The sequence below is a fragment of the Algoriphagus sp. 4150 genome (assembly GCF_031457395.1).
In the GTDB taxonomy this organism is placed as follows: Bacteria; Bacteroidota; Bacteroidia; order Cytophagales; family Cyclobacteriaceae; genus Algoriphagus.
Genome location: NZ_JAVDWS010000008.1, coordinates 1 through 115,343, shown reverse-complemented (window position 1 = coordinate 115,343; position 115,343 = coordinate 1). Strand labels below are relative to the sequence as shown.

Below are 115,343 nucleotides of genomic sequence, written 5' to 3'. Positions count from 1 at the left end.
ATAGAGAATCTTCTTTCAGGAAGAGAAAATTTGAGAAAGAAGTTTATAAGGGAATATTTGCTTCATCCAAAAGAGGAGCAGCCTTCTATGGAATGTCCCGAAAAAGAATTTCTAAAAAAGGGGATTTCTATTGTTGAGGCTAATTTGGGTGAGGAAAAATTGAGTGTAAGTCTTCTGGTAACCGAGCTTGGAGTTAGTAGGCCGGTCTTGTACCGGAAAATTAAGCAATTGACAGGTTTGAATGTGATCGAATTGATCAATCATATAAGGCTACGAAAAGCTGCCCAGTTTCTTGTTTCCGGACAATGGACCATCAGTGAAGTAGCCTATAAGACTGGGTTCAATGATCCTAAGTATTTTGGAAAAACCTTCAAAGCCCAGTTTGGCAAGTCGCCTTCAGAGTATATAGCTGAAAACGGAAATCAAGACCTATTAGGCCCTTCAAAGGAAAAACTGACCATCGATGATATAGGCTAAAACAGCCCATCGGTCGTTTTAGAGCAAAATCATCCCATAGAATGAACGATTTTTTTCTAAGTCTGTGGAGGATTCCTGCCATCTTTGGGTCAAATACTTGGGGGAAATGAAAAAAGAAAAACTAAAATCGGTGTTAAGTCTGGGAGGATTGAAGGAATGGATCATCATCCTTCTGTTGGTAGCTTTGACTCTATTTGTTATTTATATCATTTAGTACAGTTTAAAGTGATCACTATTTCACATGCAGATCAATTTTGGGTTGTTGATATCCCGGGTAAAACAACTTCTGAAAGCATACAATAGTGCTGGGGAAAAAAGAAATACACTCCTCAGAAACTACGAATTTATTCATAGAATATAAAAAAGACTTCCGTTTCCGAAAGCCTTTAGTAGTCCCGAAGGATTTCGGGAGGAGTTGAACCCGTGTCCGCCGCGCCTGTGCGCCGTGGCGTAGCGGATATGAATCCTGCGCTTAATAATATATGGAGTGGAATTACGTGGTTCCGTAGCCATTCACGCCCTCTTCCTGATTCAAGTTCTTTTTCACGCAACAAAGCTTCTCTTTTAGCTTGGAAGAACTCTACATGAATCACAATCCACGGCCTGTATCTTATTGTATATCCTTTGGTTGATTTGGAATTGTGAAAGTGAAATCTTGTGATTAAATCCGAAGTCATTCCCGTGTAGGTCCTGCCTGATGATTTGGAAAGAAGAACATACACAACGAATTCATCCATAAGTAAAAATAAAAAAAGGCCTCCGTTTCCGAAAGCCTTTAGTAGCGAGGACGGGAGTTGAACCCGTGACCTCAGGGTTATGAATCCTGCGCTCTAACCAACTGAGCTACCTCGCCAAATATCTTATTATACCAATCAGAAGAAACTTTATTTCTCCAAGGGAGTTGAACCCGTGTCCGCCGCGCCTGTGCGCCGTGGCGTAGCGGATATGAATCCTGCTCCCGATAGCCATCGGGATACCTCGCCAAATATAGTTTAAGGTCGGTTCAATGACTTCAAACAATTCTCTTATCTATACGAAACATTTTTTGGGTATTGATTTTTGAAATTAATGCCTATATTAAAGCATATTCATCCATCAATTGATTAGTTGAGAAACATTTATCATCAACTCTGAAACCCTCCCTTTCAAATGGGAATGCAAATATGAGGTCTTGTATTGTGAAAAGCAAGTTGACGTTCTTTAAAAAAATGATTTTTTACATCCTGTAAAAGCGATTATCATGGTTAAAAACAAGTTTGTGGCTGATTATCAAATCAATGCCTCCAAAAAAATAGTATTCCATTATTTGAGTACCGCAAGTGGGTTAGAAGAGTGGTTTGCCGATGAAGTGAAAATAACTGAGGACAAGAATTACATTTTCAATTTTGACAGCGAAGATCACTATGCCCGGCTAGCTTCTCAACGAAGTAATTCCCATGTCAAGTTTGAATTTTATGATCCTAAAAATCCGGATGAACCCGACCATGCCTTTATAGAATTTAAGCTGGAAGAAAACGACCTTACCCAAACGCTGTTTTTAAAAGTGATTGATTACTCTGATAGCTACGATGATGAAGAGCTAATTGCGATATGGGAAGGGATGATCGGAAGATTGAAAGATATTATTGGTGGATAATCTCGATGGATTTCACCAAATTTGAACTTCGGCTTCAAGGCTTCGTATTTGCCTAGTGAGCGGTTTGAATAATGAAAAAACTAGATAAACTTATACTTGGGTCCTTTTTAGGCCCATTTTTATTGACTTTTATTGTCGTGGATTTCATCCTGTTGACCGTCAACATGCTGAAATATTTCGATGAGATTTTTGGGAAAGGTCTGAGTTTTTGGATTTACATGGAACTGATAGGGTATTTTGTTATCAGTATTTCTCCCATGGCTCTTCCATTGGCAGTGTTGTTGTCCAGTTTGATGACTTTTGGAAATCTTGGGGAGCATTTCGAGCTCACGGCTATCAAAAGCAGTGGAATCTCCTTGCTGCGGGCATTGAGACCGATAGGGGTTTTTGTGATTGTGTTGTCTTTTGCCGCATACCTATCCAATAATTACCTGGTACCGAAAGTAAATCTTAAGACTTTCAGCTTACTCTACGACATCCGGATGAAATCTCCTGCACTGGATATCAAAGCGGGTGTATTCTATGACGGTATTCCCGGATACAGCATCAAAGTCAATGAAAAAGTAGGGGAGTATGGACTCAGGGATATATTGATCTATAGCCATAATGCCGGGCAGGCGGGCAACTTGGAAGTCACGCTTGCAGACTCGGGTAGGATGGAGCCGTTTTTCAGTGAGAATTACATGAAGCTTACCTTGTTTCATGGGATAAACTACAATGAACCCAAACAAGCTAGGGGAATCAACGAAAAACCGGGAGAGTTCAACAGAGCGTCATTTGATAAAAATGAGATCGTTTTTGATTTGAACAATACCTTCAAGCTCAACCGGACAACTGAAGATGCTTGGTCTACAAACAGGTCTATTAAGAACATATCCCAGATTAAACTTGGACTTGATTCAATTGGGACATTGGTCAATGAACAGCGGTACCAAAATTACCAGACAGCTGAAAATGTCTATCCTTTCTTTACAAGGGATAGAAAATTCAAGCCTGCGGCAGATATTCTGGAGCGCAAAGCTTTGGATGACTCAATAAGAATACATAGAATGAGAAGGGAAAAGGCTTTGGCGGATTCACTCGATCAGGTAAAGAAACTAGCCCAAAAAGACACCACTTCCAATTTGACAGACAACCCGGAATCAAGAATTCTCACTTCAGAAATTGATGTGGACAGTTCCGTTAAAAGGCCTGTGGTTGCTTCCAGTAAAGTACCGGCAAGTGATTCACTCTTTTTTTCATCTGATAGTGGGGAAAAGATAAGTGCCGATGTCGCCGAGCCGGACAGCAATCCGGAGGTGGTTCCCGGTGTAGCTATGAAAACAGTCCGGACAGCAGCTCTGACAGACGAGGAGCGGGAGAGGATCGATTCGGTTGTCACTAATCGGGGATATAAAAAAAGTGCAACTACTATGGCATTGAACAATGCCAGAAATCTAAAAAACACCTTTGGCGTCAAGAAATCCCAAATCGACAATTATCAGCGGGATTATAGAAGGTTTGAGATAGCGTGGTATCAAAAATATACCCAAGCCATTGCTTGTTTTGTGATGTTTTTGATAGGCGCACCGCTTGGAGCAATCATCAAAAAAGGAGGGTTGGGAATGCCTGTCTTGATTTCTATTATTTTCTTCATCGTTTACTATATGATTACGATGACAGGTGAGAAGTGGGCAAAAGAGGGGGTGGTTGATCCCTTATTCGGCACTTTCTTCTCCATTATCTGTTTACTGCCCTTTGGTTTGTTTTTCATCAAGCAGGCTAGAAAGGATGCTAGATTGTTTGAGCCTGATTTTTATATAAGTGCGTGGCAAGGCATTCAGAAGTACATTAAAGTTCTTCGCCCAAAAGCGAATTAAGCTTTCATTTTCTCAAAATAAATCCTACCTTTGTGGTTGTTTTACAAAATTTAGCTAAACATGTATTTATCCTCAGAGATTAAAGAAGAGTTATTTAAGAATCATGGACGGTTAAAATCTGCTACTGACACAGGATCTCCTGAGTCACAGATTGCCCTCTTTACACACAGAATCAAGCATTTGACTGAGCATTTGAAGTCAAATAAGAAGGATCACTCCTCAAGACTTGGTTTGCTGAAGCTGGTAGGTAAGAGAAGAAGCCTATTGGATTACCTTCACAAGAAAGAAATCGAGCGATACAGATCAATCATCGCCGAGCTAGGAATCAGAAAATAACCAAACTAGTAAGGTTCTCATTCGAGAGAACCTTACTTTTTTATTTTTAAGGTTATACGAGCACTTTTATCACTAACGACGCAAACAAACAATCATTTATGTTACCGAACTTAATCACCAAGACCATCACCCTGGAAGATGGCAGAGAAATTATAATAGAAACCGGTGCATTGGCAAAGCAGGCCGATGGATCAGTAGTAGTGAAGATGGGAAAAGCTATGCTTTTGGCTACAGCAATGTCCAAGAAAGAAGCTGGAGAAGGAGTGGATTTTTTACCTATGTCTGTTGACTACCAAGAGAAATTTGCTTCATCAGGGAAGATTCCCGGAGGATTTTTGAAGAGAGAAGGAAGACTTTCCGATTACGAGATTTTGATTAGCCGTATCGTAGATAGAGCTATTCGCCCTATTTTCCCGGATGATTATCATGCAGATACCCAGATCGCTATTACATTAATCAGTGGAGACGAGGATGTGCTTCCTGACGCATTGGCCGGTCTTGCTGCTTCCGCTGCTTTGGCTGTTTCCGATATCCCTTTCAATGGCCCTATATCTGAAGTTCGTGTAGCGAAAATCGATGGCAAATTGAAGATTAATCCCACTCCAACAGAGTTGGAAAAAGCTTCTTTGGAATTTATCGTGGCAGGTTCGCTGGAATTTATCTTAATGGTAGAGGGCGAAGCCAATGAGATTCAGGAAGAAGAGATGCTGGAAGCAATGCAATATGCCCATGAGGAAATCAAGAGACATTGCCAAGCCCAAATCGAGCTGACCAAGCTTGTAGGCAAGGAAGTAAAAAGAGAATACAATCACGAGAAGTCTGATCCGGCACTTTTCGATAGGATGAAAGCTGAAGTTTACGACAAGCTTTATGCATCAGTGAGCAAGCAAATTGCCAATAAATCTGAGCGTTCGGCTTTGGTCAAAGAGATCAAAGAAGAATTTGTTTCTAATTTGGGTGAAGAGCATGAGTTCGAAGCAAGTCTTATCGGACCATATTTCAGCAAAATCCATAAGGAAGCCGCTAGAAATTTGACTTTGAATGAGAAGAAAAGATTGGATGGCAGAAGACTTGACGAAGTAAGACCAATCTGGTCTGTGGTAGATTACTTGCCGTCTGCGCATGGCTCTGCAGTATTCACCAGAGGTGAAACCCAATCACTTACCACCTGTACTTTGGGTACAAAGATGGACGAAATGATGGTAGACGGTGCGACCATTTCCGGCTACAACAAATTCTACCTTCACTATAATTTCCCGGGATTCTCTACGGGCGAGGTAAAAATAAACAGAGGACCGGGGAGAAGAGAAGTAGGTCATGGCAACCTTGCCATGAGAGCTTTGAAAAAAGTGCTTCCTCCGGCTGACGAAAATCCATATACTATCCGTATCGTTTCTGATATTTTGGAATCTAACGGTTCATCTTCTATGGCTACTGTTTGTGCGGGTTCTTTGGCATTGATGGATGCCGGTATCCCTATCAAATCTGCCGTGACAGGTATAGCTATGGGTATGATCTCTGACGCCACCACAGGTAAATATTCTATCCTGTCTGATATTTTGGGAGACGAAGATCACTTGGGTGATATGGATTTCAAAGTGACCGGTACGGCTAAAGGAATCACTGCTTGCCAGATGGATTTGAAAGTAGAAGGACTGGATTACTCTGTATTAAAAGAAGCTTTGCTTCAGGCTAAAGACGGAAGGCTTCATATTTTGGAGGAAATCACCAAGACGCTTGCTGCTCCTAAGAGTGAATTGAAACCTCATACTCCAAGATCATTTGTCATGTTCATTCCTAAGGAATTGATCGGTGCGGTGATAGGACCCGGCGGTAAAGTGATTCAGGAGATCCAGAAGGATACCGGAGCTACCATCGTGATCGAAGAAATAGACAATCAGGGTAAAATCAATATCTTTTCTGCTAATCAAGATAAACTTAATGCTGCGCTTTCCCGTATCAAATCGATTGTGGCTCAGCCTGAAATAGGAGAGGTTTATACAGGTAAAGTGAAAAACATTCAACCTTTTGGTGCCTTTGTGGAATTTATGCCGGGCAAGGATGGTTTACTTCATATCTCCGAGATCAAGCATGAGCGTGTAGAAACCATGGATGGTGTACTTGAGCCCGGAGAAGAAATACAGGTTAAATTGATCGATGTCGACAAGAAAACCGGCAAATTCAAGCTTTCAAGAAAGGCTTTATTGCCAAAACCTGAAAAACAAGCACCCAGTGCATAAGGTTAATCGATACAATTGATTAATTTGATTCTCTTAAACTATTAAATTTCACAAATCATATTCCTGAATGAGGCAGCTAAAGATTAGCAAACAGATTACCAACAGAGAAAGTCAATCCCTGGATAAATATCTTCAAGAGATTGGAAAAGTTGACCTGTTGACAGCAGACGAAGAGGTAGTTCTGGCCAAGCGAATTAGAGAAGGTGACCAATTGGCACTCGAAAAATTGACTAAAGCCAACCTTCGATTTGTAGTATCAGTTGCCAAGCAGTACCAGAACCAAGGACTTTCTTTGGGAGATTTGATCAATGAGGGTAACCTTGGCTTGATCAAAGCTGCACAGCGATTTGATGAAACCCGTGGATTTAAATTCATCTCCTATGCCGTATGGTGGATTAGACAATCTATCCTACAGGCGCTTGCGGAGCAGTCAAGAATTGTACGTCTTCCTTTGAACAGAGTAGGTTCATTGAATAAGATCAGCAAGACTTTCAGTGAGTTGGAGCAGAAGTTTGAGCGTGAGCCATCCCCTGAGGAGCTGGCGGAAGTGCTTGAGGTAACTGCCAATGAGGTAGTGGATACTATGAAGATCTCCGGCCGTCACGTATCTATGGATGCACCATTCGTCCAGGGTGAAGAAAACAGCCTGTTGGATGTCTTGGAGAATGACGGAGACGAGAAGCCTGATGATGGCTTGATGAATGATTCCCTTCGTAAAGAAGTTCAGCGCGCACTTTCCACATTGACCCAGAGAGAAGCTGATGTAATCACGCTTTACTTCGGACTGAATGGTGAGCATGCGATGACTTTGGAAGAGATCGGAGAAAAATTCAATCTTACCAGAGAGCGGGTACGACAAATCAAAGAGAAAGCAATCCGCCGACTGAGACATACTTCCCGTAGTAAGACGCTAAAACCTTACCTCGGATAAGTAAGCATATAATATAAAAGGGGGTTTTTTAACCCCCTTTTTTTATTTCATCACAATTTGCTCTTGTATCTGCGGATAGATAAGATTATTCCCAAAAGCCAAAAGCTTAGGGAATTTTAACAACATGCAACTTTGTTACCAGAGTAGAATTCTTAAAATTTGCCCGATTTAATATATTCCTATTAATGAAACCAGAAATTGAAAAAGTAAAGGTTTTGATCATTGGATCAGGACCGGCAGGTTATACTGCTGCTATATACGCTTCCAGAGCAGGACTTTCTCCTGTTTTATACACAGGCGGACAGCCGGGTGGTCAGCTGACCATTACAAATGATGTGGAAAATTACCCCGGATACCCGAATGGTGTGGCGGGTCCTGAGATGATGGAGGACTTTAGAAAACAAGCAGAACGCTTTGGTTCTCAGGTGAGATATGGACTGGCTACAAGTGTGGATTTCTCTACTAAGCCACATACGGTGATTATCGATGAGCAAGTCACTATCCATGCAGATACAGTTTTGATTTCCACAGGAGCCTCTGCCAAATGGCTGGGACTCGAAAGTGAAAACAGGCTGAACGGAAAAGGTGTTTCTGCCTGCGCGGTATGTGATGGGTTCTTTTTCAGAGGACAGGAAGTTGCAGTAGTTGGGGCAGGGGATACAGCTTGCGAGGAAGCTTCCTATTTGTCCAACATATGCAGCAAAGTCTACATGATCGTTCGTAAAGATGAGATGCGTGCTTCTCAGATTATGCAAAAACGTGTCATGAACAATCCAAAGATCGAAATCCTCTGGAATACAGAGACAGATGAGATCTTGGGTGGTGATGAAGTAAATGGTGTAAGAATCTTTAATAATAAAACAGGAGAAAAATCAGAAATCGCTATTTCTGGCTTCTTTGTTGCTATTGGTCATCAACCAAACACCGGCATATTCAAGGATTTTATTCACATGGATGAGGCCGGTTATATCAAAACTATCCCAGGAAGTACTAAAACCAACGTTGAAGGTGTGTTCGCTTGTGGAGATGCGCAGGATAACATCTACCGACAAGCAGTCACTGCTGCCGGTACAGGATGTATGGCTGCCCTGGATGCTGAGCGGTATTTGGCTGAGTTCGAGAATGATTAAACCCAATAAATGAGGTATTCAATCCTATTTGTAGTCTTTTGTATATGTCTGAGCATTGGCGCTTTAAATGCCAATGCTCAAATTTTTCCTAAGATTATTAAGAAAAACACCGCCCCCCCAACCTCCGGGGTAAGTCAGGAGAGGAAAAGTATAGAGCTGAGAACATTCGACCAGGAATCTTATCTTAGGACACTATCTTCAGTCACTGACTCTATTATCTTCGAAAATAATGTGAATTTAAGCCGGGTTCGATCTATTATAAGTGAGGATCAGAATATTATCATTTGGGCTCCCACGAATCAGCTGGTCAAAGTATCTGAGCAGATTCAAATTGATAGTATTTGGGTTACGGCATTTGAATATTACTCCTCTTGGGATTCCAATAAAATTGATATTTACAATTTTGATCCAAAGACCTTTACCGATACGGTAAACATCCGTCTATATGACGAATTTTTTGGATACAACTGGAAAATGCCTTTAGATAAAACCCCTATCACATCTTCTTATGGGTATAGATGGAGACGGTGGCACTATGGAACAGATCTGGACCTGGATACAGGTGATCCGGTGTATAGCGGTTTTGATGGGATAGTCCGCATAAAATCCTATGACAGGTACGGATATGGGTATTACATAGTAGTACGGCACAAGAACGGCTTAGAGACAGTCTATGGACATTTGTCCCGACAGCTGGTGGATGTAGGACAGGAAGTAAGGGCAGGGGATTTGATAGCCAAGGGCGGTAATACGGGAAGAAGTACCGGCTCGCACCTACACTATGAGCTTCGGTATCGGGGCTTGGCATTTGATGCAGAGAAGGTGTATGATTTTCCGGGATATAAAATCCGGGGACAGAACTATTTAATCACCCCGGGGCTTTTTAGTAATACTGTTCAGGCAAAAGCAAGTGTTCCTGCAAGGACTAACGCTTATCATAAAGTGAAAAAAGGTGAAAATTTGGGATCTATTGCGCGTAAATATGGTGTGTCGGTAAGTTCTCTCACCAAGCTGAATGGAATCTCCACACGTACCATATTAAGTATAGGTCAAAACTTACGTATACGCTAAGAAAAAAACAATTATAATCACATGAAATCGGGCATGTCGAAGACGACACACAACTTGTCCCGAACCTGCCTACCGCAGGCAGGCTTGTTTCGGGAGAGGGATGATTATTCGCCGTGCGAGATTCTCCCGAATCAAGTTCGGGACAGGCTATCTGTCCTTTAAAAATCAAAAAATAATCAGATGAAATGCCCATGAGAAAGTCTTCTCACACAGGGGGATGATTATCTAGGGCATTCCATCTGACCAAAAAAATCAAATTATAAACAGATGAAACTGGATATATTGGTATTTGCAGCGCATCCCGATGATGCAGAACTGGGTTGCTCGGGAACGATCGCTGCTCATGTAGCACTAGGACACAAAGTAGGGATAGTGGATTTTACACATGGAGAAATGGGAACGCGTGGTACTCCTGAATTACGTCTTCAGGAAGCGGAAACATCCGGTAAAATATTGAAGCTTTCCGCAAGAGAGAATATGGGGTTCAAGGATGTGTATTTTCAAAATGATGAAGCCCATCAGGTGAAACTGATAGAAATGATCAGAAAATACAGGCCTGAGATTGTTTTGGCCAATGCAGTATCAGATAGGCATCCTGATCATGGCAAGGGATCCAGCCTAGCCACTACGGCTTGTTTTATGAGCGGACTCCGCAAGATTGAAACTCAGATTGACGGTGTCCGGCAGGAAGCATGGCGACCAAAATATGTATATCACTATATACAAAACAATTACATTGAGCCTGATTTTGTCATGGATATCACTCCTTACTGGCAAACAAAAATCGATAGTATTTTGGCATTTCAGTCTCAGTTCTACGATCCATCAAGCGAAGAACCTGCAAGTTTTATTTCAGATCCTGATTTTCTTCCATTTATCGAGGCAAGAGCCAGAGAGTTTGGACACAAAATCCTAGCAAAATATGGAGAAGGATTTACTGTGGAGCGAATGATAGGAACCGATAATCTCTTTGGGCTAAAGTAATCAGGGAGCTAATCTGGTAATACTCCATTTGCCATCCTGAAATTCGTATTTGATTCTGTCATGTAGTCTGCTTGGTCTACCTTGCCAGAACTCAATAGTGGATGGCATCAATCGGTAGCCGCCCCAATGAGGGGGACGATCCATAGCTTTATTTTCAAATTGTTTTTCGATGTCTAGTTGACTGGCGTTTAAATCTTCCCTTGAACTGATAGGTTGACTTTGTGGGGAGACCCAGGCTCCGATCTGGGAGCCAAGGGGTCTGGAGAAAAAATAGGTATCAGATTCTTCTGCAGTAACTTTTTCTACTTTGCCCCGGACCCTCACTTGGCGCTCGAGCTCAGGCCAGAAAAACGTCAAGGAAGCCGAATTGTGCATTTCCAATTCTTTACCTTTTTGGCTCTGATAATTGGTAAAAAACACAAACCCCGTATCCACACCTTTCAACAACAGGATTCTCGCATTGGGGGTGCCATCCAGTCCCAAAGTAGAGACAGTCATTGCGTTAACTTCCAGAACTTCAGCCTTTAAAGCCTCCTCAAACCATACCTCAAATTGGGCCATTGGATTTGAGTTTACATCACTGATATCCAGAGATTTGATAGAATAGTCTTTACGTATTGCTGAAATGTCCATGGGAGTTTGTTAGTCAATAAAATCTTTCATATAAAATTACCATTGGCATTGCATTTAAAAAATTATGATCTATATTTTTCGAGAATTTAGATTTTAGAGTAGAATGAGTAGAGATGAACAACGTATTCCTAAAGCCGGTGATCTTCTAATTTCCGAGCCATTCTTGCAGGACGAAAATTTCGTTCGTTCTGTGGTTCTGCTTTGTGAGCATTCCGAAGAAGGGAGCTTTGGCCTGATTATAAACAAACCCTCAATCCTTAAATTGGGTGAGCTCGTTGAAGCTTTGGACTTTTTGGACAAAGATGTGTTTGTCGGAGGTCCTGTAGAGCAAAATACCCTGCATTTTATTTATGTAGGTGAAGTGGCCTTGGAAGGAAGTGTTTCGTTGGGACAGAATGTTTGGTGGGGCGGGAATTACGATTCCTTGGTGGAAAAATTAAAGTTAGGATTGATTGACTCGGATTCAGTAAGGTTTTTCTTGGGCTATAGTGGCTGGGGTGCTGAGCAATTGGATGATGAACTTTCCGATAAAACTTGGATTATTTGCCGCGAAAATCTCGATGAGCAAACGTTCAATTTTACACCCGAAGAACTCTGGAAAAACTTACTTAAAAATATGGGCGGGGAGTTTAAAGTAATAGCTAATTATCCGTTAGATCCAAGATTAAATTAGGCAAAATCCCTACTTTTGCCCATATTGCCCCCTAATAGTACTGTTTTTATGACTGAGAAAAGTAATGATTTGTCCGATAAGGATAAGGTGACTCAATCTTCCAATTCTGAGGAGGTAAAGGGTATCGAAAAGGAAATTAATCCTGATGCTAACGAAGAAAGTGTAGCAGGTGAGTCCCATGAACCTAAAGCTGAAGTAGAGCCTTCCAAGGAAGAATCTGCCGAAATTACCTCTGAAGAGGTAAAGGACACCGATAAACTTAAAGAGACTGTTGAAGAACCGGTAGTAGAAGTCACTGAGGAAGAAAGTTCAGCTTCAGAGATAGAGCCCTCCGAACCCGTCAAATCCGAGAAAGAAGAGGAGATAGCTACCGATGATAGTGTAACTGAAGAAGCCCCATCCGAGGGAAAAACAGAAGAAGAGCCCGATTTGACAAAATCGACCGTTGTTGATGTAGCCTCTGAGGAGGAAGAGTCTGATGAAGAGAATGAGGAAGAGCATCATGAAGAAGAGGTTGATGTGACTTCATTGTCTAAGATTGAATTAGTCGCATTGCTGAAGAGTAAGGTCAAACAGGGCAATATTTATAGAATCGATAAGCTTGTTCACATGATTAAAGCCGCTTTCGATGAATTTACGCATAAGGAGAAGGATGAAGCGCTAGAGCGGTTCAAAGCCGATGGTGGAGTAGAAGATGATTTTGACTTCCGTCCAAGTGACGAAGAGAAAGAATTCAACACGTATTATTACGAGTATCGCCATCAGCTTGGAGCGCTACGAAAAGAAGCTGAAAAGCAAAAGGAGACTAACTTGACAGCAAAAACAGAGCTGCTGAACAAACTCCGTGATCTGGTGGACGGGGAGGAGACAACCCTAAGCATGGCGACTATCAAAACTTTGCAGGAAGAATGGAAAAGGATAGGTCACGTTCCACCATCTCAAAACAGAAGTCTCTGGGCTAGTTACAATGCTTTAATGGACCGCTTCTATGACAATAGAAGTATCTATTTTGAACTCAAAGAACTTGATCGCAAGAAAAATCTAGAAAGCAAATTAGAGCTTGTAGGTAAGGCAGAAGCATTGAAAGACGTGAAAGACCTAAAAGATGCTATCAAGTCATTGAATGATCTTCACGAGGAATTTAAGCATATTGGGCCTGTTCCCAGAGATGAGCAGGAAGCTTTGTGGCAGAAGTTCAAAGCTGCTTCTGATGCGGTGTACGATAGGAGAAAGGATTTTTACGAAGGTCAAAAAGAAGTATTCAAAGTAAATCAGGACCAGAAAGAAGCTTTAATTGAAACATTAAAGCCATTTGCTGAATTCAAAGCTGATCGAATTCGTGATTGGAATATCAAGACCAAGGAAATTCTGGATCTTCAGAAGAAATGGGAGAAAATTGGACCTGTACCTAGAGAATCCGGTAAGGATATCAATAAATCTTTCTGGGCTGATTTCAAGCAATTTTTCCATAATAAAAACTTGTTCTTCAAAGAACTCGATGAGATCCGCGCTTCAAATCAGGCCAAAGCAGAGGAGTTGATTACCAAAGCAGAGGAGTTGAAAGATAATACGGACTGGCAGAATACAGCCAATGCGCTGGTGAAGCTGCAACAAGACTGGAAGAAACTTGGGCCTACACCGGAGAAAAGTAGAGATAGTCTTTACAAACGCTTTAAATTAGCCTGTGACACATTCTTTGATAACAGAAGAAACTCCAATAAACAGTCTGAATCTGAGTTTGAAGCAAACCTCGTTAGCAAACAGGCAATCTGTAAGCAACTTACTGATGAAGCTGAAAAAGGGGATGTTTCGGAAGAGACCTTGACTAAACTGGTAGGCGAGTTCAATGATCTCGGTTTTGTGCCGAGAAAAGCCATGAAGGAGATTCAAGCTCAATTCAAAACTGCCGTGGATCTATACTTGGAGAAATTGAGTCCGGACGGAGCAGGGAGAGAAGATTTTCTATTCAGGTTAAACTTGAATAGACTACAGTCTGATCCTAATGCGGTGAAAACGCTTAATAAGAAAGAGCATGGAATCCGTAAGCAAATTTCAGAATTGGAAAACAACATCACCCTGTGGAAAAATAACCTGGAGTTCTTTGCAGCCTCTAAAACTGCGGATAAATTGAAAGATCAGTTCGATCTGAAAATCCAGAAAGCAGAAGAGGAAATTGAAAAATTGAAAAGCAAGCTGTCAATATTAAGAGAGTTTTAAATTTTTCTCACTCAGAATAAGGAAGATAGGTTTTTTCTTTTCTGAGGGTTTGGAGCAAATAAAGTGAACGTCTATATTTGCATCACAATAAGGGAATAAGCCTCCTTAGCTCAGCTGGTAGAGCAACTGACTTGTAATCAGTAGGTCATTGGTTCGATCCCGATAGGAGGCTCAAAAAGGGAAACAGAAATGTTTCCCTTTTTGCATATTAGGGCTGATAAGCCTTTTCCAAAGTCAGCTACACACGGATCAGTCGGAAAACTTGGGGGAATTGAGGATCGGTCCTAAAAGTGGACTTTCCCATTCGGTCATGCCCTCATTTGAGGTAATCGAAGACATTTACCGGATTATATTTCGGGCTTCGTTTTATGAATTCATTGAAAAAGGCAGTGTGGCTGGCACCCATCAGGATAAAGACCCTGTCTTCCTGGGTAAGTTCAATTTGGTTTAAATTGGAATACATCACCAGATTTCGATGATAATATTTGGCAGCTTCATCCGCTCCTTCAGCATTGCCGTTTGTGGAAGAATAGGTCAACATATCCGCATTGACATTGATCAAAAAATCAAGGTAGAGTGGGTTGTTAACCATGGCCAGCCTTTCCCTTAATGACAGGGATCCTCCCTTTGAAGCCAGGTATTTTGTTTCATCTTCCTCCATCATTTCTATGTATTTCAAAAAGGTAGTTGAATCTATGGGGTTTTCAAGTTTGCGGTAGATCATGTAATTATATTCTTCCTTGTAGTCTATTCCATATATTCTTTTCGTATCACTCAAACGGCCGACTTCATAGGCAAGCAATTCGATTTCATTTGGGGCCTCAAATTTCATTTCTGGATTTTCAAGGTATTCCCGGTATAATCTCTCAAGCTTTTCCTGGTAGGCAGGCGTAGTTTCCACCACGATAACAGTTGGTTTAAATTCTGCCAACATCCTGGCAATTTCATGTGCCTGTCGGACATTTTCTTCATTGTGTTCATCAAATTCTGTTGTGCTGGCATCGGGAGTGTAGCCCATATGGAAGGTGCCGAAATTCAAAACAGGCACTGCATCCTCAAATTTGGTTTTGAACCGAATGTCTTGGGCGGAAGTGAAATGCCCGATTAATAAAAATACTGTTGCGATAATGAGCTTTTGCATGGCTGGATAATTTTGATTTTTACAAAAGTTGGGTATGCCATCCAAACAGGAAAATTATATCGACAAACCGGGTGATTTGATCGACGTTCCACCCGGACATACCATGATGAAAGCATTACTTTTATAAAAAAATATCATAGATGTATAAAAAAGCTATATCCACGCCACAAGAAATAGCCATCCACTTATTTTTTTGGCTATTTATGGCTTACCTGAACCTTGTAGAAGTAGATACTTCCAATGGGGATTCTTTGGTCGGATTAAAGGCCGGACTGTTTCATATAACAGGCGCTCTTGTTTTCATACTGACTTTCTACCTCAATTACTTATACCTGTCTCCGTTTACTTTCCGTCCCTTTACCTGGAAAAAAGTTTTGCTTACCGTGGTGGTGCTCTATGCCTTTTTTATTTTGCTGCGGTACCTTGTAGAGCAAGAACTCATGGTGGAGCTCTTTGGCATCGCCAATTATTATGGGGATTTTTCCATGGCTTATTATATTTTTGACAACATCTACTATGGAAGCTTTCCTATCCTGTCCAGCACTTTTTTATGGAGTGTACTATTTGTCATCAGGCTATTACATGAAAACAAGCTGATCATGGAAGAGCAAAAGAATACTGAAATCAAATTTCTAAAGGCCCAGATCAACCCCCATTTTATTTTCAATACGCTGAACAATATCTACGCAATGGTTTACTTCAAATCAGAGCATTCATTGGCTGCTATAGACAGGTTGAGCCAGATCATGCGCTTTACCACTTACGAATCCCAAAAGGAAAGCATCAGGCTTTCGGAAGAAATCAATTATATCAAAGCTTATATCGAACTGGAACAATTACGCCATGGAGAGCAATATCCCGTGAATTTGTATGCTCCCCTAGAGAATTGTACTATTGAAATACCTCCTTATATCTTGTCTCCATTGGTGGAAAATGCCCTGAAACACGGCTTAGCCTCTAAAGAGAATCCGATTGAAATCAAACTTGAAATCATCAGGGACACGTTAAAGTTTACGGTGAAAAACTGCATCTCAGGTAATAAGAAAGATAAATTGGGAGGGGTAGGGCTAGACAATCTTAAAAAGCGATTGGAGATATATTATCCCAAGGCGTATGTAATGAGGCTGACAGATAGGGACAATCTGTTTATTGCCTACCTTGAAATACTGTTGAAATGAAGAAAAAGATCGATTGCATTATACTTGATGATGAACCCTTGGCTGTGGAGCTGATGGGGGATTATGCCAAGAAGATACCGAACATTAGGGTTCATTATGCCGGCAGTGATGTTTTTGCAGCGGTTGAACTGCTTCATCAGACACCTATAGATTTGGTTTTTATCGATATTCAGATGCCGGAGCTGACAGGGATCGAACTGATGCAGATGTTCAATGCCAATCACCATTTCATTGTCACCTCTGCCTATCAGGAATATGCACTGGATGCTTTTCAATTTAATGTGATTGATTTTTTATTGAAACCGGTCACCTTTCAGCGGTTTTACCAAAGTTTGAAGAAGTACAGCAGTTGGTTGGATAAATTTAAATTTAAGGATAATGCTCACTATTTATTCATAAAAGCTGATCGTAAACTCTATAAGATAGATACCGGTTCGATCCAATATATCGAAGGAATCAAGGATTACATTAAAATACATACAGACGAAGAGCAGTTTATGTTTTTGGAAAACATGAAGGATATGCTCGAAAAACTCCCTGTCAATTATTTTGTCAGAATACACCGGTCCTATATTATCCCGCTAAATAAGATCAAGGTGGTGGAGGGAAACCAGATCAAACTGGTCAATGGCCAGTGTTTGCCTATAGGAGAGACGTATAAAAATTTGGTAAAGGAATGGTCTAAGGGGGGCTAGTGTCAGGCATGGTCGATGATTTAAAACTCTATGTCCCCTTAGACTTGAGAATAATTGAATAGAATTCCAGCAGGTAACAACAACGGTTTTGTTGCCTGCAAAGCACAGTTGCACGCTGTGGCGTGAACAACGAAATCGCTGTTGCACTGCCTGCTCCAATTTTTTCGATCAGCTTTTCGTGGATGTGATACTGCATACCCTGACCTATGAATCGTTTCAGGGAGTCCAGGTTGGGCGAAAACTGGAAGACTTCAGCCTAATCCTTCCATTACATCAAGGATGCATTGATAAACATAGTCCAAATCTTCCTCAGAGATACAATAGGGTGGGACCAGGTAAATAATATTTCCCAAAGGACGGATCAATACATTTCGCTGTAAAAAGAAATCATACAAAAAGATTTGGACATCATTGAAATATGAAGTTTCCTTAGTTGTTTTCAATTCGATTGCCAAGATAGTTCCACATTGCCTTGCTATTAAATCGGCAGCATGGTTAGTAAGCTTATCAATAAATACAGAATGCTGATGACAGATGCGAATGATATTCTGTTGGGTGGATTCCAGTAACAAAAGATCCAAACTGGCCAATGCCGCACTGCATGCCAATGGGCTGGCCGTGAATGAGTGTCCATGAAACAACGCCTTGGTTTTATCATCCGAATAGAAAGCATCGAATATTTCCTGAGTGCAGGTAGTCATTCCCAAAGGCATTGTTCCCCCGGTTAATCCCTTCGAGAAGCACATTACATCGGGTTTGGCTGTCAGGTGGTCAGCCGCAAATAATTTGCCTGTACGCCCAAATCCTACAAATATCTCATCTTGTATAAGGAGAATATTTTTTAGGCGGCAATAGTGCATGAGCTCAGATAAATCTTCTGCACCATGCATCAACATTCCTCCGGCTCCCTGAACTAATGGCTCATATATAAAGCAGGTCAATTCTGCGGCATGTTCATCTATAAAGTCCTTTAATCCGCCTAAATTTTCTTTCGTTGGGGTATCAATAAACAAAACTTCAAAAAGAAGTCCCCCGAAAGGAGCAGTCCATATTCCTCTACCGCTAACAGACATAGCACCGAATGTGTCGCCATGATATCCCTTGTGGAACGCTAGTATCTTATTCTTGCGAATACCACGGTTATGATTGTACTGAATACACATTTTTAATGCTACCTCTACCGCAGTAGAACCATTGTCGGTATAAAATACTTTTTGCTGGTTATCCGGGAGTAAGCGCAGTATACGTTCAGAAAGCTTAATGGCAGGCATATGGGTAAAGCCTGCAAAAATCACCTGTTCCAATGTTCCTAGCTGCTCAGAGACTTTTTGAGCAATATAGGGATGGGCATGTCCGTGTAAAGTAACCCACCAGGAAGAAATTACATCAATATACCGTGTGCCATTTGCATCAACTAGATAAGTTCCCTCTCCCTTCATGATGGGAATGTGCCTGGCGTTCTTCATTTGTGTATAAGGATGCCAATTGACTTGAGCATCCCGTTGAATCAATTCGTGTTGCATGACTCGGCTTTTTTGTTTGCCATCGGCTTTAGTCCCAAGTTTCGTAACATTTGCATATCCTCAGAAACACCCGGATTTGGCGTAACCAAAAGTTGTTCCCTTTCTCCTGTGAAGATGGAATTTGCACCGGCCATAAAGCACCAGGCTTGTTCTGCCTCGCTCATCTCAATACGCCCGGCACTTAACCGAACCATAGAAGCCGGCATCGCTATGCGGGCAGTGGCTATCATACGGACCATATCCCAGATGTCTACTTTAGCATTATTTTCCAGTGGTGTTCCCTGTACCCTGGCTAATGCGTTAATGGGTACAGACTCTGGGTGTTTTTCCATAGTTGCTAGGGTACGCAGCATTGAAATACGATCTTCGTTAGACTCACCTAATCCGATGATTCCTCCTGAGCAAACAGTAATACCCGCTTTCCTTACATTGTTAATCGTATTGATACGATTGTCAAACTTTCTGGTGGATATAATCCGGTCATAATAATCTTCAGAAGTATCCAAATTATGGTTGTAGGCATACAATCCGGCTTCCTGCAATCGCTGCGCCTGGCTTTCACTCAACATACCCAAGGTGCAGCATACTTCTAGACCCAGTGCATTGACACCTTTTACCATTTCGAGAATTCTGTCAAAATCACTGTTATCCCGAACCTCTCTCCAGGCAGCAGCCATACAGAAACGTGATGATCCACTGTTTTTTGCTTTTTCCGCTTGGGCTATCACCGTCTCGGTGGGCAATAGTGCCTGAACCTTAATATTGGTATGGTAGCGCGCGGCCTGTCCGCAGTAAGAGCAATCTTCGGGACAACCACCTGTTTTTACCGACAGCAAAGTTGAGATCTGTACCTCATTGGCCTTATGCCATGCTCTGTGTACAGATGCGGCTTCATAAATCAGTTCCAATAAAGGTTTGTTGTATAGATCCAACAATTCCTCTTTGGTCCAGTCGTAACGCAGTATTTTTTGTATGCTCATTTGTTTTAATAGTACTTTATGTATATCCGATTTTCTATCCCTATTTTATATTATAACTATAGTTTTCAATCTTTCCCATAAGAAAAAATCCATCTATCCGGTTAAATATGAAACAGTGTTATCAATACTTTCTTTGTTTATCTGATCAATCTCAGGGAGTTCCAATAGTTTTACTTCGGCAGGAATATGTTTCTTTATAATTTCTTTTGTGGCCTGATTAAAAGTGCCATTAAATACCACATAAGCGATAGGTATATTTCGGTATTGTAATGCCTGCACAGACAGGATAGTATGGTTTATACAACCCAGATAGTCACGCACAACCAGAACTGCCGGAAGCCGGAACTGTTCTATCAAGTCAATTAGAAAAGAATGGTTATTGAGAGGAACAAACAACCCTCCAGCCCCCTCAACTACAAGGCTGTTTTGGATTTGGGGCAATTCAAAATCGCTCAGATTGATAGAAATGTTTTCAGATGCGGCGGCCTGGTGGGGAGACGCAGGAAGCTGTAAACAATATCTTTCGGGATGAACAATTAAATGCCGGTCAATCAAGGTTCTGACGAACATACTGTCCGACTGATGAAGATCCCCGGCCTGTATGGGTTTCCAGTAAGTAGCCTGAAGGTATTGCGTAAGGATGGCCGACACTACAGTTTTGCCCACGCCGGTTCCGATACCTGTGATAAATAAATTTCTATCGGTACTCATAGTTGCTGATGATTGAACAAAGTCTGTCTATTTCCTGATTTGAATTAAAGAGGTGCAAGCAGATGCGCAAACGTTCATCGCCCTGTTTGACGGTAGGGGAAAATACAGCGTACGTTTGCATGTTGGTTTTGGCTAATTCCTGAACCGCCTTCCTCAATTGATCCGTAGAAGTAAATTGGATGGCTTGGATAGGACTGTCATCCTGAGAAATCTTCGATAATTGGTGTGCTCTGAAATAACGGATTCGCTCTTGAAGGACTATGGCCAATTCCGTATGTTTGTCGACATACTGATATGCTGCCTGAATACTTTCGTACTGTATATCAGACATTGCTGTGGAGTAGATGAAGGGAGAAGCAAAGTTGATAAGGTATTCCTTTAGCACAAAACTCCCCAAAATAGCGGCTCCTTGTACGCCCATAGCTTTACCATAGGTTACCACAGTGGCCAGTACTTTATTTTGGACTTGGGCACTATGAACCAGCCCTTTCCCAAATGTCCCTAGGGCATGTGCTTCATCCACAATCAACCCGGCACCGTATTTTTGTGCCAAATCGGCTATTGCATTCAATGGAGCAAAATCTCCGTCCATTGAGTATAGGCTTTCAATAGCAATAAGGATTTTCCCTTTACTTTTTTTTAACAACTCTTCGAGATGTTCCGTGTCATTGTGACGGAATTTCAATCTTTTGGCCTTGGAAATCAGGCAACCGTCATAGACGGATCTATGCACAAGTTCATCAAGCAGAATCGTATCGTGTCGCCCCACTACACATGAAAAAAGGGCAATATTTGCACTATATCCGGAAGAAAACAGCAAAGCTGCATCTACTTGATGTAATGAGGCAATGTAGCCCTCTGTATCCCTCGCTAACTGGGAGTTGCCGCTAATCAGCCGGGAACCTGTAGATCCGGTGAGGCACCTCGGGTTTTTCCCAATAATGCCTAAAAGCATTTGTGGGAAATCGCTGTTGGAAGATAGGCCTAAGTAATCGTTGGAATAAAAATCTATCCTGTTTCCGACAGGTCTCAATTGACGGAGATTTCCCTGATCTCTTCTTTTCGCAAGACAATTAGACCAATGTTCCTCTAACGCTTTCATTGGCTAAAACTTCTCGTGAGATAACGCTAAACCATTCGTCAAACAGACTGTTTTCAATACCCATCATATGGCTTGCATGCTGCTCCCAATTCTGGTCAAAACGCTCCAACATAGCCGTCATTTCTTCCAGATGACCTTCCTCTTCCAGAATAATTGATTTTACCGTTATTCTTGACTGTTGTTCAGTCAAGACCTCTTGATAGATAGGGTAGAGTAGGTCGGCCCGTATTTCAATGGCATAGGTGACAAACAGATACGATGCGTATTTTAGATCTTTACCCAGTAATCCGAATTGATCTTTCAGGTATCGACTGCATTTAATGTCTAAATTTTGGAGATATTGTTTGGTATGAAGGGGGGCCAGTAATTCAAAGGAATGATAATGCTCACAGGCATTAAAATTCAGTTTTTGAATCTGCTTTTTAAGATAATAGGCATGGCGATGCTCTTCCGCAGCATGCTTTAGCTGAGTGATATCTACAGTTTCCGGATGCTCGCACTCTGAAATTTTCCTTGCCCCTGCATTTTCCATATAAGACAGCGTATTGAGCCATCTTGCGTGTACAGGTTCATTTAAAACAATCTTATACAGTATGTCTTTCATTTTTTTCTCCTTTCGGGCAAATGTAATACCTTGCCGGAAGGTTTGAAGGTACCGGTTTGCACATCATGAATAGTCCGGTTGAAATCCCCTATAAAAGTTTAATTCAGATAGACCGTCTGCCGGGCGAATTTGTTTATATACAGATAGCCAATCAGCTGATACAGGCTATTCAGTACGGCAGTTTGCCTCCAGGCACCAAACTGCCCGGTACAAGAGCATTATGTGCGCTGCTGAATGTACATCGTAATACCGTATCTGCGGTCTATGAAGAACTGTTTGCACAGGGATGGGTAGAAGTGAAGCCCAATAAAGGAACTTTCGTCATTTCCCAACTACCTACAGTGATTCGACAACCTGACCTGATAAAACCCTATCCATCGTCTACCCGATTTGATTTCAAAATCAGTAATTTGTTGGATAGCCCTTTTGAACAGGTATATTCTGACTATATTTTTAATGACGGTACTCCGGATATTCGGCTCACGCAGATTGAAGACCTGTCTAGGTTCTACAGCGCCAATATGAAGCGCAAAAGCAACCAAAATAAGATGAGCTACCACAATCAGGAAGGAAGCAGGTATTTCAAGGAACAACTGACTCATTATCTAAATCTTTCCAGGGGACTCAGCATTTCGGTGGATAATCTGCTGATAACAAGAAGTAATGAGATGAGTTTGTACATCATCTCTGAGATCATTCTGCAGGCAAATGACTATGTAGTGGTCGGAAGTCTAAGTTACTTTTCCGCCAATATGATTTTCCAAAAAAACAATGCGCATATAGTAACAGTGCCGGTAGATGAGGGAGGTCTAAATACAACAGCTTTACGGAATCTTTGTGAACGCCATCCCATTCGTATGGTTTACGTGACCCCACATCACCACTATCCGACTACCGTCAGCTTAAAGGCCCAAAGGCGCATGGCTTTATTGCAGTTGGCAATGGAATTTGGGTTTGTTATTGTCGAGGATGATCACGACTATGATTTTCATTATAACAAACAACCCTTACTGCCACTTGCTACAGCTGATACGGAAGGCTTGGTTATATATGTAGGCTCCTTTGGTAAATCACTGGCTCCTGGATTTCGGACAGGATTTATCGTTGCCCCGGAAAATCTGATGAGAGAGATGCGTAAACATCTTGGCGTTATTGACCGTCAGGGGGATGTGCTAATGGAGCAGGCTTTGGGTGAAATGATTGAGGAAGGTGTTATTCGCCGGCATCTGAAACGCTCACTAAAGATTTATAGAGAACGTAGAAATTTTATGGCCGACTTGCTAAAGAACGAACTGGGAGAGCATGTACAGTTTCAGCAACCATCAGGAGGACTTGCTTTTTGGGTTGTTTTCAACAAAGCGGTAAACTTAATGCAACTGAAACTTCAGTGTGAGAAAAACAACCTGTTTATTCCCAAAACCCTACTTTATCAAAACAGGAATTTAACGGCTATGCGGATAGGCTTTGGACACTTAAATGAAGAAGAAATGCTAAAAAGCATTGCAATCTTGAAACAGTCAATAGAGAGTGTGGGGGCAATCACAGGAAACTAGTGGAGAAAATCCCAACTAGAGAACCAGGCTATGGCTGACCCGAAAGGTTGGATTTAAACCTGAAATAGACTATTACGAAACCCAATGCATAATCAGGATTAAATGTTTAAACTGGCAGCTCATTCCATTATCATAGAAAACTTGGATTCATTGAAATAGGGGATTAGAAGAGAGCTGAAAAAAAAAGTATCCAAAATTTGAGAATTCAGAGATTTTACGCTTATTGTATCAGTTTAAAACAATAACCCTAAAATCATGAAGAAGAGAATTACAGTTTTATTCAGCCTGGTCCTTTTGATGACCATGAACTTTGCTTTTACCACTTTCAATCCAAGTCCGGAATATTTCGAGGGTAAGTGGAGTGTGTTGATTAAAGGGACTCCTCAAGGAGATGCTACTATTCCCATGAGATTTGAAACAAAGGACGGCAAGACTACAGGGTACTTTACTGAAGAGGGAGATACGGAAGAGAAGAAAATGAGTTCTACTACCATCAGCGGAGATGTGGTCAACAGCTCTTTTAACATCAGTGGATATGATGTAACGCTATCCCTGAAAAAAGTGGATGATGATCATGCCAATGGAGACCTGATGGGCATGTTTGATGCTGAAGGCACTAGAGTCAAGTAGGCGATACAATTTAAATCAATAGTAAAAGTTGTTAATAACCCAATCTATAGAAATGAAAAAAGGTGGCAGAACGTTCTGCCACCTTTTTTAGTTTTGTAACCCAATCTATTTTACTAATTTTTAATTTCTTCTTCTGCGCTTTTAGAGACTTAGAATATAGCTAACCATATCTTTAGCGTCTTCTTCACTCAGGGAAGGATGGGGCGCCATAGCTGCTTCTCCCCATACTCCGGCTCCTCCATTAATTACCTTACCGGCAAGTTTGGCTACATTTTCTTCATTATTTTGGTATTCTGCCGCAATTTCCAAAAATGAAGGGCCTATTACCTTTCTGTCCATCATATGGCAGGACATACAATCTGAGTTTTCCATTTTCACTTTACCGCTAGCTGCTACACTCTCCCCACCTTCCACTACTTCTTCTGTGGGTTTCGGATCAGCAGTTGCCGGTTTTTGTACACTCTTAGGCGTAGTCGCCATTACTACTTCCTCTTCAGCAGAGTTTCCTCCGCCACCGCAGGAGAAAAAGGCGATAGCTAATACTACGATAGCTGACTTTGATAGGTTTGTAATTTTCATTCTGTTGTTATTAATATCCAGACGGTAAATTTCAATAAACCGGAAACCGTTTAGAAGATTAATCATGATTTTTCACATTTTTTTGGAAAGTGGATTGGAGACATATGCTCCAATCCACTTAAGCCTGTTTTATTTATCTCAAAGTGAATTCCGGTAAAGGAATGATTTTTCCACCTTCCATTGCTGATTCATGTGCTAATATACCTACGCACGTGATGTTGGCAGACTGCTTGGCATCAGGGTAGGGAGCGCGCTCCTCACTTAATGCATTCAGAAATTCATTTACCAAATGAGGATGGGATCCACCATGTCCTGAACCCTGAATAAAGGATAAGTGCTGATTGTCATCTCCATCATATACACCCGCTGTAGTGAATTGTGCAATTTCTTCAGGAAGCAAATGTCCATAATCAGGAATTTTCACTTTCTCAGGACTTTCGCCTGTATGGATTACGGAGTCTTCGTGCTCAATAAGTGTCCACTCAAAAGACTTCTTAGAACCATATACGTCAAAGCTTTCTCTGTATTGTCTTGCGGTGTTGAAAAGTGATCTTGTCACCTCAGCAGCCAAGTCGGAATCTTTGAATTTGATATGGCAAGTCTCGATGGCGAAAGGCGATCCGTACTTTGGAATCAAGTCCTCGTCAATACGTCCTGAACCAAGGCAGGACACATACTCAGCCTGTGCCTTCGGTAAAGCCAATACAGGTCCTACACAGTGCGTGGCATAGTGCATAGGAGGGAGGCCTTCCCAATACCCTGGCCAGCCTGCCATTTCCTGCTGATGTGAAGCACGCAGGAACTGGATTTTGCCCAATTCACCTTTCTCATACATTTCCTTTACAAAAAGAAATTCACGGCTGTAGATGACCGTCTCCATCATCATATAAGTAAGGCCTGTTCTCTGGACTTCCTCTACGATAGCTTTGCAGTCTTCCACAGATGTAGCCATAGGAACAGTACAAGCTACGTGTTTGCCTGCTCTAAGCGCTTTTAGCGATTGCTCAGCATGATTTTGAATAGGGGTATTGATATGAACTGCATCCACATTGGGATCTTTCAGCAATTCATCGTAGTCTGTATATACTTTCTCTATGCCAAAAGCTTTGCCGATCTCTTCGGCTTTTTCTTTATTTCTCTGGCAGATTGCATACATATTTGCCAGCTTATGCTTTTGATAAATTGGAATAAACTCTGCGCCAAATCCAAGGCCTATTATGGCGATGTTGAATGGTTTCTTACTCATTATTTTCTATTTCAAGGGTTAAAAAAGGTTTTTTAGTTATTATATCAGAAAACTTCAGATTTTTTATTGTTGCTTTCTGACTTATTCGGCAGCCCATTTTTTAAGGAATTCCAGTCCTTCTTTGGCAAAGCCATCCTGGGAGGGTACCAAGGGTTTCCAGATACACACTGCGCCTGCAAGTTCTTTCACGTCAGGAGTGAAACTTTCTATCGATACCACACCTTTGTAATTGATCGCTTCCAGGCCTCTTTTGTAGGCGTCCCAGCGGGTCTGACCTGTACCGGGGGTTCCACGATAGTTTTCTGATACTTGGAAATGAATCAATTTGTCACCTGCACGTCGGATAGCCGCTTCCACATCCGGCTCTTCTATATTCATATGAAAACCATCCAATATCACCTTTGCCTCAGGCTCATTGATGTCTGAAATCAATTGCATGAGTTCTTCGCAGGTATTGATCAAGTCTGTCTCGAATCTGTTCAATGTTTCCAGGGCGATATCCAGACCGGATTTTCTCGCATTTTCACATACAATCCGAAGATTTGTGACTGCGCGATTCCATTCTACTTTCTTTTGCTCAGGTGAAACTAACCGGGCTTTCCCTACTGCGGAATACATTGGACCTGCCACAAATTTTGCCCCTAGTCCGGCTGCTATCTCAAAGCAGGAATTCAGGTAATCAAAACTCGTTTTATGAAAGCTGGGATCTTCATTGGTCAGATCCCGGCTGGTGCCAAATGCCCCGCAAATAACTGCCTCAAGGCCGTTATCTGCGAGAGCCTGTTTTACCTCATTTACATTAATCAATGCTGGGTCTTCCACGGGGATTTCCACTACATCGTATCCGAATCCCTTGATTTTGGGAAGTAAGGAGAGTGTTTCTTTCGAAAACGGGGAAGTCCAAAGCCAGGTGCTTACCCCAAATTTTACCTCTAATGCCATCCTTATATTACCTTCATTATTCCGTTCATCGACTTCCAGTGATTGGGAAGAGTGCATACGAAAGGATATTCCCCACGCTCGGATGGTACTGTCATGATGATTGAATCTTCAGAATTTGGAAAAACCAAGCCGGTAGATGCCAACACTTCGGGAATGTTAGGCACAAAGCCTCTGTCCATGCCGGTCAAATCCTTAGCCATCTTCATGGCAGCTTCGCTGATTTTCTCAAATGATCCAATAGTACCGAAGATCAGGTTATGCTGCACGTAGTCCGGGTTTTTGAAATCCACCACTAATTTACTGCCTGCACTTACTATGAAAGTAGGCTTGTCAAATCTCATCTCATGAGGAACTGCAGTGAGGGTAATCATTCCGTTTTTCACTACTACCTCTTCTTCCAGTGAAGCAACAGCTTTATTCTCCTCATCTGAAGTAGGTTTTTTCAGGTCTAGGCTTGAGTCATTTCCGATTCTGCCGGAGAATCTCCAGTTTCCTTCATAGTCTCCCACCTTATTTCCTGAGTCAAATTGTCCAATTCGAACATTGTCCGGAGCCATTGGAGTGGAGAAAAGTCCTTTGGTTTTGCCTTTGGCCACTTCCTTATCGTCAATTTTCAGACTCATGTTTCCACCCTCCAAAAGAGTTGCTGTAACCCAGAATTTCTCTGAAGGCAAGTTCTTTTTAGAACTGATGATTTTGACATCGCCTTCCTGAGCTACTGCAAAGTGAAGCGCATCCTTGTACACATACAAGCTGTAGCCATTTACATTATTACCCTGAGCTACCATTACCCCATCCAGAGGGTCTTTGCCGGGGGTTACTTCCATCTGAATTGTAATTTCCTTCCCGGAGGGATCAGGTGGGAAAAGAAGGGCATTTCTCGTGTTTAGGGAATAGAGTTCTGATACAAGGCTCTTGGAGATCCTATCGGCAATTCCCATGTCTGTACCTTCCGCCGGCTCTTCCGGTGTCGGTCTACCTTCAAAAGCTGAAGGGTGGGTCAGTGCCGCAGCAAAGATGGCCTGTGGCAAAAACTCATCTTTGGCGTTGTCAGCGTTATCAGAAATAGCTAAGAGCTTTTTAGAGACATCCGCCGAAGTAGGCATCTCTGACACTGCCAAAATCGCAAATTTTCTTACCTGAAGACTTGGGTCTTCCATCAGGTTGGCTGCCATGATTGCATCCAAAGCAGCTTGGTTTTTAGGTATTACTCTTGCAGCGTTTTTTCTAACTGCCGCAGAAGGATGGTTTAGTGCTTTTTCCACCACGCCCTGAGCTTTGGCATTATTTCCCTCCAACTCTCCAAGACCTTTCAGGGTCCACATGGCATTGATAGCCGGACCGTTGATGCCGGCTCCGTCTACTTCCTGAGAATTGATCAATTCATATAGACCTTCTATGGTTTCTTTATTCTGTTTTTCTACGATCAATCGCTGCGCAGTAAGTCTCCAGAACAAATTATCACTCTTCATCGCTGCCAGTAAGCCCTTGGCATCCGCATCTTTCAGATCAAAGGTTTTGGAAGATTCTCCACCTTTATAGGTAAGTCTGTATATTCTCCCATGCTTGCTGTCACGCAGAGGATTGACGTAAGCATTTCCTTCACCGTTGTCAAATCCACGTGGGGTAGGATTATGCTGTATGATAAAGTTGTACCAATCTGCCACCCAAAGTGAACCATCAGGACCAACTTCTGCGTGTACCGGGCTGAACCATTCGTCGGAACTCTGCAAAATATTAAAGGCATTTTTTTCGGTAAATCCTGATCCTGCCTCAATCAGTCTGTTGTTGTGAAGAAGACGTCCGGTAGGCTCTGCGACGAACCCGATTTTATTCCAATATTCTTCAGGGAAATTTCGGGCAGTGTAGATGTTGTGTCCAGCTGCTGCTGTATAGCTTCCATGCCAATCGACCTGTCTTAGGAAAGGTGTGATATGCGGCATATCAAAGTGCGTATCTATCCCAATTGCGGTGTTTGGAGTACCCTTATAAATAGTTCTTTTTACATATTTATTATCCATTGCCAGGTAGACTGAGTGCTGACCGTTTGCAGTGGAAATGAATGTTTCGAAATCTTCGGAGAATCCAAGTCCCCAGGTATTATTACTGGTACGTCCAAGAAACTCCATGTTTTCTCCGGCAGGATCAAATCTATACACACCTTGGCTGAAGTTATATTGCTTGCCGCTCACTGTACCATTGAAGCCGGAATAACCCAAAACGCCCCAAATTTTGTTGTCAAAACCATATTTCAGGTTGGACGGACCGGCATGTGTGTCGCTTTTGCCCCATCCGGTCATAATCACCTCGCGAACATCCGCTACATCGTCTCCATCGGTATCTTTTAGAAATACAAAGTCAGGAGCCATGGATACCAGCATTCCGCCATTCATTGCTACAATCGAAGTAGGGATGTTCAAGCCATCAGCAAAAATAGTTACTTTATCTGCCTTGCCATCTCCATTGGTGTCTTCCAAGATCTTGATTACGTCATCACCGCCATCCTTGCGGATTTCATTGGGATAATCCACGGTCTCGATCACAAACAATCTTCCTCTCTCATCCCAAGTGAAGGCTATAGGATTGATGATCATAGGCTCGGAAGCGAAAAGCTCTAAGTCAAAACCTACCGGTGTCTGTACCAACCTCATAGATTCTTCAGGGGAAAGAGGTAGCTGGAATCTCGGTGCAGGATCTCTATTTTCGTAGTTCGGGATATCTGCATCCTCAAATTGTGGCTGGGGAATGTCGTATGCGATCAGCAGCTTATTTACATCATTTCCTACGGCCCAAAGGATACCATTCGCTATCAGTTGCTGAAATTGCTCTTTCTCCCAAGTTCGCTCATCATGACCATAGGCAGTGTAGAATACGCGTCCTTTCCCTTCATTTCTAATCCAGGTATAAGGCTCCCTGTGATCGCCTTCTACCCGCTCCATCAGTACGTGCATATCCGGATTGATATTGCTGTGGACATAGGTCTCATCCCAAGTTTCAAATTCGCTGATACCCTGCATTGCCGGGTGTTCTGAATCTATGATGTCCACTGTAAAATCTCCGGCGCCATGCGTACTAAACTGTCCGCCCACAGCCGAAACAAACCAGTCTGAGTTACGGAAACAAAAAGAGGCGCTGTGCACCGGAATCAAAGCCTTGCCACTCTGCACATAATCTTTCAGGGCAGTTTCCTGCTCAGGCGAAATCTCATCATGATTGGCATAGATCATCAATCCATCGTAATTGTTAAGTTTGGTAGGATTCAGGTCTGCTACATCAGAAGTGTAAGTGAGGTTGATTCCCCTTTGGAATAAAGGAGTCTGAAGGTACATCATCAACTTTTCCGAGTTGTGATGCTCACTATCATGACCCAATACCAGTATTTCTACTCTACGTGGATCTGTGGATGATAGGAAGTTTGTGTTGCTTTTGCCACCGCATCCCGCGAGGAAAGCAAGCATGAGAATCACCAAGCCAAAACATGGTGATTTAGGCACTTTTGGGGTTTTAAAAATCATATCAGAATTTGAACATTATTTAGCCTACTAAATTCATGTATAAATTTGATCCTTTCTCCCTGTTTTAGCTTGAAAAATGACTGAATTATGATTAATTACGCCTATAAAGCTTACAAATAGTAGAATAAATCAGATAAAACCAATGAAGAAGCCGCTGCAAAAATCCAAAATCCCAAGTAATAAAGTTTTTGTTATCAAGGAATTGAGGGAGTCCTATCTGGACAAATACTGGCATTCTCATGAAGAGTATCAATTGAACGTAATTCTGAAGGGTAGGGGAACCCGGTATATCGGAGATCATATGAAGCCTTTCAAAGAAGGTGACTTGGTGCTTACCGGGCCAAATCTTCCACATGTCTGGCGAAGTGATAATGCTTATTTTGATCAGGAAAATGGATTGGACACTCATGATATTGTCATTTATTTTCCTGAGAGTTTTATGGGGAAAGATGCTTTGCAAAAGGAAGAATTCGAGGAAATAGGAAAATTGCTTGCCAGAGCAGATAGGGGATTGGAGATCACAGGGCAGACCAATAAGACAGTGGTGAAAATGATGAAAGACCTGGTACACCGCAAGGGTGGGGCGAGTATTATTGGCCTCTTGGAGATTCTGGAAGTTTTAGCCCATTCCACCGAACTGGAGCCCATTACACATATAGATTATAAGAGTAATTACACCGCCAACGAAAAAGACAAAATTTCGGAAATACTGGAATATGTCCTGAAAAACTTCAAGGAAAAAATTACCCTTCAGGAGGTAGCGTCTCTTGCCAATATGTCTGAAAGTGCTTTCAGCCGCTATTTTAAGTCAAGAGTGAATAAGTCCTTCTCCGATTTTCTGGGGGACGTCCGGATCAGCAATGCCAGAAGACTTCTTCATGACGAAGACTTGAACATTAGTCAGGTTTGTTACGAAAGCGGTTTTCCCACGCTTTCCAACTTCAACAAGCAGTTTAAAGACCGAATCGGCAAAACCCCGCTCAACTATAAAAAGGAATTCATGGATACATTTTGAAAGATATCAGTTGTTTTCGAATTTCTCCATCACCTGATCCAGGTACGTGCTGCTGACCGGAAAAGAATGGATGTCTATCAAAAGTTGGTGCCGCTCGGCTTTTTCCACCATTCTCATATTTACGATATAGGAGCGATGTGTTCTGATAAAAAAAGAGGGGAGAGATTTTTCTATTTCGGCCAGCGTCAGGCGGCTGATGATTTTTTCATCCCGAAGGTGAAAAGTTACATAGTTACCGGTGGCCTCACAGCACATCAGCTCATTAAATCTCAATTTAAGCTGTCCTTCGGTAGTTTTCACGTAGATAAAGAGCGGCTCTCGGGAAGGCTGAAGCTCCAGCCATTCCTGTGCTTTTTGACAGGCCTTGAGAAACCTCATCAGGTTAAATGGTTTCAATAAATAATCAAGCGCATCGAGTTCAAAACCCTGAACCGCAAAGTCTGAATAGGCCGTGGTGAAGACCACAAGTGTTTCCTTCGGTAAAAGTGCCGCCAGTTCCACTCCACTGATATCCGGCATATTGATATCGAGAAATACCAGCTCCACAGAATTGGTTTTAAGGTATTCCAATCCTTCCACACCATCAGTGAAAACCGCAACCAACTCTAAAAATGGAACTTTGGAAGCGTGGGCTTTTATTACTTCCAAAGCCATGGATTCATCGTCTATCGCAATGGCTTGGATCATTGTTTTTTTATTGACTTGAAGGGTGGATTACGCTGAAATTTTATTTTACTCATACCGGGCAGCGAATTTAAGACAATTGTACACCTAAATGAACAAAATGCTCGGTGTCATTTGCCACGATGGTTAAGGTGTGTTTATCCGGATAATAATAGGTCAATCTGTTTTTGACATTTTCCAAGCCTATCCCGGATTCATCCCGGGGATCTTCCGTTTGCTTTTTAGGATGGATGCTATTTACCACATCCAAATGGACAGAGCCCTTAAGGCATCTCAGATTAATTTTAATCCAGGATTTGCTTTTAGTGCTGATGCCGTGCTTAAAGGCATTTTCGACGTAGGGGATCAGCAACATGGGCGCAATACTGCCCTCGCAGACATCGTCGGTTAGCTTGATCTCTACCTCCAGATTTGATTCGTTTTTGAAGCGCAGCATCTGCAGATCCAGGTAATTCCTCAGGTAATCAATCTCTCTGTTAAGGGGGATTTTATCCATGTGGTTTTCATGCAGCATAAAACGCATCATATCACCGAGTTTTTGGATCCCGTCCGAGGTTTTCTCAGCACCTTCCATCAGTGCAGCTCCATAGAGCGTATTCAGCGCATTGAAGAGAAAGTGTGGATTGATCTGGGATCTGAGAAAGCTCAAGTTTGCCGAGCTTTGGTTTACCTGCAGGGAAAGATCATCGATTTTACCGATGTAATCCTCGTATTTTTTGAAGATGAGATTGGATAATGGGAAAATGACGAAAATCAGCAATAGAATCATTCCCAAACCAAGAAGCATGATTTCAGGAATATGCTGTTCTGCCGCAATGATGAAAAACACCAGAGCAATAATCGAAATAAGACCCCATAGGAACCAACGATATGCTTTGATATTCCCCGACTGCCGGTTTTTGTAAAGTAAATAATAGTTATACAATACAAAGAAAATCACTCCTGGTAGCACTATAAAGAGAATAATCAGAGTGCCTTGGTTCACAAAGATCTGTGAAGCAATCAAGAAGATCACAGCAAAAATTACTATTGTCAAGAGCCGGACTCCATTATAAAGATGATAGTCCTTAAAAGTCGGTGGCAAAAGCATCTTTTTCAACAGGATGGCTGTCAGCAAATAACCTGGATAAAGCGCCAGCATACTAAAGTAAAACCTGAAGAACCTTTCGGCATCAGTACCTATGCCCGCAGCACAAACTCCCGAAAGTGCACCCGTGATGACTGCGCAGAGAATACTGAACAGGATCAATCTAACTACTTTCTTGTCTGCCAGATAGTTAGGTATGATCACCAGATGTATTACATAAAAACCTATATAAATCACGATAGGCATGAACACAGAACCAAAGAACTTATCAATCTGGTCATAATTGGCTCCTGACACGATATTGGTCAGCACAATAATCAAAAAAACAAAGGTAGCTATCCACCATTCTATGTCTCTGAATACAAATCTTCTCGATTTCATATATTACTGTAAATTAATTTGTTGACTTATCTTGATTCAATCAGATTTGTAGTAATGTTCAAGGTAATCTTTTCTTCTTTCTTCTTATCCTGGCTACATGAAGAAAACAGCAATACCAGATTGTAAATAAGTGCCAAAAGTATAAGCAAATAATAGACTTTCTTGGTGTTCATTTGATTCTCTTCCTAATTGATAGTTCAAGATTACCTGTCCTGGAAAGTCTTTACAAAAGTATGTGACGAAACGTGGGGATTATGGGATGGATTGTGAGTTTGGATGGTGCGTTTGGATTGAATCCCGCAAAGGCGCGGCGGCGCAAAGGAAAAATGGAGAGCGAGGCTAGAGCTCGTCATTGCGAAGCTGAGGCTATCCGTCATCGCGATCCGCCTGAGGCGGAGAAGCGATCTCGTAGTAAGGAGCACACTCATGAGATTGCCACGTCAAAAACAATTCCCGTTGGTCATTGGTTTTTCCTCGCAATGCCGGGCAAAGCAATGAATTGACGAAGTACGATTGACGATTTACGGGATCACCTATAACCTTTGAGGTATTTTTATCCTCGAAGGTTTAATAGTAGCTCCCGCAAAGGCGCGGTGGCGCAAAGGAGAATTAGATGCTTAGACAGTCTTCTACCTAGTTCGTCATCGCGAGCGAAGCGCGGCGATCCCGTAGTAAGGAGCACACTCATGAGATTGCTTCGTCAAAAACAACTCCCTTCGGTCATTGGTTTTTCCTCGCAATGACGGACAAAGCAATCTTATTGTATTTACAAAGTACGAATGACGATTTACGGGATCAACGGAAAGTGAAGATTTATTCTAAGAAGCTGACTCAATTAGTTGTTTGGAGAATATCGAAGGATCAGCTTAATGTGCCTAGATTCACTAATGCCGTAAATCGTACTTCGTAAATCCAAAATCAGAAAAGATTGCCACGTCAAAAACAATTCCCTTTGGTCATTGATTTTTCCTCGCAATGACGAATAATGAAGGAATGGAATCTGACGAGCCTATGAAGTTCAAATAAATGTACCCATTATCAAGAATGCCGTAATTCCCATATCGTAAATCGTAAATAAACTAATCTCGAATCTCGAAGTGATCCACACTTCAGTGGCTATTTCGTCATCGCGATCCGCCTGAGGCGGAGAAGCGATCCCGTAGTAAGGAGCACACTCATGAGATTGCTTCGTCAAAAACAATTCCCGTTGGTCATTGATTTTTCCTCGCAATGACGAACACCGACCTATGAAGTTCAAATAAATGTACCCATTATCAAGAATGCCGTAAATCGTACTTCGTAAATCGTAAATAAGCTAATCTCGAACGCCGAATGATGAATATCGAATTTCGAAGTGATCCAAAATCAGAAAGGATTGCCGCGTCAAAAACAATTCCCTTTGGTCATTGGTTTTTCCTCGCAATGACGACAAAACAATGAATTGATGAACTTACCGAAAAGCCCTTGCAAAATCATTTTACAAGGGCTTTTTTTAAAATTCAAATTAATATTTTTAGCGTTATGCGCTTAGCAAATCTCTCAATTCCTTGGCTGCTTGAGCTGGATCCTCAGCACCATAAATTGCTGCTCCGGCTACTGCTACTACAGCGCCCGAGTCTTTTACTGCCTTAATGCTGGTACGGTTTACACCACCGGCAATGGAAACCGGGACTCCGGCACGGGAAGCTTCATCGATCAATACTTGGATGGAATAACCTTCTTCAGCTTGCTCGTCTAGGCCCGCATGTAATTCTACGAATTCCACACCTAGCGCAATAACCTCTTGCGCACGTTTTACGCGGTCTTTTACCCCGATAGTATCTACAACAACCGCTTTACCATAGATTTTTGCTGCATTTACTGCTCCTATGATCGTGGAATCACCTGTTGCTCCTAAGATAGTGATGTAATCAGCCCCGGCTTTGAATGCCATTTCTGCCTCTAGGGCTCCGGCATCTGCGGTCTTAAAATCAGCAAAAACCAGTTTGTCTGGAAATGCATTTTTCATAGCAGTGATCACTGCCAAGCCCTCGCTCTTGATAAGTGGAGTTCCTAATTCGATAATATCTACATAAGGAGCTACTTTAGACGCCAATGCGATTGCAGCTTCAGTAGTTAATAAGTCAATTGCTACTTGTAATTTAGCCATAGTATTCTTGTTGATTTAGTTTTAAATTTTATTGAGAGGGGAAGCTATTCCATGTTAGAATGGCGCTTCCACAATTCTTCGGCGGTGCTGCCGTCATTTTTCCACAGTACCTGAATCAACGCATCAAACATAATTAACAATGCCTGTTCAAATAAGCTTCCCGCATACTGAGCAGAGATGCTTTCATTTGCCAGTTGCTTTTGCGCTGCCGGAAGTATCACCGTAGAATCTGACAATTTGGCCAAGGCAGAATTCCCGTCGGTAGTGAAGCAAATAATACCTGCTTTTACTTTCTGGGCGGTTGTAGCTGCATTTACAATGCTTTTGGTAGTTCCGCTTCCTGATCCTGCTATGAGCAAATCTCCCTCGCCGATAGCAGGCGTGGTGGTTTCCCCGATTACATTGACTTTAAACCCCAGATGCATCAATCGCATGGCCGCAGCTTTCATCATCAATCCACTGCGTCCCATTCCCATCACAAAAATCTGATCCGCGGCTTTGATCTGAGGGATTATAGCTGCCAGTTGAGAAAAGTCCATGTGGTTGCTCAGGTTGAGATGCTCCTTATAGATAGCAGCAAGTGCGGAGGAGAGTTGGGTATCTAAGTTGAGGATTGGTATAGCTGTATCTGCCATCGATTGTTTTTATTCCTGTGTTGATTTCAGGTACAAAGCTAGGTTGATGGTCAGGAGCTACTGTTATACAATCTGATACTTGTGTGGTACTATTTGCCAAACAGCAATCGCCATGTGGTAAAATCGTCTATTTATGTGGTACATTTCGGAAACTGAATGCTTTCTCACTCCTGTGGAGAAAGCTCAAAGCGTTGGTTTTTACCCGAAAACATCAAGTATGTTAAGTAATAAAGTTTTATATATCAGAGATTTGGCGGACTGTCCTCCGTCATATTTGGATGATCCGGCGAGGCGGGAATTCTTCGAAATAGTCTGGTTGAAAAATGAGGAAGCGCTTCATACAATACAGCATGACTTTCAGACATTGAAAGGAGACTGGATTTATTTGATTCCGCCATACCGCGTTCATCAGTTGAATAAGGCAGGGAAAAAGGGTGTTCTGGTTTCTTTTAAACAAGAGTTGCTGGAAGATGACCTCAAGGAATTTTTGCTGGATGTTTTTCGGATCTTTAATATCCAAGGGGAATTTTCCTGTCTACAGGTAAATGAAGAAACTGCAAAAAGCCTGACTTCCGTCTACAGATTGATGGAAGAGGAATATAACCAGCTTTCAATCAATTTGATCATGCTCAAGGCGCTTCTTAAGGTTCTCTTACTAAAATTGATACAGCTCAAAGAGCACCATTTTACCTTACAGGATATTCAAGAGAAGCGTGTGTATGAATTTATGATGCTGCTGGAGCTTCATTATCATGAAGAACGAACGGCGGACTTCTATGCGGAAAAACTAGGCATCAGTGCAAAACGGCTAAATCAAATCCTAAAAGAGAAGCTGGATAAAACTGCAGTGCAGTTGATTCATGATCGGTTGATTCTGGAAGTGAAGAGGCAAATTATCCACAGTGAGAATACAATGAAGGAGATTTCATTCAATCTGGGTTTTAAAGATCGGTCATATTTTAGCAGATTTTTCAAACAACACACAGGCCAAACTCCCCAAGAGTTTCAGATCAAAGTAAGAAACCATGTATTGGAGCGGGAAAACACACTTTTTGAGTGATATAATAGTAGCTCCCGCAAAGGCGCGGTGGCGCAAAGGAGAATCGGTTATCCGTCAATTGCGAAGCTGAGGTACGAAGCTGAAGCTATCCGTCATCGCGATCCGCCTGAGGCGGAGAAGCGATCTCGTAGTAAGGAGCACTCATAAGAGATTGCCGCGTCAAAAACAATTCCCTTTGGTCATTGGTTTTTCCTCGCAATGACGGACAAAGCAATCTTATTGTATTTACGAAATACGAATGACGATTTACGGGATCAACGGAAAGTGAAGATTTATTCTAAGAAGTTGACTCAGCTAGTTATTTGGAGAATACTGAGGGATCAGCTTAATGTATCTAGGTTCAAGAATGCCGTAAATCTCATATCGTAAATCGTAAATAAGCTAATCTCGAACGCCGAATGATGAATATCGAATATCGAAGTGATCCAAAATCAGAAAAGATTGCCGCGTCAAAAACAATTCCCTTTGGTCATTGGTTTTTCCTCGCAATGACGACGAAGCGATGAATCCTAGAGTAAACCACACATCATCGGTTATCCGTCATCGCGATCCGCCTGAGGCGGAGAAGCGATCCCGTAGTAAGGAGCACACTCATGAGATTGCCACGTCAAAACCAATTCCCTTTGGTCATTGGTTTTTCCCCGCAATGACGAACACCGACCTATGAGGTTCAAATAAATGTACCCATTATCAACAATGCCGTAAATCCGATATCGTAAATCGTATATCAAAACGGATTGCTCATCAAATCAATTCCCCACAGCAAGGGAAGTAAGAAATACACCATAAAGGTTGCGAGAATTATGGAAATGATATTCAGCCAAAAACCGGCACTCACCATATCCTTCATCTGCAAATAACCCGAACCGAAAACCACGGCATTGGGCGGAGTGGCCACAGGAAGCATAAACGCACAACTTGCCGCTAAAGTAGCCCCAACCATCAGTCCAAAAGGATGCAAATCCAGTTTGAATGCCACTGAAGCCAGAATCGGGAGCAACATGGAGGCTGTCGCTACATTGGAGGTAACCTCGGTGAGGAAATTAACCGAAGCTACTATTATAAGGAGTAAGGCTATGTAGCTGATTCCTTCCAGCAGCGTGAATTTCTGGCCTATCCATTCCGCAAGGCCTGTACTCTGAAAACCTGCGGCCAAAGCCAATCCGCCACCAAACAGGATCAACACCCCCCAGGGGATTTTCTCGGCAGTTTTCCAGTCCAAAATCCGGACATTCTTGGTAGAGGAGGGGAGGACAAAAAGTATAACTACTCCTATTAATACAATGATCGTATCGTTTATTTGCGGTAGGAATTTCTCCAAAAAGAAGCTTCGTGTAATCCATGCCAAACAAACCGTTCCGAAGACTATCATCACGGTTTTCTCTTCGAAGTTAATTTTCCCAAGCGCTTCCAATTGCTTGGAAACGATGTTTTTACCGTCATTTAGACTGAATTTTTTAGGAAGTGGATTGGCAGAAGAGACCAGATAATACCAGCAGATAATCAGTAAGACAGATGCTAAAGGCAATCCGAAAAGCATCCACTCGTTAAAACCTATGGTGTAACCATACAGGTCAGAGATTACAGCTGCTAAAATCGTATTGGTAGGCGTGCCGATCAGTGTGGCGACTCCGCCGATAGAAGCTCCATAAGCGATCCCCAACATAATATTTTTACCCAAACTATGGGCAATCACCGAATTAGAAGAACCTAGTTGATCCTTAAATTGATTCACTACAGCCAAACCGATGGGAAGCATCATCAGCGAGGTCGCAGAATTGGAAATCCACATGGAGAGAATTCCTGTGGCAAGGATAAATCCCAGAACTATACGTCGCAGATCAGTGCCTAATAAATTTATTATGTTAAGTGCAATTCTGCGGTGTAGATTCCATTTCTCAATTCCTGTAGCCAGTAGGAAGCCACCCATATAGAGCATAACTGTAGGGTGCATGTAATTGCTCGATACATCGACTATAGGCAAAATCCCGAGCATAGGCATAAATATCAGCGGGAGAAAAGCCGTGGCTGCAATAGGGATCGCTTCAGAGATCCACCAGATTGCCATCCATGCAGCAAGTGCCAGCATGGCTCGGGCTTCGGGAGTCAAACCTGGAGAGTCAACCAAAAAATAAATCAGCAGAAAAGCTACAGGTCCAAGAAAAAGCCCCAGACGGGGAAGTTGATTATTCATAAAGCTTACAGGTCGGGGTATAGGGGAATCAGAGCCTTAAGTTAAAAATAAATGGGAAATGGAGGAGTATTGATTTTTCTATTTAACATAATATAAATTATGTAACAATTACTGTAATTATTTATTTCATGCCGATTCTACAACTTCATTTTTTTTACACTTTGTCCTTCTATTAAACAATGCTTTTCTCATATTTCTAAGTTCCTGAATAGTTTCGTTCTCAATATCTGGAAGTAACAGAGGATCAGTAAAATTGAGAATTTCATCCAAAGTCGATCCGTTATTAAAAAGAGATTCAAGCTCATCATATTGATCTTGAGTTATTAAATCAATATATGGAATATGCAAAGCTTTAAATTCAGTTGGAATCAATTCTAGGACACCACCTCCATAAAATCTACCTTCCAATTCGGCACGAACTAATGTTAGTGAATTGTAAAATGAAAAAACAAGATTTCTGATATTATATTCTTTCTTCGAAATTACTCTATAAAAAGAATCCGTTACCAATACATCTGCATTATTTAAGAAAATACGGGGAAACCAATGACTTCTCTTACAGAATATTGCTTCAGAACTCCATATACTTGGTACATGGTACCAATTGATCCTCCTTTTCATTTTATATCGTTCATGAAGATTTATATCCTCTCCTTCTTGAATGAAATTTTTGGCACCTTCTGAAAGCTGACTCTTAGGTTTATTATCAAAACACACTAAATTAACAGATCTATCGGCATCTCTTAATTGATCAAAACTTTCCTTACTAATTGTTATGGTGTTGTGAATAATATTACTTTTCTGAAGTATAGGTTTTATGTAATCATTTATATTATAGTGAAATAAATCTGATTGCTTACGAATGAAATAACTGTTGGCAGCAGTTACAATCCCTACTTCTGCCCGCTGGCAATAATAACTTATGGGTTGTAACTTTAGTTTATTTGAAATATAATCAATAACATTTAATTGCTGATCACTTAGAATATAATTAGTCCATTTGTCTAGCTTTTCTCTATGAACATTAAAGTTCATTTCTGTATAGTTTGGGATTTTTAGGTCGTCCAACCTGTCAACCTGATAAAAGCTAACTCCATGTTCAGTCTGAATAGTATGCTTTTTTATCCCTATTATTGCCACAACATCTTGTTCTGCATTTTCAAAAATGAGCTCATTGAAAGCAAAAATCTCCACCCTTTCAAAGCTGTCTAGTATTAATTTCCGTAATCCGCTAGTATATTTTACCTGAAGTAGCTCCGACGGTAAAACAAAGCACATAATACCATCATCACTCAAATTCTCAATCGACTTTATCAAAAAAGTTGGCCAAATATTTTTAACTTCACCAGAGATATTTGAAGCACAAATGTTTTTACATTTTCTTATCTGTTCATCAGACAAATATTTTTTGCTGATATAAGGAGGGTTTCCAATAATTAGTGAGTATTTTTTTTTGAAATCCAAATCTAGAAAGTCAAAATTCAGAGGGTTAACATATTGTGAATTTACATTCTTGTTTTTTGTGGCTTTTATATATGATTTTTTAAGTTCATTGGGATCTATTTCAACCAAGTCAAGCGTTGATTTTCTATTAATTAAGTGTTGTCCAAGTACCTCAACAAACTCCCCATCTCCGCAACTTGGTTCTAAAATAGAAAGATCATCCTGCTGACCTATGTATTTAGTAAATATATGATCAACCAAGAACTTTGATAATATACTTGGGGTATAGTAAGATCCGGTATTTTTCTTCTCAGACATTAAATAGCTTATTCAAATACACCTCTTCAATTTCATATAGTGCCAGCATGCTTTCGATGATTATTGGGTTGTCTGGTTTTTCTTGTCTTATTGTTTTAGCTTCTTCAATAGCATTTCTTATTTTTTCTAGTAGCCATAGAATCGAATGCTGGACATTATACAGAGACAATTCGTTATACATCCACTTCCCTAAAGGAGTTACCCAGTAGATTTCACCATTATTACATTTAGCAAAGTGACGACTATAATCATCACTTGTGGGATCTATAAATCCTTGATCATTAATAATGTCAATATCCTCATTATTGGATGGCCATTTACCCGATTTTGACCTATTGCAAGACTTACATGCATATGCGAGGTTTGAATAATCATTCTGCGAAATATTTCGCAGTACTCTCTTTGGTCTCCAATGGTCAATTTCAAAGTCGTTGGATCTTCTCAAATCAAAAGAGTCACAGTAACCACACCTCTGATTAAAGTCCTCTCTAATAGTATCAAAAAAATCTTGATATCTTGGTCGTTGCTCTTGTTCACTTCTCTTTGGATGAATTGACCTGAATTCTGAAAGTCTAAGCATCTTTAATCCTTTTTAATATTTCATCCACTTTTAGATTAGTCTCCTTAAGACTCGATAAATATTCCTGTGTATTTAGGACTTCTGGCAAAGCAGTTCTTCTACTATCTAAGTCAATTAGAAATTTCTTGTGAATAAACAGTTCATTCTCTTCATCAATTGAGATTTTATATGCCTTCTTCTTTTCAGTTAACTCTTCCAATCTTGTTTTTGCTTCGTCTATGTCCTGCTGATAGTTATTTATCAGTGTTTTCAACTTCATTCGGAAGTCATTACTACGTTTCTCGTCTTGTTTAATAGATTTATCATTGATCATGTAAATAATCTCATTCTCAACTTCAGGTATTACTTTATCTTCCTTTGCGGTGTATATTATCTTTGGAAAATAGGGTCTTATTTCATGAAAAACCTCTATTAAGTCACTCCCTTCAAACCGAACACCCGTTTCCGACAAATGATAATCAACTACAAGGCACTCAATATCAGAATCAAGTATTTGATTTAATAAATCGTCCATTGATGTTTCTGGAGTTACCTCGAATAATTCGACAACAATATCATCTTCATCATCTTCCATTAGGTTTTGAAAGTCGATTCTTTCCGCTTCTTGTTCATCTATATATCCAATCTTATAAGTGGCCATTGGTCTGATTTCTTATGGTTCTATCAAATGAGAATTTAATTGCAAATCCAGTCTTAGGGCTCAAAAGCTCAACCTCCCCATTATAATCTTCAATTACATTTTTAACCAGATACATCCCTAAACCAGTACCTATTTCATTACCTCTCTTATCTCTTTTAGAAGTTACAAAAGGTCTGAAAATCTCATTTGGATCGTCTGCAAATACATCAGAAAGGCCAATGCCATTATCGGAGTAAAAAATACTTACTTGTCCATCTGAGAATGACCATTCTATTTTCACTTCTCGTTGATACTTCTCTTTGCGTAATTTAAAAGCCTCTAGTGAGTTAGTTAATAGATTGTTGAAGATTGAATCCATATCAATCTCAAATGCTCTTAAATTATTATTTTTATTCTTGTTTCCGCACAGTACAAGATTTACATTTCTTTCTTTCAAAACAAATTTCCAGTTCTTACCAAACTGCTCGAAGTAATTACCAAAATTCAAATTCTTCCGTTTCCTTTTATCAGTCTTAATGGAGCTCAAAGAATAGTCTATCCAGCCTTTTAGTTTATCATGATCTGTCCTAATAAACTCAATTAATTTAAATGGATTCTTATTGTCAGCAAGCTCTTTGATTTGCTCTTTAGTAATTAGGGAAGCTAGATGTTTTTCTAAATACCTTAATCTTGGTTGAAGGTTATTACTGATTGCTTTGAGTTCATGATCAAAAGAGGCAACAATTAGCCCAAGGCTAGCGAGACTTCTCAGCAACCTTAGCTCAACATCCTTTTCAGACTCTTCTTCTTCTTTCTCTTTTTCTTGTTCAGTAGAAAATTCGGAGAGTTTTCTTTCAATTATAGAGGTCGTATCCTCAGATGACTGCTTATTCTCTTGCCCTTCTCCTTCTTTATTTTTGTTCTGTTCTTCTATTAGTTCTTTGGCAATTGCCTCAGCCTTCTTTCTTAAATCTTCCTTCTCTCTCTTTTCTCTTTCCAGTTTAGCCTTCAAATAAAACGGATGAAGAATCCTACTGCGGTCATATTCAAATTCACTTATAATACCAACTATGATTCTTTTGAATGTTTCAAACGTAGTATTTTCAATAAGGGAACTTCTATCTGACTTATCTCGGAGATTTGGATTAAAGACTCTTGAAACGTCTATTACCCCAGCAATTTGTTTTGCACGCACCCTCCAATCCCCAACTCTTTGACCTGCACTTGCAGGGCTTGAAGCTTGTCTTTTACCAAGGTCAAGCCAGTCATCTCCAGGCTCTCCATATGGTCTTACTCTAAAATGATCTCTGTATATTTTTATACCGCCAAATTTTTCAAATGACTTTGCAAATAGAGAGTAATCATTCTCATAATAAGGGTAACTTTTGAAATCTTCTTTACCGGGCTTAGATAGTTTCGTGAAATAAAAATTAAACTTAAAATCTCCCACATCCTTTAGAAATTCTTCTCCATCTTCCTTTCTCCACTTTAGAATTTTGGTAACATCTTTTTCAAATTCAAATCCCCCTTTTTTCAAAGTTTCTAGATCATAAGGATTGTTTGATTCAACTATGGAGAATACATCTTCAAATTCCTGCATAGTTCTTTCTATATCAAGTTCTTTTCTCTCAATTTTAAGTTTAACCTTGAGTTTACTTGCTATATACTCAGACTCAACTTTGTACTCATAGTGATTGAAATAATTTGATGAGACCTCTCCAAACTCACTTTCTTGGTTTAAATCAAATTGATAAATAAAGAAGAGTCCTAACTCTTTTGGCGGTATTAAGGATTCCAAACTTTTAAAAAGTTTCTGAAGGCTTAATTTGTCCCATTGATCTCTTAAATTGGAAATCCTAATAATTGTGCCATGACTGAAATCATAATCATCATTATTAAGAACTTGATGTATGCTTTCACTTGAAAATTGATTTTTTAGATACGTTTTATAATCAAATCCTTTAATTTCCTCTAAGTCAGCTTGTACGTCTGAAAGAGTTCTTCCTTGCTCCTCAAATTGCTGCCAATTCATTGTCCAATCGTGAGCTTCCCCTTTTCCATCAATTGGACATGTAATCATGTTTGAGATTAAACCTAAGCGATCCAAAGCAAATCGTCCTAAACCTTTCGCTCCTGTTTTAATTCTACCCTCTTTACTTGTAAATTCAACTAATTTATTATCAGTACCAATCTTCATCCATTTATTCACTATGGTTTTTTCATCCATACCTTCACCATTATCAACTATATAGATTGAATTTTCGCTATTAAATATTTCCGTAAGTTGTTTGAGCATATCTCCCTCAGGTGCTTTAACAAGTCTATATTCGCCTTCATTTTGTTCATATGAGGATGTGATTAAAGTATGTTTCATATGAAGGGACTCATATGCTCCTGAAGAAATTATCTCGGGAATACCATAATATTTAATATCAAAAACAACCAACGAAACTTTACCGTCAGCGTCATAACAGTTTTTCACGAGTTCAATGATTGCCCCTTCGGCATTAGAAAAATTCTCTTGCCCAATCAATCTTGCCGTTCTGGCAGAAACTTCAAACGATATCTTGGTCATTTTAAATTTGTTTGTATGATGCAATTAGGTCTCTTACATCAACGTGAACTATTTCAGCAATCCTATTTAAATTTCGAAGACTTGGTTGAGTTTTTTTGCACATATGAATTGGTCATATTGTAGCTTTTATTGAGCTTCTCAGCTAGCCAAGATTGTTTAATCCTCTTACCCTCAAGTACTTATTTTATTCGATTCATCATCTTTAAAATTGACGAAAGTGGAAGATAACTATATTGTGATATTTATCTCAAAATTTGAGATGTTTATTTAGGGCAATAGGATTTTGACTTGTGCATATTTGCCCGCACACATTTGCCATTCCCACTACCTTCCCTCCTGCCAAAATTGTCAAAAGAGTGCTCGTGACTGCTAAGAAATGAAGTGACTGCTTCTAAGGAAAAAAAAGGCCTTTACGCTAAACTATTAATGCCAACCCTGAACCGAAGCTATATTAACATAACACAGGCCATTATGTAACAAATTTGAAAGGTTTATATTGGAGATGTAAATCCTCCCAAGCCAGTGGAGACTGATTCACAGACGTTATGGATTCTATTTGATGGCATCTTCGGATCCAACCCCCAGCTACTTGGGTAAACTCCCCCCTCAATCCCCAAAATAAAAATACACCGCATCTATAAAGCACCGCATCATAGCTGCCCAGATCATCAGCTGCATATGTTCCTTGAGCTTGGGGTCATTTTCCAGAGCATAAATTTCCTCAGGACGTATATCAGGCCCCACGTTCTTCAACTTATCCATAAACTCTCGAAAGTAGGAATCGCCTACAATAGACGTTATCGTATGCAAAAATTCCTGTTGTATTTCCCCATGACTGACTGTATCCAAGATCAATGAGATGATTTCCAGATTGGAATCCTCCGGATCTATCTTCGGCCAAGCGGCAGAAGGGTTTTGGTAAAGCTCCTCTCCCACCAGGCTCCAGATTAAATCAAGTAACGTAAACAGTAAGAACCCAATTTTAACCATGCTACGGCATTCTTTATCGCAGACGACGAGCAATGGTATCTTCCCTTTCAGGATATCCTCAGGGGAATAGTCCTCCATTAATTCAGGCATACTAAAAAAATTCCTTAAGGCACAATGGTCTTCCCTTTTCCCCAACCAATGTAAAATGCCCTCTATATGCACATCAGCAGTAAATTCGGTAAATAGAATCCGAAAAGTTGCTTGGGCTTGATCTGTGCTGCTTACCGGATTTTTGAATTGTGGTCGGTTTTTCTTTCTTGTTGCCATATCTTAAAGTACAATGAGTTAGACGGCAATAATCAGTTAAGCTGACTTAGTGTACTATTCCTGAATCGGATATTTTATTCCGGTAGAATGGATATTTTAGACGTAAGTTCCCGTTTTGAAATAGGCTGATTTAGGAAATATGGCTTAACTTTAATCGTAATTAAATCTGAACAAATGGAACCAAAGATACACGAGGGACGAAATGTGAAACGTTTTCGGGAAATGCTGGGCATCAAACAGGAAGCTCTGGCCTATGAATTGGGCGATGACTGGAATCAGAAGAAAATCTCCCAATTGGAGCAAAAGGAAAGCATCGAGACGGCACTGCTCCAAGAAATAGCTGACGCGCTGAAGATTCCTGTGGAAGCCATCAGAAACTTTGATGAGGAACAGGCAATTACTTTTATCTCAAATACTTTTAATAACCACGACCAGTCAAGTGGTATGAATTATCATCCGACCTACAATATAAATCCTTTTGAAAAATGGCTTGAAGCCATGGATGAAAACAAAAAGCTGTACGAACGTATGCTAAAGGAAAAGGATGATATGATTCTGACGTTGCAGGCGATGCTGGAGAATATAAGGAAATAGTATTCGTCCACGAATTGTAAGTCCGATACTTTTATCTCCTTAAGTAAATTTCCCCTCCTGCGTGTCATTCGGCCTGGGAATAGTAAATTTATTTGAGCCAAATGTAAACCTGTAGGTTGACACTATGAATATTGTTAGTATATTTGAGCGATCAAAGGACAGTCTTTATGCTGTAAAGTATGATGAGGAGCCGTTGGATGCGCTGGAATTACTACAAGAATACTGGTCTGATCCTGAAGAATTGCACAAGTTTTTCAAGAAATATAAAAAGGATTATGAAGCTTATTATGGGAAAGCCAAAATTAGCCAGATTGTCGAAAAAGCAATTGACGATGCTGATCTCCTATTTGAAGCCTTATTCAAATTGGCTGAAGATGAATCAGGAAAACATCTAGGCGAATTTTTTAAACCCCTACACAACAAGGAAGCAGGAAAAGCTTATGAACTACAACAACTTAAAGCATACGGTAGGCTAAGTAATTCATTTCTGAGGATTTACGCCATTCGGTATGGTAATTCGTATGTAATTACGGGTGGAGCGATCAAGTTGACTGATCAGATGAAAGACCGCAAACACACGAAGGAAGAGCTCTATAAGCTCAATTTAGTAAGAGCTTACCTCAAAGAGCATGGTGAAGAAGGAGAGTTCGTTTACTTAGATATTTAAGACAATGAGCAAGACAGAAGAAAAGTTGAAAAACCTGGCGGCAAAGAATCCCCCTTCCAACTGGAAGGAAAAAGTTGCCTATAGAAAAGAAAACAAGGCGTGGCTTAAGAAGTCAACACGGATTGCATTGCGCATTTTGGATGCCTTGGATGATAAAGGCTGGAAACAAACCGACTTAGCCAAAGCCCTCGGTGTGACCCGTCAGCAAATAAGTAAATTGGTAAAGGGGCAGAATGATTATAAGCTTTCGACCATTACCCAATTGGAAAAAGTATTGAAGATCCAGTTACAGGCTATTTTGGCAGAGAATGAGCAGGTAATGACTGAAGAGATGATAAAAGAAAAAGTAAAGGAGGAAATCACTGATTACCATCGCAAATTGACTCTGACCCAGCAATACTTTGAATTAAAGAATCAAAAACCAAATCCTCATACAGTTATGGCGGTAGAGCCAAGTGCTGAGGATGGATATGCACTAGCAGGATGAAAGCAAAATTCTCCCCCCTTCAATTATTGGATTTCAAACTCTTGGAGTCGCATTATGAGTTTATTGTGCCAGAGGACGAGGCTGTGGAACCTTCACAACTATTCCTTATATATCCTGTTGAAATAGATTTTGACATGAGTCCCATCGAGGAAGATGGAGAAATTCAGTTGATCACTAGGATTGAAGTGAATGTAGAGGATGGGAATAAAATCCCGGGATACAAGTTGATGGTAGAAGGTGGTGGCACCTTCAAGATCAGTGAATCCGAGGAAATAGAAGAAGGCCTGCGTAACAATCTCTTGAAATTTTCCACCTTAAATATGATGATCAATAACCTTCGTAATATTATTTATCAGATCACCAATTTGGGTCCTTTGGGCGGTTATTTACTACCTCCTATTGATATTACAAAGTTGCTTAATGATAAGGCTAAGGAGCAAGAAGTTAAATAACTTGGCTGTTTTTTTCTGATTTCCAATCTTAAGTAAGGAACTCATGCTGAGCATGACAAAATTAAGGATATTGGACCATCTGAAACATGATCAAATCAGAAAAAATACAATTAGGGGTTAGTGAATCAGTTAGGCTATACTATCGAAGATTGACTATAAAAAATTATTTTGACCAAGAGTCGAATTTGTACCTGCTGCGTTTTTAACTTATGTTGAATTAGGATTTTAGTCTAATTTTGCCACGGGCTGCGGCAAAGATGAATAGCACTGTTATTTCAGAATTTGTAATCCCGTTAGTAATCTTCTTTGTGAAATCTTTGTGTGCTTTGCGGTTAAAAAAAATCACTCAGCTAGTTGGCTCTCGATAAATATCAAAGATATAAAGTCGAAGATTGTTCTGAAGATCTGAAACCTTCGAGGTGTAAAAAAAACCTCAAAGGTTATCCCGAACCAATATTTCAGGAATTTGAAATTCCGTTAATCATAATTATCAGATGATCTCCTCTATGCCAACAAAATGAAATTCGTTTCCATCCTCCTGAAGGAAATATCATTGCCCTGGCGAACCATAATCTAAGCAAGAGCGGTTGGACAACTTCTCACTTTGACCTATTTTTACAAAAGACCTAAACCCATTAACCTATGCAAAAAACTTTTCTACTTACCCTACTTCTATGTCTTGGATTGACTGTCGCAAAGGCACAACAAGGTACCAAAGAGCGAGTCAAAGTACATAGCCGCGCACTGGAGGGCAACCTAATTGGTGATCCTGCAGACCGGGACGTGACAGTCTATCTCCCTCCTTCTTATCAAACTGATCCTGACAGAAACTTCCCTGTGCTCTATATGCTTCATGGATTTACCGACACGGATTCGCAGTGGTTTGGATGGGAAGATCATTGGATCAACCTTCAGGATGTGATCGAGCAGTCCCTCTCAGACGGAGGTTCCAAAGAGATGATTGTGGTGATGCCCAATGCTTACAACAAGTTTAAAGGAAGCATGTATGCAAGTTCGGCCACCATAGGCGACTGGGAAACCTTTGTCACCCAAGAGCTAGTGAGCTACATAGATTCCAAGTACCGAACGCTAGCCCATAAGGAAAGTAGAGGACTTGCCGGACATTCTATGGGCGGCTACGGCACACTTCGTCTCGGCATGAAATATCCTGATGTTTATTCTGCCATCTACGCCCTAAGCCCCTGCTGTATGGACGGCGGAGCATCGACCAATCCTGAGATGATTTCCAAGTTGGAAAAATTCACTCCTGATCAACTGCAGGATGCATCGTTTTTCGAGATTGCGGCGCTTGCTACTTCTGCTGCCTTTGCACCCAATCCCCAAAATCCTCCCTTCTATCTGGATCTGCCCGTAAAGGACGGGGCTCCCAATCAGGAAATCATCAATAAGATCATCGCAAGCCGGACGCTCACCACTATAGACCACTATATCCCAAACCTGAAAAAGCTTAAAGCCATAGGAATGGATGCCGGCACAGAAGATAGAGGTATCAGCGCAGCCACCCAAAAGCTGCATGAAGTATTGGATGCTTACCAGATCGAGCACCTTTATGAAAGCTACGAAGGAGACCACCTCAACCGCATTGCCGAACGCATTGAAACCAAAGCCTTGCCTTTCTTTTCAGAACACCTTGTTTTTCAGAAAAGCACTGTAAGCGAAATCATTGAAAATGGAGGTACAGGTCAGTATCCTGCCGTAATGACTTCGGAGTCCAGCCTGCCCACGCATACCATCTTTAGACCCCAGAACATCGAGGCTTTTGGCGGAGCACAAAAGCTTCCTGTAATCGCTTGGGGAAATGGTGCCTGCTACGATTCTCCTTGGGAGCATGTCAACTTTCTGAATGAAATAGCTTCTCATGGTTTTCTGGTCGTCGCGATCGGTACGATGCCCAAACAGACTGATATTCGTTCCAAGTCGCAAAAACTACTGGATGCCATAGACTGGGCCATTGCACAAAATAATGATCCCAAAAGCCCCTATTATCAAAAGATCGACACCGGCCACATTGCAGTGAGCGGTATGTCCTGCGGAGGCTTACAGACTATTGAAGTAGCCGATGATCCCAGAATCACAACCGTTGGCGTATTCAACAGTGGCGTATTGGGGAATCCCGGAGGTGGAATGCCTGGCATGCCACAGGTCAGCAAGGAACAATTGCAAAGAATCAAAGTTCCTACCCTCTATTTGCTGGGTGGAGAATCAGACATCGCTTATGGAAATGGAATGGACGATTTTAGCCGTATCAATCATATTCCTGTGTTTGTGGGCAATCTGGATGTGGGACATGGGGGCACCTATGGACAGCCAAATGGTGGAGAATTTGCGCGAGTAGCTTTGAACTGGTATCAGTGGCAACTTAAAGGAGATGAGGAAGCAGGAAAGCTTTTCACTGGCGATTCTCCGGCATTGGCGAAATCAGAAGGCTGGGTTATAGAAAAGAAAAATATGGATTAAGCTAAAGGGAAATATATCTCGGACATGATTAAAAGCCCCTCCAAAATCTACATTACGTAGGTTTTGGAGGTTTTTTTGTCTACCTCGTACGTCATTGCGAAGCTGAGGTACGAAGCTGTGGCAACCTCTGCTTTCTGTTGTTTAATATTTACAGTCCCTCTGCCCGGTAAAAAACATCCTGTAAGGCTGGTCGGATATTTAGCTCATACAACTTTTGATGTTCTCTAGATGGATAAACCCGGTTGGATAGAAATATAAAAGTGAGCTTTTTCTCGGGATCGGCCCATACAAAAGTTCCCGTAAAACCGGAGTGACCAAAACTTTCGGGACTTGCCAAAGGCGAAGGATAAGCTTCCGCCAAGGGAAGCTCGGCATTATTCAAGAGAGGTTTGTCAAAACCCAGACCGCGACGGTTATCGTTTTCGCGAAATTGCACCTCGGTAAACGCTTTCACGGTTTCGGCTGAAATAAGCTGTAAGCCTCCAACTCTGCCATAATGCTGATAAAAAAGCATCAATTTGGCCAAGTCATCGGCAGTACCGAACAACCCTGCATTACCCGAAACACCTCCTTTAAGCGCTGCATTTTCGTCGTGAACCCATCCTGTTACCAAGGTTTTTCTAAAGAGGGAATCCACTTCGGTGGGCACAATGTTGTTTACATAATTTTTTCCCTTAGGCAGATATCCCAAGGTATGGCAACCTAACCGCTGATAGAAATTCTCTTCCAAATAGGTTTGATAGTCGATTTGGGTGAGTTGCTCAATCAACCTAGGAAAAATCAAAAAAGTAAGTCCGGAATACAGGTATTTCTTCTCATCCGAGACTTTGGATCGGTTAGTGATTCTGTTCATTTTCCGTTCAAAACGATTGTTGATATAAAGCCCATCGTATACTTGCCCTTGAAATCGTTTATCGGATGAATTATGCACAAATCTTGGTTTGATCTTGCCATTTTTGCGGACCACCTTTTCCAAAAACACAATGTAGGGTGTTAAACCTGCCTGATGCGCCAAAATCTCCCGGAGCGTAAGCTCTTTTTTATCTTTTCGGTTTCTCCAGGGTTCCCAATAGGTGCTGAAAGGTTCGTCCAGATCAAGCTTCCCCTCGTCCACCAACTTCATTAAGGCGGGTAAAGGCCCGGCAATTTTGGTCACCGAGGCCAAATCGTATAAGTCGTTCAATGCGACAGGTTGCTCGTTGTCGTAGGTATGATAACCGTAGGCTTTGTGAAAAATAACCGTATCGTTCTTTGCTACCAAAAGTTGTGCTCCCGGAAAAGCTAAACTGTCGATGCCCATTTCCATAAGAGAATCCACTTTTTGGTTGATGAAATCTTCATCAAATCCTAATGTAGCCGGCTTGGCATGGATCAGTTCCCGTTGGGCAAATCCAAGTTGCATCACTGAAATTATTAAGAAAACCGAAAAGGCTAATTTTTTCATGTTGGATAAATTTTATCCCTAAATATCCAAAAATCTTTCGCAAATGGTATGAATTATCATCCTACCTACAATATCAACCCAGTTGAAAAATGGCTTGAAGCCGTGGATGGGAACAAAAAGCTGTACGAGCATATGCTAAAGGAAAAGGATGATATGATCCTTACGTTACAGGCGATGCTGGAGAATATGAAGAAATAGTTTTTTTTGAATTTGTAGATCCATTTGAAATGAATAGTCCGATAACAGGAAAGCTTATGGCTATCCATACAGAAGTTCAGGCACTGAACTTTTGTATGGAGGACTTTACCGTAAAGCAGCGGTTTTATCTTTGCGAGGATTCCGGTGAGTACTTTACAAGCACACAATTAGATGAGTTAAATCTTTCTTTGGTGTATAATTCCTACCGGGCCAAGCATCATGGTCACCTCTCCATTGTAGATTCTATGTGTCTTATGTGGACTATGTGGTAAAATATCCTTTTCCAACCTCTTAATCCTGCTGCATACTTCACCGAATCAAGACAAAGCCACCTCTTAATTCATCCCTTTGGATAAGATTATCTTGGACATAGCTAAATTGGAGTAAGTAGGAATAACCTCCCAAAAGGGATTCTGCTCCGGATATTTTCCCGTCCCAACCTTCTGAACCGGCATACACCAGCTGTCCCCATCTATTCCAGATCATCAGTTTATAGGTTATTTCACAGCTGAAAACAGGGAAATACGGTCCATCCAACGGATTGAATCCCGTAGGCATTCTTACCTGTGGCACAGCATTTTTGACTTCACCGGTTGCAGTAATGGTACATCCATTGGAATCCGTAATCCTTACTTCATATGTTCCAGGGGCTAAGCCTTCCAGCGACTGACTTATTGATCCGTCTTCCCATAGATAGATGTAGGGTTCACTTCCGCCGGTAACTTCAGCGATCAATTCTCCATCACTTCTATCCGGACAGCCGGGACTTTTGGAAATGAAATTGACTTCCAAAGGATACGGACCGGTCATTTCTCCATCAAATGTAATCCTACAACCCGACTCATCCTGTATAACAAGTGAAAATGCACCTTTGGAAATCCCAGATACGGTTAGCGTTTCCCCATCCCAAGCCGAAGGAAAATCAATAACCTGTAACTCCCCCACTCCTCCGCTTAAGGTTAGTATGACTTGCCCATCATTTTCTGATGCACACGTGGGAGACCTAAGTATTGGCTCCTCTGTGATTTCTATTGGTTCTGGATCAGTCAACTCAAGCTCCAAGAGCTCGAAAGCGCAGTTTGCGGCATCGCTTACCTTCACCGAATAGATTCCTGCCGGGAGCCCGGAAGCCGTGTTCTCTGTCAAGTCAGGATCATGATCCCAGACATAGGTATAGGTTCCGGAGCCTCCTTCTGGACTAATCCGAATCTCACCATCGGAAGTTCCAAGGCAAGTAGGATTATCCAGCTCAGAGGAAACAATAAAAGGATCGTCGGTTTCAGTATTTAGCTGATAGCTGCTGAAGTTATTGTCATAGGTAAGCTCTGAGTATCCGGAGGGAGGGAAAACAGTGTTCTCACTTAGCCGGTCTTGGTCACCGGGAGGAAAAACAAGCGGTAAGTCAACTGTTCCTGTGTCGTTAAACACCATAAACAACTCTCGAACGGATCGGATATCTCCTTCCACTACCGCCGAAAAATCTTCCTCGTCAAAGCCATATACCACCATAGGCAATTTCCATACACCCAGCAACTGTGCGCTTGCAGACTTACTCGGATCTCCATCGTAGAATGCCACCGGTGTATTCACATTAACCGTATCATAGCCATAATTGTAGAGCGTAAATGCTACCTGAAAAGAATCTTCATTAATGCAAGTCACTTCGCTGATTTCAGGACTTCCATCCATAGTGGGATCGTCCACCGTAAGGGAGAATGTAGTGCTGACATCTACACAACTGCCGTTTCGGGCAAGTAGAGAAATCTGATACTCTCCCGGTTCTTTAAAATAATAGCTCAGATCAGTTTCCTCAGATCGGAATGGAGGCAGACTTGGATAACTGGGATTGAAATTCTGATGGGTGATCGTCCACTCAAAAGAGCTCCCGTTATAAGAACGGTTGGTGAATTTTACGGAGTCAGTAAAAAGCGCATGCGGTTGTTTGGAAGCGATCAGACGCTTGTCCGGATAAAATCTGGAATCCACACCACAAGTAACATGTACATTCCTCGAAAAAGAGACAAAACAAGTTGGGTCGCTCGCAGCGAATACCTGCAGTGTAACTCTATACAAGCCTTCATTGGCAAAAGAATAACTCAAATCAGGAGATCCGGAAACTTGATTTGTGGGGCTCTCTGATCTAGACCAGTCTCCACTAAGTGGGGTAACAAACCATTTGTAGGTTGGGTTTGGGAAATTCCCGGAAAGCTGACTGTTGAAAAACACAGGTTCTCCCGGTTTTGGATATGGGCGATCCAAGTAAAATTGTACCGATGCTTCATCGTCACAAGGTGGTTCACATAATGGATGGGATCCCCCCCTAGAAAACAGTGTGGGATAATAATTTTCAAGCGTGAAGCGCATCCGTTCTGCCTGTCCCCAAGTAAAATCCTGCGGACATGGGGTATAATCCATGAAATTAGTACTCATGTCGGCTACATCAGTAAAGAAATTTCCATTACTGAAATTCGACAAAACGTCCGTATCGCAGGAATTGTCACCACAGGGAACGGATACACTTTTGTCCGGAGGAGTATCACAAACCATATCTCCATCTACTAGGCAGTCATCATTTTTGCAATCTCTGCCTTCCCAGGTATGCAGCAGCCCAAAGTAATGTCCGATTTCATGGGCCAACATATCAGCTCCCAGAGATGTGACCACCACGCCGTCCGGAGAAGAATAACCCCCGACCCCAATTCTTCTCCACCAATTTCTCCCTTCATAATAGGCTACCGCCTCGCCCGTTACATGCCTTACCAACCAGACATTTAAGTACCTGGATACGTCCCACTTGACGGAATGGTTCATTAGACCTCTATGATCTAGATCCTTATCCGTATTTTGATATTCACTTGGAATGTGATTCACTCCTGTAGTGGCTCCCCCGTCAGGAGCTGTGTTTACCAGACAGAATTGTATGCCGGTATCAGCGCCCTGTGGAGTATTGTAACTCCCCCTATTTGCAAATGCATCATTAAGTTCACTCACAGCATTCTCAAAAATTGCCAGTGATGGTAAGTCCGAACTAACCACATGAAAAACAATAGGAACAGTCCAGATCTCTACATCTTCACTGCTTGTTCTACTATTTTGTCCCGAATTCCATTCTTTGAATTCCCTTGCGTGTGCCAATCTTTCATTTTTACTCAGCTCTTGATGATTACCACAGGAAAAGCCACCAAAATAAGCCTGCGAAGAACTATTGGGGACTAGTATGAAAAGTAAGGCAAGTGTGAGTATAAATTGCTTCACCGTCTCTCTACTTTGAAACTAATAGGAAACACAAGTGTCCTTGAAATCGGGATTCCACCGCGTGTTGCAGGTGCCCATTTTGGCATATGCTCAATCAGCCTAACAGCCTCCCTGTCAAAGGCTACTCCCAGCGATTGGGTTACTTTTATTTCACTTATAGAGCTGTCTTTTTCAACTAGGAAGGAAACTTTCACAGCGCCTTCTATCTTGTCTTTTCTATGCTCTTCCGGGTAAGTTATATTTGAGGCAAACCATGTATATAAACTCTCAAACCCATCGATAGGATGGGCGTCTTCAAAAGTGATGTTTGATTCTATTAAATTATTTTCTGCCTCTTCAGGGACACTCAAAGCCACCTTAGGTACTTCCTTAGGTTTTTCACTTGGCGGGGTTATTTCTTCGATATTTAGATCAATTGGTTCCAGATCTACAATCAATGGAGGCTCTGTCCGGGCATATTCATCATCTTTTTGAGGTTGCACATTTTCAGGAATCTCAGTCTTTTCAACTGGAACTGAATCCAGTGATGAGTTTGATTCTGAATCAACAATAGCCGAATCAGAAATTAATTCAGACTCTTCAACATTATTCTCTTCAGAAGGATGATTGATGATATCTTTATTAGGATGATCAATTGTCTCAGATACAGCAAGTTTATTGCTGAGAGGTTGGTTTACTTTAGTGAAAATCAATAGTCCTGTTATGCTGATGGAAACAAAAGCCAATGAAATCCAAATGGCTGGATTGCGCCAATTCCAAGAACCCGCTTTCCTTGCCTTATAATTCTGAAGGACTGAATCGAAATCCTTCTGCTTTTCTATATCCATCGGTGTGAGATAGACATTTTCAGTAATTTCAATCTTATTTTTCATGTGATTATATTTTGTCTTTCAAAGGCCACATGGAATCTCGCATGGTAAATAATCATTCCCGTGTGTGACGTCCTTCGTCATGCTCGATTTCATGGCTTTTCTCAAGTACTTTTCTTAGTTTATCTAGCAGTCTATAAGTTCTCACCTTAGCCAGATTCTCAGTTATGTTGAGGATAAACCCTATTTCTTTGAATCCTCTTTTTTCAAAAAAGCGAAGCTCTACCAATAGAAGTTCTTTTACCGATAGCTCTCCAAGCGCCTTGCTTAGCTCAGAAAGATCAGTCTCCCTAGTCGAATATTCAGGTTCTATTTCGGTAATTAATGAGGCTTTTATGTCAGAATCCATGGACACGTACCGCACTTTGCTGCTGTCTCTGAAAAACTGATTGCACTCATTTGCCGCGATACGATATAAGTAAGATGAAAACGGCACTTCTCTATATACATATTTTTCCAGGCCTATTAGGGCTTTGAGAAATACCTGTTGGGTGATGTCTTTTGAGATTTCTAATTCTCCCACACGCCTATTGATAAACCGAAAGATCTGTTCAAAATATAGCTCATAAAGTTCACGGAAATGAGTCGGATCCGATTTAGCGCGCCTTATTAGAAATTCTTCATTCACTGAAATTTCTCTATCCATAAAAAGTAATCCTTTGTGTGACACATTAGATATAATGCAACTAGTTCAAAAAGATACAGCTTGATACACTGTTTTTTTCAATAATTCATTGACTGCCAATTATACTCTAATGAATATAGCTAGTCCATGCCATAAAATATAGAGAAAAACCTTTCATGGAACGTTCTTTGCGCCTTTCTTCTTAATGCAACACAAATATCAAATTTTTGCAGCAGCAGTTTTTCTCATTGCGATAATGATACTTGCCTTCACGCCGGTCAAGCCTTCTTCTAGCGGGCATATTTCTCCCGCTTTTTCTCAAGGCATGGATCAGAGAATAAAAGATGCTTTTCTTGAGGTATGGGATAGTTATTCAGTCCTGCATGACTATGGATTTGAAGTGGTCCAAAAACCCCTTATGTCATCTACCATGCAAGCCAGGCCTGTGATCAAACTTAGAGATGTATTCGGAAGTCAGCGAAGCTATAGACTAGATGTAGCTGAGCAAGTTCTTGATTCAGGAGATTTGAACGTGGCAGACTTGCCTGAGGAGGTGTTGAAAGGTTGGTTTGCACACGAACTCGGCCATATAGTAGATTATGAAGATCATACAAATATGGGCATGATCACTTATGGTATAAGATACTCCCTCTCTGATAAATACAAAAGAGCGCGCGAGCATGAAGCTGATAGTATAGCTATCAGGCTTGGCTTTAGAGAAGAAGTAGTTGCTACAAAAAGGTACTTAATGGAAAGTGATTTTATATCTCCCGTTTACCAAAATCAACTTCACAAGTTCTATATGTCTGTAGAAGGCGCAGAACTTTGCCCGGATGAGATAGTTCCAGTGCTTCCTAAGGTTGATTTATAAAAGCTAGAAGTTCGGCCATTTTTTCGGCCTTCATGACTTTGGGCGTTTTAGTCTGTCCTCCTTTTTTATTGGTTTGGGATAAGTAATTGGTGTATTGCCCTTTGGAGATAACTTTTACGGAAATGTTTTTGAGTGCTTTTGATCTGGCGACTGCATAATTTTTATTGACTTCTTTCAGTAACTTATCAAGTTTTTCTGCCAAACCCATTGAATCGAGTTCAGAAACCAGTATCCACTGGTGGATGTATTCTCCAGCCTCGTTTTTCATGGCAGCAACCATATATTCGTTGATTGTTTTTCCCATTATTTCCGCCAATTCCAAAATAGCAGTATCCATTTTTTCTTCTGAAAGTTGAGAGCCAACCACATTGAGGAAGAATTTGGTACGTCCCGTAATCTTAATCTGAGGCGGATCCAGGCTTTCAAACCGTATTACATCGCCTATCGTATAGCGCCAGGCTCCTGCGCAAGAGCTGAGCAAAAGAACGTATTCCTCTCCTACGTTCACTTCATTTATACCCAATACCAACGGCTCGCTTAGTAACTCTCCCGAATCAGATATACCCCGATCATCAAAGGGAATAAATTCGAAAAAATAACCATGGTTTAGTGCCAATTTCATCGCCATCGTGCCCGGCGTACAGGTATAAGCTATAAAGCCTTCCGAAGCCAAATAGGTATCTAAGATCGTAATAGGTATGCTGCAAATCGCTTCAAAATCCTCGCGATAAGTTTCAAAGGCAACCCCGCCTGAGGCATACACCTGAAAGTTTGGCCAGATTTCATGGATGCTGCTCAGATGATGGCGGTCTATAATCCGCCGAAGCATCAAAAGTACCCAAGATGGAATCCCTGCGATAGCTCCTATATTCCAACTGGGCGCCTGCTCAGCAATGGCATCAACACGCTCATCCCAGTCACTGATAGATGCTATTACTTTTCCCGGTCTGAAGAAAATATCAAACCAATCGGGGAAATTATTCACATTGATCCCCGAAATTTCCCCCTCTCTAAATCCCTGCTGGTTTTTCTCCAGACTTGCAGAACTGCTTAACATTAGCACCTCTGACTCAAAAAGGGATTCCGGAAAGTCAAACTCATGAAGGGAATTGATCATGGATGCTCCAACTGATTTCATGGAAGCCAAAAAGTCATTTGTGATTGGGATAAGCTTACTGTTGTTACCTGTAGTACCGCTGCTTTTGGCGAAGAAATCCGGTTTGCCGGGCCAAGTAATATCCTCTAAACGCTCCTGCCTGCACCACCACAGCTTATGCATTTTGTCATAATTGAAGATTGGCACCTCTTTTCTATAAGCCGTAATCAGATCTTCCGCTTTCAAAATTTCCCCAAAACCATAGTACTTTCCGAAAGCGGTATTTTTGGCTTGGGTCAAAAGTTCTCTAAGCTGATGTTCTTGAGAATTTTCGGGGCTGTCTTCTTCCGATTGAAGTTTTGCTTTAATGTCTATTCCTGCTTTTACGAGCTTACCGATTATGGCCATATTTATTCTTTTAACGAGTTAAAATAACAAAGTGCATGCCTCGGGGTTGACAATAGCGTAAAGTATAATCCTGCCATCATGGATTTATACTGTTGAAACGCTGTCTCAAATAAGGAATAGAGATTGTACTGTGAGAAATAAAAATAGCCGAGATAATCGAAACCTCAATTATTGGCAATTGGGAGATATTGAGAGTTATTCGGCACACCTCCGGGACTTGCCCTATTTCCTGCTCCCGGGGAGTTCCGTAGCTTCCTAATCCTATTTTACTCGAACTTGACCCGGAATGGCTCAGCAGGTAGATCAAGGTTATTTACCAAATTAACTTCCGGGTTATCAGCCCAGGCATAGCGGAGTTCCCCTGCTTCAATTCCGGAAGGAAGCAAAATCTTTACTTTTTCTTTTCCTTCAATAGAAGCAGATACTTGCCGGAAAATCCCATTTTCCTTTGCTATGATAAACCCCTTCACTTCATTCCCCTCTTTAAGTTTTAAACCTTCTCCCACAGAATTAAATCTAAGTATCAGCTCATTGCCCTGTCTAGAAAGTGAATCAAGCTTTGGCCCCGAGGTTAAAATCTTCTCTCCGAACGCTACATTCCGAGCCAGCAACCAAAGTCTTTCTCCCACATCTTTCTTGTTTTTGGGGTGAATATCATCAGCCTCCCCTATGTCGATAATAGTCGCCATTCCCGTTTTCGGAAGCTCCAAGGTCTGCTTTTGAGCTTCTCTCAAAAATGCCCAATCACTTTCCGGTTGTACTTCTTTTCGCTCCATAAAATTAGCCAGCTGCACAAAAAGAAAAGGAAAATCCCCCAGCCCCCAATCAGTTCTCCAGTTGGTAATCATGGTAGAGAAAAGAGTTTTATATTCTTCATGACGCCCCGCATTGCTTTCTCCCTGATACCAAATAGCTCCTTTGATCGTATAGTTGGTGATCGGAACGATCATGGCATTGTACATCATCCCCGGCATCCAGTTGTGCCATTCTACTTTCGGGAGATGGGGCTCAACGGTGGAATTGGAATACGCCCATGTACCTTCCAGAGATGTTTTCTTACCTGACTGCAGCAGATACATTTCATCCGATTTTCCAATACTAGGTTGATTATTCCAGGTATTGATCGCTCTTACAGTCAAGATATTAGTTCCTTTTATCAGCATTTCCGCCGGTATCTCCATCTCAGGAACAGTCGTCCCCCAATCTTTGTAATGGAGTAATTTTCCATTCAAATACACATAGGCCATCTGCTCGATGTTTGGCAAATGAAGGCTTACATTATCAAGAGTAGTAAGTGTGAATTTCTTCCGAACCCAAGCGATATGCTGCAAAGGATTTCCTTGTGGCAAATTGACCCTTCTCCAATTGGAATCATCATAGGAAATAGCCGCTACCTGCAAAGCCAATAGAGAATCGGGCTTGCTCACCATAGAATCACGCATGAGGCGATTCGATTCATTTTCCTTCAGCTTAGCATCCCAGCTTTCATTGTTTTCTATGACATCTGTGGCTTGCGCCTTAAATGAACCTTCCATTTGAGCCAAAATCTCAGCATCTGTCCAGCCCTCTACAGGAGTTCCTCCCCAATTGGACTCGATTATTCCCACCGGCACCTTCTTTTCCTGATTATTTCGCTTCGCAAAAAACCACGCTACCGCGGAAAAGTCCTTCATATTCACCGAATCAGCCACTTTCCACTCACCTCCTACCACGTCTTCCAGCTTCACGGCACTATAAGAATTTGGGATCTTAAAAAACCTAATCTTTGGATTTCCACCCTCTAAAAATTCCTGTTCAGCTCCAATAACCTGAGATTTCAGTTTCCATTCCATATTGGACTGTCCACCTGCCACCCAAACATCTCCTATATATACATCATTGATTTTTTGCTGATTCACTTCCAGTACATATGGCCCACCTGCAGGCAACTGGGGCAGTTTCATAATCCAAGAACTATCCGCATCCACAGTTCCACTTGTCACGGCTCCGGCTAGGCTTATCCTTACTTTTTCACCGGGAATTCCTTTACCCCAAAAGGAAATAGCTTTCTCTCGCTGCAATACCATTCCATCTGTAAATAACTTAGGCATAGTAACCGGTGAATCGAACTTCGAAAACTCACAGGAAAATAAGATAAAGAGTGCGAGTAATTTCCAGGTATTTTTCATGTGTTTATAATTGTTTTCTATTGGCCACATGGAATCTCGCATGCAGGATAATCATACCAGTGTGTGACTTTTGAGTCATGCTCGATTTCATCTGTTTATAATTTGATTTTTTTGGTCAGATGGAATGCCCTAGATAATCATCCCCCTGTGTGAGAAGACTTTCTCATGGGCATTTCATCTGTTTATAATTGTTTTTCAATGGCCATAACTTGTCCCGTGACGAAGGAAACGGGATAGCCTGTCCCGATTTTTCATCGGGAGAATCTCGCATAACGGATAATCATTCCTCTCCCGAAGCAAGTTCGGGACAAGTTGTGTGACGTTCTTCGTCATGCTCGATTTCATAGGGTATCGTTGATGCTTATGGGAAATTGCCTAAAAAAATCTGAAATATCTAAGCATACTATGAATATACACCTACTGTTACATTCCTCATAAAGGGACTGATAAACCTATCAAGTCAAATTTAGCGACTTGATACTTCTATAAATCCCCCTCGCCCCCTTTGTCCGGATATATATATCCAACCCAAGTCATTTATCTACGGGGGAATTCCTCAGGTCTTGTGTCTTGTTTCTTGACAATTTGACTAAAATCCCGGGCAATTTCACTGACTTATGGCTTCTAAAGCATTGGCCAAATACGCTAAAGGTGCATTCCAGTTGATCGCAATTTCATTGGAAGCATAACTACAATTCTCGTCAGTATAAGACTCGTCTGCAAAGGAACTGGCATAGGTGCATCCATCCTGCTGTCCGGGATTTGGGCCACCCACGATAAAACCGGGCAATGGTGGTAAATCAGGTCTTGACTCGGCCAATCTATGATGTGGATACTTGGGAGTTTTGCTCCCAAAACCGGTAACGTAAGAATAGCCGGTGGCATTTCTTCCCAAGATATAATCCAGATTATCCAAAGCTCCTTCCAAGAACACCTTCTCATTACTCTGCTTATAGGCATACAACAATAGTATTCCCTGATTGGCGGCAACTGAATTGGAACCCCATATGAAATTTCTAACATTTGTCTCCATAGGATTTCGGAAAGCGGTAGAACCAACTCCTTCAATTTGCGTCCTTGCAGCAGCTAATAAATTTATTTTTAAAGTTGCCATCCATTCCTGAGGCAATAGACTTATGCTGTCTTGGTGTCTTAGCAATGAATAATAGCCCAACCATGTTACTTGATTCCAAGATGGAAGTTTGAAACTTTGATCTGCTTCCTCCAGTTCTTCCCAATAAGTCAAATTATGCGTAGTGACAAAAAGTTCCGATGCTGCCCAGATCCGTTCATCGTCCACATTAGTATCTCCATACGTGCCGGTTACGATATCAGGATCAAACGTTTTGTTCATCTCATTCTGCTTATACAACACATCAGGATTGGTTTTTGCCCAGTTCCAAGCCTTTTCAGCAGCTTTCAAATAAGTCACTGACTCTTCGGGGAAATATGCTTTGTACACACGCGAAGCCTGAGCCATCACTGCCGCAAAATCCAATGCCGCTGTGGTACTCTTGGCTACCATATACCGCTGTGAAACTGCTAGATGAGGTTCAACCATTCCTTCAAATTTGGCTGTGGTGAGTTTGTGATAGACTCCTCCATCTTCAGGATCCTGCATGGTGATCATCCAATCCAAATTCCAACGGATTTCGTCAAGCAAATCCGGAATTTGATCCCCTGATTCAGGGATATTCAAGTCAAACTTTTGAAAGTAAGCTGGGTAATCTTCGTAAAGAGAAAGTAGTGTTCCTACTGTGATTCCCGAATTCACCACATATTTATTATAATCTCCTGCATCGTACCATCCCTTAGGCGAAGAGACCAAGTCTCCGGCTTTTCTGGTAAGAGAAACTGCCGAAGGATGGATCATTACCTGATCATCCGGATGCCCAAGCGGTCTAGCCCAAATACCTGCATGGGATTTATCCAGTTCCACACTTGCCCGCTGGTAATAAAAAGCTTTGATACTTGCCTTTCCAAGTTCTTTGTTGATGTGGGAATCGATCCGAAAGGGATAAGATTTGCCTACGCCCGTCAAGACTAGAATATAATCCCCTGTCTGAGTAAACGGAGTAAAATCGGCAATTCTAGAATCATGGCCGGAAAGTGTTTTTGTAGTCTCCCCCGCAATTTTCCCTTCGTACACAATGTCTTCCTTTTCCAAATCCCAAATCACAAAATCATCTGCACCTTCGTGATCCAAAATCACTGCAATTTTCTGTTGATCCGGGTAAAAGCCAATTTGATTGAGACGAATTGATTCATCAACAGGCAGATTTGTATCTATTGTTGATGAATTGCATCCCATTTGGATTAAAAGCAAACTTAGAAACAACACATGCTTACTTTTCATATTTTTATTTGGTTGAATTTCAATTTTTTAACTGTAATTACTTCAATCAATACGCATACTTCTGCACACTGATATTTGGAATACCTATCCATAGTATATTTTCACTTCCTACCACACTGCTGATATTGGTTCTCAATTGAAGACCTGTTTTATCAGGTTGGGTTACCTCCCAACTTCCCTGATCATTCTTATGCAGCAGCCAGCCAGGATTTGCATCGATTTTACCGATTTTGAGCCGTGCATTCTCTTGATTTCCCAGAAGAATCAGATCAAAACCTTTGGAAGACTTCAAAGCTGCAATTGCCTGAATCGGAGAAGACTGAATCAGGCTAGGCAGTTCCACTTCTTCAAATACCCCGTTTTTCAAGGTATACATTTTTGTTTCCAACGTCTGCGCTTCAATCAGCTTTGCAGCCTCAAGTTCTTGCTCACTGAGTATATCTTGGATTTTGGCTTTGGAAAAAGCTTCATGAGTTGGAAACAGTGCTTTCTTTCTATATAGTTGAGCTGCAAGCTCATCTCTGGAAAAGAAGGGGAACTCCTCTCCCATCACAGGGAAAGTCATCAGTGGGTCAATAGATCCGTTCTTGTCAAAGTCTTCAAAATAGATCCGGATGGGATTGTTTGCATCAGTCTGTAGTCTGGAATTCAGCCCCCAGTTACCTACGACAAGCTCAGGATTTCCATCTTCATCCAGATCCTTAATGACTAAAGATGACCATAGTCCTGTTTTTCCTCCCGGCAAGAATTCCTCCGATCGATCAACCACTTTATCATCTATTAGGCTTAGGATCCGGATTCGGTCAAATTCTGAGGCAATGATCAGTTCTTCCAGTCCATCCTGATCCAAATCATAGGTTTGGGATGCGTTCACTCTTGTTATGCTATCCAAGATAATAGTAAAAAAAGTGCCGTCACCTGAGTTAATCAGCAGTTTACCGGGACCGGATTCAGGCCATCTTCCTGGTATGTACCCTGACCCAACAAACAAATCCGGCAATCCATCTCCATTGGCATCCCAAACAGTTACATTTTCCGAAGAATACGATCCAAAATCCATCTTCGATTCGGTGAAGCTTCCTTTCCCGTCATTGATTAACAACAAATCCTTCTGTCTGGGATCACCTTCCGCTATATCAAAGTATCCACCCCTTGCGATATAAAGATCTAAATCAGAATCTCCATCTGCATCAAAAGCGGCAATTGATGTGATCGTCTGATAATCTGAATTATATAGTTGATAAATATCCTCTTCTTTATGGATTCCCGATTGGGAAACAGAATAAACCCTGCTTCCATCAGCAATTATCAGTTCCATTTGCCCATCTCCGTTCAAGTCAGCCTGAATCATAGACACTTTCTGCTGTGACAGACTATATAGAAGCTGGCTTTGACGCTTGAAATCATTTGGAAGTTTATCCTTCCCGCTTATAAATATCTCTCCAAGAGGGGTGAAATAGGTTTCAATTTTATTCTCAATTTTGTACCCATTCTTTGCATCAGACTCTGCTACTTCCAGTAGCTGATTGATTTCAGGTGTTTTGATTCTGCTGATTTTGTTATTTTTCCAGCGCACCTCAACAGAATCTGCTTTTCCTTCTCCCAAACCAAAATGAAGGATAGCACTAACATTACCTTGATAGCCTTTGTAGATTTGCTGCTCTTGATAGTTGAGTTGGCCATTTTGATAGACGCTCACCCGGGCTCCCACTCCATCACTGTTTCCCTGAAGTCCCTTGAGTCTAATTTGTAGGTAATTTGATTTTCCGGATTCAGAAGTCCCGTTTTTAAAGATTTGAGTAGGTTCATTCAGATTATTGATCACCAAATCCAGATCTCCATCCTGATCCAAATCCACATAAACCGCTCCGTTGGAATTGCCGGGCGTGTTCAGTCCCCAGTTCTCGGATTGGTTTTCAAATCGGATTCCATTGATGTTCTTAAAAGCATAATTACCAACTTTTGTTGCCGGCATTTTCTTGATCAATTCGTTGATTCCTGCAGCAGACACTTTGGTGTTTTGTAGGTATTCATTTCTGTAATTGATGAAATCCAGATTTGTGAAATCCTTCAAAAAACCATTGCTGACAAAAAGATCCGTAAAGCCATCGTTGTCAAAATCAGCAAATAACGGAGCCCAGCTCCAATCTGTAGCACTGATTCCGGCCAACTGTCCAATCTCCGAAAAAGTCCCGTCCCCATTATTTAACTGAAGCATATTCCGCATCAACTGATGATGAAGCCCTACTTTAAGAAAAAGATTGTAATGTTCATAATTCTCAGGGGTAAACAACAATTTCTGCCGTGAATTATCCTCAGGCAACATATCCAGACTGATGATATCCAACTTGCCATCCCGATTGATATCTGCTGCATCCACGCCCATGGTGTATAGACTGGTATGTCCCATAGCCTCTTTTGCCCTATTGACAAAAGTGCCATCTCCCTGATTGATGTACAGGTAGTCCGGCGCTGAGTAGTCATTTCCCAAGTATATATCAGGAAATCCATCTCCATTGAAATCGGCAATGGAAGCTCCCAAACCATAGCTTAATCCTGTTTCGGTCAAGCCGGATTCTTTGGTGGCATTTCTAAAAAAACCATTTTCATTTTTGTAAATCTTGGTACTGCTCAGCGAATCTGCTGAACTCAGCATGGCTTCAAAAGCATTTATATTCAGGTTATTAAAAAGTCTGGGATTATGATTGAGCAGGAGCATATCCAAATCCCCGTCGAGATCCAAATCGGCAAAATATACCGATGTGCTATATCCGGGATCATCCAAGCCATATTCTGCGGCCATTTCCTTGAAAAAAGGGATGCCGTCTTTGTCCAGCCCCTGATTGACAAACAATTGATTTCTTCGCTGTTCATCCGGGAGATCACCGGAATAGCAGACATAAATATCTTTAAGACCATCACCGTTAATATCCACGATAGCTGTACCGGTGGCCCAGGCATTTTCTCTGCCGGCAGTTCCGGTGGCTAGGGTAATGTCTCTAAATTTCAGGTTTCCCTGATTCAAAAAAAGCTTGTTTTGGCCTTGATTCGCCGTGAAATAAAGATCTTCCCACCCGTCATTGTTCAGATCACCGACTGCCACGCCTCCTCCATTATAAAAATACTGGTAGGTAAGAATATTGGCTGCATCAGTTTCCCGGATCTGATTGATAAAAGTGAGGTTGGTGGAGTCCGGGCTTACTTCTTCAAAAAGTGTAGGTGTACTTGCTTCTTTATTATCCCGACAGGCAGAAAATAAGAATACAGCCCCCAGTAAGACTACTTGGAGATATTTTGCTGATTTTTCTTTTTTAAGTATGAGTTGGGGGTTCAAGCTCAATGGGTTGATTGATAGAAGAAAAGTTCCTAGATAACTTTACAAGCAAATTAAGCACAGTGCTCTCTGTGGCGAACTCCGCGTCCTCCGTGGTAGAGGTACGGTTTAGAAAAAATCTCCGAGGCAAAACGCTCTGCCCCGGAGATTGAATTAATAAACCTCTTATGCTATACTATTAATTTATTGCTCTTACCACCCGAATGTTGTCCACGCCTAATACAGCAGGAATATCATTGGAACTGGTATTTATCACTACCAACCTAAGCTGCTTTGTGCCGCCGTCACCCTTCAAGAAATCTCCGTAGGTGGCAAGTCTGCTGGAACCGTTGGTCAATCTTGTCATATTACTGGAGAAGGTGTACCAGCTACCATCTGTAGTTTTGATCACCTCATTCATTGGGATGTTATAGCTTAATTCGTTGCCGTTGGCATCAGGAAACCAGATCTGCATTTCCAAACCTGCAATAGATGAGCTGGTATTGATCGCTACTTCAAAACGGATATCAAAATTGGCAGCAGGAGTACTTGGCTCATAGCCTGTCCCCTCAGGGAAAATCTGTAAACCTCCCCAGTTAACCAAATTGATTACTTTGTCATTGTTCCATCCATTGCTGGCAGGGAAAGCTTGGTTCATACCTGCGAAATTTCCTTCAAGGCTGGAAATACCCGGCTGAGAAGGTTTGATCATATCACCTGATATACCCCATCCCCAGTCCCAAGGCCATGAAAGTGCACCATCGGTATCAAAATCAGCGATCATGCCCCTTTCGGCATAGATTTGTGTGTTTCTGTTGGTAGAAGAACCCCCGGATTTGGTCACCACTCTGATAGCCTGTCCTTCGGAGAAATCAAGGTTATCCGGTACTTTCACTGTCAATGAAGATCCGGCTGCATTGGTCACAAATCCTGATGTGACGTACACATCTTCACCCGGAAAATAAACTGTATCTACGAAGTAGAAATATCTACCAAATAGTGTTAAGTCATCACCCGATCTTACATACTGATTTTTCACTTGAGTGATCTGAGGAGCAGGGGGAAGTGTCTGGAATTCTATGGTAGCCTCTCCTGCTCTGTTTACCAATCTCAGGGTGTTTGGTACGCTCGGATCAGTAGCTACAGTAGGAACAGAATCCCCTACCGTGACGATCACCGAGGTATTGGTCACATAGGCAGTATTTACACCAAGGGGATAGTCGTTTAGATATACCTGTTGGGTACCTAATAGATTATTCCCAATGATGGCCAATGTACTTCCCAAAGTAGCAGAGATGAACGCACTGTCTGCTGTAGTAGGATCCGTGTTGCGCACCCGCTCGATAGTCGGCGGACCTACTTTTATTTCGTCTTCATCCTTACATGCTCCTAGGAAAATTACCATCAATAGCGCAGAGGCTACAAGGAGTGAGTGTGAGGATCTAATATTAGTTATGATTTTCATATTTTGCATTTCTATAGAGTCCACAATCAATTTTCTGCTGAGAAATCATACGGAACTGCCGGCTTTCTCAAGTTTGGAGCTCTGGACAATTCCGCAGAAGGAATAGGGATCTTGAAGTTGGATTCGTTCACTGTAAAGAACCTAGGAGAAGTATCATCCGCAGGGATCTCGATTTCCCACATGGTAGGATTTGGGATCTGATCTGCATAGATTCTGAAAGTACCTCTGTCTTGCTTGGAAAGAATGTCAAATGCTTTTGCAGGATCATAATAGTGTAGTTTGGTGAATTCATACCAAGCTTGACCTTCCATAGCAAATTCTTTGATTCTTTCTTCGAACACATCCTGCCAAGTCACGGAAGTCAGCGCATTGACACCTGCTCTTGCTCTAACCAAGTTTACATAGGTCAATGCTTCGGTAGGGTTTTTATCCAAAACCGCCTCCGCATAAGTCAAGTACACATCTGCCAAACGAAGAATATATGTGTTGATCTCGGTACCCTGTTGTACCACTTTTCCGTCGTTATCTTCCGGTCTTCCTACCACATACTTCTTTACCCAAGCTCGGGTATTATATTCTCTGCTTCCATCTATACTCCTTGCGGGAACTCTAAGCTGTCGGGCAGATTCTCCCGGAGGGACTTGAGTAATGTAAGGATAGTGATCACCCGGAAACATGAAGCTTCCTTTTCTTCTCTTGTCAAAGACAAGGTCATCGTACAGATCCAGCATCCATTTGGACGCTCCTATGTCCCCACCCCATCCATCACCGAAGCCGGTAATTTCAGAGCCAAATGCCAAGAAAGCCTGAACAGAATTCTGAGCACCCCATGCACCTGCCTGTCCGGCATTGTACACCCACTGAAGTGCTGCAAGTGTTTCTATGTTGTTATTATTGGCAGTCTTGAAGAGATCTTCATAATTCTGCATCAATTGGGCACCGCTGTTGTCGATTACTCTTTTGGCAAAGTATGCTGCAGAATCCAAATCACTTTGATTTCTGGTACCGGATACACCTGCTTTTGTCAAATACATTTTGGCAAGCATCCCTTCTGCAGACCACTTGGTCAATCGCCCATTCAACACCGGACTCTCGGGAAGATTTTCCACTGCATAGCGGAAATCCTTGATGATAAATTGCCATACAGTTTCTTCGGTATTTCTGGCAATCGTAGTATCCTGCAAAAGAGCGGTGTTGTTCGTAATGATAGGAACAGGGCCCCAGTTCTGCACCAGATATGAATAAGCCAGACCTCGCATAAATCGTCCTTCAGCGATCCCGTGAGCCCTGATTCTATCTGTCACATTTTCCCCTGCATATTCATTAATGTTATTAATCAATGAATTTGACTGAGCTACTACATTATAGAAGGCTCTCCATGAGGCTCCATTTTCGGCAGTTTCTCCGGTAGTATTGAAACGCACATTCTCTAACTGGTAAGATCCCGAGGTAAGTGTACCTCCTCTGGCATCTCCTATCCCGTGACTGGCTTTATCATTATAGGCAAACCACACCATATTGTATAATGGTGCTGAAGCCGATAGGATCTGATCATCGGTGCGGTAGAAATTTGCATCTACGATCGAGTCCAATGGCGGTCTATCCAAGAAATCTTCTGAACAGCCCACCATTCCTCCAAGTAGCAAAGTAGCTCCAAGGACTAAATTTTGGAATTTCGTGTTTGTTTTCATTTGTTTATGATTTTTGGATTAGAAGTCAACACCTAAGCTGAATGTGTACATTCTGGTCTGAGGATATCTTCCATAGTCCACACCGATCAATTGGCTATTGGCTTGTACGTTGTTCCCGACTGATGCACCTACCTCAGGATCATATCCCTTGTATTTTGTAAAAGTGAATGCATTCTGCACACCTACGGCGAGCTTCAAGCCTCTTACTACATTCTGTTTTCCCAATAATTCATTTGGAACCACATAGGAAAGGTTGATATTCTTAACCCGCACGTAAGAACCGTCTTCCACAAATTTGTCAGAGATTCTCGTTCCGTTTCCGTTTAGGTCAGTCGCTGTGATTCTAGGCACATCGGTGCCGGCATTTACGATAAAAGGATTACCTGATGCGTCCATGTCTATTCTGGCATAATCATAGGTTTCCAAAAGCATGTTTCTACCCAAGTTCACATTGTTTGGATTAATGTTTAGGAATCTATTGTAGTTATAGATATCCACACCAAGAGCACCTGTAAATAAGATGTCAAGTGAAAATCCTTTGTAAGAGAATTGCTGGGTCATACCAAAAGTGAACTTTGGCCAAGGGTTTCCGATAAATGTCTGATCACGCTCATCGATCACACCATCTCCATTCAGATCTTTGTATTTGATATCCCCTACATAGATGCCGTTTTCACGATCCACTTGGATAGGATTTCCTGAATTGTCCACAGGTCTGGCGCTTGATTCTACTTCTTCTATTGATTGGAACAATCCATCAGCCTGATATCCATAGAATAACCATGGCGCATAGCCTGGCTGAGCTCTGGCAGTGAAGCTGTTTAACCACCATGCAGTACGGTCGATAAAGGCCGTCTCTGAGAAGAATTTGGTCACTTCCGTCCTGAAGCCTGAGAAGTTATAGTTTGAGTTCCAGGAGAATCCACTTGCCCGGTTATCAATGTTGATAGTATTGATAGTGATACCATAACCTCTGTTTTCCAATGCTCCGATATTCACAGTAGGAGTTCCTATACTTCCCTCACCGGATGTCCCCATGTACCAAGGAAGTGGATTTGGCAAAAGCAAGTTGTCAGTTTTCTTTAGGTAAAAGTCCCCTTCAATTTGAATTCTGTTGTTCAGAATGTTCAAATTGAAACCGAGGTTTATAGTAGAAGTCTCTTCCCACTTCAGGTTTGGATTGCCAAATCTTGAAACCAGGAAGCCACCACCCCATGGAGTAGGTACACTCGGTGAGCTGAGCGGTGCATAGATTGCCATAGGATCACCTTGGTTACCGGTTAGCCCGGTTTCGAATCGGATCTTAAATTCATCTAGCCAAGAAGCATCTTGTAGGAAGCTTTCTTCAGAAACTCTCCATGCGGCGGATACCGATGGGAAATATCCCCATTTGTTTTCAGGGCCAAAGTTTGCTGATCCATCAGCTCTGAATGCAGCCAGTAGGATATATTTTTCATCGAAGGTATAATTTGCCCTTGCGAAGTATGACTCAATTGCCCATTGATTAGCTCCACCGCTATTGGTGGCACCTTGAGCTGACCCCAAACCTAGTTCCTGAAGATCATTTGAGGGGAAGTTTAGCCTTCCGGCATTCATGAATTCATACTGGTTTTCCTGTGCTTCATGGCTGGCCATTACATCCAATGCATGTTTGCCCCAAACAGCATTGTAAGTGAACATCTGGTTCCAATTCCAGTAAAAGCTATTGCTTGACTCTTTTGTCAAGGTATTCGTGTCATTTGTCACTACACCCAATGAGTAAGTAGGCGTAAAGAAGTGACCGTTGCTATAGTTGACATTTCCATTCACCATAGATCGGAACTTCAGACCTTTGACAATATCGATTTCCACATCAAAGCCGCCCTGAGCACCTCTCCTTTTATAATTTCTATTCAGGAGGTTAGCCATTGCAATCGGGTTAGGAGGAGTAAACTGTAAGCTTGATCCATTTACAGGATCAGCTCCACCCCAAGATCCATCAGGATTAGTCACAGGGATGTTTGGTGCCATCTGGATGGCATTATTGATTACGTCTGAGCTCCCGGTAGCCAATTGCTCATCCGTGTGAAACAGTTGTAGGTTTAAACCCAGTTTCAACCATTTTCTAGTCTGGTTGTCAATGTTAGTTCTTACTGAATAACGATCAAATGAAGAGCCTATGGCTACACCATCCTGACTGAAATATTCACCGGAGATATAAAACTTCGTTTTTTCATCACCGCCTGAGAGTGTAATGTTGTGCTTTTTCAAAGGAGCAGTTTTGAAAAGTGCATCTTGCCAGTTAGTACCTTCACCCAAAAGTGAGGGATCCAAAAATGCCGCAGGAGGAGTACCACCGGTAATCTCATTGATTTCATTAGTCATGGTGGCATATTGACCCAACGACATCACCGCCAAATTATCAGGCTTGTCCTGAAGCGTGTAAAGGAAATTGTAAGTTATTTTGGTATCACCGGCCTTACCGCGCTTGGTGGTAATCATGATAACACCATTGGTACCTCTTGACCCATATATCGCAGTAGCTGAAGGCCCTTGCAATACTTCCATAGACTCAATATCACTTGGATTAAGTCCTGCCAGTGGGTTGGTAGAAGAAGTGTTTCCAAAAGAAACAGCTTCCGGCTGCAACTGAACACCATCGATGACATACAATGGCTGGTTAGTCCCACTAATGGAATTGACACCACGTATATTGACAGAGATACCTCCTCCCGGAGCACCTGTGTTCTGCGTCACATACACACCGGCAGCACGACCTTGTAGGGCTTGCTCCACTGTGGTATTGACTGTTCGCTCTATATCTTCAGATGTCACGGAAACCTGTGCACTGGACATATCACGTTTTTTCATTGTGCCATAACCAACTACCACAACTTCGTCCAACGAAGCCATATCTTCTTCCAAGAAGACATTAATTGTGGATTGGTTACCCACCAATACTTCTTGGGATTTGTAGCCAATAAAGCTAAAGATCAGAGTGGATTGAGAAGAAGGTGCCGTAATAGAATAGGATCCATCTACGTCAGTTGCTACGCCGGTGGTGGTTCCTTTCACCAGCACCGTAACTCCGGGAAGTGAGAGTCCATCGCCTCCAGAATTCACGGTGCCTTTGACCGTGACCTGAGCCTGAACCACACCTACCAGAAGCATAAGCCAAAGCGGTAATAGTTTTTTCATCATGAGGGGTTTAATTGTAAGAAATTGGTATGTAGGTTTTGAGCAGGAAAAGGTTTTCCCGAGGTAAAATTCGACGTGTTTGTCTGTAGACTGTGTTTCATTCAGTTTGGGTTTTGTAGGAAAAATCGTTGTAACAAACACCAAAAACTGAGAGGTATTCTTTGCGCACCGAACTTGCTTTCCGGTGATAATCGAACTCTGTAGAATTCAATTTAAAAAGAACAGGATCAGATTTTTGGGTTTATTGCTTTGATCCGAATAAATGTAGATTGAGTATTCCCGGCAGAGGGTATTCAAATGTTTTTAATGAGGGTATCAAATGTTAACCCGCGCGAAATCGATTGAAATCAAGGATTTTAAGCTGTTTTATTGCTTAGAATTAGCAGAGAAAATGACAAATATTATTAGAAATGAAGGTGTCGGGCTATTCCAAATTCTTTTCTAATGCCTTTTTGACCAATTCACCCCAAGGCTTTATCTGAGCATCCGTCCAGTTTCCTTCTGAGGAAGCCTCCGGCAAAAGCATGGAGCAGGTCTCATCCTTGTCAGCAATAGACCATGCCGCCCAGGAAATTTTTCTGCTCTCCATCCAGCTAAGCCATGCATTCCAGGAAGCCGCATCGATAGGGCCATCTCCGGTAGCTTCCATCCCGGCACATTCTGTGACAAAAATCGGCAACCCATCCTGGAATGCTTTCTCTGCCCTATCTCTCAGATAGTTTTTGTGAGTAGCTGCATAAAAATGGAGTACATACATAATGTTCTCCTGATTTAGGATAGGATCCTGAGCCACAAGATGAATATCCTGACTCCAAGTAGGTGATCCTACCAAGATCAAATTATCGGGATCATATTTTCTTATTTCAGTGATGATCTCTTCACTATATGCTTTTACCTCTGCCCAAGTCTGATGTTCCGGCTCGTTGAAAAGCTCATAAATTACATGAGGATTATCACCATAAGTTTTGGCCATTTCAACAAAAAATTCCTTTGCCTGCTCAGGATATAAATTATGACTGTGCCAATCTATGATCACATATATATTCTCAGCTATGGCAGCATCCACCACAGCTTTGATTTTCTCTATCGCAAACTCAGGATTTTCGAAGTACGCACCCGGAGCATCTATTCCCATCGCAGCGCGTACCAGATTGGCATTCCAGTCACTTTTCAGCCATTTGACAGCAGAAGCATTGTAAAATCTTGGCCACCAGTTGTGCCAGCCAAAGCTTACTCCCCTGAGCATCACCGGTTCTCCTGTACTATCGGTAAGCTTACCGTCGGATACTTGTAATTTCCCGAAGTAGGTGACTTCGCCTACAGGATCGGGGGTGTTGGTTGGGGGATTCGGAACAGGATCGGGAGCTGAAGCTTCGGAACAGGAGGACAGAATCAAGCCTGCAATGATCAGTAGTTTTTTCATTAGGTGGGTTTTGTTAATTGAATGGTCAATTTTACGCCAACATAATTTTAAACCCGGGTACCAATTGTTTCCAATTAGGGTAATGATCGTTAAATGATCACTAAATAGGGCTTCGACTTAGCTCAGCCAGCTCTATATGTTGAAGTTTTTTAACCATAAAGAAACAAAGCGCATAAAGCTTGGAGGAACAAAGGGGCATCACCCTAGGGCAAGGTCAACACTATGGTTTGTCTATGTGACTCCTATGTGGTTAAAAAATTGATCAATTTTCAATTTTCAAATTCAATGGTCAAGGAAAAGCAAACCTTTGTGCTCCTTGGTGTACTTTGCGGTTCAAAAAAACACCGCCTAATTCTTAACCGCATAGTCACATAGGGGGCATAGCTTTGCAGGAGATAAAGGTCGGCTTCGGGACTTAGCTTTGATCCATATCCTCTTTGAGATTTCGCTAAACCCTTCTCACCATAAAGAAACAAAGTACATAAAGCTTAGAGGAACAAAGGGGCATCACTTTAAGGCAAGGTCAACACTATGTTTGTCTATGTGACTCCTATGTGGTTAAAAAAATTGATCAATTTTCAATTTTCAAATTCAATGGTCAAGGAAAAGCAAACCTTTGTGCTCCTTGGTGGACTTTGCGGTTCAAAAAAACACCACCTAATTCAAGACCCCTGAGCTCTCTGTGGTTAAAAAAGATTTTCAGGAAAAACATCACTCAGCAGCCAGCTCCTGCTGACGTGCTGCATATTCAGACGGTAGAACAGAGAATTCTGCCTTGAAGTGCTTCGCAAAATACTTGGCGTTATTGTATCCGACCATGTAGGCTATTTCTGAGATATTGAGCTGGCTTTTTGCCAAAAGCTGCGAAGCACGTTTCAACCTGATCAACCGGATAAACTCAATCGGACTTTTACCTGTGATCGACTGAAGCTTCTTGTACAAATGTACTCTGCTCATTCCTAACTCCTTACTCAGGAATTCTACAGAAAGCTGCGGGTCTTCCATGTGTTTTTCTACCAAAGCCACCGCTTTTTGGATGAGTTGATCGTCCAGAGAAGTCACATTTACTTCAGATGCATTGATCTGTATCTTATTACGGTTTTGCTCCTGAATCATATTCCGCTCCCGCAAAAGATTCTTGATGCTCAACTGCAGGACTTCCAGATTAAAAGGTTTGGTAAGATAGAGATTGCACCGGCTATCCAGACTCTGAACCATCGCCTCCTCAGATTTTTTGGCAGTCAGCAGGATCACAGGAATGTGGGAAGTCTTGATATCACCTTTTACTTTTTGACAAAATTCTTTACCATCCATCTGAGGCATCATCAAATCTGAAACAATCAGATCAGGAATGTGCTGCTGTGCAAGATCCCAGCCTTGGGCACCATTAGTGGCAGTGAGTACCTGATAGGAATCCGAAAGACAATCCTTGAGGTAATTTCTAAACTCCGCATGATCCTCGGCTATCAGAATCAGTTCTTTCAATTCCCCTCCTTTAGGCATCACTTCCTCATCTTCTTCCCAATTTTCTGAAATAATCAAAGCCAAAGGAATAGTGACTGTAAACACTGATCCCATTCCCGGTTCACTCTCTACAGTAATTTCACCATTCATCGTCCGTGCAAAATCCTGCACCAAGGACAAACCTATTCCACTCCCCTGATTGAGCTGTTGCCTATGCCCTTCTGTGGTATAGAATCTTTCGAAAATCTTATGCTGATCTTCCGTAGAAATACCCACGCCCGTGTCGGAAACGGATAGAATCAAGATTCCTTTCTCCTCATTCTCCTGTTGCAGTTCCAGCGCTACCGTAATCGCTCCATCTTCTTGGGTAAATTTGAATGCATTGGAGAGCAGGTTGAAAATAATTTTCTCCAACTTGTCAGGATCAAAAATTGCCTGCTGGGCATGAATATTTGCCTCAAAATTGAGATGTATATGCTTATTCTCAGAGAGTTCATGGAAATCGGCCACACATTCTTTGATGAATTGGATCACGTCTCCTTCTGAAGGATGAAAGGCTAAGCCCCCATTCTCAACATTTTTCACATCGAGCAACTGATTGATCAACTTAAGCAAGCGTCGGGCATTTCTCTGGATAATTCTGTACTGGCTAAGCAGTGCCGTGTTTTCAGTCTCAGAGATCAGGTGCTCTGTGGGAGTCAAAATCAAAGAAAGAGGTGTTCTGAATTCATGGCTTAAATTTGTGAAAAACTTAGTTTTTAACCTGTCCAAATCCTGGACACGTTTGGCTTCACGCATTGCCTGCTCTCTGTCAAACTTCTCCCGCTGTCTGGTAAGAAGCTGGTGTCTGAAATAGAATATAATGGCCAGAATCGACAAGAAATATAAAAAGTATGCAATCGGTGTCTTCCAAAACGGTGCTAGAATTTTGATATCCAATTTGTATTCATACATACTCCAGCCATCCAGCACTGTTCCCGGCTGAACTACCAATGTGTAATTGCCAGGATCAAGGTTGGTGAAGGTCACTTTTGCCAAATCGTCATTCAGGTATATCCAGTCGTCATTGAAACCTATCAGCTTGTATCGAAATTTGTTCTTTTCAGGATATAAAAAATTCAATGCGCTGAATCCGATGGAAAAAATATTTTCATCATGTTTCAGTACCAGCTTATCCATATTTTCAAGGGATTTCGGCAGAAGCACCCGGTTGCCGAGCTTCTCTCCTACTTTTACTTCCTCATTGAACAACTGAAAGTCTGTAAAAACCACTTTAGGATTATTTCGCTCAAAAGCGAAATTCTCGGATTTGAAGATATTGTAGCCATTTGGACCGCCGAAGATAAATTCATTTCTACTGGTTTTCAATGCAGCATTTTTATTGAACAAAGCTGCTTGGAGTCCATCTTTTTGGTCAAAATTTTGAAATGTGATCGCGTACGGATTTACACTCCTATCTATTTCAGCATAGCTCAATCCCATCTGGGAGCTGATCCAAAGATTACCGCCGTCATCCTCTACCAGGTCCACCAAGTATGCCGTAGGCAATCCTTCTGCCTCACCATAATGTACAAACGAACTATCAGAAGTATTAAAATAATACAGTCCGCTCATTGTAGTAGTCCATAGAACTCCCTCTGCATCTACGAATAAATCCGTGATGTTGGAATCAAGTAGCCCACTTTCCTGATTTTCAGAGTAAAAAGCAAACCGTCCTGTTTCATAATTCAGCATATTCAAACCACTACCGCCGGACACCCAGATGTTTCCCAGTTTGTCTTCCGCAAACCCTGTGATGTACTGATTATTGGTATAAAACGGTGGGCTTCCCGCAGGATAATTATGAAAGGTTTTTCTGTCCTTGTCTAGCATAGAAATACCTGACCGTAGCGTTCCAATCCATATTTTCCCTGTACTATCTTCGAAAAGTTTCCAAATACTCGGTCCGGGAATCCCTGAATGATTATCCGGCAGGTAATTATAGTTCTTGAATTCTTTTCCGTCATAACTTCCCAAGCCGTTCAAATAGGTAGCTATCCATAGAATCCCCTTATGGTCAATCATCAAATCTACGATCACATCACCGGTGAGGCTGTTTTTGCTTTCAGGAGTATGTCTGAACTGCTTATAGGTATTTGTTTTCCGATTATGGTAAAAAAGTCCTCCTCCGTTTGTGCCTATATATAAGTTACCCAAACTATCTTCCACAAAGGTGTTTACATCATTGAAGGGAAGGGAATTCGGATCCGCAAAGTTTTTGCGTACATGGGAAAAGCGCAATAATCCCTGATGATAATAGGCCACGCCTTTCTTATGGGTTCCCACCCAGATGATATCTTCATCGTCTTTATATAGAGAATAGATCACATTGTGAGGCATGGAATTATCCTGCGCATTCTCACCTGTCAAATACTTGACTGTGCGGGTGGTTTTGTCCAGAACATTGATTCCACCATGATCAGTACCAAGCCATATCTGACCCTTCTTTGCTTCCACGATGGCTTTCACCATATTGTTATTCAGACGAAATCTTCCTTTATCCTCCTTATTCGTATAGACCTCATGTGTAAAACCATCCACCCTAAAAACACCCAAATCACGCTCCGGATCAAATATCCAAGCATCACCGTCTGAATCAATCATTATTTCATAGCCCGCAATGGTAGGGATATCGGAATCGGGAAGTCTTAGTGTTTTAGTGACAATCAGACGATTGGGATCCAGCAAGTCAATCGTCCCAGAGCTGTGAACAACCCAAACAAGGCCATCAGGTGCCTCAGCTATTGACGCTATATTATTCGAAAAAAGACTACCTTTTTCATTGTTTTTTTGGACATAAATCGTCTTTCCTGTATCCCCATCATAAATACTTATGCCTTTGGCAGGATGTGTAAACCAAAATCTATTTTGACGATCCTTCATCAGCATACCTACCGAATCCGACGCTAGATGATAAATTAAAGAATAAACAGTTACACCTCTGGAAAACCGTTCGGTAATAGGATCATAGATGTCGAAAATCCCATTTACGTTTTTGACCCACAGATTGTCATTTGGCCCCAAATATATTTTGAGGATATTATTGTGGGAAATGGATGTAGAATCCTTGGTATTCAAAAAAATCTTGGTACGTGTACCATCATAGCGATACAATCCATAGGCAGTGCCATACCACATCATGCCATCTGCATCTCTTAGCATACTCAGAATATTGGAATTTGATAAACCCAGACTTTCATCCAAGTTGCGAAACACAAGTTTCTCCCCTTCAGCCTGACCAAAAACAGATCCTGACCAAAGCATCATCAAACAAGCTATTCCTCTTATCACATATCCTTTCATACACGGGTAACTATGGAAACCAAATTATGAGAATTATAGGAAACATCTTATTTCCAACTCAATATTTTACAAATTGAGCTATTCTTTTTTACCAAAAAAGTCCGATTGAGTAAGCTCAACCGGACTTTTATAAAATATTCATAAAAGATACTTAGATAAATCTATTCAAAAGATTCTCGAAGTACTCCTGCTTACCGCTGGTCTGAATAGGCTCTCCTACCTCAGCGGCATAGTTTCTCAGATCTTCAAGCGTAAGGTTTCCTTCTTCGAAAGATTTCCCTTTGCCTGAATCAAAGCTCGCATAGCGATTCTTTCTTCTTTCCAGGTAATCTGATTTGTCCAAAATATCCTGAGCGATCAGCATACCTCTAGCAAAAGCATCCATACTTCCGATATGAGCTAAGAACAGATCATCCATATCTGTTGAGTTTCTTCTGATTTTAGCGTCAAAATTCACTCCACCACCTTGGATACCCGCCGATGTCAACAACACAAGCATAGCTTCTGTCATTTCCTGCAAGTTCATCGCAAACTGGTCAGTATCCCAACCGTTTTGGTAGTCACCTCTGTTGGCATCGATGCTTCCCAACATGCCTGCATCCGCACATACCTGAAGCTCATGCTGGAAGGTATGACCTGCCAGAGTAGCGTGGTTCACTTCGATGTTCAATTTGAAATCCTTGTCAAGTCCATGATGTCTTAAGAAGCCGATAACTGTAGCGGCATCGAAATCATACTGGTGCTTAGTAGGTTCCATTGGCTTAGGCTCGATGAAGAATGTTCCCTTGAACCCATTCTTTCTGGCATAGTCACGTGCTATGGTTAAGAACTGGGCAAGGTGTTCAGTCTCACGCTTCATGTCTGTGTTGAGCAAAGACATATAGCCTTCACGACCACCCCAGAACACGTAATTTTCACCATTCAAAGCAATAGTTGCGTCGATCGCATTTTTCACCTGAGTTCCTGCCCATGATACTACACCGAAATCCGGATTGGTAGAAGCACCGTTCATGTAGCGTGGATTGCTGAAGACGTTAGCCGTGCCCCAAAGCAATTTCACACCTGTTTCAGCCTGCTTTTGCTTGGCATACTCGGTGATGATTTGCATTCTTTTCTCATACTCGCCCAGACTTGGTCCTTCATCGATCAAGTCAATGTCGTGGAAGCAATAATAAGGAGCTCCGATCTTGGTGATGAATTCGAAAGCTGCATCCATTTTGTCTTTGGCTCTCTGAATAGGATCAGCCACAGCATCCCAAGGATGAACGATAGTACCAGGACCGAATGGATCTCCGCCTGTACCGCAGAAGGAGTGCCAGTAGGCAATGGCAAATTTGAAGTGCTCCTTCATTGTTTTTCCTGCGATGATACGATTTTCATCGTAAAATCTAAACGCTAAAGGATTATCGCTTTCCTTACCTTCGAAAGGTATTTTATCGATTGAAGAGAAATAAGTTTTTGACATTTTTACTGTGGTTTATTAGGTATTTATAGGTTTGAAATAATTATTCATAATTAATCTTGAATGATGCAGCTACCTCTATTTCCATACTTAAGCGATCAGATGGCCCCTGCCCGATGTCATACGGGGGTGGTAAAAGTGATCAAGCCGGCTGCTTTTAGGCATATTCAATTTTACTTTTTTATTTATTGGAGGTATTTAAAGCGAATATACATATTCAGCTACACATTCATTTTTCGAATTGCTTCCAAATGATTTTTCCAAGTAGCATATACTTCTTCATATGGTTCATAGAAATGCTCGTTTGGTTCCACTGTTTCAAGCAATTGCAATCCTGCAAAAGCTTCAGATTCATTGGCAAATACTCCTGCGCCAATACCTGCTCCCCTAGCAGCTCCCTGTGCGCCGTCCGTATCATACAATTCCAGCACAACTTTATTCATGTGGACAAATGTCTTACGGAATATAGGGCTAAGAAACATATTTGCTTTACCCGCCTTCACCGTCTTAAGATCCAGTCCCATCTCCTGCATGATCCTGAATCCAAAGGTAAGTGCGGAAACGATCCCTTCTTGGGCAGAACGTATCATATGACGCTTATCGTGCTTGAGTAAATCCAATCCCAACAAATGTGCGCCGACGTGTTGATTTTGCATAATTCGTTCGGCTCCATTCCCGAAAGGAATGAAAGTAAGGCCTTCGGATCCTATAGGTGCCGAACCTCCCAGGTTATTCATTTCGTCGTATTCGATATGGCCTGCTCCCATGATTTTCTTCAGCCAGCTATTCAAAATGCCCGTGCCATTCACACAAAGCAGCACACCGTACGAAGGATTCTCCTTTGAGTGATTTACATGCACAAAGGTATTGACCCGTGACAAAGGATCATGAAGCGGCTTATCCGCAACTCCATAAACTGTCCCTGAAGTACCGGCTGTGGTAGCCAACTCTCCCGGCTTCAGTACCTGAAGTGAGAAAGCATTGTTTGGCTGATCTCCGGCTCTGTAGGAAATTGGAATTCCTTCTTCCAGTCCGGTCACTTCTGAGGCAAATGCAGAAACTCTACCCTGAATAGAATAGGAAGGTACCACCTCAGGAATCCAGGATTTGGAAATCTGATAGTTATCAAGAACCTTATCACTCAAGCCGTTTTTCTGAAAATCCCAGAATATACCTTCAGAAAGTCCTGTCTCAGAAGTAAAAATCTCACCGCTCAATTTCATAGCAATGAAATCACCCGGAAGCATCATTTTATGGATTTTAGCTGCCAGTGCAGGCTCATTTTCTATTACCCAGCGAAGCTTGGATGCGGTGAAATTTCCCGGAGAATTCAAGAGGTTTTTCAAACAATACTCCTCTCCCAACTCCCGGAAAGCCTTTTCACCTATTCCTACTGCACGGCTATCGCACCATATAATAGAAGGTCTCAGGACATTTTGATCCTTATCCACCACTACCAATCCGTGCATTTGGTAAGCGATACCGATTCCTTTCAGTTCACCTTTTTTTACACTGGTCTTGCTCAATACATAGCGGATAGAATGCTGTACATACTTCCACCATGTTTCCGGATCCTGTTCTGCCCAGCCCTTTTCCGGGGATTCTATGATCATTTCCTCTTCAGGAAACGCCTTTGATAGTAAAGATTTACCGGAATCTGCATCAAGCAATGAAGTTTTGACAGAGGAGCTCCCAATGTCAATTCCTAATAATAAACGTCTCATTTAATGTGATTTTACCAGAATGTAATATATAATGCAGCAGTAATTCCTGCTATTAAAACAGCCCCAATTTTAAACTTTGTGCTTGTACTGAACAACTCTTTGTTGATATCAATACTATTTGGATGATCTTTTCCTTTGCCCTCTACCAAGCTAATAATGATCATCAAAGCAGCAAGGATCAAAAATACAATCCCCATTCTATCAATGAATGGTAAAGCCGGGAAAACAATCTTCAACACGACGGAAAGAGGAATACTCAAAGCCGCACCTGTCAAGGCTGCATTGGAAGTGGTTTTCTTCCAGAATACACCAAAAAAGAAAATTGCGAATACCCCCGGGCTAATGAAGCCTGTATATTCCTGAATAAACTGAAATGCCTGATCCAAAGCTCCCAATGCCGGAGCTACGATGGATGCTACTCCAAATGCAACCAATGCCGTGATACGGCCGACCTTTACCTGCTTGGCTTCGGATGCCCCCTTTCCAATGTACTTATTGTAGATATCCATGGTGAAAATAGTAGAAGTACTATTTGCCATAGATGCCAGTGAAGAAACAATAGCTGCTGTCAAAGCTGCAAATGCCAGACCTTTCAAGCCAACAGGCAACAATTGAAGTAAAGTAGGGTAAGCTCTGTCAGACTTGATCAGGCCTGTTACCGGATCTTTCATAGATTCAATAAAACCTATGTCAATTCCGTTTTTTACAATTACATAAGCCGCGATGCCCGGAATCACCACGATAAGTGGCATAAGCAACTTCAAGAAACCTGCGAAAATCATCCCTTTCTGAGCTTCATCTAAGCTTTTTGCTGCCAAAGCTCTTTGTGTGATGTACTGGTTGAAACCCCAATAACTAAGATTTGTGATCCACATACCTCCTACCAGCACGGAAATACCCGGAAGGTCAAGATAGGCATCACGCGTTCCTCCCGATCCATCAGGAATCATCATCTCCCCTTTAGACAAAATCATGGAAAAATGACCAGGAACCTCTCTTCTCAATAACCCCAAACCTTCCCAAGCGTCTCCGCTACCGACCATTTGTAATGCTATATAGGTAGTAGCAAGGCCACCTGCTATCAAGAAGACCACCTGGATTACATCAGTCCAAGCCACTGCCTTCAATCCACCATAGATGGAATAAATCATTGCGAATAGTGCCAACCCAAGTATACCGTAGCCCATTGGGACATTAAGTATGGTATTCAAGCTCAGCGCTCCCAGATACAATACAGAGGTAAGATTGACAAAAACATAAAGCAATAACCAGAATACCGCCATGGTGGTCCTTACTCTGGTATCGTATCGATCCAATAGGAAACCCGGCATGGTGTAGATGCCTTTTTTGATATAAATAGGCAAAAAGAAAATTGCTACAACCAGTAAGGTGACGGCAGCCATCCATTCGTAAGTGGAAATGGCCAACCCCAAAGCAAAACCTGATCCTGACATCCCAATAAACTGCTCCGCAGAAATATTGGATGCAATCAACGATGCTCCTACTGCCCACCATGGCAATGCCTTGGAAGCAAGAAAATAATCGGATGAATTTTTGACGTGACCTTTTTTCTCACGGGACACAAAAATACCCATCCCGATGATGAGCAAACAATAGCCTATAAAGACGGCTAAATCTAAAGGTTCTAAGAGCATAAATTGTTAGGTTAGGTTTTGGGCAGTTAGTTTGGGTAAACGACTAATCTTATTAGAATAGGCCGATAAAGATAATATTTTCATGATAACGTCTATAATAAAAAGTGTCTAATTAAAATTAATCAAATATTAGTTTTAAAAATTGTAAGGGGATAGTCGAAAACTTACTGCTGCCAAATCCACCTAAATAACTGACACCCGAGCAGTTACTTACAAAAACCCTTGAGGCCCCCTGTAATTCCGAAAGTTTGAATTCTCCTTCCAAATATGGCATGGAATTCCGATCAAGGTGTTCCAGGATCACTTGTCGGCTTACTCCATTAATACAACTACAGCTCAAGGAGGGAGTGTAGATCACTTCATCTTTCTCCCAAAAAACATTGGAAGCTCCGGCTTCTGAGACAAAACCTCTATAGTCGAGTAGAATTATTTCGTCCAATCTTCTCTCCTTTCGTTCCTGATTTGCCAAGATGTAAGGGAGTGCATTAAGCGTTTTAAAAGATGACCAAAGTGTGGGAAACAATTGGACTTTGTCAGAAACATCCGCTTTTGCTTTAATAATAGGTGCCTCGGTAAATTCTGTAAGCTGCAATATCTGGAACACGTCATTTGTCTCCGGAGTATATTTCCCTGAACCTGCACGGTAAACATTCCATCGAACCCGTTTTCTGTCGTTAGGATAGTTCACTGTCAGAAATTCCAGAAGTTCTGATATATCAATGGCTTCAGAATCCAAACCAAGAATTTGCATTCCTCCTCTTAACCGTTGAATATGTCTTTCAAAAAACCTAACTTGACCATTCTCCCATACCATGGTTTCGAACAATCCATCTCCGAAGTTCATGGCACGGTTTGGAAGCTCCGAATTTTGTAAGCGAAACCAAGTTTTGCCGGAGGGGGATTTTTGAAAGATTGTTTCGATTTCGTTCATAAAACTGTTCATATTCGATCAGATCGATGCATTGTAATAGTTACACGATGTTAAACTATGTAAACATGGCCCCACTTAAATCGCAATCCATACAATAAATATGATTTTTTGTATGAAATAGTGGGAACGATTTTACCTTAGCACCAAAATTGGAATATATAAATCCGGATGGCAAATAAAAGTAGCGTTTTTGATATGATTGGACCTATAATGATCGGGCCATCGTCCTCACACACCGCAGGAGTAGTGAGGATAGCCAGAGCTGCGATTAGAGTCTTGGGGGGAGTTCCTGACGATGCTGCCATCACTTTTTATAATTCTTTTGCCAGAACTTACGAAGGCCATGGTAGTGATAGGGCAATAATCGGTGGGTTGATGGACTTTAAAACTGATGATGCAAATATCAAAAATGCACTTGAGATAGCTAAGGAAAAAGGATTTACCTACCGTTTTAAATCAATAGGCAACTCATCGATACATCATCCCAACACAATCAAGCTCAACCTGAAAAAAGGAGATAGATCGGTAGAGGTAGTTGGGGAGAGTTTGGGAGGCGGAGTGATCAACATCTCGGAAGTGGATGGTTTTGTAGCTAATTTCTCAGCTGTGGACCATACGCTTATTATTAAAGCCGAGGATATATCGGGAGCCATTGCTTTTATATCTGCAGTAATCGCTCAAGAAAAAGTGAATATTGCCTCTATGTCTGTCTCTAGAAAAGGAAAGCATGATCTCGCATGCCACGTGATAGAAATGGACTCAGGAATAAAAGAACTTACCTTAAATTATTTAAAATCATTATCATGGATTACCGAATTGATATATATTCCTGACATTGACCTATAACTACACTATGAAAAAATTCCTATTAGGCTTTGCCTTGGCGACAGGAATTGGTTTTTCGACTTTTGCGCAAGAAACAGTGATTCCTTCCGGTCCTATTAATCTGGAAACGGCTGTTTCAATTGCTTTGAAAAACAACCTGACGCTGAAAAGAAGTGAATTAAATCAACTGACCACCGAGGCTACCCTGCTACAGAATCAGGGAGAGCGTTATCCAAATCTGTCCGCCGGAGCAAGTTCAGGCTACCGATGGGGTCGATCTATCAACCCGGTAACCAACCTTTTTGAAACCGCCCGTATAGGTAACATCAACGTCTCTGCGTCATCAAACGCGACCATCTTTGCAGGCAATCAAATCAACAATTCCATCAAACAGTCGAAAATGGACTTGGAAGCAGGAATGTATAACATCGAGGCTACAAAAAATGACATTACACTGAACATCATTAATTTGTTTATTAATGTGGTATTTAACCGTGAGCAAATAAATGTCGCAGAAAACCAATTGGCTACTACAAAGGATCAATTGGTTAGAACGAAGAAACTGGTGGATGCAGGTTCCCTCCCTTTTTCAGATCAATTGGATATTCAGGCTCAAAATGCAACAAATGAGGTTAATTTGATCAATGCAAAAAATGATTATAATATCGCCAAGTTGAATCTGGCCCAAGCACTTCAAATTCCTTACACGCCGGAGTTTTCAGTGATCGAACCGGAATTCGAAATCAATGAATTGCTAATGGCCACCGAAACTACGAGTGATATTTATTCTTCAGCCGTAGAAACTATGCCGGAGATCAAAGCCGCATATGCTTCTGTCACCAGCGCGGAATATGGTGTGAAAATAGCCAAAGCCGGATATTATCCCAGTTTGGGAATAGGAGCAAATATTTTCTCCAATTACGTAGACCAGTTTTATCTAACAGAAAGACCCTCATTCGGTCGGCAAATAGACAACAACCTTTCTGAGGCTGTGAATCTTCAGTTGAATATTCCCCTATTTTCTAAGCTTTCCAACAAAGCAAATGTACAGCGTGCACGAGTACAGAAGCAGCTAAGTGAAGTGGCGGTACTGGAAGCTGAAAATAAGTTAAGGAATGACATCGAGACAGCTTACAACAGTGCACTGGCAGCACAATTAACTTATGAAGCCTCACTGGTACAGGTAGAAAGTCTTCAGGAATCCTTTCGTATTTCACAACAAAGATTCGATTTGGGGGCAATCAATTCGGTTGATTTTCAAGTTGCACAAAACAATCTTTTCAATGCGCAGGCTGATTTGCTAAATGCGAAATACACGTATATTTTCAGAGTAAAAGTGCTTGATTTTTACCTGGGTAATCCAATTAATCTTAATTAAACCATGGCCAATAAGAAATCAAATAAACTCTTGTATTACCTTCTTGGAGGTATAGTAGTCCTCATTATTTTTGCTGTAATCGCCCGAAACGCAGGCTGGGTAGGCGGAGATAAACAGACTCAGGTGGAAGTCACTGCGGTGAAAAGAGTAGCAATAATAGAAAAAGTAAGCGCATCGGGTGAGATTCAGCCTGAAGTGGAAGTAAAGCTAAGTCCTGATGTAGCCGGTGAGATCATCCAGCTTAACGTAAAGGAGGGGGATTCAGTGGCTTTAGGAAAGCTTTTGGTAAAAATCAGGCCTGACAACTTTATCTCTGCGTTGGATAGAACTAAAGCAAATTTTAACCAACAGGAAGCAAATCTATCCCAATCCCGGGCTACTCTGCAAAGATCAGAAGCTCAGTTCACACAAATGCAGCAAAATTTCGACAGACAAAAGAGGCTTTATGAAGAAAAAGCTATCTCAGTTGCGGAATTTGAACAAGCACAGGCTGATTTTACTTCTTCCCAAAAGGATTTGGAAGCTGCAAAGCAAGGGGTGCTAGCGGCAGAATATGTAGTCAAAAGTTCTCAGGCATCCGTAGACGAAGCTGCAGAAAACCTCCGGCTGACCAATGTGTATTCACCTGTAAGCGGCATCGTATCCAATCTTTTGGTAGAGCAGGGTGAGCGTGTGGTGGGAACTCAGCAAATGGCAGGAACGGAAATGTTGACTATCGCTGATCTATCCAAAATGGAAGTTCGTGTGGACGTTAATGAAAATGATATTGTTAGACTGAACTTGGGAGACACCACCATTATAGATGTAGATTCCTATGCCTACACCGGCAAGACATTCAAGGGGGTGGTAACAAGTATAGCCAACACTGCCAACGTGAAAGCATCGTCAGATGCGGTTACTGAATTTAAGGTGAAAATTAGAATATTGAATGATTCTTACCAGGATTTGGTGGACGAAGGCAAAAAATACCCTTTCCGCCCGGGGATGACTGCTTCCGTAGAAATCATTACAAATTCTAAAAACAACGCCCTTTCTGTTCCCCTGGCTGCAGTTACTACCAGAGAACATATGAAGGATACGTTATTGACCGGAAATACCCGAGCCAAAGAATTGGTGTTTATCAATGACGGCGGTGTTGCCAAATTAAAAGAAATTAAAACCGGTATTTCAGATTTTCAGAACATCGAAATTCTGGAAGGTCTGACTGAAGGCGATCAAATCGTCTCGGGACCTTACTTTGTAGTCAGTAAGAACTTAAATGAGGGAGACAAAATAGCTCCTATCGAAGGAAAATCCGCAGTAGCTAAAAAGTAATAGGATTATCCGAAATGATGCCGGTGCCTCCTTTTCTTTGGTATAGTGGTAGGAAGACGGAAGACGGGAGAATCATCGCTAAAGTTTACGCTTTTGCTTCCTTGCTGGCAGAAAATCGGATATACATAAAAATAAAGAGGCAGTTTCATTGTGTGATATTCTTGCGCTTTGAGACAGCCTCTTTTTACTATATGAGTATCCGCTTAACTTCACGTATGTAGTTTGAATTAATACTAGAAGTTCAAAAATCCCTCTTCCCTCCGCCGCGGCGGAGGGAAGAGGGATTTTTTCAGGCTAGCACCAGACATAATCTAGTACGTGCATTCATACGGATACGCCTATTTTATTAAAATCCAAACAAAAGAAATGTATTTTTAAGGGCTTCGTCCTCACCATTTTTTCAATTGGGCATATACCAAATGAAGCGGGAATCCCATCACATTATAATAGGAGCCTTCTATCCTCTCTACCCCCATAAATCCAATCCATTCCTGAATACCGTAAGCCCCGGCTTTGTCCATGGGTTTGTAGTGTCTGATGTAATGCCAAATTTCTTCCTCTTCCAGAAATCTAAAGGTGACGATAGTCTCATCCTCTAATGTGATTTGTCGGCTTTTGTCTCTCAAAGTTACCGCAGTCATCACCGAATGAGTCGCACCTGAAAGACTCTTAAGCATATCAAAAGCTTCTTCTTCATTTGCCGGCTTTCCCAATAAATGCCCATTTTCTATGACCACGGTATCGGAAGTGATAAGAATTTCATTATCCGCAAGTTCACCCGTAAAAGACTCAGATTTGAGTTTTGAAAGGTAAGCTGCCACATATTCAGCTTGAAGATCCTTGGGAACAGTTTCATCCACAGCATTGACTCTTACTTCAAACGCTACCTCTAATCCCTTCAATAATTCTTGTCGCCTCGGGGAATTGGAGGCTAAAATAATTTTCTTGTCCTTGAGATTACTCAAAAAAGGCTCCATAATCGAAATCAAATTCATCTTGTTTAATACTGGCGAAAAGCAATCCGCCCAACGCTTTTGGATAGAAATAGGTAGACTTAGGCGGCATTACTTCACCGCTTCTACAAACCTCCAGAATCTGGTCTAATTCCAATTCTCTGGTAACAATGGCAAAATCGGCTTTGCCTGATCGAACTTCCTGAATGCATCTGGAAAAATTCCGTTCATAGACAATCTGATCCGAATTTCTCTGGTCAGCCATCGGTATTCCCAAAATCCGTGCAAATAACACCTCATGAAGGACCGACAGATCCAGCTGTCTAATACGCTCAGGTAAATGCCGATTGATAGTATCCATCATACCAACTTTCAACTGTAGGGTATAACTCTCCTCTCCCATTACCAATCCAAAGGTATGAGGTTTATGAAATGCATATGCACCCAATTCTTCCGGATCAGCAAATTTTTTCACCTCAAACCAGGCTCTGATCATTTCCAAGAGTGCATCAGCAGACAATTCCAATCCATAAAATAAGCGATGGGTAGGAAGAATTTTCAGATGATTGCCACTGGTATTTGTCAAGTACATTAAGTGATAATCATAGCCTTTCCATTCATTGTCGTTTAACTCGCTCTGCATTGATTTTCTGTATTCGATTGCTCCCTCCAGTCTATGGTGCCCATCAGCCAAGATAACTTGCTTATCTTTCATCACTCTCAAAAAATCCCTGATGATTTCCGGTTCTTGGATCACGGCCATCACTTCCCTCACTCCTTGGTAATCTTCCAACTCATACAAAGGCGTAGTGATAGCCTGATCCATGTACTTCTCCAGCTGCTCTTCTTTATCGACATATAAGCCATGGGTAGGACTGGCCTGGATCTGTGTCTTCATGAGTAAGTCTATCCTGTCATTTACTGCAGAACTTAGTGTGTTCTCATGTCTCAAAATAATTTCTTCGCTCCATTCATAAGCCTTGATCTGTGCGATAAATCCTTTTCTACAACGCTCATCATGCTCACCCGGAAGGCGAAAGTATTGATAGTACACATAGATGCCGGGTTGCAAATCCTGTCGGATAATGCCCTCAGATTTCCATTTACGAAGTGTTTCCAGAGCTTTTTCCGCAGGAATATCTCCCTGGGGGACGGAAAGATGTATGCTGTTCAGAGGATTCTCATAGAGTAATTGTCGCTGTCTTGCCGAGACTACATCGAAAAGAGGAGCGGTCAACTCCTCCATATGGGGAGTCAAAAACTCAGCATACCGCCAAGCTTTAAGGGGTAATATTTCTGCCATATCAGTATAACCTAGTTCTCCATGCCGACTCCTTTTTGGCAATTGATTCCGATTTTAAATTCTCTGCAGACTTACTCTTGGTAAAAAACTCAACAGCCAGAGCTGAGAGCAATTCTAATTCAGAATCAGAAAATTCATCATCGAGGACCTTTGGATTGAAGTAGTTCTCAACAAATTTGGTATCAAAAGATCCGCTGACAAAAGCTGGGTGGGTAATCGCAAATTTGCAAAAACCAAGTGTAGTCTGAATGCCCACAATCTTATAATCGTCAATCGCCCCGACCATCTTCTCGATGGCTGAGGTTCGGTCTTCCGCATGGGTGATCAACTTGGCTATCATTGGATCATAATAGATTGGAATATCCATTCCTTCTTCGAAACCGTCATCTACCCGAATCCCCGCACCCTGTGGCCGCTTATAGGTTTGAAGATTTCCTATGTCCGGAAGGAAGTTATTTCTAGGGTCTTCTGCATATACCCGGACTTCCAGAGCATGCCCGTTAATTTTCAGATCCTCTTGGGCAAAAGAAAGTGATTTGCCTTCTGCTATTAAAATCTGCTCCCGCACCAGATCCTTTCCAGTGATCATTTCCGTCACCGGGTGCTCTACCTGAAGCCGGGTATTCATTTCCAGAAAAAAGAAATTCAATTGCCCATCCACAATGAATTCCACCGTGCCTGCACCGTAGTAATCACAAGCTTTGGCTACGCCTACGGCTGCTTCGCCCATGGCCTTTCTCATTTCAGGAGAAACTACTGATGATGGAGCTTCTTCTACCACTTTCTGATGCCTTCGCTGGATCGAGCACTCCCGCTCAAACAAATAAACTATATTTCCCTGCCGGTCTCCCAACACCTGAATCTCTATATGTCTGGGAGAGCTGATATACTTCTCTATAAAGACCGCACTATCACCGAATGAGGATTGCGCTTCGCTAACCGCCCGCTGCATCTGCTCTTCGAATTCGGCCTCGTTCTCCACTATCCTCATCCCTTTGCCTCCTCCGCCTGCACTGGCCTTGATCAAGATGGGATAGCCGATTTCTGCAGCTCGCTCTTTTGCCTCAGGAATATCGGAAATGGCTTTGGCGGTGCCGGGTACCAGAGGAATATCATATTTAGCCACTGCTTGCTTGGCCGCGAGTTTACTACCCATTACCTCTATAGACTCCGGTGATGGACCGATAAAAATCACACCTGCTTGCCTAACCTTTCTCGCAAAATCAGCATTTTCAGAAAGAAAGCCGTATCCGGGATGAATAGCATCTACATTTAATTCCTTGCAAACTTCAATGATCTTATCTCCCAGCAAATAGGACTGGGAAGATGGCGGTGGTCCGAGGCAAACTGCTTCATCAGCAAAAAGAACATGGGGTGAAAGTCTATCCGCTTCACTGTACACTGCTACCGTGGAGATGCCCATTTCTCTGGCAGATCGCATAATCCGTAAACTGATCTCTCCTCTATTTGCAACTAGTATTTTTTTTATTTTGGCCATTATCCCGTGAGTTAAAAGCTAAGAAATTTGGGTTTCAGCTAAGTAAAGAAAATAATCCGAGCTTTGGGAAGAATGATTTGTTTCAGCACCGTTTTTTGCTTGGCAGGCATTTAAGTTTTATTTTTGTCGGATTTTAATGAACAGATCATTAAATCCCTTATCACTTAAATTCGAAATGCTTTGGATCTATTTGCAAAATTAAAAATGAACATGGGCCCCTTGGGCAAACACTCAGAGTTTGCAGACGGCTATTTCTCCTTCCCCAAACTTGAAGGTGAAATTGCTCCGAGAATGAAATTTCAGGGGAAGAATGTTCTAACCTGGAGTTTGAATAATTACCTAGGCCTCGCAAATCATCCTGAAGTACGTAAAGCTGATGCGGATGCTGCTGCTGAATATGGTGCCGCATATCCGATGGGTGCACGTATGATGTCAGGACAAACCAGCCTTCACGAACAACTAGAGGATGAATTGGCCGCTTTTGTCAACAAAGACAAAGCCTATTTATTGAATTACGGATACCAAGGCATCATGTCTGTGATAGACTCACTTCTCGATAGAAAAGATGTGGTGGTCTATGATTCAGAATGCCATGCCTGCATCATCGATGCACTTAGAATGCACTTGGGCAAGCGCTATGTCTTCCCACATAATGACATTGAAAACTGTGAAAAACAGTTGGAAAGAGCTACCAAACTTGCAAATGAAACCGGCGGAGGAATCCTTGTGATCACTGAAGGTGTCTTTGGGATGACAGGTGATCAGGGCAAGCTGAAGGAAATTGTTGAGCTTAAGAAAAAGTTTGAATTCAGACTCCTGATTGATGATGCGCACGGCTTCGGTACAATGGGCAAAACCGGTGCAGGTACAGATGAAGAGCAAGGAGTACAGGATCAGGTTGATCTTTACTTCTCTACATTTGCAAAGTCAATGGCAAGTATAGGGGCATTCATCGCCGGTGATCCTGAGGTGATTTTATTCCTGAGATACAATATGCGCTCTCAGATCTTTGCAAAATCTCTTCCGATGCTTTTGGTTAAAGGTGCTTTGAAGCGTCTTGAGCTACTAAAGACTCAACCTGAACTGAAAGATAACCTTTGGAAAATTGTAGGGGCACTTAGAAAAGGGCTTCACGAGAATGGTTTCAGCACGGGCAAATCAAATTCCCCTGTCACTCCTGTAGTACTTAACGGAACAGTTGGCGAAGCTGCTTCATTGACTCAAGACCTTAGAGAAAATTACGGTATTTTCTGTTCTGTAGTCATTTATCCGGTAGTACCTAAAGGAATGATTATACTAAGATTGATTCCTACCGCTGTGCATACACTGGAAGATGTGGAAGAGACAGTGACTGCATTTGCTGCCATAAAAGAGAAATTGACCAGCGGGGTTTATAAAAACTCTAAGTTGGCAATGTCCTTCGGGGAGTAAAAAAAATCAAAAAAAATGCCCTCAGGATTGAATTGGCAAGTATTTGGGTTATATTGAATTACAAATAACTTATCATCAACTTTCATAACACACTTTTACTATGAGCAAATTTAGTGAAGTAAGCGAACTGGTTAATTCTCTTAAAGACGATTTTGAGAAGTTCTACGAAAAAGGAAATCAAGCTGCAGGTACACGGGTGAGAAAAGGAATGCAAGACTTGAAGAACATGGCTCAAGACATCAGAAAAGAGGTTCAGGACATGAAGAATGCGGGTTAAATCCCCAAAAACAAAAAAGGTGACTAAACAGTCACCTTTTTTTATACAAAGATTTTATAGGTGAAAATCAATACTCCACCTTATTGTTTTCCTCATTGATATCCGCCAGTCTCTTACTCGGATCAATCTCAATAGATTTAATAGTCTCTGACTTTTTATTGATTCGTATAGTTTTGGTCAGATTTGTCCAAGGCCAATTTTCGGTAATAATCCTGGAAGCAGCACCGGATTCAGGGGATTTTTGACCTCTCATTATTTCCAAAGGCAAGTATACCATCTCTGAAGTACCATCGGTATAGGTAATTACCAAGTCTATAGGCATTGGCATCAGACCTATTCGCTCTAGGGTTATGTCTGTTTGATCACCTTGTGGAGTTACCTTTTTGATTCCGTAATCAATGGTTTTGGTCGTATACACAAAGTACTCCTTGTACCAATCCAACTCCAATCCACTCTCTTTTTCCATTACACGAATGAAGTCATTCGCATTGGGATGTTTAAAACCCCAGGTATTAAAGTAGTTCAGCATTCCTTTATCTCTTGCCTCTTCCCCGATGATGTAGCCCAGTTGAGCCAAGAACACAGCTCCTTTGGCATAGGATGCAGTACTGTAGGCAGCATTTGTATTGTAATGATCCGCATGAGTGCTCATCGCTTCTTCTTTGCCGGAGCTCACCAATCTGTAATAGCCCAAATAGGATCCTTTATGTGGATCTTCGCTTGGTTTAAATATAGCGGACATTGCAAGGGATGTGGCATAGCTGGTAAAGCCTTCATCCATCCAAGGGTAAAGTGCTTCGTTGGTAGCTAAAACACCCTGAAACCAGCTATGGGCTAATTCATGGACCATTACCCCTACCAGGCTGTTGAGATTACGGCCACCCGTAACTAATGTAGACATAGGATACTCCATTCCACCATCTCCACCTTGGATTACAGAGAACTGCTTATATGGATACTGGCCAAAGTGTTCAGACATGTATTCTATAGCTTTTGGAGTATACTCCTTCAGTTTCTCCCAGTTTGCTGTGACATCATTGGTGGGAATATACAGGTGATGGACAGTAATACCATTTGCCATTTCTACCTTATCGTGACGATACTTAGGATCAGCAGCCCACATAAAATCATGAACTTTAGGTGCTTTGAAGTGCCAAGTCAGCTTATCGCCTTTGGCTTGGGTTACTTTTGCTCCTTCATCCTCATATCCATGACCTATTTCATTTGGATTCTGCAAATAACCGGTACCTCCAAGAACATAGGTTTTATCGATGGTGATCTTCACATCAAAATCTCCCCACACACCATAGAACTCACGTCCTATGTAAGGATTCGCATGCCATCCCTGTTCGTCATATTCAGACATCTTGGGATACCATTGGGACATAGAAAACCTTACCCCTTCTTCACTGTCTCTTCCTGATCTCCGGATTTGTAAAGGAACTTGTCCTATAAATTTCATTTCGAATTTGGCGTCAGAATTTGGCAAAATAGGCTCCGCAAGGTCTACTTCCAAGATGGTCCCAACTTCATTATACGTTACAGCTTTTCCGTTCATCGTAAGGCTGTTCACTCTCAAATAGCCTATCTCATCAGGCTTCAATTTGCTAATGCGATCACCGACTCTGCGATCCGGATCAGCAATGTTTCTGGATCTTTCATCCATCATGCTGCCCGGCTGAAAGGCATTGTAGTACAGATGATAGAACACACGGTGCAGCGTGTCCGGTGAGTTATTGGTATATATCAATAACTGTGTCCCCTTGTATTGATTTGTATTGACGTCCATATCGACATCCATCTGATAGTTTGCAGCTTGCTGGAATCTCCCCGTTTGGGCAAAGGCTCCGCTGCTAACTACCATTAAAAGAAAAAGCCCGTAAATAGGCTTAACCACATTAATCTGCATAATCATGAAATTTGTACAAAGAAAATCAAATAGAAAAGCCATCCCAAACCACCCGTAAAAAACAATGGCACCAAGACTGAGCCCGGTGCCATCATTAGTAATAACCTGTTGGTTAATTATCGTAGTGTTTGGCGTAATACTCCTGATAAGCTCCTGAAGTGACGTGATCCAGCCAATCTTGGTTATCAAGGTACCAATCAATCGTAATCTCAATTCCCTCTTCAAACTGTAAACTTGGCTCCCATCCCAATCCTTCCTGAATCTTAGTAGCATCAATAGCATAGCGCAAATCATGCCCTGCCCGGTCTTTCACATAGGTGATCAACTTTTCAGAAGTACCTGCTTCTCTCCCAAGCTTCTCATCCATTTTGGTACAAAGAAGCTTAACGATATCAATGTTTTTCCATTCATTGAAACCACCGATATTGTAGGTTTCTCCTTCCTTCCCTTTATGGAAAACTGTATCGATGGCCCGTGCATGATCTTTCACAAACAGCCAATCACGAACGTTTTCACCTTTACCATATACAGGTAGCGGCTTGTTGTTTTTGATATTGTGGATGCATAGCGGGATCAGTTTCTCAGGAAAATGGTTTGGACCGTAATTGTTTGAGCAATTAGAAATTACCGTTTTCATCCCATAGGTATTGGCATATGCCCTTACAAAATGATCTGATGAAGCCTTAGAAGCTGAATATGGAGACTGGGGATCATATGGAGTAGTTTCCAAAAAGAATCCACCGTCATGAAGGGATCCATATACTTCGTCAGTAGACACATGGTAAAACAAATGGTCTGAAAAGTCTTCCTTCCAGAATTCCTTCGCAGCGTTCAGTAGATTTACCGTACCAAATACATTTGTTTTCACAAATGCCAAAGGGTCTGTGATGGATCTGTCCACATGAGATTCAGCCGCCAGATGAATTACATCAGTGATGTTATGTTTTTCAATTATTGCAGTCAGTGCATCCGCATCCTGAATATCTGCCTTCTCAAAAATGTAATTGGAAGCTCCTTCTACAGACTTCAGATTCTCAAGATTCCCCGCATAAGTCAAGGCATCCAAATTGACAATCTTATATTCAGGATACTTCTCTACGAATAGTTGTACGACATGGCTGCCGATAAATCCGGCTCCGCCTGTAATCAGAATTGATTTGCTCATCTTATTTTTTGTAGTAGTCTAAATACCAATCTGTGAAAGATTTAACGCCCTGCTCAATTGGTGTGTCCGGTTTATACCCTGTATCGCGTACCAAATCAGAAACTTCAGCATGCGATGCAAGCACGTCGCCCGGCTGCATGGGAAGCATATTCATTTTAGCTTCTTTGCCCAATCCTTTTTCCACCGCATGGATATAATCCATAAGCAAAACGGGAGCGGAATTTCCGATATTGTACACTTTATAAGGTGCCTTAGAACTTCCGGGATCAGGATTCAAACCGTCAAATTCAGCATTTGGACTGGCCGGTCTGTCTGCCACTTTGATCACACCTTTTACGATATCATCTATGTAGGTGAAGTCACGCTTCATTTTCCCATAATTGAATACCTGAATAGGTTCATCTTTCAAGATGGCATCTGTAAACAGAAACAATGCCATGTCCGGTCTTCCCCATGGCCCATAGACCGTAAAAAATCTTAATCCTGTAGTCGGAATATTGAATAGATGGCTATACGTATGAGCCATCAGTTCATTGGATTTTTTGGAAGCGGCGTATAAGCTGATCGGATGATCTACCGAATCGGAAGTGGAAAAAGGCATTTTCTCATTGGATCCGTAGACGGAACTGGACGAAGCATACACCAAATGCTTGACCGGATGAAATCTGCAGCATTCCAGTATATTCAAGAAAGCCACGATATTGCTCTCGATATATACTTCCGGGTTTGTCAAAGAATATCTTACACCTGCCTGTGCAGCAAGATGAATTACCACATCAAATTTCTCTTGGGCAAAAAGTTGCTCAAGTGGTGCTTTGACAGCTAGATCTAATTGAACAAATCTATAGCCCGGGCTATTGTCCGATTGGACTATTTCACCTTTCGCGACCATATTCCGACTAATTCCCATGTGGGCCAAGCGGGCGTATTTCAGATTAATATCGTAGTAGCCGTTGATTATGTCCAATCCCACTACTTCATCACCTCTCTCCAAAAGTTGCTTAGCAACGTGAAATCCTATAAATCCGGCAGTTCCGGTAATCAGGTACTTCATAGATAAAAATTCAAGTTTTATTTATGGCTAAATATACGTTATTCCGCGTTATCAGCACCGTCTAAAGCGACTTGGTAATGCGCAAAAATTTCATGCTGAACCTTGGTACGTTCATAATTCTCACATACTTCAAGAAACAGATTATCCGCCAATTCAGCCATTTTATCACGCTTCACATAAGCAAATTCAATGGCTTCCTTCAATATTTCGACATTCTTGACAGGGAATATCAGACCTGTTTTCTGCTGTGTAATCACATCTGTATTGCCTATGATATCAGAGCAAATCACGGGTAATTCCATTGCTCCTGCCTCTAAAAGAACATTGGGAAATCCCTCCCGGTGGGAAGGATGAACAAGAACGTCTGCCAATGCCAGGTAATGGGCGACATGGTCCGACCAATCGATCTGTACGATTCTAGGATGATCGGTTATGATTTTGATGGTTTCCGGATCCAGCGGGTTTAGGTCTTGCTCGAAGCTGCCTAGGAGTACCAGCTTGGATTTGCCCACAATCTTCGAACTTAAGAAAGCATCTACCAATTCTTGGATTCCTTTGTCCTTTACCAATCTTCCCACAGAAAGAATAATAAAATCATCCTCTCCCGGCTGAATCCGCATGGTAGCTGCTACCAGATGATTTTCTTTCAATACGCCACGATTGAACTTCTCAAGATCTACTCCGTTGGATGAGCCTTTTCCCACTACGGTCAATTTTTCCTCAGGACAGAGGTTATTCTCGATCACAAAATTCCTTAACCCATTGGAATTTGGCCAGACATGGGTAGCAAAGGAATAGGTCAATTTCTCTACTTTTTCCAAAAGCCCTTTTTTCCCGCCTTCAGCAGCCATGTAAGGAATGCCCGCAAGTGTGTGGATTCTCACCCGCACTCCCGCCAATTTTGCCGCAATCATCCCCAAAAGACCTGCTTTTGGGGTATGCGTGTGTACGATGTCAGGCTGCTCTTTTTTGATCAACTGATACAGTTGCCAAAGACATTTCAAGTCTTGGAAAGGAGTGATTTTACGGGTAAAAGGAATAATCTCATGCCTAGCTCCTTCTGCCTTGACTACTTGTGGAAGTTCTCTGCCATCGGCACTTACCATTAACACATCCCAGCCTTGCTCCCGCATGAATTTCATTTGGCCGGCAAGTAATAACTTGAGGGATATAGGAACAGTGGTGATTCGAATAAGTTTTGGCATTAAAAACGGGATTCTTTTAGGGGCACAAAGGTAAGGCTTTTGCGTGTTTTATTGCCGGGAATGTGCAAATGCTATTCCAAAGGAAATATTATAGGATAATATTATCCACAATGATGCCAGCAGCCTCCCTCTCTTTGATAAATCGGTAGGAAGACCGATGACAGAAGACCGAAGCGGCCTACAAACTATAGTTCGTCAAATCCTATCTTGCTTTTGCCTCCTTACCGGTAGAAAGACGGATATACATATAGTATATTTAACACTCACCAATTGCCTCACTATGGAACTCAGTACATTGGATTATAGTATTATTTTCATTTTCTTTTCAGTCGTTTTAGGAATTGGAATCTATGTTTCCAAAAAATCCGGGCAGGATACCTCTGAGTACTTTTTATCGGGACGGACAATGCCGTGGTGGCTATTGGGCTTTTCTATGGTCGCCACGACATTCTCTACCGACACGCCGAATTTGGTCACGGACATAGTACGTAACAGCGGTGTTTCGGGCAATTGGGTGTGGTGGGCTTTTTTATTGACAGGTCTTTTGACAGTTTTTGTATATGCCAAGCTATGGCGCAGGTCCAATGTTCTAACCGACATGGAGTTCTATGCTTTACGATATGGAGGTAAACCGGCACATTTTCTTAGAGGGTTTAGATCGCTATATCTGGGACTTGTTTTTAACATCATCACACTTGCCGCGGTTAATTTGGCTGCTATTAAAATTGGGGGGATAATGCTGGGATTGACCCCAATCGAGACGGTTCTTATTGGAGGGGTGATTACAGTGATTTTCAGTGCGGTCGGCGGGTTTAAAGGGGTTGTTTACACAGATTTTCTACTGTTTTTCGTAGCAATAGTAGGTGCCATTGGAGCGGCCTATTATTTGGTGAACATTCCTGAAGTTGGCGGCATAAGTAAATTGATTGTCCATGAAAACGTAGCAGGGAAATTATCCATTTTGCCGGATTTCTCAGATACTGAGGCTTTGATATCTATATTAATAATCCCTTTAGCGGTACAATGGTGGAGTTCATGGTATCCGGGTTCGGAGCCCGGCGGAGGTGGATACATTGCACAACGTATGTTAGCCGCTAAAAATGAAAATCATGCAATCGCATCCACCTTCTTTTTTAATATAATGCATTATGGCTTACGCCCTTGGCCATGGATTTTGGTGGCTTTGGCTTCTTTGGTGGTATTCCCCGATATTGCCAGTATCCACGAAGCTTTTCCCAATATAGAAGAAAGTAAACTGGGGCATGATCTGGCCTACTCAGCCATGTTGACTAAACTTCCAAGTGGTCTGCTGGGTTTAGTATTGGCCTCATTGGGCGCTGCCTATATGAGTACCATTTCAACGCAGCTAAATTGGGGGTCGTCTTACATCGTAAATGATTTTTACAAACAGCAAATAAAACCGAAAGCTTCGGAGAAAGAGTTGGTGGCTGTGGGAAGAATCTCTACTGTTCTATTGATGGTTTTGAGTGCGGTGATGGCATTATCCCTGACAAACGCCAAACAACTTTTTGATATTCTTCTTATGTTCGGTGCGGGAACAGGTCTTGTATATATCCTAAGATGGTTTTGGTGGCGTATCAATGCCTGGAGTGAAATTTCCGTTATGTTTGCCGCTGCCATCACAAGTTTGACGTTGACGTATACCTCTCTTGGTGATGCCCTTTTTGGTTTTATAAATGAATCGGGGTTTTTGGTTGAGGGTTTTTTCCCATCATGGGCAAGATTTCCTGTGATTGTTTTGGTAACGACTCTGGTATGGGTATTAGCCACTTTTGTAACCAAACCGGAGGAAAAAGCTATTCTTAACAGTTTTTATAAGAAGACCAGACCGGGCGGACCCGGATGGAACAAGGTCTTGTATGATGCTAAGGCAGAAGGCGTCGATATTGAAAAAAGTCATGAAAAATGGTCTGTTCCTTCAGGGATTTTGGCCATGATTTTGGGCTGCATCCTTGTTTATAGCTGTATGTTTGCCACCGGAAATTGGATTTACGGAAATTATCCCTTAGCAATTGGCCTTACTGTCACGGTAGTAGTTTCCGGATTTCTTTTAGCCAAAGTTTGGAATACTATGAAAGATAATCTACTGTAATTTTTGGTTTGTCGGTGTGTAATTTCCCTTGATCACCATAGCCCGGGTGCAGTTATAGGCGACATGCATACAAGACGGTCGAGAAGGTAAGGGGGCAATTCCTGAAAAAAGTTGAAGCTTTTGTATGTATATCCCACAAGCTGATTTATGTGAGTCTTTTGCTGTCATATATTTTTGATACTGAAAAGCAGCGTAAACATATAGGTTCAATAAAAACAGCCTATTTGCTTACCTTTAAGCAACAAATACAATCAATAATTATATTTTCTATGATTTCGAAAGTAAATATAGCCATCATCGGCTGTGGTAATCTGGGAGCGTCCATCGCAAATGGACTGTTAAGACGGGAAGATTTTGATCCGAAGAACCTGACACTTACCAAAAGGCATGTGGAAAGCCTTAGTGAGTTTGCCGCTTTAGGCGTAAATGTCCAAAGTGATAATGTATCGGCGGCTGCAAAAGCTGACATCGTGATACTTGGTGTAAAACCCTACAACATCGCCCCCATTCTCAACGAAATCAAATCTTCTCTTGATCCCAAAAAGCAACTTATCATTTCGCTGGCCACCGGAATTACCCTCGCGGAAATGTATCAAGTAATCGAGCATCAATCTGTGGCTTTCCGGGCTATGCCAAATATTGCCGCCGATATCCAAGAATCTGTTACCTGTATTTGTTCCGAAAATGCGGATCCGGAACAAATAAAACTTGTATCCGAACTATTTGATGCAATCGGGTTCACTATTCCTATCGACGAAAGTCTGATGGAAGCGGCAACTGTGTTGGGTGCTTGCGGGATTGCCTATGTACTGAGATTTATGCGGGCTATGATCCAAGGCGGAATACAAATCGGTTTTGATTCGGTAACGGCAAGCAAGATCGTGAACCAAACTGTAAAGGGAGCTGCCGAACTGATGATTCAGAAGAATATGCATCCTGAAGCGGCTATAGATAAGGTAACTACCCCCAAGGGCTGTACTATAGTGGGATTAAATGAAATGGAGCATCAGGGCTTCAGTTCGGCAATGGTAAGAGGAGTGATCGCCAGTTATGAAAAAATAGCGAAATAGTTGATTTTTTAATGAATTATTAATTTTCAAGGAATATTAAATCTAAATCAGGAAAAATTAATATTTAATTCAATAAGAATAACTTTAGGATTGTTTTTCTTTTGAATCTTTTCAGTAGATTTGTCTCGGGTGATAAACAACTTTTGCTATTCCTTTTTCAATGACACGATTTTTAAAGGAAGGACTGTTTGGTACTTTTTCTTCCTTCCTTTCATATTTCTCCCCACAAAAAAGCCTTCTGAATTTATTCAGAAGGCTTTTTTGATGAGTTATAACTGAGGAAAATCAGTCAAAAACTTCCTCTAGCTTGGCTCTCAAACTTGAACCCCGAAGGTCTTTACCAATGATTTTACCATCCGGATCGATCAAATAAGTAGCCGGAATAGCACTGATCTGATAAAGCTCTGCAGCTGCAGAATTGAAATATTTCAAATCAGACACTTGGGTCCAAGTCAATCCATCCTCAGCAATAGCACCCACCCAAGCCTCTTTGGTACGGTCCAAAGACACACCAAATACTTCGAAACCCTTGTCCTTGTATTCATTATAAAGTGCGACCACATTTGGATTTTCTTCACGGCAAGGCTTACACCATGCTGCCCAGAAATCTATCATCACATATTTTCCGCGCAAATCAGACAGCTTGACGGTTTCGCCCTCAGGATTGGGAAGTTCGATTTCAGGAGCTATTTGCCCCATAGAAAGCGCTCTCATCTCATCCAATTGCTGCTTCAATTGAACAATTGTTTTTGTCTCAGGATACTTCTCGTCAAGCTTGGATATCAGGCTATCCATGAACTGAAACTCATTCTTCGGATTTAACAGACCTATGGCGGCCAAGGAAGCAAAACTATTCCCCATGCTGTTGATCACATTCTTCACTTCAGAGGCCTGGTTGCTTTCCAATGCCATGGCTTCAGTCTGAATCTGCTTGATCGCTTCCGTATCATTATCGCTCATCGCTTGATAATACGATTCATTGAGCTGATTGACTTTTGTCTGGTAATTGTCCATCAACTGTTCGATTTTCAGCATTTCTTTAGAATCCTGAGAACCCTCAATAACCAAGCTTTCAAGTTTGGAAAAATCATACTTTACCTTGACATCCTCCTTGTATAGCGCAAGCCGAATCATCTTTTCCCCATACATATTCAACTCATAGAAAGTAGGTGCATCCACAGCAACCTCATAGCTAAACTTACCTTTATCGTCCAGCTGAAGAGTATCCAGTACTATTGGGCTACTATCTGTGAATTGGGAAAGTATTATCTCTCCGGATGGCGCATTTTCAATAGTGCCTGTGATTAATACATTTCCATCATTTGCCTGCTTCTGCCCGCAGGAGGAAAAGAATAAGAGGACAAGGAAAACAATTCCGTTCATTTGATTTAACATAGATTAATTCTCTAGTAATTCTGTCAATAATTTTGTGGCAACTTTGGGATCGGCTTTGCCTTGGGATTTCTTCATCACCTGCCCCATAAACAAGCCCATCAAGCCCTTCTTGCCCGATCTGTATTCTTTAACCTTCGCAGCATTTGCAGCCAGCACTTCTTCTACAATTGGCTTCAAAGAAGATTCATCACTTTCTTGGATCAGATTCAGTCTCTGTGCTATTTCCAGCGGACTCTCGTTGGCACTTTTCAGCATCTCGGGATACAGATTTTGAGAAGCGGCCGTATAACTCACTTTGCCTTCATCGACCAAAGCTATCAAAGCAGCCAGAGAATCATTGCTGATCGGGAAATCGCTGATAGAAAGAGACAACTCATTCATGTAGGATTTCACAGGTCCCATCATCCAGTTAGATGCTGCTTTGTAATTGTCGGTTTTACTGCACAGCCCATTAAACCAAAAAGCTACTTCTTTTGATTCTGTCAAAAATGCCGCATCGTAATCCGGCAGACCATATTCTTCCACGAACTTTTTATGAAGGTCTCTTGGTAAGACAGGCATGGTTGATTTCACTGCATTCAGCCACTCATCTGAAACTACCACGGGACTAAGATCCGGCTCCGGGAAATAACGGTAATCGTTCAGGTCTTCTTTAGTCCGCATGCTTGCAGTAAGTCCCGTGCCCGCATCGAAAGTTCTGGTTTCAGAAATAACCTCCTCGCCTGCTTCTATAAGCCGGATCAGACGCTCATGCTCATGCTCGATGGCACGGAACACGTTTCGAAAGGAATTCATGTTTTTTACTTCAACCTTTTTGCCCAACTCTTTGACGCCTTTCAGCATCACAGATACGTTGGCATCACAGCGAAGAGAACCTTCCTCCATATTTCCATCGCAGATATCGAGGTATTTTACCAGCTTTTTCACTTCGGTAAGAAAAGCATATGCTTCCTCCGGACTATGCATGGCAGGTTCCGTTACGATCTCTATCAGCGGTGTCCCGGCACGGTTGAAATCCACCAAGGTATCAGCTTCATCTGCCAGGTGGATGGATTTCCCTGCATCCTCTTCCATATGCACACGATTCAGCAGTACCTCCTTTTTGGTTCCGTCAGGAAGCTGGATAGGTACGGTCCCTCCTACACAAATCGGCCCTTTATCCTGTGTAAGCTGATATCCTTTTGGAAGATCCGGGTAGAAATAATTTTTTCTCGCAAAGACATTGTATCTAGTAATCTCAGAATTACAAGCCAAGCCCATCTTGATGGCATAGGCTATCGCTTTTCTGTTGACCTTGGGCAAAGTGCCCGGATGGCCAAGTGTAATCACTGAAATCTGAGTATTGGGTGATTTACCGTACTCATTAGCGTCAGCAGCAAACATTTTACTTTCGGTCAAAAGCTGCGCATGCACCTCAAGTCCGATGACCAACTGATATTTATTCTTTAATTCTTCGCTTAGCATCCGCGCGTATATTTCTTATCTATTAAAGGTACAACTCTCTGGCTTTAGCCACTGCATTTTCCAGTCCGGCTAGATTCTTACCTCCTGCTGTTGCAAAAAACGGCTGTCCACCGCCGCCGCCTTGAATTTCTTTCGCCAATTCCCGTACAATTTGACCGGCATTTAAGTCCTTGCTCGTGATCAAATCCTCATCTATAATTACTGCTATCTGAGGCTTGTCCTCAATTTTGGCTACCAAAATAACGAAAGCATGCTCGGTTTCATTTTTCAATTCATAAGCAAGTTTTTTCAGAGAATCAGCATTCGGAAGTTCCACTTGCGCAATAAGGGTGTTAATCCCATCCCCCGCTACGAATTGCTTAAGCAACTCCGCTTTTACTCCTGAAGCTTTCTCCAGATGCAATGAATCGATTTCTTTTTTCAGCTCATTCCGTTCTTGAAGTAAGGACTCGATTGACTTTCTCAAATCCTTCGGATTCTTCAGCAATTCCTGAATTTCCTTCACCAAGTTCTCCTGCTTGCGGAAATAATCCTCAGCAGCTTTAGCAGTGATAGCCTCGATTCTACGAACACCTGAAGCGCTGGAAGCCTCCGAAATAATCTTAAACAGACCGATTTTACTTGTTTGAGGTACGTGGGTTCCTCCGCAAAGTTCTACAGAGAAATCTTTATCAAATGTGATTACACGCACAAAGTCACCATATTTCTCCCCGAAAAGAGCGGTTGCCCCTTGCTTCTTAGCCTCTTCTATCGGTACATTTCTTTGCTCGGAGAGTGGGATATTCTGTCGGATTCGCTCATTTACGATATCCTCGACCTTCGTAATTTCCTCATCGGATAATTTGCTGAAATGCGAGAAATCAAAACGGAGAAGGTTCTGATTTACCAAAGAACCACGTTGCTGAATATGGTCCCCAAGCACTTCTTTCAAAGCCGACTGAAGCAAGTGCGTAGCCGTATGGTTATTTTCAGTCAAATAACGTTTTTCTGCATCTACTTCAGCACCGAACTTGGATTCCGGGTTCTTAGGAAGCTTTTCCACAAAATGAACAATCAAATCGTTCTCTTTTTTGGTGTCGATCACTTTGACTTTTTCGGTCTCGGAAATCAGCCATCCTGTATCTCCTACCTGTCCTCCGCTTTCTGCATAGAAAGGTGTTTTGTCCAAGACCAATTGGTATTTATCACCTTTTTTATCTGAGATCACCCTATACTTGATGATCTGACAGTGCGCTTTAAGGAAGTCGTATCCTACAAACTCGACTCCATTATCCTCATTCACAATCACCCAATCGCCTGTCTCGGATTCGGAAGCAGCACGGGATCGTGTTTTCTGAGCTTCCATTTCCTGCGCAAATCCGCTTTCGTCCAATGAAAGACCGCTTTCACGTGCGATCAAGGAAGTCAAATCCAAGGGAAAACCGAAAGTATCATATAATTCAAAAGCCGTCTTGCCCGGAATTACATTGTATCCTTTTTCTTTCAGCTCAGACTTAATCTGGTCGAGCATTTTCAGGCCATTGTCAAGTGTACGAAGGAAGGAAGTTTCCTCTTCGAAAATCACTTTGGCTATAAACTCCTGTTGCTGTCTGACTTCGGGGAAGATATCACCGAAATTATCGGCAATAAGACCGGTCAATTCATATAAAAATGGCTCATGAAAGCCCAAGAATGTATATCCATAGCGGACTGCCCTTCTGAGAATCCTACGGATAACGTAGCCGGCTTTGTTATTGGAAGGAAGCTGTCCGTCCGCAATGGTAAATGAAATGGCACGTATATGATCTACAATCACACGGAAAGCAATATCTGTTTGCTCATCCAAACCGTATGTCTTGCCTGATTTTTTCTCTAGAGCACTTAAAAATGGAGCAAACAAATCCGTATCGTAATTGGAAGATTTGTGCTGAATGGCTCTCACCAATCGCTCAAATCCCATTCCGGTGTCCACGTGCGTTGCCGGAAGGGATTTTAAAGAACCATCCGAAACCCGGTTGAATTGCATAAATACCAGATTCCAAATCTCAATCACCTGCTCGTGATCATTGTTCACCAGATCTCTACCAGCTATCTCAGCACGCTCAGCATCCGGTCTTAGGTCAATGTGGATCTCCGAACATGGACCGCAAGGTCCCACATCACCCATTTCCCAGAAATTATCTTTCTTGGAACCCATGATGATACGATCTTCGGGCACGATGGCTTTCCATAGATCATAGGCTTCCCGGTCCAAAGCCAGGTTATCTCCCTTGTCTCCTTCGAAGACAGATACATACAACCTGTCTTTTTCCAGTCCATAAACTTCGGTCAACAACTCCCAAGCCCATGCTATCGCTTCCTTTTTGAAGTAGTCACCGAAAGACCAGTTACCAAGCATCTCAAACATGGTGTGGTGATAGGTATCGACCCCCACTTCTTCAAGATCATTGTGCTTACCGCTTACACGAAGGCATTTCTGCGAATTGGCGACACGGGGATATTTGGCTATTTCATTGCCCAGAAAAGCGTCTTTAAACTGATTCATCCCCGCATTGGTAAACATCAAGGTAGGGTCATTTTTGACCACAATCGGTGATGAGGGAACGTAGTGGTGCTGCTTGGATTGGAAAAACTCTATAAAGGTGCTCCGTATTTTCTTTGCTTCCATGAAGGTTTTGAGGCAATTAAGAATGCTATTTAGGCCTTTTGACAGCCATTATAATTGGGTGACAAAATTAGCAGAATTGGCGGTGTTACCTGCATAGGGGTGAGATTTTCTCTAGGCAGATGTCTCCCGCCAAGGCGCAAAAGCGTAAATAATATCCCCTTTCTCGCGGCGGCGCAGCGGCAAAGCCAAAGAAAAGGGGTATTCATTATACTTGGACGATTTTACAAATCTCCCGCTAGGGCAAAAACTAATTAAAAACACATTTGTCACGGTGGAGAATTTTTCTTTGGCTCTACCCTTTAAGCTCCATACCTGAATCTTTGGCTGTCATCCCCAAAGTAGCCAATGGAAAACCAAACGTAAATTCATCGGAAATCCCGTAAATCAAAAATCGTATTTCGTAAATCCCATTCAGCTTGTATTTCCCCTACGCTCCGAGTACTTTCATTAAAATTTTTAATAACTCAAAAATCACTCATGAGCTACCTCAATCATCTAACATCCCCTACACTGCTTCTTGACGAAAAAATCTGTCGGGCCAATATCAAGCGAATGGCTGACAAAGCCGCGCGTCATAATATGAAATTGGTTCCTCACTTCAAAACCGCCCAGTCACATCAAATCGGAGATTGGGCAAAAGAATACAACATCACTGAAGTGACAGTTTCTTCTATAAAAATGGCCGAATACCTTTCCGGACAAGGCTGGGTAAACATTCACATCGCTTTTCCTTTCAACCCACTGGAAATCCCCAAGCTCAACAAAATAGCAGGCAAGCAATCCATTTCGGTACAGTTAATCAATGCTGAAACCACCCGGATGCTTGCAGATCAATTGGAACATCCTGTAGGATTCTTCATTGAAATCGATGCAGGTTATGGTAGAACCGGCGTGGAAGTAAGTGATTTTGGTTTGATCGAGGAGATTTTTCTGATTGCAAAAAAAACGGACAAACTGAAGTTCAAGGGCTTTTACCTTCATCCGGGCCATACTTATTATATGCCCGATATTCCTGCTATTTACGAGCAATCCCGAAATGCCCTGGGAATGCTCAAAAATAAATACAGCACTGAGTATCCTAATTTGGTGACAAGAATAGGCGATACTCCCGGCTGTGCCGTGATGGAAGATTTTGAGGATATTGACGAAATGGGCCCGGGCAACTTCGTTTTCTATGACTTGATGCAGGAAGAACTGGGAGGCTGTGATAAGGAAGATATTGCTGTTTGTCTTGCCGTACCGGTAGTAGATATCAAGAAAGATCGCAAGGAAATTTTGGTTCACGGAGGTGGAGTTCATCTGGCAAAGGATGTTCTTGTAAGTGAAAACGGTCTGAAAAACTTCGGGGAAGTGGTCTATCTAAATGAAAATGGCTGGACTATTCCGGAAGAAAAATCTTTCTTGAAAAGTATTTCCCAAGAGCATGGCATTATCAAAGCCTCGGACGAACTCTTGGCAAAAGTGAAAGTGGGTGACGTTCTCGGCATCCTCCCGGTACATTCCTGTATGACGGCTGATGCCATGGGCGAATACATGACGCTGGATGGAAAAATGGTTGATCATGCCGAAGGCAGTAGGCAGTAATCAGTTTTCAGCTGACAGTTCACAGAATTCTGTCAGAAACATCGGTTAGACACTATTAATTTCAAAATTAGCCCAGACCAAAATTCTGGGTTTCTTTTTACCTACATCAAATCATGATCAAAGACATTAAACTTTTAAAAACAGAAGTACTTTCTGACAATTGGTATACCCTTCGGAAAATCACTTTCCAGTTTACCAAGAAAAATGGCGAAGTAATCACTCAGGAACGCGAAGCATATGACAGAGGCAACGGTGCCACTATTCTATTGTATAATCTGGAACAAAAAACAGTCATTCTCACGCGTCAGTTTCGTCTTCCCACCTACACCAATGGCAATGAATCAGGTATGATGATCGAGGCTTGTGCGGGACTTTTGGATGAGGATAATGCTGAAGATTGCATTCGTCGAGAAACCGAAGAAGAAACAGGGTACTTGGTCAAGGATGTGAAAAAAGTGTTTGAAGCTTACATGTCACCGGGATCAGTTACAGAAATTCTACATTTCTTTATCGCTGCTTATTCCAAAGACATGAAAGTGAGTGAAGGCGGTGGCGTGGATCATGAAGAAGAAAACATCGAAGTACTGGAAATTCCTTTTGAGGAAGCATTAAGTATGATAGGCACAGGGGAAATCAAAGATGCCAAAACGATTATGCTACTTCAGTATATCCGGCTTCAGAATATGTTGTAGTGTATAATCCAGTCTGAAAAAAAATCGTGAATTGGGACTTCCTACTACCGGAGAGGCAGGGCTACCCTCCTTTCTACTTTTTCTTCTTACAGCTTTTTTTTCTATTTTTTTTAAACGGTTTTATACCGAAGTAATTAGAAGCATAAGACGGCTTTTATTCTTAAAAACCAAAGAAATATTAGAAAAATGATAATAAATAGGCCGTTTTTTTACGATTTTTAATGCAAAACACCCTTTTCGCATGTCATTTCCTGTCGCCAAATTTTATTTGGTGAACTTTTTGGCGTTAATTTGTCATATGAAATCGAGCATGTTGAAGACGACACACAGAGGGATGATTATTCGCCGAGCGAGATTCCATGTGGCCATTGAAAAACAAATTATAATCACATGAAAAGGATTGTTCTACTCATTTCACTTTCCCTTTGCGCCCGGTTGCTTACGGGGCAAGACCTCAAGTCTTACCAAGGAAACTATAAATTTAATGGTATTGAAGGAGAGGCTAAATTCAATTATCAACTAAATCCCGCCAATGAATCAATTTTGCAAGGGGATTTCAAATTTGAATCCTCCTCCAAGGGTTCATTCTCTGAAAATATTTTTGAAAGAAAGGCTATTATCGGAAGATTTGAACTTAACAAAAAGGTAGGGACATGGACATATCTGGATGAGCATCATCAAGTCACTTTGGATCAAGTGGTTGATTTCAAAGTGTTTTCGAGACTGGAAAGCCAACAGGTAAAGATTAGTGCAAACTACAAGTCCGGTCTGCCGCATGGTAAATGGACAATTGAAGAAAACACTTACGAAGGCGATAAGCTGAAAAGGGCTTCACAATCAGATGCCATTCATTTTCAGGATGGAAATCTGGTCAATGAACTGCAGTACAAAACATTTAAAGATGAACACACCCAGATTGTGAGGGGGAAATTATTGGAAGGAGGGATTTTGCATGGTGAGTTGGCCATGGTGTACGAGTCTGATGGAAAATTGATCAGTGAAATCAGGAATTATGAGCGGGGATTTTTGCTTGGTTTAGTGAAGAAAGACCTTCGGAGTGATGAATTGATTGAGGAGGTTATATTTTTCAACACCATAGATAAACTCAAGGAACTGTCAGATGGGAAACAGAATGGCTTTAGAATAGCCGACGAGGTATTTGGGATGACATATAGAGATGGATTTCTAAGAGATGGTTTTGAATATGTAGCCCAATCTCAGGGTAACCAATTTTTGGAAGGTTTTCTAAAGAAGCTTCTCAAAAATGATGAACTATTCACCAATACGGAAGGAGATCTGATCCAAAGCCCTATTCACACCAAGCGATTCGTATATGAGTTAAGTAGAGCGGATCAGAAATCCATAGAGGAAATCCCCTCTTTATATCGTGAAAACGTAAAGAAAACTTCTGAATACCTGGCAGAGAGCACTCTGCATCTGTTGAAGAATAAATCAGATTCTACTTTGCTAGCTTATAGCTATATACAATTACAGTCCGACAACCTAAAAAGAATGGAAGATCTTTTTACCCAGATTGAATCCAAAAGAATACAATTTTTAGATGTTGAGGTTCTGTCAGAAAATTATTTTTCTTGGGTAGGAACCCCTGATACTGTTCAGGTAAACTATATGGATCAAGAAATTTCAGAGGTGATAGAATATCGTGATGTGAAATCCAATTCCGGTTTTTTCCAGATTCTTCAAGCATTTCTTGAAAACCAGAAAGTTCAATTGGAAAAGCGATATGCATTACTTGATGTTTCATTGCAAACAGAGCGAAATAGTGAGGAGCTTTTGCAGCTAAGCAAGCAGATTGAATCCTTTACTGAAAAAGTCAGAGGCCTTTATTCAAATGAAGTAATTGAAGACCCAAGATCCGCCCTGCTTGTAACTAGTATTTCGGAAAATATTCTTAGTAACCAACTGGAGTCGCTTCGGACAATGTTTGCCACCGACAATGAATTTGTCCAAAAACAATCCAATGCTGAAATGATTCTGAACCTTCTGACTACCACAGAAGATTTACTGCCCATACTCATAACTTTGTATTCTGATTTTGATAAGTTGGATATGCTCTATCAAGAGGAAGTATTCAACCCTTTTACCTACACAAGGTATAACCAACGTGTTCAGGAGAAGCTTTTCGACAGCTATGAAATCGTATTTGAATACTACATTACGCAGATTCAGAATTCTGAGGATTTTAATACACTTAATTCTTGGATCAACAAAACCCAAATCCTTAACCGGAAAATGACAGAACTCAGAGGGGAAGATACCCGGAGATTAGAGAAGAGGCTGAACAGGGAAAAAGAACCTTTGAAACTGGAGTCCTTACTGGGATTATAACGAATTGACACAAGATGAGAATAGGTAAAATGTATAGGATAGTTGTCTTTTTAGTTATAGGATTGTTTGTGGGACCACATTTGGTACAGGCACAGGAGATTACCGTACCCTCGGAAAAAACAAGTCTCCCTACTACTACAGAATCCTGGAATGGACTCTACCTGAAACTCAGGCTTTCTGACAGGTGGTGGTGGTATCAGGAGAATCATTACAGAAGAAGAAGTAGCATCGATAATAATTCGGATTTCGTCGGAAGGATGAGTCAGCTTTATAATAGGTTTGGAATGACCTATATGTTTACTGACTATTTTGAAGTGACATTTGGGCCGACCTTAGTATGGAATTTTACCCCGGATCCAGGCAACCCGGAGTATGTTAATTCAGTGCTGGAACCCAGATTTTGGCATCAATGGCTTCTGACCCAGAGTGTGGGGAGAGTAAAGGTTTTACACCAATTCCGATTCGAGCATAGGTTCAAGCGGGATAATAATATCGGAGCAGACTATAATTACACCGATAGATTTCGCTATAAAATCACTGCCTATGTGCCACTGAACAAGCCTAAGATGGAGAATAATACACTGTTTATCGCTCCGTCCAACGAGATATTTATAGAGACGGGTAAGCATAAATGGAATATTTTGGAGGAAAACAGGGTCTATACCGCAATAGGATATACCTATAATAATTTGATGTTTTTCGGAGGGCACATGTGGACTTATGGCCCTACCAATAACCCCGGCACATACCGGAATCGCCATATTATCCGGCTAAATGTCATGTATACCATTGACTTTAGAACCAATAGAAAAGAAATAACAAGGAATTTTAGTTTTTGATAAATAGGAAATGAGGAGCAGAAAAATAGTTTTTGCGTTAATGCTATGTTTGGTTTCTTTTTTGGCTAATGCCCAATATAAGGGACAGTGGAGAGCTATTCACGCATATGAGTGGTCTGGTTCAGATTACCTTTTTGGGATGAATTTTACAGCAGAATATTTTCCCGCACATTATTTATCCATTGCTCCTTCTTACACCATTTTCCTGCCCGCCACAGGGAAAGCAAGTAGTCTTGACATACATGCCCGTTATTATTTGACAGAAAAGAAGAATCAGTTCTATGGGTTGGCCGGGGTTCAGCATTATTTTTACAACAAAGAATTTGACAACAGAGGAAAACAAGTAGTAAGGTCTCTTTCGCTCGGAGCAGGCGGAATGCTGAAACTCAATGAGTCCCTGGGATTCAATCCTGAAATCAAGTACTCCTTCTCCCCTGCTAACCGGCTCGTTTTAAAGGCGGGTGTAGTTTATTTTATCAATTGATTGCTATGTCTGGATTGACATATTAGAAAGCATAAAAATCTAGAGGCTTTTGCTAAAAGGCATTGGATAAATTAACTTTATAATTAAAAGGAAAACTTAATTTATAAACAGATGAAATATCCATGACGGGAGCGCGACACACAGGGGCATGATTATAAATCCCGGCATCCACCATTTTCGTAGAAATCAACCGGAT

The 115,343-nt window shown here is 41.7% G+C and carries 87 protein-coding genes and 2 tRNA genes (1 of these 89 running past the window's edge); 38 read left to right on the top strand and 51 right to left on the bottom strand.

Going from position 1 to position 115,343, the window contains the following annotated elements; genetic code table 11:
• Positions 1-477 carry the end of a two-component regulator propeller domain-containing protein gene (locus J2X69_RS12280; protein ID WP_310103651.1) on the top strand. It extends 3,795 nt beyond the left edge of the window, so only the last 477 of its 4,272 coding nucleotides appear in the window; the start codon falls outside the window, past its left edge; it ends in the stop codon at positions 475-477.
• A 386-nt stretch (positions 478-863) separates the two neighbouring features.
• Here J2X69_RS12280 and J2X69_RS12275 read toward each other — a convergent pair whose 3' ends face one another.
• Both J2X69_RS12275 and J2X69_RS12270 read right to left on the bottom strand, forming a co-directional pair.
• Positions 864-1,214 (bottom strand): GIY-YIG nuclease family protein, encoded by a 351-nt coding sequence (locus J2X69_RS12275; protein WP_310103648.1) that lies wholly within the window; start codon positions 1,212-1,214, stop codon positions 864-866.
• Between the two features lie 42 nt (positions 1,215-1,256).
• A tRNA-Met gene (locus J2X69_RS12270) sits at positions 1,257-1,330 on the bottom strand.
• A gap of 387 nt (positions 1,331-1,717) precedes the next feature.
• On the opposite strand from J2X69_RS12270, the gene J2X69_RS12265 reads away from it, so the two are divergent.
• From J2X69_RS12265 to bshB1, 8 genes are all read left to right on the top strand, one after another.
• Positions 1,718-2,113: an START-like domain-containing protein gene (locus tag J2X69_RS12265; protein ID WP_310103646.1), complete on the top strand. Its 396-nt coding sequence runs from the start codon at positions 1,718-1,720 to the stop codon at positions 2,111-2,113.
• A 71-nt stretch (positions 2,114-2,184) separates the two neighbouring features.
• Positions 2,185-3,972, top strand: a complete 1,788-nt coding sequence (locus J2X69_RS12260; protein WP_310103644.1) for an LptF/LptG family permease — start codon at positions 2,185-2,187, stop codon at positions 3,970-3,972.
• A gap of 60 nt (positions 3,973-4,032) precedes the next feature.
• Positions 4,033-4,308, top strand: coding sequence for a 30S ribosomal protein S15 (rpsO, locus tag J2X69_RS12255; RefSeq protein ID WP_057936311.1), 276 nt, complete (start codon positions 4,033-4,035; stop codon positions 4,306-4,308).
• 98 nt (positions 4,309-4,406) lie between these two features.
• The gene (pnp, locus tag J2X69_RS12250) at positions 4,407-6,548 is read left to right on the top strand and encodes a polyribonucleotide nucleotidyltransferase (RefSeq protein WP_310103641.1); all 2,142 of its coding nucleotides are present in this window, start codon (positions 4,407-4,409) and stop codon (positions 6,546-6,548) included.
• A gap of 67 nt (positions 6,549-6,615) precedes the next feature.
• On the top strand, positions 6,616-7,479 hold the full coding sequence (locus J2X69_RS12245) for an RNA polymerase sigma factor RpoD/SigA (RefSeq protein WP_057936313.1): 864 nt from the start codon (positions 6,616-6,618) through the stop codon (positions 7,477-7,479).
• Positions 7,480-7,664: 185 nt separating this feature from the next.
• Positions 7,665-8,609, top strand: a complete 945-nt coding sequence (gene trxB / locus J2X69_RS12240; RefSeq protein WP_310103635.1) for a thioredoxin-disulfide reductase — start codon at positions 7,665-7,667, stop codon at positions 8,607-8,609.
• 9 nt (positions 8,610-8,618) lie between these two features.
• Positions 8,619-9,680: a M23 family metallopeptidase gene (locus J2X69_RS12235; protein ID WP_310103633.1), complete on the top strand. Its 1,062-nt coding sequence runs from the start codon at positions 8,619-8,621 to the stop codon at positions 9,678-9,680.
• A gap of 267 nt (positions 9,681-9,947) precedes the next feature.
• Entirely contained in the window at positions 9,948-10,664 is a 717-nt protein-coding gene (bshB1, locus tag J2X69_RS12230) for a bacillithiol biosynthesis deacetylase BshB1 (protein WP_310103631.1), read from the top strand.
• Here bshB1 and pdxH read toward each other — a convergent pair whose 3' ends face one another.
• Positions 10,665-11,297: a pyridoxamine 5'-phosphate oxidase gene (pdxH, locus tag J2X69_RS12225; protein WP_310103629.1), complete on the bottom strand. Its 633-nt coding sequence runs from the start codon at positions 11,295-11,297 to the stop codon at positions 10,665-10,667.
• Between the two features lie 103 nt (positions 11,298-11,400).
• Between pdxH and J2X69_RS12220 the strand changes: the two genes are divergently transcribed.
• From J2X69_RS12220 to J2X69_RS12210, 3 genes are all read left to right on the top strand, one after another.
• Positions 11,401-11,970, top strand: a complete 570-nt coding sequence (locus J2X69_RS12220) for a YqgE/AlgH family protein (protein ID WP_310103628.1) — start codon at positions 11,401-11,403, stop codon at positions 11,968-11,970.
• 48 nt (positions 11,971-12,018) lie between these two features.
• The gene (locus tag J2X69_RS12215) at positions 12,019-14,187 is read left to right on the top strand and encodes a DUF349 domain-containing protein (protein WP_310103626.1); all 2,169 of its coding nucleotides are present in this window, start codon (positions 12,019-12,021) and stop codon (positions 14,185-14,187) included.
• Between the two features lie 99 nt (positions 14,188-14,286).
• Positions 14,287-14,359: transfer RNA gene (locus J2X69_RS12210), tRNA-Thr, on the top strand.
• 144 nt (positions 14,360-14,503) lie between these two features.
• On the opposite strand, the gene J2X69_RS12205 is transcribed toward J2X69_RS12210, so the two are convergent.
• Positions 14,504-15,328, bottom strand: a complete 825-nt coding sequence (locus J2X69_RS12205) for a DUF5694 domain-containing protein (protein WP_310103624.1) — start codon at positions 15,326-15,328, stop codon at positions 14,504-14,506.
• A 140-nt stretch (positions 15,329-15,468) separates the two neighbouring features.
• On the opposite strand from J2X69_RS12205, the gene J2X69_RS12200 reads away from it, so the two are divergent.
• Together J2X69_RS12200 and J2X69_RS12195 are read left to right on the top strand one after the other, a co-directional pair.
• Positions 15,469-16,506, top strand: a complete 1,038-nt coding sequence (locus J2X69_RS12200; protein ID WP_310103622.1) for a histidine kinase — start codon at positions 15,469-15,471, stop codon at positions 16,504-16,506.
• Entirely contained in the window at positions 16,503-17,201 is a 699-nt protein-coding gene (locus J2X69_RS12195; RefSeq protein ID WP_310103620.1) for a LytTR family DNA-binding domain-containing protein, read from the top strand. The genes J2X69_RS12200 and J2X69_RS12195 overlap by 4 nt, the downstream gene beginning before the upstream one ends.
• 251 nt (positions 17,202-17,452) lie before the next feature.
• Here the strand turns inward: J2X69_RS12195 and bioA are convergent, their stop codons facing one another.
• The 5 genes from bioA to J2X69_RS12170 form a co-directional block, all read right to left on the bottom strand.
• Complete coding sequence (gene bioA, locus J2X69_RS12190; protein ID WP_310103618.1) at positions 17,453-18,724, bottom strand: adenosylmethionine--8-amino-7-oxononanoate transaminase; 1,272 nt, start codon at positions 18,722-18,724, stop codon at positions 17,453-17,455.
• Positions 18,709-19,704: a biotin synthase BioB gene (gene bioB, locus J2X69_RS12185; protein ID WP_310103617.1), complete on the bottom strand. Its 996-nt coding sequence runs from the start codon at positions 19,702-19,704 to the stop codon at positions 18,709-18,711. Before bioB ends, bioA begins: the two co-directional genes overlap by 16 nt.
• 93 nt (positions 19,705-19,797) lie before the next feature.
• Positions 19,798-20,415, bottom strand: coding sequence for a dethiobiotin synthase (gene bioD / locus J2X69_RS12180; protein ID WP_310103616.1), 618 nt, complete (start codon positions 20,413-20,415; stop codon positions 19,798-19,800).
• Complete coding sequence (locus J2X69_RS12175) at positions 20,402-21,517, bottom strand: pyridoxal phosphate-dependent aminotransferase family protein (protein WP_310103615.1); 1,116 nt, start codon at positions 21,515-21,517, stop codon at positions 20,402-20,404. The genes bioD and J2X69_RS12175 overlap by 14 nt, the downstream gene beginning before the upstream one ends.
• On the bottom strand, positions 21,489-22,121 hold the full coding sequence (locus J2X69_RS12170) for a hypothetical protein (protein ID WP_310103614.1): 633 nt from the start codon (positions 22,119-22,121) through the stop codon (positions 21,489-21,491). The genes J2X69_RS12175 and J2X69_RS12170 overlap by 29 nt, the downstream gene beginning before the upstream one ends.
• A 65-nt stretch (positions 22,122-22,186) precedes the next feature.
• Between J2X69_RS12170 and J2X69_RS12165 the strand changes: the two genes are divergently transcribed.
• A complete protein-coding gene (locus J2X69_RS12165) occupies positions 22,187-23,674 on the top strand; it encodes a PLP-dependent aminotransferase family protein (protein ID WP_310103613.1) in 1,488 nt (495 codons plus the stop codon).
• 255 nt (positions 23,675-23,929) lie between these two features.
• Positions 23,930-24,304 carry a hypothetical protein gene (locus J2X69_RS12160; protein ID WP_310103611.1) on the top strand — a complete coding sequence of 125 codons (375 nt, stop codon included), beginning with the start codon at positions 23,930-23,932 and terminating at the stop codon, positions 24,302-24,304.
• A 141-nt stretch (positions 24,305-24,445) separates the two neighbouring features.
• Here J2X69_RS12160 and J2X69_RS12155 read toward each other — a convergent pair whose 3' ends face one another.
• The 4 genes from J2X69_RS12155 to J2X69_RS12140 all read right to left on the bottom strand — a co-directional run bounded on the left by J2X69_RS12155 (position 24,446) and on the right by J2X69_RS12140 (position 30,565).
• Positions 24,446-24,949 (bottom strand): c-type cytochrome, encoded by a 504-nt coding sequence (locus J2X69_RS12155; protein ID WP_310103609.1) that lies wholly within the window; start codon positions 24,947-24,949, stop codon positions 24,446-24,448.
• Between the two features lie 67 nt (positions 24,950-25,016).
• On the bottom strand, positions 25,017-26,129 hold the full coding sequence (locus J2X69_RS12150; protein WP_310103607.1) for a Gfo/Idh/MocA family oxidoreductase: 1,113 nt from the start codon (positions 26,127-26,129) through the stop codon (positions 25,017-25,019).
• Between the two features lie 81 nt (positions 26,130-26,210).
• Complete coding sequence (locus J2X69_RS12145) at positions 26,211-27,071, bottom strand: sugar phosphate isomerase/epimerase (RefSeq protein ID WP_310103763.1); 861 nt, start codon at positions 27,069-27,071, stop codon at positions 26,211-26,213.
• A 2-nt stretch (positions 27,072-27,073) separates the two neighbouring features.
• Entirely contained in the window at positions 27,074-30,565 is a 3,492-nt protein-coding gene (locus J2X69_RS12140) for a PVC-type heme-binding CxxCH protein (protein ID WP_310103606.1), read from the bottom strand.
• A gap of 163 nt (positions 30,566-30,728) precedes the next feature.
• Here J2X69_RS12140 and J2X69_RS12135 point away from each other — a divergent pair, with 163 nt between their 5' ends.
• On the top strand, positions 30,729-31,601 hold the full coding sequence (locus J2X69_RS12135; RefSeq protein ID WP_310103605.1) for an AraC family transcriptional regulator: 873 nt from the start codon (positions 30,729-30,731) through the stop codon (positions 31,599-31,601).
• A 6-nt stretch (positions 31,602-31,607) separates the two neighbouring features.
• Here the strand turns inward: J2X69_RS12135 and J2X69_RS12130 are convergent, their stop codons facing one another.
• From J2X69_RS12130 to hxlB, 5 genes are all read right to left on the bottom strand, one after another.
• On the bottom strand, positions 31,608-32,288 hold the full coding sequence (locus J2X69_RS12130) for a LytTR family DNA-binding domain-containing protein (protein ID WP_310103603.1): 681 nt from the start codon (positions 32,286-32,288) through the stop codon (positions 31,608-31,610).
• Between the two features lie 67 nt (positions 32,289-32,355).
• Positions 32,356-33,753 (bottom strand): histidine kinase, encoded by a 1,398-nt coding sequence (locus J2X69_RS12125; RefSeq protein ID WP_310103601.1) that lies wholly within the window; start codon positions 33,751-33,753, stop codon positions 32,356-32,358.
• Between the two features lie 26 nt (positions 33,754-33,779).
• Complete coding sequence (locus J2X69_RS12120) at positions 33,780-33,926, bottom strand: hypothetical protein (protein ID WP_310103599.1); 147 nt, start codon at positions 33,924-33,926, stop codon at positions 33,780-33,782.
• 1,346 nt (positions 33,927-35,272) lie between these two features.
• A complete protein-coding gene (hxlA, locus tag J2X69_RS12115) occupies positions 35,273-35,902 on the bottom strand; it encodes a 3-hexulose-6-phosphate synthase (protein WP_310103598.1) in 630 nt (209 codons plus the stop codon).
• Positions 35,903-35,946: 44 nt separating this feature from the next.
• Positions 35,947-36,537: a 6-phospho-3-hexuloisomerase gene (gene hxlB, locus J2X69_RS12110; protein ID WP_310103597.1), complete on the bottom strand. Its 591-nt coding sequence runs from the start codon at positions 36,535-36,537 to the stop codon at positions 35,947-35,949.
• A gap of 133 nt (positions 36,538-36,670) precedes the next feature.
• Here hxlB and J2X69_RS12105 point away from each other — a divergent pair, with 133 nt between their 5' ends.
• The gene (locus J2X69_RS12105) at positions 36,671-37,597 is read left to right on the top strand and encodes an AraC family transcriptional regulator (protein ID WP_310103595.1); all 927 of its coding nucleotides are present in this window, start codon (positions 36,671-36,673) and stop codon (positions 37,595-37,597) included.
• A gap of 727 nt (positions 37,598-38,324) precedes the next feature.
• Here the strand turns inward: J2X69_RS12105 and J2X69_RS12100 are convergent.
• The 6 genes from J2X69_RS12100 to J2X69_RS12075 all read right to left on the bottom strand — a co-directional run bounded on the left by J2X69_RS12100 (position 38,325) and on the right by J2X69_RS12075 (position 46,583).
• Positions 38,325-39,791, bottom strand: coding sequence for a DASS family sodium-coupled anion symporter (locus J2X69_RS12100; protein ID WP_310103593.1), 1,467 nt, complete (start codon positions 39,789-39,791; stop codon positions 38,325-38,327).
• 126 nt (positions 39,792-39,917) lie between these two features.
• Complete coding sequence (locus J2X69_RS12095; protein ID WP_310103591.1) at positions 39,918-41,552, bottom strand: Eco57I restriction-modification methylase domain-containing protein; 1,635 nt, start codon at positions 41,550-41,552, stop codon at positions 39,918-39,920.
• A complete protein-coding gene (locus J2X69_RS12090) occupies positions 41,545-42,132 on the bottom strand; it encodes an HNH endonuclease signature motif containing protein (protein WP_310103589.1) in 588 nt (195 codons plus the stop codon). The genes J2X69_RS12095 and J2X69_RS12090 overlap by 8 nt, the downstream gene beginning before the upstream one ends.
• A complete protein-coding gene (locus J2X69_RS12085; protein WP_310103587.1) occupies positions 42,125-42,772 on the bottom strand; it encodes a hypothetical protein in 648 nt (215 codons plus the stop codon). Before J2X69_RS12085 ends, J2X69_RS12090 begins: the two co-directional genes overlap by 8 nt.
• Positions 42,759-45,326 (bottom strand): ATP-binding protein, encoded by a 2,568-nt coding sequence (locus tag J2X69_RS12080; protein WP_310103584.1) that lies wholly within the window; start codon positions 45,324-45,326, stop codon positions 42,759-42,761. The genes J2X69_RS12085 and J2X69_RS12080 overlap by 14 nt, the downstream gene beginning before the upstream one ends.
• Positions 45,327-45,932: 606 nt before the next feature.
• Complete coding sequence (locus J2X69_RS12075) at positions 45,933-46,583, bottom strand: hypothetical protein (RefSeq protein ID WP_310103583.1); 651 nt, start codon at positions 46,581-46,583, stop codon at positions 45,933-45,935.
• Between the two features lie 174 nt (positions 46,584-46,757).
• Between J2X69_RS12075 and J2X69_RS12070 the strand changes: the two genes are divergently transcribed.
• The 5 genes from J2X69_RS12070 to J2X69_RS12050 all read left to right on the top strand — a co-directional run bounded on the left by J2X69_RS12070 (position 46,758) and on the right by J2X69_RS12050 (position 51,261).
• The gene (locus tag J2X69_RS12070; protein WP_310103582.1) at positions 46,758-47,177 is read left to right on the top strand and encodes a helix-turn-helix transcriptional regulator; all 420 of its coding nucleotides are present in this window, start codon (positions 46,758-46,760) and stop codon (positions 47,175-47,177) included.
• A gap of 124 nt (positions 47,178-47,301) precedes the next feature.
• On the top strand, positions 47,302-47,844 hold the full coding sequence (locus J2X69_RS12065; protein ID WP_310103581.1) for a hypothetical protein: 543 nt from the start codon (positions 47,302-47,304) through the stop codon (positions 47,842-47,844).
• A 4-nt stretch (positions 47,845-47,848) separates the two neighbouring features.
• Positions 47,849-48,331: a helix-turn-helix transcriptional regulator gene (locus J2X69_RS12060; RefSeq protein ID WP_310103580.1), complete on the top strand. Its 483-nt coding sequence runs from the start codon at positions 47,849-47,851 to the stop codon at positions 48,329-48,331.
• Positions 48,328-48,783, top strand: a complete 456-nt coding sequence (locus J2X69_RS12055) for a preprotein translocase subunit SecB (protein WP_310103579.1) — start codon at positions 48,328-48,330, stop codon at positions 48,781-48,783. Before J2X69_RS12060 ends, J2X69_RS12055 begins: the two co-directional genes overlap by 4 nt.
• Positions 48,784-49,425: 642 nt before the next feature.
• Positions 49,426-51,261 (top strand): alpha/beta hydrolase-fold protein, encoded by a 1,836-nt coding sequence (locus J2X69_RS12050; protein WP_310103577.1) that lies wholly within the window; start codon positions 49,426-49,428, stop codon positions 51,259-51,261.
• A gap of 148 nt (positions 51,262-51,409) precedes the next feature.
• Here the strand turns inward: J2X69_RS12050 and J2X69_RS12045 are convergent, their stop codons facing one another.
• Positions 51,410-52,705: a serine hydrolase gene (locus tag J2X69_RS12045; protein ID WP_310103575.1), complete on the bottom strand. Its 1,296-nt coding sequence runs from the start codon at positions 52,703-52,705 to the stop codon at positions 51,410-51,412.
• A gap of 48 nt (positions 52,706-52,753) precedes the next feature.
• Between J2X69_RS12045 and J2X69_RS12040 the strand changes: the two genes are divergently transcribed.
• Both J2X69_RS12040 and J2X69_RS12035 read left to right on the top strand, forming a co-directional pair.
• Positions 52,754-52,903, top strand: coding sequence for a hypothetical protein (locus J2X69_RS12040; protein ID WP_310103573.1), 150 nt, complete (start codon positions 52,754-52,756; stop codon positions 52,901-52,903).
• A gap of 29 nt (positions 52,904-52,932) precedes the next feature.
• A complete protein-coding gene (locus tag J2X69_RS12035) occupies positions 52,933-53,175 on the top strand; it encodes a hypothetical protein (protein ID WP_310103571.1) in 243 nt (80 codons plus the stop codon).
• A gap of 37 nt (positions 53,176-53,212) precedes the next feature.
• Here J2X69_RS12035 and J2X69_RS12030 read toward each other — a convergent pair whose 3' ends face one another.
• The 3 genes from J2X69_RS12030 to J2X69_RS12020 are packed head-to-tail and all read right to left on the bottom strand — an operon-like array spanning position 53,213 to position 57,673.
• Positions 53,213-56,158, bottom strand: coding sequence for a M43 family zinc metalloprotease (locus J2X69_RS12030; RefSeq protein ID WP_310103569.1), 2,946 nt, complete (start codon positions 56,156-56,158; stop codon positions 53,213-53,215).
• Positions 56,155-57,030, bottom strand: coding sequence for a TonB family protein (locus tag J2X69_RS12025; RefSeq protein WP_310103568.1), 876 nt, complete (start codon positions 57,028-57,030; stop codon positions 56,155-56,157). Before J2X69_RS12025 ends, J2X69_RS12030 begins: the two co-directional genes overlap by 4 nt.
• A gap of 52 nt (positions 57,031-57,082) precedes the next feature.
• Positions 57,083-57,673: a sigma-70 family RNA polymerase sigma factor gene (locus J2X69_RS12020; RefSeq protein ID WP_310103567.1), complete on the bottom strand. Its 591-nt coding sequence runs from the start codon at positions 57,671-57,673 to the stop codon at positions 57,083-57,085.
• A 304-nt stretch (positions 57,674-57,977) separates the two neighbouring features.
• Here J2X69_RS12020 and J2X69_RS12015 point away from each other — a divergent pair, with 304 nt between their 5' ends.
• Positions 57,978-58,523 carry a hypothetical protein gene (locus tag J2X69_RS12015; protein ID WP_310103565.1) on the top strand — a complete coding sequence of 182 codons (546 nt, stop codon included), beginning with the start codon at positions 57,978-57,980 and terminating at the stop codon, positions 58,521-58,523.
• On the opposite strand, the gene J2X69_RS12010 is transcribed toward J2X69_RS12015, so the two are convergent.
• From J2X69_RS12010 to J2X69_RS11950, 13 genes are all read right to left on the bottom strand, one after another.
• Positions 58,507-60,027 carry a GH3 auxin-responsive promoter family protein gene (locus J2X69_RS12010; protein ID WP_310103563.1) on the bottom strand — a complete coding sequence of 507 codons (1,521 nt, stop codon included), beginning with the start codon at positions 60,025-60,027 and terminating at the stop codon, positions 58,507-58,509. The genes J2X69_RS12015 and J2X69_RS12010 overlap by 17 nt on opposite strands.
• A 266-nt stretch (positions 60,028-60,293) precedes the next feature.
• Positions 60,294-62,195 carry a sialate O-acetylesterase gene (locus tag J2X69_RS12005; RefSeq protein ID WP_310103561.1) on the bottom strand — a complete coding sequence of 634 codons (1,902 nt, stop codon included), beginning with the start codon at positions 62,193-62,195 and terminating at the stop codon, positions 60,294-60,296.
• A gap of 607 nt (positions 62,196-62,802) precedes the next feature.
• The gene (locus tag J2X69_RS12000) at positions 62,803-64,551 is read right to left on the bottom strand and encodes a glycoside hydrolase family 9 protein (protein ID WP_310103558.1); all 1,749 of its coding nucleotides are present in this window, start codon (positions 64,549-64,551) and stop codon (positions 62,803-62,805) included.
• A gap of 46 nt (positions 64,552-64,597) precedes the next feature.
• Positions 64,598-67,885: a VCBS repeat-containing protein gene (locus J2X69_RS11995; RefSeq protein ID WP_310103556.1), complete on the bottom strand. Its 3,288-nt coding sequence runs from the start codon at positions 67,883-67,885 to the stop codon at positions 64,598-64,600.
• Positions 67,886-68,063: 178 nt separating this feature from the next.
• The gene (locus J2X69_RS11990; RefSeq protein ID WP_310103554.1) at positions 68,064-69,329 is read right to left on the bottom strand and encodes a glycan-binding surface protein; all 1,266 of its coding nucleotides are present in this window, start codon (positions 69,327-69,329) and stop codon (positions 68,064-68,066) included.
• Positions 69,330-69,355: 26 nt separating this feature from the next.
• Positions 69,356-71,020, bottom strand: a complete 1,665-nt coding sequence (locus J2X69_RS11985; RefSeq protein ID WP_310103552.1) for a RagB/SusD family nutrient uptake outer membrane protein — start codon at positions 71,018-71,020, stop codon at positions 69,356-69,358.
• 18 nt (positions 71,021-71,038) lie between these two features.
• A complete protein-coding gene (locus tag J2X69_RS11980) occupies positions 71,039-74,197 on the bottom strand; it encodes a TonB-dependent receptor (RefSeq protein WP_310103551.1) in 3,159 nt (1,052 codons plus the stop codon).
• Between the two features lie 424 nt (positions 74,198-74,621).
• A complete protein-coding gene (locus tag J2X69_RS11975; RefSeq protein WP_310103549.1) occupies positions 74,622-75,620 on the bottom strand; it encodes a glycoside hydrolase family 5 protein in 999 nt (332 codons plus the stop codon).
• A gap of 711 nt (positions 75,621-76,331) precedes the next feature.
• The gene (locus J2X69_RS11970; RefSeq protein ID WP_310103547.1) at positions 76,332-80,426 is read right to left on the bottom strand and encodes a two-component regulator propeller domain-containing protein; all 4,095 of its coding nucleotides are present in this window, start codon (positions 80,424-80,426) and stop codon (positions 76,332-76,334) included.
• A 151-nt stretch (positions 80,427-80,577) separates the two neighbouring features.
• Positions 80,578-81,891 carry a xylose isomerase gene (gene xylA / locus J2X69_RS11965; RefSeq protein ID WP_310103545.1) on the bottom strand — a complete coding sequence of 438 codons (1,314 nt, stop codon included), beginning with the start codon at positions 81,889-81,891 and terminating at the stop codon, positions 80,578-80,580.
• A 218-nt stretch (positions 81,892-82,109) separates the two neighbouring features.
• Positions 82,110-83,612: an FGGY family carbohydrate kinase gene (locus J2X69_RS11960; RefSeq protein WP_310103543.1), complete on the bottom strand. Its 1,503-nt coding sequence runs from the start codon at positions 83,610-83,612 to the stop codon at positions 82,110-82,112.
• An 11-nt stretch (positions 83,613-83,623) separates the two neighbouring features.
• Positions 83,624-85,267: a sodium/sugar symporter gene (locus tag J2X69_RS11955; protein ID WP_310103542.1), complete on the bottom strand. Its 1,644-nt coding sequence runs from the start codon at positions 85,265-85,267 to the stop codon at positions 83,624-83,626.
• Positions 85,268-85,385: 118 nt separating this feature from the next.
• Positions 85,386-86,198, bottom strand: a complete 813-nt coding sequence (locus J2X69_RS11950; protein ID WP_310103541.1) for an aminotransferase class IV — start codon at positions 86,196-86,198, stop codon at positions 85,386-85,388.
• Between the two features lie 168 nt (positions 86,199-86,366).
• Here J2X69_RS11950 and sdaAB point away from each other — a divergent pair, with 168 nt between their 5' ends.
• The 3 genes from sdaAB to J2X69_RS11935 are packed head-to-tail and all read left to right on the top strand — an operon-like array spanning position 86,367 to position 89,715.
• A complete protein-coding gene (sdaAB, locus tag J2X69_RS11945; protein WP_310103539.1) occupies positions 86,367-87,044 on the top strand; it encodes an L-serine ammonia-lyase, iron-sulfur-dependent subunit beta in 678 nt (225 codons plus the stop codon).
• Positions 87,045-87,051: 7 nt separating this feature from the next.
• Entirely contained in the window at positions 87,052-88,401 is a 1,350-nt protein-coding gene (locus J2X69_RS11940; protein ID WP_310103536.1) for a TolC family protein, read from the top strand.
• A gap of 3 nt (positions 88,402-88,404) precedes the next feature.
• Positions 88,405-89,715 (top strand): efflux RND transporter periplasmic adaptor subunit, encoded by a 1,311-nt coding sequence (locus J2X69_RS11935; RefSeq protein ID WP_310103534.1) that lies wholly within the window; start codon positions 88,405-88,407, stop codon positions 89,713-89,715.
• Between the two features lie 389 nt (positions 89,716-90,104).
• Here the strand turns inward: J2X69_RS11935 and J2X69_RS11930 are convergent, their stop codons facing one another.
• Genes J2X69_RS11930 through J2X69_RS11920 form a run of 3 tightly spaced genes read right to left on the bottom strand, consistent with a single transcriptional unit; the run spans position 90,105 to position 93,469 of the window.
• A complete protein-coding gene (locus tag J2X69_RS11930) occupies positions 90,105-90,710 on the bottom strand; it encodes a Maf family nucleotide pyrophosphatase (RefSeq protein WP_310103532.1) in 606 nt (201 codons plus the stop codon).
• Entirely contained in the window at positions 90,673-91,971 is a 1,299-nt protein-coding gene (locus J2X69_RS11925) for a DUF1015 domain-containing protein (RefSeq protein WP_310103530.1), read from the bottom strand. Before J2X69_RS11925 ends, J2X69_RS11930 begins: the two co-directional genes overlap by 38 nt.
• Before the next feature lies 1 nt (position 91,972).
• Positions 91,973-93,469 carry an acetyl-CoA carboxylase biotin carboxylase subunit gene (locus J2X69_RS11920; protein ID WP_310103529.1) on the bottom strand — a complete coding sequence of 499 codons (1,497 nt, stop codon included), beginning with the start codon at positions 93,467-93,469 and terminating at the stop codon, positions 91,973-91,975.
• Between the two features lie 180 nt (positions 93,470-93,649).
• Between J2X69_RS11920 and J2X69_RS11915 the strand changes: the two genes are divergently transcribed.
• Together J2X69_RS11915 and J2X69_RS11910 are read left to right on the top strand one after the other, a co-directional pair.
• On the top strand, positions 93,650-94,900 hold the full coding sequence (locus J2X69_RS11915; RefSeq protein ID WP_310103528.1) for an aminotransferase class I/II-fold pyridoxal phosphate-dependent enzyme: 1,251 nt from the start codon (positions 93,650-93,652) through the stop codon (positions 94,898-94,900).
• Positions 94,901-95,000: 100 nt separating this feature from the next.
• Positions 95,001-95,177: a histone H1 gene (locus J2X69_RS11910; protein ID WP_057938062.1), complete on the top strand. Its 177-nt coding sequence runs from the start codon at positions 95,001-95,003 to the stop codon at positions 95,175-95,177.
• A 67-nt stretch (positions 95,178-95,244) separates the two neighbouring features.
• Here the strand turns inward: J2X69_RS11910 and J2X69_RS11905 are convergent, their stop codons facing one another.
• The 4 genes from J2X69_RS11905 to J2X69_RS11890 form a co-directional block, all read right to left on the bottom strand.
• Entirely contained in the window at positions 95,245-97,086 is a 1,842-nt protein-coding gene (locus J2X69_RS11905) for a M1 family metallopeptidase (RefSeq protein WP_310103525.1), read from the bottom strand.
• 112 nt (positions 97,087-97,198) lie between these two features.
• Positions 97,199-98,251, bottom strand: a complete 1,053-nt coding sequence (gene rfbB / locus J2X69_RS11900) for a dTDP-glucose 4,6-dehydratase (RefSeq protein ID WP_310103523.1) — start codon at positions 98,249-98,251, stop codon at positions 97,199-97,201.
• A gap of 1 nt (position 98,252) precedes the next feature.
• Positions 98,253-99,305 carry an NAD-dependent epimerase gene (locus J2X69_RS11895; RefSeq protein ID WP_310103520.1) on the bottom strand — a complete coding sequence of 351 codons (1,053 nt, stop codon included), beginning with the start codon at positions 99,303-99,305 and terminating at the stop codon, positions 98,253-98,255.
• A gap of 38 nt (positions 99,306-99,343) precedes the next feature.
• Entirely contained in the window at positions 99,344-100,510 is a 1,167-nt protein-coding gene (locus J2X69_RS11890; RefSeq protein WP_310103518.1) for a glycosyltransferase family 4 protein, read from the bottom strand.
• 280 nt (positions 100,511-100,790) lie between these two features.
• On the opposite strand from J2X69_RS11890, the gene J2X69_RS11885 reads away from it, so the two are divergent.
• Together J2X69_RS11885 and proC are read left to right on the top strand one after the other, a co-directional pair.
• Positions 100,791-102,623, top strand: coding sequence for a sodium:solute symporter family protein (locus tag J2X69_RS11885; protein ID WP_310103516.1), 1,833 nt, complete (start codon positions 100,791-100,793; stop codon positions 102,621-102,623).
• 269 nt (positions 102,624-102,892) lie between these two features.
• A complete protein-coding gene (gene proC / locus J2X69_RS11880; protein WP_310103514.1) occupies positions 102,893-103,693 on the top strand; it encodes a pyrroline-5-carboxylate reductase in 801 nt (266 codons plus the stop codon).
• Positions 103,694-103,978: 285 nt separating this feature from the next.
• On the opposite strand, the gene J2X69_RS11875 is transcribed toward proC, so the two are convergent.
• Genes J2X69_RS11875 through alaS form a run of 3 tightly spaced genes read right to left on the bottom strand, consistent with a single transcriptional unit; the run spans position 103,979 to position 109,199 of the window.
• Complete coding sequence (locus J2X69_RS11875) at positions 103,979-105,088, bottom strand: TlpA disulfide reductase family protein (RefSeq protein ID WP_310103511.1); 1,110 nt, start codon at positions 105,086-105,088, stop codon at positions 103,979-103,981.
• Positions 105,089-105,091: 3 nt separating this feature from the next.
• On the bottom strand, positions 105,092-106,552 hold the full coding sequence (gene gatB / locus J2X69_RS11870; RefSeq protein ID WP_310103509.1) for an Asp-tRNA(Asn)/Glu-tRNA(Gln) amidotransferase subunit GatB: 1,461 nt from the start codon (positions 106,550-106,552) through the stop codon (positions 105,092-105,094).
• A 22-nt stretch (positions 106,553-106,574) separates the two neighbouring features.
• Positions 106,575-109,199: an alanine--tRNA ligase gene (gene alaS / locus J2X69_RS11865; RefSeq protein WP_310103508.1), complete on the bottom strand. Its 2,625-nt coding sequence runs from the start codon at positions 109,197-109,199 to the stop codon at positions 106,575-106,577.
• Between the two features lie 477 nt (positions 109,200-109,676).
• Between alaS and J2X69_RS11860 the strand changes: the two genes are divergently transcribed.
• From J2X69_RS11860 to J2X69_RS11840, 5 genes are all read left to right on the top strand, one after another.
• Positions 109,677-110,783: an alanine racemase gene (locus J2X69_RS11860; protein WP_310103505.1), complete on the top strand. Its 1,107-nt coding sequence runs from the start codon at positions 109,677-109,679 to the stop codon at positions 110,781-110,783.
• A 113-nt stretch (positions 110,784-110,896) separates the two neighbouring features.
• Complete coding sequence (nudK, locus tag J2X69_RS11855; protein ID WP_310103502.1) at positions 110,897-111,475, top strand: GDP-mannose pyrophosphatase NudK; 579 nt, start codon at positions 110,897-110,899, stop codon at positions 111,473-111,475.
• A 390-nt stretch (positions 111,476-111,865) separates the two neighbouring features.
• Complete coding sequence (locus J2X69_RS11850; RefSeq protein WP_310103500.1) at positions 111,866-113,824, top strand: hypothetical protein; 1,959 nt, start codon at positions 111,866-111,868, stop codon at positions 113,822-113,824.
• A 14-nt stretch (positions 113,825-113,838) separates the two neighbouring features.
• Complete coding sequence (locus J2X69_RS11845; RefSeq protein WP_310103498.1) at positions 113,839-114,663, top strand: DUF2490 domain-containing protein; 825 nt, start codon at positions 113,839-113,841, stop codon at positions 114,661-114,663.
• Between the two features lie 10 nt (positions 114,664-114,673).
• Positions 114,674-115,147, top strand: a complete 474-nt coding sequence (locus tag J2X69_RS11840) for a hypothetical protein (RefSeq protein WP_310103496.1) — start codon at positions 114,674-114,676, stop codon at positions 115,145-115,147.
• Positions 115,148-115,343: the final 196 nt, after the last annotated feature.

Excerpts from the sequence above, each read along its gene's own strand:
- J2X69_RS12200 (WP_310103622.1), top strand. The coding sequence starts at position 15,469 with ATGTATAAAAAAGCTATATCCACGCCACAAGAAATAGCCATCCACTTA.
- J2X69_RS12080 (WP_310103584.1), bottom strand. The coding sequence starts at position 45,326 with ATGACCAAGATATCGTTTGAAGTTTCTGCCAGAACGGCAAGATTGATT.
- J2X69_RS12050 (WP_310103577.1), top strand. The coding sequence starts at position 49,426 with ATGCAAAAAACTTTTCTACTTACCCTACTTCTATGTCTTGGATTGACT.
- J2X69_RS12165 (WP_310103613.1), top strand. The coding sequence starts at position 22,187 with ATGAATAGTCCGGTTGAAATCCCCTATAAAAGTTTAATTCAGATAGAC.
- bioB (WP_310103617.1), bottom strand. The coding sequence starts at position 19,704 with ATGAGCATACAAAAAATACTGCGTTACGACTGGACCAAAGAGGAATTG.
- J2X69_RS12100 (WP_310103593.1), bottom strand. The coding sequence starts at position 39,791 with ATGAATAATCAACTTCCCCGTCTGGGGCTTTTTCTTGGACCTGTAGCT.
- J2X69_RS12040 (WP_310103573.1), top strand. The coding sequence starts at position 52,754 with ATGAATTATCATCCTACCTACAATATCAACCCAGTTGAAAAATGGCTT.
- pdxH (WP_310103629.1), bottom strand. The coding sequence starts at position 11,297 with ATGGACATTTCAGCAATACGTAAAGACTATTCTATCAAATCTCTGGAT.
- J2X69_RS12235 (WP_310103633.1), top strand. The coding sequence starts at position 8,619 with ATGAGGTATTCAATCCTATTTGTAGTCTTTTGTATATGTCTGAGCATT.
- bshB1 (WP_310103631.1), top strand. The coding sequence starts at position 9,948 with ATGAAACTGGATATATTGGTATTTGCAGCGCATCCCGATGATGCAGAA.
- J2X69_RS11990 (WP_310103554.1), bottom strand. The coding sequence starts at position 69,329 with ATGAAAATCATAACTAATATTAGATCCTCACACTCACTCCTTGTAGCC.
- J2X69_RS12090 (WP_310103589.1), bottom strand. The coding sequence starts at position 42,132 with ATGCTTAGACTTTCAGAATTCAGGTCAATTCATCCAAAGAGAAGTGAA.
- J2X69_RS12105 (WP_310103595.1), top strand. The coding sequence starts at position 36,671 with ATGTGGTACATTTCGGAAACTGAATGCTTTCTCACTCCTGTGGAGAAA.
- J2X69_RS12220 (WP_310103628.1), top strand. The coding sequence starts at position 11,401 with ATGAGTAGAGATGAACAACGTATTCCTAAAGCCGGTGATCTTCTAATT.
- proC (WP_310103514.1), top strand. The coding sequence starts at position 102,893 with ATGATTTCGAAAGTAAATATAGCCATCATCGGCTGTGGTAATCTGGGA.
- J2X69_RS12170 (WP_310103614.1), bottom strand. The coding sequence starts at position 22,121 with ATGAAAGACATACTGTATAAGATTGTTTTAAATGAACCTGTACACGCA.
- rfbB (WP_310103523.1), bottom strand. The coding sequence starts at position 98,251 with ATGAGCAAATCAATTCTGATTACAGGCGGAGCCGGATTTATCGGCAGC.
- J2X69_RS12125 (WP_310103601.1), bottom strand. The coding sequence starts at position 33,753 with ATGAAATCGAGAAGATTTGTATTCAGAGACATAGAATGGTGGATAGCT.
- J2X69_RS12045 (WP_310103575.1), bottom strand. The coding sequence starts at position 52,705 with ATGAAAAAATTAGCCTTTTCGGTTTTCTTAATAATTTCAGTGATGCAA.
- J2X69_RS12130 (WP_310103603.1), bottom strand. The coding sequence starts at position 32,288 with ATGATCCAAGCCATTGCGATAGACGATGAATCCATGGCTTTGGAAGTA.
- J2X69_RS12025 (WP_310103568.1), bottom strand. The coding sequence starts at position 57,030 with ATGAAAAATAAGATTGAAATTACTGAAAATGTCTATCTCACACCGATG.
- bioD (WP_310103616.1), bottom strand. The coding sequence starts at position 20,415 with ATGAGTACCGATAGAAATTTATTTATCACAGGTATCGGAACCGGCGTG.
- pnp (WP_310103641.1), top strand. The coding sequence starts at position 4,407 with ATGTTACCGAACTTAATCACCAAGACCATCACCCTGGAAGATGGCAGA.
- J2X69_RS11970 (WP_310103547.1), bottom strand. The coding sequence starts at position 80,426 with ATGAAAGGATATGTGATAAGAGGAATAGCTTGTTTGATGATGCTTTGG.
- J2X69_RS12260 (WP_310103644.1), top strand. The coding sequence starts at position 2,185 with ATGAAAAAACTAGATAAACTTATACTTGGGTCCTTTTTAGGCCCATTT.
- J2X69_RS12150 (WP_310103607.1), bottom strand. The coding sequence starts at position 26,129 with ATGAGTAAGAAACCATTCAACATCGCCATAATAGGCCTTGGATTTGGC.
- J2X69_RS12075 (WP_310103583.1), bottom strand. The coding sequence starts at position 46,583 with ATGGCAACAAGAAAGAAAAACCGACCACAATTCAAAAATCCGGTAAGC.
- J2X69_RS12160 (WP_310103611.1), top strand. The coding sequence starts at position 23,930 with ATGAAGAAGAGAATTACAGTTTTATTCAGCCTGGTCCTTTTGATGACC.
- J2X69_RS11875 (WP_310103511.1), bottom strand. The coding sequence starts at position 105,088 with ATGTTAAATCAAATGAACGGAATTGTTTTCCTTGTCCTCTTATTCTTT.
- J2X69_RS11860 (WP_310103505.1), top strand. The coding sequence starts at position 109,677 with ATGAGCTACCTCAATCATCTAACATCCCCTACACTGCTTCTTGACGAA.
- J2X69_RS11905 (WP_310103525.1), bottom strand. The coding sequence starts at position 97,086 with ATGCAGATTAATGTGGTTAAGCCTATTTACGGGCTTTTTCTTTTAATG.
- J2X69_RS11985 (WP_310103552.1), bottom strand. The coding sequence starts at position 71,020 with ATGAAAACAAACACGAAATTCCAAAATTTAGTCCTTGGAGCTACTTTG.
- J2X69_RS12065 (WP_310103581.1), top strand. The coding sequence starts at position 47,302 with ATGAATATTGTTAGTATATTTGAGCGATCAAAGGACAGTCTTTATGCT.
- J2X69_RS12215 (WP_310103626.1), top strand. The coding sequence starts at position 12,019 with ATGACTGAGAAAAGTAATGATTTGTCCGATAAGGATAAGGTGACTCAA.
- alaS (WP_310103508.1), bottom strand. The coding sequence starts at position 109,199 with ATGGAAGCAAAGAAAATACGGAGCACCTTTATAGAGTTTTTCCAATCC.
- trxB (WP_310103635.1), top strand. The coding sequence starts at position 7,665 with ATGAAACCAGAAATTGAAAAAGTAAAGGTTTTGATCATTGGATCAGGA.
- J2X69_RS11960 (WP_310103543.1), bottom strand. The coding sequence starts at position 83,612 with ATGAGACGTTTATTATTAGGAATTGACATTGGGAGCTCCTCTGTCAAA.
- J2X69_RS12175 (WP_310103615.1), bottom strand. The coding sequence starts at position 21,517 with ATGAAAGCGTTAGAGGAACATTGGTCTAATTGTCTTGCGAAAAGAAGA.
- J2X69_RS12135 (WP_310103605.1), top strand. The coding sequence starts at position 30,729 with ATGAAGAAGCCGCTGCAAAAATCCAAAATCCCAAGTAATAAAGTTTTT.
- J2X69_RS12070 (WP_310103582.1), top strand. The coding sequence starts at position 46,758 with ATGGAACCAAAGATACACGAGGGACGAAATGTGAAACGTTTTCGGGAA.
- gatB (WP_310103509.1), bottom strand. The coding sequence starts at position 106,552 with ATGCTAAGCGAAGAATTAAAGAATAAATATCAGTTGGTCATCGGACTT.
- sdaAB (WP_310103539.1), top strand. The coding sequence starts at position 86,367 with ATGGCAAATAAAAGTAGCGTTTTTGATATGATTGGACCTATAATGATC.
- J2X69_RS12005 (WP_310103561.1), bottom strand. The coding sequence starts at position 62,195 with ATGAAAAATACCTGGAAATTACTCGCACTCTTTATCTTATTTTCCTGT.
- J2X69_RS12015 (WP_310103565.1), top strand. The coding sequence starts at position 57,978 with ATGGATCAGAGAATAAAAGATGCTTTTCTTGAGGTATGGGATAGTTAT.
- J2X69_RS11885 (WP_310103516.1), top strand. The coding sequence starts at position 100,791 with ATGGAACTCAGTACATTGGATTATAGTATTATTTTCATTTTCTTTTCA.
- hxlA (WP_310103598.1), bottom strand. The coding sequence starts at position 35,902 with ATGGCTAAATTACAAGTAGCAATTGACTTATTAACTACTGAAGCTGCA.
- J2X69_RS11925 (WP_310103530.1), bottom strand. The coding sequence starts at position 91,971 with ATGGCAGAAATATTACCCCTTAAAGCTTGGCGGTATGCTGAGTTTTTG.
- J2X69_RS11955 (WP_310103542.1), bottom strand. The coding sequence starts at position 85,267 with ATGCTCTTAGAACCTTTAGATTTAGCCGTCTTTATAGGCTATTGTTTG.
- J2X69_RS12035 (WP_310103571.1), top strand. The coding sequence starts at position 52,933 with ATGAATAGTCCGATAACAGGAAAGCTTATGGCTATCCATACAGAAGTT.
- J2X69_RS12265 (WP_310103646.1), top strand. The coding sequence starts at position 1,718 with ATGGTTAAAAACAAGTTTGTGGCTGATTATCAAATCAATGCCTCCAAA.
- rpsO (WP_057936311.1), top strand. The coding sequence starts at position 4,033 with ATGTATTTATCCTCAGAGATTAAAGAAGAGTTATTTAAGAATCATGGA.
- J2X69_RS11935 (WP_310103534.1), top strand. The coding sequence starts at position 88,405 with ATGGCCAATAAGAAATCAAATAAACTCTTGTATTACCTTCTTGGAGGT.
- J2X69_RS12145 (WP_310103763.1), bottom strand. The coding sequence starts at position 27,071 with ATGGCATTAGAGGTAAAATTTGGGGTAAGCACCTGGCTTTGGACTTCC.
- nudK (WP_310103502.1), top strand. The coding sequence starts at position 110,897 with ATGATCAAAGACATTAAACTTTTAAAAACAGAAGTACTTTCTGACAAT.
- J2X69_RS12020 (WP_310103567.1), bottom strand. The coding sequence starts at position 57,673 with ATGGATAGAGAAATTTCAGTGAATGAAGAATTTCTAATAAGGCGCGCT.
- J2X69_RS11950 (WP_310103541.1), bottom strand. The coding sequence starts at position 86,198 with ATGAACGAAATCGAAACAATCTTTCAAAAATCCCCCTCCGGCAAAACT.
- J2X69_RS11845 (WP_310103498.1), top strand. The coding sequence starts at position 113,839 with ATGAGAATAGGTAAAATGTATAGGATAGTTGTCTTTTTAGTTATAGGA.
- bioA (WP_310103618.1), bottom strand. The coding sequence starts at position 18,724 with ATGCAACACGAATTGATTCAACGGGATGCTCAAGTCAATTGGCATCCT.
- J2X69_RS11940 (WP_310103536.1), top strand. The coding sequence starts at position 87,052 with ATGAAAAAATTCCTATTAGGCTTTGCCTTGGCGACAGGAATTGGTTTT.
- J2X69_RS11930 (WP_310103532.1), bottom strand. The coding sequence starts at position 90,710 with ATGAATTTGATTTCGATTATGGAGCCTTTTTTGAGTAATCTCAAGGAC.
- xylA (WP_310103545.1), bottom strand. The coding sequence starts at position 81,891 with ATGTCAAAAACTTATTTCTCTTCAATCGATAAAATACCTTTCGAAGGT.
- J2X69_RS12120 (WP_310103599.1), bottom strand. The coding sequence starts at position 33,926 with ATGAACACCAAGAAAGTCTATTATTTGCTTATACTTTTGGCACTTATT.
- J2X69_RS12000 (WP_310103558.1), bottom strand. The coding sequence starts at position 64,551 with ATGAAAAGTAAGCATGTGTTGTTTCTAAGTTTGCTTTTAATCCAAATG.
- J2X69_RS12085 (WP_310103587.1), bottom strand. The coding sequence starts at position 42,772 with ATGGCCACTTATAAGATTGGATATATAGATGAACAAGAAGCGGAAAGA.
- J2X69_RS12095 (WP_310103591.1), bottom strand. The coding sequence starts at position 41,552 with ATGTCTGAGAAGAAAAATACCGGATCTTACTATACCCCAAGTATATTA.
- J2X69_RS11920 (WP_310103529.1), bottom strand. The coding sequence starts at position 93,469 with ATGGCCAAAATAAAAAAAATACTAGTTGCAAATAGAGGAGAGATCAGT.
- J2X69_RS12195 (WP_310103620.1), top strand. The coding sequence starts at position 16,503 with ATGAAGAAAAAGATCGATTGCATTATACTTGATGATGAACCCTTGGCT.
- J2X69_RS12055 (WP_310103579.1), top strand. The coding sequence starts at position 48,328 with ATGAAAGCAAAATTCTCCCCCCTTCAATTATTGGATTTCAAACTCTTG.
- J2X69_RS11895 (WP_310103520.1), bottom strand. The coding sequence starts at position 99,305 with ATGAAGTACCTGATTACCGGAACTGCCGGATTTATAGGATTTCACGTT.
- J2X69_RS11890 (WP_310103518.1), bottom strand. The coding sequence starts at position 100,510 with ATGCCAAAACTTATTCGAATCACCACTGTTCCTATATCCCTCAAGTTA.
- J2X69_RS12060 (WP_310103580.1), top strand. The coding sequence starts at position 47,849 with ATGAGCAAGACAGAAGAAAAGTTGAAAAACCTGGCGGCAAAGAATCCC.
- J2X69_RS12245 (WP_057936313.1), top strand. The coding sequence starts at position 6,616 with ATGAGGCAGCTAAAGATTAGCAAACAGATTACCAACAGAGAAAGTCAA.
- J2X69_RS12205 (WP_310103624.1), bottom strand. The coding sequence starts at position 15,328 with ATGCAAAAGCTCATTATCGCAACAGTATTTTTATTAATCGGGCATTTC.
- J2X69_RS11975 (WP_310103549.1), bottom strand. The coding sequence starts at position 75,620 with ATGAAAAAACTACTGATCATTGCAGGCTTGATTCTGTCCTCCTGTTCC.
- J2X69_RS11910 (WP_057938062.1), top strand. The coding sequence starts at position 95,001 with ATGAGCAAATTTAGTGAAGTAAGCGAACTGGTTAATTCTCTTAAAGAC.
- hxlB (WP_310103597.1), bottom strand. The coding sequence starts at position 36,537 with ATGGCAGATACAGCTATACCAATCCTCAACTTAGATACCCAACTCTCC.
- J2X69_RS12155 (WP_310103609.1), bottom strand. The coding sequence starts at position 24,949 with ATGATTAATCTTCTAAACGGTTTCCGGTTTATTGAAATTTACCGTCTG.
- J2X69_RS11850 (WP_310103500.1), top strand. The coding sequence starts at position 111,866 with ATGAAAAGGATTGTTCTACTCATTTCACTTTCCCTTTGCGCCCGGTTG.
- J2X69_RS12010 (WP_310103563.1), bottom strand. The coding sequence starts at position 60,027 with ATGGCCATAATCGGTAAGCTCGTAAAAGCAGGAATAGACATTAAAGCA.
- J2X69_RS11840 (WP_310103496.1), top strand. The coding sequence starts at position 114,674 with ATGAGGAGCAGAAAAATAGTTTTTGCGTTAATGCTATGTTTGGTTTCT.
- J2X69_RS12275 (WP_310103648.1), bottom strand. The coding sequence starts at position 1,214 with ATGGATGAATTCGTTGTGTATGTTCTTCTTTCCAAATCATCAGGCAGG.
- J2X69_RS11980 (WP_310103551.1), bottom strand. The coding sequence starts at position 74,197 with ATGAAAAAACTATTACCGCTTTGGCTTATGCTTCTGGTAGGTGTGGTT.